The sequence below is a fragment of the Halobacillus sp. ACCC02827 genome (genome assembly GCF_030291935.1).
Taxonomy (GTDB): Bacteria; Bacillota; Bacilli; order Bacillales; family Halobacillaceae; genus Halobacillus.
The window spans coordinates 115344-229322 of record NZ_CP128168.1 but is presented as its reverse complement, the minus strand read 5'-3'; the positions used below and the strand labels follow the sequence as shown (position 1 = coordinate 229322).

The 113979-nt window shown below is 45.5% G+C and carries 122 protein-coding genes, 12 tRNA genes, 3 rRNA genes, 1 pseudogene and 2 other annotated features (2 of these 140 running past the window's edge); of the genes and pseudogenes, 20 read left to right on the top strand and 118 right to left on the bottom strand.

Annotated features, from left to right (window positions below; genetic code table 11):
* From QRD89_RS01310 to QRD89_RS01300, 3 genes are all read left to right on the top strand, one after another.
* Positions 1–2123: the 3' portion of a sensor domain-containing phosphodiesterase gene (locus QRD89_RS01310; RefSeq protein ID WP_286096138.1), read on the top strand. 697 nt of this gene lie to the left of the window's left edge; only the last 2123 of its 2820 coding nucleotides appear in the window; its start codon lies off the left edge, out of view; it ends in the stop codon at positions 2121–2123.
* Position 2124: 1 nt separating this feature from the next.
* A complete protein-coding gene (locus QRD89_RS01305) occupies positions 2125–3762 on the top strand; it encodes a thiamine pyrophosphate-binding protein (protein ID WP_026578865.1) in 1638 nt (545 codons plus the stop codon).
* An 85-nt stretch (positions 3763–3847) separates the two neighbouring features.
* Positions 3848–4345: a PCYCGC motif-containing (lipo)protein gene (locus QRD89_RS01300; RefSeq protein WP_051349010.1), complete on the top strand. Its 498-nt coding sequence runs from the start codon at positions 3848–3850 to the stop codon at positions 4343–4345.
* A 102-nt stretch (positions 4346–4447) separates the two neighbouring features.
* Here QRD89_RS01300 and QRD89_RS01295 read toward each other — a convergent pair whose 3' ends face one another.
* From QRD89_RS01295 to QRD89_RS01275, 5 genes are all read right to left on the bottom strand, one after another.
* Positions 4448–4966: an RNA polymerase sigma factor gene (locus QRD89_RS01295; protein WP_286096136.1), complete on the bottom strand. Its 519-nt coding sequence runs from the start codon at positions 4964–4966 to the stop codon at positions 4448–4450.
* A gap of 15 nt (positions 4967–4981) precedes the next feature.
* Positions 4982–6997 carry a DUF6449 domain-containing protein gene (locus tag QRD89_RS01290; protein ID WP_286096135.1) on the bottom strand — a complete coding sequence of 672 codons (2016 nt, stop codon included), beginning with the start codon at positions 6995–6997 and terminating at the stop codon, positions 4982–4984.
* The gene (locus QRD89_RS01285) at positions 6972–7871 is read right to left on the bottom strand and encodes an ABC transporter ATP-binding protein (RefSeq protein WP_286096134.1); all 900 of its coding nucleotides are present in this window, start codon (positions 7869–7871) and stop codon (positions 6972–6974) included. Before QRD89_RS01285 ends, QRD89_RS01290 begins: the two co-directional genes overlap by 26 nt.
* Positions 7864–8241: a GntR family transcriptional regulator gene (locus QRD89_RS01280; protein WP_026578860.1), complete on the bottom strand. Its 378-nt coding sequence runs from the start codon at positions 8239–8241 to the stop codon at positions 7864–7866. Before QRD89_RS01280 ends, QRD89_RS01285 begins: the two co-directional genes overlap by 8 nt.
* A 174-nt stretch (positions 8242–8415) precedes the next feature.
* The gene (locus QRD89_RS01275) at positions 8416–9012 is read right to left on the bottom strand and encodes a flavin reductase family protein (protein ID WP_286096132.1); all 597 of its coding nucleotides are present in this window, start codon (positions 9010–9012) and stop codon (positions 8416–8418) included.
* A gap of 145 nt (positions 9013–9157) precedes the next feature.
* Between QRD89_RS01275 and QRD89_RS01270 the strand changes: the two genes are divergently transcribed.
* Positions 9158–10570 carry an alanine/glycine:cation symporter family protein gene (locus QRD89_RS01270; protein ID WP_008634907.1) on the top strand — a complete coding sequence of 471 codons (1413 nt, stop codon included), beginning with the start codon at positions 9158–9160 and terminating at the stop codon, positions 10568–10570.
* Between the two features lie 48 nt (positions 10571–10618).
* Here the strand turns inward: QRD89_RS01270 and QRD89_RS01265 are convergent, their stop codons facing one another.
* Positions 10619–11200, bottom strand: coding sequence for a cell wall hydrolase (locus QRD89_RS01265; RefSeq protein ID WP_008634908.1), 582 nt, complete (start codon positions 11198–11200; stop codon positions 10619–10621).
* Positions 11201–11375: 175 nt separating this feature from the next.
* Between QRD89_RS01265 and QRD89_RS01260 the strand changes: the two genes are divergently transcribed.
* A complete protein-coding gene (locus QRD89_RS01260; protein ID WP_026578858.1) occupies positions 11376–11957 on the top strand; it encodes a CDP-alcohol phosphatidyltransferase family protein in 582 nt (193 codons plus the stop codon).
* Between the two features lie 41 nt (positions 11958–11998).
* On the opposite strand, the gene QRD89_RS01255 is transcribed toward QRD89_RS01260, so the two are convergent.
* The 7 genes from QRD89_RS01255 to QRD89_RS01225 form a co-directional block, all read right to left on the bottom strand.
* Entirely contained in the window at positions 11999–12823 is an 825-nt protein-coding gene (locus QRD89_RS01255) for an aldo/keto reductase (protein ID WP_026578857.1), read from the bottom strand.
* Positions 12824–12925: 102 nt separating this feature from the next.
* Positions 12926–13414 (bottom strand): DUF1189 family protein, encoded by a 489-nt coding sequence (locus QRD89_RS01250; RefSeq protein WP_026578856.1) that lies wholly within the window; start codon positions 13412–13414, stop codon positions 12926–12928.
* Positions 13415–13428: 14 nt separating this feature from the next.
* Positions 13429–13677: a YuzB family protein gene (locus QRD89_RS01245; protein ID WP_008634912.1), complete on the bottom strand. Its 249-nt coding sequence runs from the start codon at positions 13675–13677 to the stop codon at positions 13429–13431.
* 26 nt (positions 13678–13703) lie between these two features.
* On the bottom strand, positions 13704–14639 hold the full coding sequence (gene ribF, locus QRD89_RS01240; RefSeq protein ID WP_008634913.1) for a riboflavin biosynthesis protein RibF: 936 nt from the start codon (positions 14637–14639) through the stop codon (positions 13704–13706).
* 161 nt (positions 14640–14800) lie between these two features.
* A complete protein-coding gene (locus tag QRD89_RS01235) occupies positions 14801–16291 on the bottom strand; it encodes a UDP-N-acetylmuramoyl-L-alanyl-D-glutamate--2,6-diaminopimelate ligase (RefSeq protein ID WP_286096131.1) in 1491 nt (496 codons plus the stop codon).
* Positions 16292–16441: 150 nt separating this feature from the next.
* Complete coding sequence (locus QRD89_RS01230) at positions 16442–18499, bottom strand: heavy metal translocating P-type ATPase (RefSeq protein WP_286096130.1); 2058 nt, start codon at positions 18497–18499, stop codon at positions 16442–16444.
* Positions 18500–18513: 14 nt separating this feature from the next.
* Positions 18514–18849, bottom strand: a complete 336-nt coding sequence (locus tag QRD89_RS01225; RefSeq protein WP_008634919.1) for an ArsR/SmtB family transcription factor — start codon at positions 18847–18849, stop codon at positions 18514–18516.
* Positions 18850–19062: 213 nt separating this feature from the next.
* Between QRD89_RS01225 and QRD89_RS01220 the strand changes: the two genes are divergently transcribed.
* Positions 19063–19725, top strand: a complete 663-nt coding sequence (locus tag QRD89_RS01220; RefSeq protein WP_008634921.1) for a type 1 glutamine amidotransferase domain-containing protein — start codon at positions 19063–19065, stop codon at positions 19723–19725.
* 91 nt (positions 19726–19816) lie between these two features.
* On the opposite strand, the gene QRD89_RS01215 is transcribed toward QRD89_RS01220, so the two are convergent.
* On the bottom strand, positions 19817–20035 hold the full coding sequence (locus QRD89_RS01215; protein ID WP_008634923.1) for a hypothetical protein: 219 nt from the start codon (positions 20033–20035) through the stop codon (positions 19817–19819).
* Positions 20036–20177: 142 nt separating this feature from the next.
* Between QRD89_RS01215 and QRD89_RS01210 the strand changes: the two genes are divergently transcribed.
* The gene (locus QRD89_RS01210; RefSeq protein WP_008634926.1) at positions 20178–20597 is read left to right on the top strand and encodes a VOC family protein; all 420 of its coding nucleotides are present in this window, start codon (positions 20178–20180) and stop codon (positions 20595–20597) included.
* A 38-nt stretch (positions 20598–20635) separates the two neighbouring features.
* Here QRD89_RS01210 and QRD89_RS01205 read toward each other — a convergent pair whose 3' ends face one another.
* From QRD89_RS01205 to QRD89_RS01190, 4 genes are all read right to left on the bottom strand, one after another.
* Positions 20636–21757 carry an NAD(P)/FAD-dependent oxidoreductase gene (locus QRD89_RS01205; RefSeq protein ID WP_286096128.1) on the bottom strand — a complete coding sequence of 374 codons (1122 nt, stop codon included), beginning with the start codon at positions 21755–21757 and terminating at the stop codon, positions 20636–20638.
* Between the two features lie 118 nt (positions 21758–21875).
* Positions 21876–22253, bottom strand: a complete 378-nt coding sequence (locus QRD89_RS01200; protein ID WP_008634933.1) for a carbonic anhydrase — start codon at positions 22251–22253, stop codon at positions 21876–21878.
* 80 nt (positions 22254–22333) lie between these two features.
* Positions 22334–24046: a hypothetical protein gene (locus QRD89_RS01195; RefSeq protein WP_008634935.1), complete on the bottom strand. Its 1713-nt coding sequence runs from the start codon at positions 24044–24046 to the stop codon at positions 22334–22336.
* A gap of 136 nt (positions 24047–24182) precedes the next feature.
* Complete coding sequence (locus tag QRD89_RS01190; RefSeq protein WP_286096127.1) at positions 24183–25139, bottom strand: MBL fold metallo-hydrolase; 957 nt, start codon at positions 25137–25139, stop codon at positions 24183–24185.
* Positions 25140–25268: 129 nt separating this feature from the next.
* On the opposite strand from QRD89_RS01190, the gene QRD89_RS01185 reads away from it, so the two are divergent.
* Positions 25269–25610, top strand: coding sequence for a hypothetical protein (locus QRD89_RS01185; RefSeq protein ID WP_153017450.1), 342 nt, complete (start codon positions 25269–25271; stop codon positions 25608–25610).
* Positions 25611–25687: 77 nt separating this feature from the next.
* Here the strand turns inward: QRD89_RS01185 and cydC are convergent, their stop codons facing one another.
* Together cydC and cydD are read right to left on the bottom strand one after the other, a co-directional pair.
* Positions 25688–27394 (bottom strand): thiol reductant ABC exporter subunit CydC, encoded by a 1707-nt coding sequence (gene cydC / locus QRD89_RS01180; RefSeq protein ID WP_286096126.1) that lies wholly within the window; start codon positions 27392–27394, stop codon positions 25688–25690.
* Positions 27394–29118, bottom strand: coding sequence for a thiol reductant ABC exporter subunit CydD (gene cydD, locus QRD89_RS01175; protein WP_026578847.1), 1725 nt, complete (start codon positions 29116–29118; stop codon positions 27394–27396). Before cydD ends, cydC begins: the two co-directional genes overlap by 1 nt.
* Before the next feature lie 479 nt (positions 29119–29597).
* Here cydD and cudC point away from each other — a divergent pair, with 479 nt between their 5' ends.
* From cudC to QRD89_RS01160, 3 genes are all read left to right on the top strand, one after another.
* The gene (gene cudC / locus QRD89_RS01170; RefSeq protein WP_008635826.1) at positions 29598–30152 is read left to right on the top strand and encodes a choline uptake/conversion transcriptional regulator CudC; all 555 of its coding nucleotides are present in this window, start codon (positions 29598–29600) and stop codon (positions 30150–30152) included.
* A 159-nt stretch (positions 30153–30311) separates the two neighbouring features.
* Complete coding sequence (locus QRD89_RS01165) at positions 30312–31895, top strand: high affinity choline transporter 1 (RefSeq protein ID WP_369815279.1); 1584 nt, start codon at positions 30312–30314, stop codon at positions 31893–31895.
* 124 nt (positions 31896–32019) lie between these two features.
* Positions 32020–33255 (top strand): MFS transporter, encoded by a 1236-nt coding sequence (locus QRD89_RS01160; protein WP_286096125.1) that lies wholly within the window; start codon positions 32020–32022, stop codon positions 33253–33255.
* Here the strand turns inward: QRD89_RS01160 and QRD89_RS01155 are convergent.
* On the bottom strand, positions 33193–33993 hold the full coding sequence (locus QRD89_RS01155; protein ID WP_051349003.1) for a helix-turn-helix transcriptional regulator: 801 nt from the start codon (positions 33991–33993) through the stop codon (positions 33193–33195). The two genes, QRD89_RS01160 and QRD89_RS01155, sit on opposite strands and share 63 nt — an antisense overlap.
* Before the next feature lie 47 nt (positions 33994–34040).
* Complete coding sequence (gene trxB, locus QRD89_RS01150) at positions 34041–35024, bottom strand: thioredoxin-disulfide reductase (RefSeq protein WP_051349009.1); 984 nt, start codon at positions 35022–35024, stop codon at positions 34041–34043.
* A gap of 66 nt (positions 35025–35090) precedes the next feature.
* Between trxB and QRD89_RS01145 the strand changes: the two genes are divergently transcribed.
* Both QRD89_RS01145 and QRD89_RS01140 read left to right on the top strand, forming a co-directional pair.
* The gene (locus QRD89_RS01145) at positions 35091–35501 is read left to right on the top strand and encodes a phospholipase (RefSeq protein WP_353477928.1); all 411 of its coding nucleotides are present in this window, start codon (positions 35091–35093) and stop codon (positions 35499–35501) included.
* Positions 35502–35689: 188 nt separating this feature from the next.
* Positions 35690–36844: an FtsW/RodA/SpoVE family cell cycle protein gene (locus tag QRD89_RS01140; RefSeq protein ID WP_008635818.1), complete on the top strand. Its 1155-nt coding sequence runs from the start codon at positions 35690–35692 to the stop codon at positions 36842–36844.
* Between the two features lie 39 nt (positions 36845–36883).
* Here the strand turns inward: QRD89_RS01140 and glmS are convergent, their stop codons facing one another.
* The 6 genes from glmS to sigW all read right to left on the bottom strand — a co-directional run bounded on the left by glmS (position 36884) and on the right by sigW (position 43764).
* Positions 36884–38686, bottom strand: a complete 1803-nt coding sequence (gene glmS / locus QRD89_RS01135; RefSeq protein ID WP_008635816.1) for a glutamine--fructose-6-phosphate transaminase (isomerizing) — start codon at positions 38684–38686, stop codon at positions 36884–36886.
* Positions 38687–39168: 482 nt separating this feature from the next.
* The gene (glmM, locus tag QRD89_RS01130; RefSeq protein ID WP_286096124.1) at positions 39169–40518 is read right to left on the bottom strand and encodes a phosphoglucosamine mutase; all 1350 of its coding nucleotides are present in this window, start codon (positions 40516–40518) and stop codon (positions 39169–39171) included.
* A 78-nt stretch (positions 40519–40596) separates the two neighbouring features.
* Positions 40597–41571: a CdaR family protein gene (locus tag QRD89_RS01125; protein ID WP_008635813.1), complete on the bottom strand. Its 975-nt coding sequence runs from the start codon at positions 41569–41571 to the stop codon at positions 40597–40599.
* Complete coding sequence (cdaA, locus tag QRD89_RS01120; RefSeq protein WP_008635812.1) at positions 41564–42376, bottom strand: diadenylate cyclase CdaA; 813 nt, start codon at positions 42374–42376, stop codon at positions 41564–41566. Before cdaA ends, QRD89_RS01125 begins: the two co-directional genes overlap by 8 nt.
* Positions 42377–42525: 149 nt before the next feature.
* Complete coding sequence (locus QRD89_RS01115; RefSeq protein WP_008635811.1) at positions 42526–43185, bottom strand: anti-sigma factor family protein; 660 nt, start codon at positions 43183–43185, stop codon at positions 42526–42528.
* A gap of 15 nt (positions 43186–43200) precedes the next feature.
* On the bottom strand, positions 43201–43764 hold the full coding sequence (gene sigW, locus QRD89_RS01110) for an RNA polymerase sigma factor SigW (RefSeq protein WP_008635810.1): 564 nt from the start codon (positions 43762–43764) through the stop codon (positions 43201–43203).
* A 156-nt stretch (positions 43765–43920) separates the two neighbouring features.
* Between sigW and QRD89_RS01105 the strand changes: the two genes are divergently transcribed.
* Positions 43921–44118 (top strand): aspartyl-phosphate phosphatase Spo0E family protein, encoded by a 198-nt coding sequence (locus QRD89_RS01105; protein ID WP_008635809.1) that lies wholly within the window; start codon positions 43921–43923, stop codon positions 44116–44118.
* Positions 44119–44130: 12 nt separating this feature from the next.
* On the opposite strand, the gene rocF is transcribed toward QRD89_RS01105, so the two are convergent.
* The 17 genes from rocF to QRD89_RS01020 form a co-directional block, all read right to left on the bottom strand.
* On the bottom strand, positions 44131–45033 hold the full coding sequence (gene rocF, locus QRD89_RS01100) for an arginase (RefSeq protein WP_008635808.1): 903 nt from the start codon (positions 45031–45033) through the stop codon (positions 44131–44133).
* 226 nt (positions 45034–45259) lie between these two features.
* A tRNA-Ala gene (locus QRD89_RS01095) sits at positions 45260–45335 on the bottom strand.
* Between the two features lie 7 nt (positions 45336–45342).
* A tRNA-Gly gene (locus tag QRD89_RS01090) sits at positions 45343–45417 on the bottom strand.
* A 9-nt stretch (positions 45418–45426) separates the two neighbouring features.
* Positions 45427–45499: transfer RNA gene (locus QRD89_RS01085), tRNA-Lys, on the bottom strand.
* 66 nt (positions 45500–45565) lie between these two features.
* Positions 45566–45640, bottom strand: a tRNA-Gln gene (locus tag QRD89_RS01080).
* A 112-nt stretch (positions 45641–45752) separates the two neighbouring features.
* Positions 45753–45838: transfer RNA gene (locus QRD89_RS01075), tRNA-Tyr, on the bottom strand.
* Positions 45839–45851: 13 nt separating this feature from the next.
* Positions 45852–45927, bottom strand: a tRNA-Thr gene (locus tag QRD89_RS01070).
* Positions 45928–45940: 13 nt separating this feature from the next.
* Positions 45941–46016 (bottom strand) — tRNA-Val (locus QRD89_RS01065).
* Positions 46017–46019: 3 nt separating this feature from the next.
* Positions 46020–46094: transfer RNA gene (locus QRD89_RS01060), tRNA-Glu, on the bottom strand.
* A 17-nt stretch (positions 46095–46111) separates the two neighbouring features.
* Positions 46112–46183 (bottom strand) — tRNA-Thr (locus tag QRD89_RS01055).
* A 3-nt stretch (positions 46184–46186) separates the two neighbouring features.
* Positions 46187–46261, bottom strand: a tRNA-Asn gene (locus QRD89_RS01050).
* A gap of 46 nt (positions 46262–46307) precedes the next feature.
* Positions 46308–46421, bottom strand: a 5S ribosomal RNA gene (gene rrf / locus QRD89_RS01045).
* A gap of 86 nt (positions 46422–46507) precedes the next feature.
* A 23S ribosomal RNA gene (locus QRD89_RS01040) occupies positions 46508–49426 on the bottom strand.
* A 172-nt stretch (positions 49427–49598) separates the two neighbouring features.
* Positions 49599–49674 (bottom strand) — tRNA-Ala (locus QRD89_RS01035).
* Positions 49675–49684: 10 nt separating this feature from the next.
* Positions 49685–49761, bottom strand: a tRNA-Ile gene (locus QRD89_RS01030).
* Positions 49762–49840: 79 nt separating this feature from the next.
* A 16S ribosomal RNA gene (locus tag QRD89_RS01025) occupies positions 49841–51404 on the bottom strand.
* The 16S, 23S and 5S rRNA genes sit together here with 12 tRNA genes alongside, the layout of an rRNA operon.
* A 419-nt stretch (positions 51405–51823) precedes the next feature.
* Positions 51824–52045 carry a hypothetical protein gene (locus QRD89_RS01020; protein WP_008634240.1) on the bottom strand — a complete coding sequence of 74 codons (222 nt, stop codon included), beginning with the start codon at positions 52043–52045 and terminating at the stop codon, positions 51824–51826.
* A gap of 117 nt (positions 52046–52162) precedes the next feature.
* On the opposite strand from QRD89_RS01020, the gene pdaB reads away from it, so the two are divergent.
* Positions 52163–52921, top strand: coding sequence for a polysaccharide deacetylase family sporulation protein PdaB (gene pdaB / locus QRD89_RS01015; protein WP_026577038.1), 759 nt, complete (start codon positions 52163–52165; stop codon positions 52919–52921).
* Between the two features lie 35 nt (positions 52922–52956).
* On the opposite strand, the gene QRD89_RS01010 is transcribed toward pdaB, so the two are convergent.
* Complete coding sequence (locus QRD89_RS01010) at positions 52957–53562, bottom strand: KinB-signaling pathway activation protein (RefSeq protein WP_008634244.1); 606 nt, start codon at positions 53560–53562, stop codon at positions 52957–52959.
* Between the two features lie 135 nt (positions 53563–53697).
* Here QRD89_RS01010 and gerD point away from each other — a divergent pair, with 135 nt between their 5' ends.
* Entirely contained in the window at positions 53698–54348 is a 651-nt protein-coding gene (gene gerD / locus QRD89_RS01005) for a spore germination lipoprotein GerD (RefSeq protein ID WP_008634247.1), read from the top strand.
* 44 nt (positions 54349–54392) lie between these two features.
* On the opposite strand, the gene salA is transcribed toward gerD, so the two are convergent.
* From salA to rpsI (QRD89_RS19210), 10 genes and pseudogenes are all read right to left on the bottom strand, one after another.
* Positions 54393–55445, bottom strand: a complete 1053-nt coding sequence (gene salA, locus QRD89_RS01000) for an iron-sulfur carrier protein/transcriptional regulator SalA (protein ID WP_286096122.1) — start codon at positions 55443–55445, stop codon at positions 54393–54395.
* Between the two features lie 80 nt (positions 55446–55525).
* Complete coding sequence (cwlD, locus tag QRD89_RS00995) at positions 55526–56248, bottom strand: N-acetylmuramoyl-L-alanine amidase CwlD (protein WP_026577039.1); 723 nt, start codon at positions 56246–56248, stop codon at positions 55526–55528.
* 183 nt (positions 56249–56431) lie between these two features.
* On the bottom strand, positions 56432–57493 hold the full coding sequence (locus QRD89_RS00990; protein ID WP_286096121.1) for a galactitol-1-phosphate 5-dehydrogenase: 1062 nt from the start codon (positions 57491–57493) through the stop codon (positions 56432–56434).
* Positions 57494–57511: 18 nt separating this feature from the next.
* On the bottom strand, positions 57512–57676 hold the full coding sequence (locus QRD89_RS00985; RefSeq protein WP_008634255.1) for a hypothetical protein: 165 nt from the start codon (positions 57674–57676) through the stop codon (positions 57512–57514).
* Between the two features lie 21 nt (positions 57677–57697).
* A complete protein-coding gene (locus tag QRD89_RS00980) occupies positions 57698–58729 on the bottom strand; it encodes a zinc-binding dehydrogenase (RefSeq protein WP_026577041.1) in 1032 nt (343 codons plus the stop codon).
* A 14-nt stretch (positions 58730–58743) separates the two neighbouring features.
* A complete protein-coding gene (locus QRD89_RS00975; protein WP_008634257.1) occupies positions 58744–60003 on the bottom strand; it encodes a galactitol-specific PTS transporter subunit IIC in 1260 nt (419 codons plus the stop codon).
* 42 nt (positions 60004–60045) lie between these two features.
* Positions 60046–60330 (bottom strand): PTS sugar transporter subunit IIB, encoded by a 285-nt coding sequence (locus QRD89_RS00970; protein ID WP_008634259.1) that lies wholly within the window; start codon positions 60328–60330, stop codon positions 60046–60048.
* Entirely contained in the window at positions 60330–60818 is a 489-nt protein-coding gene (locus QRD89_RS00965) for a PTS sugar transporter subunit IIA (protein WP_008634262.1), read from the bottom strand. The genes QRD89_RS00970 and QRD89_RS00965 overlap by 1 nt, the downstream gene beginning before the upstream one ends.
* A 39-nt stretch (positions 60819–60857) precedes the next feature.
* Positions 60858–62897: a BglG family transcription antiterminator gene (locus QRD89_RS00960; protein WP_286096120.1), complete on the bottom strand. Its 2040-nt coding sequence runs from the start codon at positions 62895–62897 to the stop codon at positions 60858–60860.
* 216 nt (positions 62898–63113) lie between these two features.
* A pseudogene (gene rpsI, locus QRD89_RS19210) lies at positions 63114–63173 on the bottom strand (30S ribosomal protein S9); the annotation flags it as partial.
* A 388-nt stretch (positions 63174–63561) separates the two neighbouring features.
* Between rpsI (QRD89_RS19210) and QRD89_RS00955 the strand changes: the two are divergent.
* The 4 genes from QRD89_RS00955 (at position 63562) to istB (ending at position 66132) form a co-directional block, all read left to right on the top strand.
* Entirely contained in the window at positions 63562–64071 is a 510-nt protein-coding gene (locus QRD89_RS00955; protein ID WP_286096119.1) for a DUF8426 domain-containing protein, read from the top strand.
* Positions 64072–64208: 137 nt separating this feature from the next.
* Positions 64209–64388, top strand: coding sequence for a helix-turn-helix domain-containing protein (locus QRD89_RS19255; RefSeq protein ID WP_502875645.1), 180 nt, complete (start codon positions 64209–64211; stop codon positions 64386–64388).
* Positions 64321–65394 (top strand): IS21 family transposase, encoded by a 1074-nt coding sequence (gene istA, locus QRD89_RS00945; protein ID WP_502875644.1) that lies wholly within the window; start codon positions 64321–64323, stop codon positions 65392–65394. Before QRD89_RS19255 ends, istA begins: the two co-directional genes overlap by 68 nt.
* Positions 65395–65397: 3 nt before the next feature.
* On the top strand, positions 65398–66132 hold the full coding sequence (gene istB / locus QRD89_RS00940; RefSeq protein WP_286096847.1) for an IS21-like element helper ATPase IstB: 735 nt from the start codon (positions 65398–65400) through the stop codon (positions 66130–66132).
* 164 nt (positions 66133–66296) lie between these two features.
* On the opposite strand, the gene QRD89_RS00935 is transcribed toward istB, so the two are convergent.
* From QRD89_RS00935 to gltX, 62 genes are all read right to left on the bottom strand, one after another.
* Complete coding sequence (locus tag QRD89_RS00935; protein ID WP_286096118.1) at positions 66297–67052, bottom strand: hypothetical protein; 756 nt, start codon at positions 67050–67052, stop codon at positions 66297–66299.
* A gap of 78 nt (positions 67053–67130) precedes the next feature.
* The gene (locus tag QRD89_RS00930; protein WP_286096117.1) at positions 67131–70130 is read right to left on the bottom strand and encodes a restriction endonuclease; all 3000 of its coding nucleotides are present in this window, start codon (positions 70128–70130) and stop codon (positions 67131–67133) included.
* 15 nt (positions 70131–70145) lie between these two features.
* Complete coding sequence (locus tag QRD89_RS00925) at positions 70146–72152, bottom strand: site-specific DNA-methyltransferase (RefSeq protein ID WP_286096116.1); 2007 nt, start codon at positions 72150–72152, stop codon at positions 70146–70148.
* 347 nt (positions 72153–72499) lie between these two features.
* Positions 72500–72892, bottom strand: a complete 393-nt coding sequence (rpsI, locus tag QRD89_RS00920; RefSeq protein ID WP_008635956.1) for a 30S ribosomal protein S9 — start codon at positions 72890–72892, stop codon at positions 72500–72502.
* Between the two features lie 19 nt (positions 72893–72911).
* Positions 72912–73349: a 50S ribosomal protein L13 gene (gene rplM, locus QRD89_RS00915; protein WP_008635959.1), complete on the bottom strand. Its 438-nt coding sequence runs from the start codon at positions 73347–73349 to the stop codon at positions 72912–72914.
* 189 nt (positions 73350–73538) lie between these two features.
* Complete coding sequence (gene truA / locus QRD89_RS00910) at positions 73539–74282, bottom strand: tRNA pseudouridine(38-40) synthase TruA (RefSeq protein ID WP_008635960.1); 744 nt, start codon at positions 74280–74282, stop codon at positions 73539–73541.
* A 17-nt stretch (positions 74283–74299) separates the two neighbouring features.
* The gene (locus QRD89_RS00905; protein WP_008635963.1) at positions 74300–75097 is read right to left on the bottom strand and encodes an energy-coupling factor transporter transmembrane component T family protein; all 798 of its coding nucleotides are present in this window, start codon (positions 75095–75097) and stop codon (positions 74300–74302) included.
* Positions 75090–75962: an energy-coupling factor ABC transporter ATP-binding protein gene (locus QRD89_RS00900; RefSeq protein ID WP_008635965.1), complete on the bottom strand. Its 873-nt coding sequence runs from the start codon at positions 75960–75962 to the stop codon at positions 75090–75092. The genes QRD89_RS00905 and QRD89_RS00900 overlap by 8 nt, the downstream gene beginning before the upstream one ends.
* Complete coding sequence (locus QRD89_RS00895) at positions 75938–76777, bottom strand: energy-coupling factor ABC transporter ATP-binding protein (RefSeq protein WP_008635967.1); 840 nt, start codon at positions 76775–76777, stop codon at positions 75938–75940. The genes QRD89_RS00900 and QRD89_RS00895 overlap by 25 nt, the downstream gene beginning before the upstream one ends.
* Positions 76778–76954: 177 nt before the next feature.
* Positions 76955–77311 carry a 50S ribosomal protein L17 gene (gene rplQ, locus QRD89_RS00890; RefSeq protein WP_008635969.1) on the bottom strand — a complete coding sequence of 119 codons (357 nt, stop codon included), beginning with the start codon at positions 77309–77311 and terminating at the stop codon, positions 76955–76957.
* A 45-nt stretch (positions 77312–77356) separates the two neighbouring features.
* Complete coding sequence (locus QRD89_RS00885) at positions 77357–78301, bottom strand: DNA-directed RNA polymerase subunit alpha (protein ID WP_008635970.1); 945 nt, start codon at positions 78299–78301, stop codon at positions 77357–77359.
* A gap of 179 nt (positions 78302–78480) precedes the next feature.
* Positions 78481–78876, bottom strand: coding sequence for a 30S ribosomal protein S11 (rpsK, locus tag QRD89_RS00880; protein WP_008635972.1), 396 nt, complete (start codon positions 78874–78876; stop codon positions 78481–78483).
* A 30-nt stretch (positions 78877–78906) separates the two neighbouring features.
* On the bottom strand, positions 78907–79272 hold the full coding sequence (gene rpsM / locus QRD89_RS00875; RefSeq protein WP_008635973.1) for a 30S ribosomal protein S13: 366 nt from the start codon (positions 79270–79272) through the stop codon (positions 78907–78909).
* A gap of 23 nt (positions 79273–79295) precedes the next feature.
* A complete protein-coding gene (gene rpmJ / locus QRD89_RS00870) occupies positions 79296–79409 on the bottom strand; it encodes a 50S ribosomal protein L36 (protein ID WP_002509257.1) in 114 nt (37 codons plus the stop codon).
* A gap of 28 nt (positions 79410–79437) precedes the next feature.
* Positions 79438–79656 carry a translation initiation factor IF-1 gene (gene infA, locus QRD89_RS00865; RefSeq protein ID WP_008636026.1) on the bottom strand — a complete coding sequence of 73 codons (219 nt, stop codon included), beginning with the start codon at positions 79654–79656 and terminating at the stop codon, positions 79438–79440.
* A complete protein-coding gene (locus tag QRD89_RS00860; protein ID WP_008636028.1) occupies positions 79634–79969 on the bottom strand; it encodes a KOW domain-containing RNA-binding protein in 336 nt (111 codons plus the stop codon). The genes infA and QRD89_RS00860 overlap by 23 nt, the downstream gene beginning before the upstream one ends.
* A gap of 16 nt (positions 79970–79985) precedes the next feature.
* Positions 79986–80732: a type I methionyl aminopeptidase gene (map, locus tag QRD89_RS00855; protein ID WP_008636031.1), complete on the bottom strand. Its 747-nt coding sequence runs from the start codon at positions 80730–80732 to the stop codon at positions 79986–79988.
* The gene (locus QRD89_RS00850; protein WP_008636033.1) at positions 80729–81382 is read right to left on the bottom strand and encodes an adenylate kinase; all 654 of its coding nucleotides are present in this window, start codon (positions 81380–81382) and stop codon (positions 80729–80731) included. Before QRD89_RS00850 ends, map begins: the two co-directional genes overlap by 4 nt.
* A gap of 42 nt (positions 81383–81424) precedes the next feature.
* Entirely contained in the window at positions 81425–82717 is a 1293-nt protein-coding gene (secY, locus tag QRD89_RS00845; RefSeq protein ID WP_008636035.1) for a preprotein translocase subunit SecY, read from the bottom strand.
* The gene (gene rplO / locus QRD89_RS00840) at positions 82717–83157 is read right to left on the bottom strand and encodes a 50S ribosomal protein L15 (protein ID WP_008636038.1); all 441 of its coding nucleotides are present in this window, start codon (positions 83155–83157) and stop codon (positions 82717–82719) included. Before rplO ends, secY begins: the two co-directional genes overlap by 1 nt.
* 30 nt (positions 83158–83187) lie before the next feature.
* Positions 83188–83370 (bottom strand): 50S ribosomal protein L30, encoded by a 183-nt coding sequence (rpmD, locus tag QRD89_RS00835; RefSeq protein ID WP_008636039.1) that lies wholly within the window; start codon positions 83368–83370, stop codon positions 83188–83190.
* Between the two features lie 18 nt (positions 83371–83388).
* On the bottom strand, positions 83389–83883 hold the full coding sequence (gene rpsE, locus QRD89_RS00830) for a 30S ribosomal protein S5 (protein ID WP_201276727.1): 495 nt from the start codon (positions 83881–83883) through the stop codon (positions 83389–83391).
* 23 nt (positions 83884–83906) lie between these two features.
* On the bottom strand, positions 83907–84269 hold the full coding sequence (rplR, locus tag QRD89_RS00825; RefSeq protein ID WP_026577045.1) for a 50S ribosomal protein L18: 363 nt from the start codon (positions 84267–84269) through the stop codon (positions 83907–83909).
* 34 nt (positions 84270–84303) lie between these two features.
* Positions 84304–84840 (bottom strand): 50S ribosomal protein L6, encoded by a 537-nt coding sequence (rplF, locus tag QRD89_RS00820; RefSeq protein ID WP_008636046.1) that lies wholly within the window; start codon positions 84838–84840, stop codon positions 84304–84306.
* Positions 84841–84870: 30 nt separating this feature from the next.
* Complete coding sequence (gene rpsH / locus QRD89_RS00815; RefSeq protein WP_008636048.1) at positions 84871–85269, bottom strand: 30S ribosomal protein S8; 399 nt, start codon at positions 85267–85269, stop codon at positions 84871–84873.
* A 30-nt stretch (positions 85270–85299) separates the two neighbouring features.
* Complete coding sequence (locus QRD89_RS00810; RefSeq protein WP_008636049.1) at positions 85300–85485, bottom strand: type Z 30S ribosomal protein S14; 186 nt, start codon at positions 85483–85485, stop codon at positions 85300–85302.
* Positions 85486–85511: 26 nt separating this feature from the next.
* Positions 85512–86051 carry a 50S ribosomal protein L5 gene (rplE, locus tag QRD89_RS00805; protein ID WP_008636050.1) on the bottom strand — a complete coding sequence of 180 codons (540 nt, stop codon included), beginning with the start codon at positions 86049–86051 and terminating at the stop codon, positions 85512–85514.
* Positions 86052–86077: 26 nt separating this feature from the next.
* The gene (gene rplX / locus QRD89_RS00800; RefSeq protein WP_008636051.1) at positions 86078–86389 is read right to left on the bottom strand and encodes a 50S ribosomal protein L24; all 312 of its coding nucleotides are present in this window, start codon (positions 86387–86389) and stop codon (positions 86078–86080) included.
* Positions 86390–86428: 39 nt separating this feature from the next.
* A complete protein-coding gene (gene rplN, locus QRD89_RS00795) occupies positions 86429–86797 on the bottom strand; it encodes a 50S ribosomal protein L14 (protein WP_008636052.1) in 369 nt (122 codons plus the stop codon).
* Positions 86798–86839: 42 nt separating this feature from the next.
* Complete coding sequence (gene rpsQ, locus QRD89_RS00790) at positions 86840–87103, bottom strand: 30S ribosomal protein S17 (RefSeq protein WP_008636053.1); 264 nt, start codon at positions 87101–87103, stop codon at positions 86840–86842.
* A 24-nt stretch (positions 87104–87127) separates the two neighbouring features.
* Positions 87128–87328, bottom strand: a complete 201-nt coding sequence (gene rpmC, locus QRD89_RS00785) for a 50S ribosomal protein L29 (protein WP_008636054.1) — start codon at positions 87326–87328, stop codon at positions 87128–87130.
* Entirely contained in the window at positions 87318–87752 is a 435-nt protein-coding gene (gene rplP / locus QRD89_RS00780) for a 50S ribosomal protein L16 (protein ID WP_008636056.1), read from the bottom strand. Before rplP ends, rpmC begins: the two co-directional genes overlap by 11 nt.
* Positions 87753–87770: 18 nt before the next feature.
* On the bottom strand, positions 87771–88412 hold the full coding sequence (gene rpsC / locus QRD89_RS00775) for a 30S ribosomal protein S3 (RefSeq protein WP_008636059.1): 642 nt from the start codon (positions 88410–88412) through the stop codon (positions 87771–87773).
* 3 nt (positions 88413–88415) lie between these two features.
* Complete coding sequence (gene rplV / locus QRD89_RS00770) at positions 88416–88757, bottom strand: 50S ribosomal protein L22 (protein WP_008636060.1); 342 nt, start codon at positions 88755–88757, stop codon at positions 88416–88418.
* Positions 88758–88777: 20 nt separating this feature from the next.
* Positions 88778–89056 (bottom strand): 30S ribosomal protein S19, encoded by a 279-nt coding sequence (gene rpsS, locus QRD89_RS00765; protein WP_008636061.1) that lies wholly within the window; start codon positions 89054–89056, stop codon positions 88778–88780.
* Between the two features lie 57 nt (positions 89057–89113).
* Positions 89114–89947, bottom strand: coding sequence for a 50S ribosomal protein L2 (gene rplB, locus QRD89_RS00760; RefSeq protein ID WP_008636062.1), 834 nt, complete (start codon positions 89945–89947; stop codon positions 89114–89116).
* Positions 89948–89981: 34 nt separating this feature from the next.
* Positions 89982–90269 (bottom strand): 50S ribosomal protein L23, encoded by a 288-nt coding sequence (rplW, locus tag QRD89_RS00755; protein ID WP_008636063.1) that lies wholly within the window; start codon positions 90267–90269, stop codon positions 89982–89984.
* Entirely contained in the window at positions 90269–90892 is a 624-nt protein-coding gene (gene rplD, locus QRD89_RS00750) for a 50S ribosomal protein L4 (protein WP_008636064.1), read from the bottom strand. Before rplD ends, rplW begins: the two co-directional genes overlap by 1 nt.
* Positions 90893–90913: 21 nt before the next feature.
* Complete coding sequence (gene rplC, locus QRD89_RS00745) at positions 90914–91549, bottom strand: 50S ribosomal protein L3 (protein ID WP_008636065.1); 636 nt, start codon at positions 91547–91549, stop codon at positions 90914–90916.
* A gap of 32 nt (positions 91550–91581) precedes the next feature.
* The gene (gene rpsJ / locus QRD89_RS00740) at positions 91582–91890 is read right to left on the bottom strand and encodes a 30S ribosomal protein S10 (protein ID WP_008636067.1); all 309 of its coding nucleotides are present in this window, start codon (positions 91888–91890) and stop codon (positions 91582–91584) included.
* 309 nt (positions 91891–92199) lie between these two features.
* Positions 92200–93390, bottom strand: a complete 1191-nt coding sequence (gene tuf / locus QRD89_RS00735) for an elongation factor Tu (protein ID WP_008636068.1) — start codon at positions 93388–93390, stop codon at positions 92200–92202.
* A gap of 118 nt (positions 93391–93508) precedes the next feature.
* Positions 93509–95587: an elongation factor G gene (gene fusA, locus QRD89_RS00730; protein WP_008636069.1), complete on the bottom strand. Its 2079-nt coding sequence runs from the start codon at positions 95585–95587 to the stop codon at positions 93509–93511.
* A gap of 42 nt (positions 95588–95629) precedes the next feature.
* Complete coding sequence (gene rpsG, locus QRD89_RS00725) at positions 95630–96100, bottom strand: 30S ribosomal protein S7 (RefSeq protein ID WP_008636070.1); 471 nt, start codon at positions 96098–96100, stop codon at positions 95630–95632.
* A gap of 52 nt (positions 96101–96152) precedes the next feature.
* Positions 96153–96572 carry a 30S ribosomal protein S12 gene (rpsL, locus tag QRD89_RS00720; RefSeq protein ID WP_008636071.1) on the bottom strand — a complete coding sequence of 140 codons (420 nt, stop codon included), beginning with the start codon at positions 96570–96572 and terminating at the stop codon, positions 96153–96155.
* 91 nt (positions 96573–96663) lie between these two features.
* On the bottom strand, positions 96664–96915 hold the full coding sequence (locus QRD89_RS00715; RefSeq protein ID WP_008636072.1) for a 50S ribosomal protein L7ae-like protein: 252 nt from the start codon (positions 96913–96915) through the stop codon (positions 96664–96666).
* A gap of 139 nt (positions 96916–97054) precedes the next feature.
* Positions 97055–100666 (bottom strand): DNA-directed RNA polymerase subunit beta', encoded by a 3612-nt coding sequence (gene rpoC / locus QRD89_RS00710; RefSeq protein WP_008636073.1) that lies wholly within the window; start codon positions 100664–100666, stop codon positions 97055–97057.
* A 71-nt stretch (positions 100667–100737) separates the two neighbouring features.
* Complete coding sequence (rpoB, locus tag QRD89_RS00705; RefSeq protein ID WP_026577046.1) at positions 100738–104265, bottom strand: DNA-directed RNA polymerase subunit beta; 3528 nt, start codon at positions 104263–104265, stop codon at positions 100738–100740.
* Positions 104266–104577: 312 nt separating this feature from the next.
* Complete coding sequence (locus tag QRD89_RS00700) at positions 104578–105183, bottom strand: class I SAM-dependent methyltransferase (RefSeq protein ID WP_286096105.1); 606 nt, start codon at positions 105181–105183, stop codon at positions 104578–104580.
* A gap of 81 nt (positions 105184–105264) precedes the next feature.
* Complete coding sequence (gene rplL, locus QRD89_RS00695) at positions 105265–105630, bottom strand: 50S ribosomal protein L7/L12 (RefSeq protein WP_008635891.1); 366 nt, start codon at positions 105628–105630, stop codon at positions 105265–105267.
* Positions 105631–105681: 51 nt separating this feature from the next.
* Positions 105682–106182: a 50S ribosomal protein L10 gene (rplJ, locus tag QRD89_RS00690; protein ID WP_008635890.1), complete on the bottom strand. Its 501-nt coding sequence runs from the start codon at positions 106180–106182 to the stop codon at positions 105682–105684.
* 43 nt (positions 106183–106225) lie between these two features.
* Positions 106226–106376, bottom strand: a sequence feature (ribosomal protein L10 leader region).
* Positions 106377–106429: 53 nt separating this feature from the next.
* Complete coding sequence (gene rplA / locus QRD89_RS00685) at positions 106430–107125, bottom strand: 50S ribosomal protein L1 (RefSeq protein ID WP_008635887.1); 696 nt, start codon at positions 107123–107125, stop codon at positions 106430–106432.
* 118 nt (positions 107126–107243) lie between these two features.
* Entirely contained in the window at positions 107244–107669 is a 426-nt protein-coding gene (gene rplK, locus QRD89_RS00680) for a 50S ribosomal protein L11 (RefSeq protein ID WP_008635884.1), read from the bottom strand.
* A 153-nt stretch (positions 107670–107822) separates the two neighbouring features.
* On the bottom strand, positions 107823–108359 hold the full coding sequence (nusG, locus tag QRD89_RS00675) for a transcription termination/antitermination protein NusG (RefSeq protein WP_008635882.1): 537 nt from the start codon (positions 108357–108359) through the stop codon (positions 107823–107825).
* A gap of 129 nt (positions 108360–108488) precedes the next feature.
* Positions 108489–108665, bottom strand: a complete 177-nt coding sequence (secE, locus tag QRD89_RS00670) for a preprotein translocase subunit SecE (protein WP_008635880.1) — start codon at positions 108663–108665, stop codon at positions 108489–108491.
* 41 nt (positions 108666–108706) lie between these two features.
* Positions 108707–108856 carry a 50S ribosomal protein L33 gene (gene rpmG, locus QRD89_RS00665; protein ID WP_286096104.1) on the bottom strand — a complete coding sequence of 50 codons (150 nt, stop codon included), beginning with the start codon at positions 108854–108856 and terminating at the stop codon, positions 108707–108709.
* 76 nt (positions 108857–108932) lie between these two features.
* Entirely contained in the window at positions 108933–109589 is a 657-nt protein-coding gene (gene sigH / locus QRD89_RS00660) for an RNA polymerase sporulation sigma factor SigH (protein WP_008635876.1), read from the bottom strand.
* 83 nt (positions 109590–109672) lie between these two features.
* Positions 109673–110182, bottom strand: coding sequence for an NYN domain-containing protein (locus tag QRD89_RS00655; protein WP_008635874.1), 510 nt, complete (start codon positions 110180–110182; stop codon positions 109673–109675).
* A gap of 2 nt (positions 110183–110184) precedes the next feature.
* A complete protein-coding gene (gene rlmB / locus QRD89_RS00650) occupies positions 110185–110928 on the bottom strand; it encodes a 23S rRNA (guanosine(2251)-2'-O)-methyltransferase RlmB (RefSeq protein WP_062512755.1) in 744 nt (247 codons plus the stop codon).
* Positions 110925–111332, bottom strand: a complete 408-nt coding sequence (locus QRD89_RS00645; RefSeq protein ID WP_008635861.1) for a Mini-ribonuclease 3 — start codon at positions 111330–111332, stop codon at positions 110925–110927. The genes rlmB and QRD89_RS00645 overlap by 4 nt, the downstream gene beginning before the upstream one ends.
* A gap of 3 nt (positions 111333–111335) precedes the next feature.
* Positions 111336–112736, bottom strand: coding sequence for a cysteine--tRNA ligase (gene cysS / locus QRD89_RS00640; RefSeq protein ID WP_008635859.1), 1401 nt, complete (start codon positions 112734–112736; stop codon positions 111336–111338).
* Positions 112726–113388, bottom strand: a complete 663-nt coding sequence (cysE, locus tag QRD89_RS00635) for a serine O-acetyltransferase (protein ID WP_008635858.1) — start codon at positions 113386–113388, stop codon at positions 112726–112728. Before cysE ends, cysS begins: the two co-directional genes overlap by 11 nt.
* Positions 113389–113452: 64 nt before the next feature.
* Positions 113453–113667, bottom strand: a binding site (T-box leader).
* Positions 113668–113711: 44 nt separating this feature from the next.
* On the bottom strand, positions 113712–113979 hold the 3' portion of the coding sequence (gene gltX, locus QRD89_RS00630) for a glutamate--tRNA ligase (RefSeq protein ID WP_008635857.1). It continues 1202 nt past the right edge of the window; 268 of the gene's 1470 nt are visible here — the last part of the coding sequence; its start codon lies beyond the right edge, outside the window; the stop codon is at positions 113712–113714.

Here is a 113979-nt window from a genome sequence, read left to right as displayed (position 1 = left end):
TGAGTAAAGACAGTGAGTGGACTGAGGAAGATTGGAAGAACACGCACACGAGGGTGGCGTTCAACCACAGGGAAGATGCCGTATTCCAGGAAGTTATTCAAACGAAGAAATCCATTTTCATTCCGGATGTGGACAAGGATGAACGTGTCCATCATGAGATTTGCAGGCAGTTCGGGATACGTGGTCTCTATATGATCCCACTTGTCTCTCTCGGAGAGGTGCTTGGAGCGATCGCTGTCGTCGACTTGACCGAAGAGCGTGGTGTTTATTCTGCTTCTGTACGCCAATTGGCCGAGTCCATTGTTGATGCTACAGCCCCCGTCCTTTTCAACTTGATTTATATAGAAAAGCAGGAAATGATCATCCATGAACGGACCTCGGAGCTTTCCAGCAAGAACGCAGAACTGGAAGAAGCAATCACGGAACTCAGACAGCTCAGCAGGGAGAAAGATTTAATCCTGAATTCTGCCGGAGAAGGGATATTCGGTTTGAACCTGGATGGGAGAATCACCTTTGCCAACCCTTCAGCGACCAGTCTCCTCGGGTATAAGGGGGAAAAAGAAATGATTGACCTCCCCTATTCTCACATATTTGCCTGGGAAGCTTCCGGAATGGAACCTCCGGCGCAGTTTATCGAAATTTATGAAGAGAAGCGGGACCAGCTTACACAAGATCACTTCTTCTTTACGGTAAACGGAACGATTTTTCCTGTTGAGTACGTTATTAATCCACAGAAAGAGGGTCAGAAAACGGTCGGGTATGTCGTCACTTTTAAAGATGTCACGTCACGTAAGCAAATGGAAGAGAAAATTAAATACCATGCTTACTACGACAGCGTCACAAATGTTCCGAACCGCGTGCTTTTTCAAGACCGCCTCTATCAGGCATTGAGCTACGCACAATCCAACAGCCGCCCTATGGCTATTTTATTTCTCGATTTGGACCGTTTTAAGAAGATCAACGACACATTCGGACACAGCTTCGGAGATTCTGTGCTTAAAGAAGTAGCGAAACGTCTCCAGCGGGCCATCCCGAAAGAAGCCACCGTATCCAGGCAGGGCGGGGATGAATTCACCATCCTGCTTCCTGTCATAGAAGGAACGGAAGATGCAGTGATCTGTGCCCAGAAAATTCTCCGCTCTTTCGACGAACCCTTCCTTATACAAGAACAGGAAGTAGCTATGAAAACGAGCATTGGTATCAGTATTTACCCGGATAATGGGGAAAACGCGGAAACGCTGATCAAACATGCCGATGCCGCTATGTACAAAGCAAAAGGGCTGTCCGGAAATCAATTTCAGTTATTCAGCGCTGGCAGTGACACCAAAGCCATCGAGCAGATTCAATTAGAGAATGACCTCTTTAAAGCACTCCAAAGAGGCGATGAATTCGAACTTCACTACCAGCCAAAATTCGATCTCCGCACAGACCAGTTGATTGGAGCTGAAGCGCTCATACGCTGGGATCATCCAAAGCTGGGACTACTGTCTCCCAGTCAATTCATTCCGTTAGCAGAGGAAACAGGCCTCGTAACTATTCTGGGAGAATGGGTTATTGAGCAAACGTGTAAACAAATGAAGAACTGGTACGACTCCGGTCAACAGTCATTGGTCATCTCTGCCAACTTATCTCCACAGCAGATTAACCAAAAGGCCCTTGTCCCTTTTGTGGAGATGGTATTAAAAGATACCGGCCTTCCTCCTCACAACCTGGAGCTGGAGCTTACCGAAAACTTGATTATTCACAACACGGAACAAACGCTTAAAACCATAGCCGAATTGAAAAATCTCGGTGTGCAAATATCGATTGACGATTTCGGGACCGGATACTCTTCGCTCGGCTATTTAAAAGATTTCCCTGTCCACACTCTGAAAATTGATAAATCTTTCATCGATGACGTCACTACAAACCCGAACAATGCTGCTATTACTAAGACCATTATTACATTAGCAAACAGTCTTCATTTGAACGCAATTGCAGAGGGTGTGGAAAATGAAGAGCAGGCACGATTCCTGAGGGAACACGGTTGTAATTGGGTTCAGGGCTATTACTACAGCCGCCCCCTTCCGGCAGACAGATTTGAGGAAAATTTCCTTCAATTATTAAGAAATGAGGTGGATTGATATGAAAGCTGTGAAAGCCGTTATGGATTATCTCGTAAACGGTAATGTGACGCACGTGTTTGGTATACCCGCCGGTTCGGTCAACGCCTTCTTTGACGAGCTGTATGATACACCTTCCATAACTCCAGTAGTGACGAAGCACGAGGGGGCTGCTTCCTATATGGCTGCCGCCTACGCTAAATACTCCGGCTCTTTAGGCGTATGTATAGCAAGCAGCGGGCCGGGGGCAACCAACTTAGTAACAGGTGCTGCCAATGCCATGAGGGAGCACCTGCCCGTATTGTTTCTGACTGGTGCCGTCCCCGTTGATACAGTAGGTTTAAATGCGTCACAGGAATTACATGCTGATCCGATCTATCAATCCGTGACGAAGTACAGCCAGCGAGTAGACCGTGCGGAAGAACTGCTCCCTGAAATTCATAAAGCTGTGGAGATCGCCATGACCGGAGTCCCCGGGCCAGTCCACATCGCCATGCCTATCGATGTGCAGTTGGAAAGTATTGCTCCACCTTCCATCCCTTCGTTCCCGCAGCGTACAAAACTTCTTCCCCGCGATGAGTTGATTGCTGAGGCTGCTGATAAACTCGCGGATACAAAGAAAGGAATGATTTTGCTCGGGCAGGGGATAAGAGGCGCGGTTAAAGATGCTCTAGAATTAGCCGAACTTCTCCATTGGCCGTTCATCACAACGCCTCAGGCAAAAGGGTATATTCCTGACGACCATCCGCTCCATCAGGGTGTCTTCGGATTCGCCGGTCATGAGCAGGCAAGCACACTCGTCCACGATTCTGAAGTAGAAACGATTCTTATATTAGGCAGCAGTTTGGGAGAAACCGCTACAAACAATTGGAACCCACATTTGACGAGAAGCAAGTATACGATTCAGGTCGATTACGATGCGACGGTCTTTAACCGCAGATACAATGTGGACCTTCCTTTACACGGAGACCTGGATGTAACGATTTCTTCCCTGACGACCGCTTTGAAATCAGGAGATTATAATCCTGCAGAGGTTGCTGTTCCTGTTCGGGAGAAACATAGGAACGACAGAGATGAGTACAATACTCAGAATGTATTACACGCCCTCCAGGAACTACTACCCGCCTCTACAAGATTCACGATCGACATTGGCGAATTTATGTCCTATGTTATTCACCATATGCCGGTGCGGTCTGCCGACTCTTTCGATATCAACGTCCACTTCGGTGCTATGGGAAGCGGAATAGGCAGTGCCATAGGCGCCAAGCTTGCCGATCCAGACAGGCCTACGGTGAGCATTACGGGGGATGGCTGCTTCTTCATGCACGGAATGGAAATTTTGACGGCTAAGGAATACGACATTCCCGTATTATTCATCGTCATGAATAACGCCCGGCTGGGGATGGTCCACCACGGCCACGCTCTTCAGTATAAGCGGGCGCACGAACGCTTCGGCCAAAAGCCTGTCGCTATTGCGGAGATGGCTGCCTCTATGGGTATTCCAAGTGTTCGAATAGAGACGTTGGAAGATATAGATACAGAAACCATAGCGAAAATTCTCCCTGCAGACGGTCCCTCCCTTCTTGAGATTTCCTTAGTGGATGACAACATTCCGCCAATGGGTGACAGGGTGAAATTTTTGTCTTCTTTCGGGAAATAATGCCGTTTTATAAGATTGCGATTGCTTTTTAGAAGTGACCCTTCTTATGATGGAACTATCCTACCTCAGAAAAGGGTGCCTCCTATTGAAATCACTGAAACTGCTTACTGTCAGCTTTGCTGTCGGACTGTCTCTTTCCGGCTGCTCTACATTAGAGGAAGAATCAGAGACGGAACAACACACCCATGAAGAAAAAGCGATGCACGTCAACGGCGATATCCGTGAAACAACAAGTTCTGCCTCCAAGCTTCCGAATTTTTTAACAGAACAGCCCGACAACATTCAAACGATCTATGCAGCCGTACCGGCGTATCGAGGATTATTGGAATCCATGCCTTGCTACTGCGGATGTGGCGAGAGCGTCGGACATACGAGCAACTACGACTGCTTCGTCCACGCCCAAGAGGAAAACGGTTCGATAGAATGGGACAACCACGGAACGAAATGCGGTGTTTGCCTGGAGATAGCCGCCCAAGCTATCGTCGCTTCCGAAGAAGGAAAGTCTGTAAAGGAAATTCGCTCGATCATTGACGAAACCTACAACCAAGGCTACGCAGATCCAACGCCGACGCCGGATATCTAGTGCTGTCCACACTTTTCAAAGAAAAAAATCCGAACGCATCCGTGCGTTCGGATTTTTCAGGCTGTCGAGAAAGAGCGCCCGTCAATATTATAACCGTACTAGTCAGGCAATTTCCCCAAAATTCCATTCCTCTGTCATCTTTCCTTTAACAGCTTTTCTGGCTCTGTGTAATCGGGACTTAGCAGCGGAGAGGGAAATATTCAACTCTTGCGCAATCTCCCCTTCTGACATTTGCCGGGTTACATGGAGCTGAAAAACATCGCGGAGCTTCGGAGATAACAAGCTGACACGTTTCCTTATCCCCTCTTCCATTTGATGAAGGACGCAGGTATGTTCCACTTCCGAGAATGGGGATTCTTTGGAAGACTGTGTCAATGCTTCTTCCAACGGAACCACCTGTGTACGTTTCTCTTTCCGGAGGTAATCAATAGCCTTCCGATGGGCAATCGTAGCCAACCAGGCACCTGCCTTGCCTTGATCCCTGATTTCTTCCCACTTCTCATGTGCTTTCATGAAAGTCTCCTGAAGGATATCCTCCGCCGCACAAGCATCCCTGGTCACTTTCAAAGCTGTATAATAAACCCTTTGGTAAAACTGTTCATACATGTCACGGAAATCCATCCTCATGTCTCTCCCTTATTCAAAGTGTTCCTTAACAAAGTCAGGAGCTTCCGCTTCCTCCATACTTAAGTACACCTTGTTTTCCGAATCTTCCCCTTTGAGATAATAGACGAAAAGGTACCCGTTCTCTCTCCAGTTTTCGTCTGCATTCATGACAGCTTCTATTTGATCCGCACCGTTCAGGGTCATCGGAGTATATCCTTCTCCTTGAAGCGCCATTGCATAGCCTTCGAAATCGTACGTGTCATATTTATCATTTCCAAGCGGATACACTTCCACTTTATCCACCATGGATGAATCAACCATTACCTCTTCATAAAGATCTTCTTCCTTCAGCCATTCCATTGTATGTTCGTAGGAAGGATAGACACTGGTAGACAAGAAGCCTCGATTCTCCATTCCGGACACCGTAAAGTCAATATTGGTTCCAAACCCTTTCGGATCAACCATTTCTTCATAAGTAAGTCCTTCCAAGTCCTTCCGCAATGCTTCAACGAAACCACTGATTTTTTCCGGATCGTACAACCTCGGCATCTCACTGCCATTCGTTACAGGATATAGATCCACCTTCCCAATATTTGATATATCTGCTTGAAGAATTGGATAATGCATATTTTTATATTCTTCTGTTTCATACAATTCCTTCAAGCCTTCCGTAATCTCTTTTCTGTCCACGTAGTACTGGCGGAGCACTTCTTTGCCATTGTCCAGTTGATAACCGATAAAGAAGTCTTCCCCGGATTTTTCAAGAGGTTCGCTTTCTGCTATTAACGATTCATGGACAGCCCTCACCTGCTCAATGGCTTCCTTCGAACGGACAAACGAGTAATTGCTTCCTTCCCGCTGGGATTCTTCATATTGGTAGTAGCCGTTTCCGAAGTACACTTTCTCCACTTCCCCGGCACTTGGAATATAGGATTCATATCCCTTCCAAAGGAATGGAATGACAGCAATCATCACCGCGGTGATCAACGCATAGCCTGCCCAGCCTTTCGCATGCTTCCAGATAAAAATTCTCCAGGTCTTTTCAATTAACATGACGATCAATAAGTATCCGATCGTTCCTCCGATAACGAACCCTGCAATCATCCAGGAATGAGAATTCTGCGTCAGGCCAAAGTACATCCCTCCAAACAATGCGGAACAGAACATTGTGCCAAACTTAAAAACAGGGTGCAGGATCGGAGACGCCAAGGCATTGGAAGCAGCTTCCAGCGGTCGCTTTTTGTACAAATACAGGGCGGCAAAATAGAAAAAGACAGCCGCTGCTCCGTATATAAGCAAGCTCATATTGGCAACCGGCAGTTCCCCTGCGACTTCTCCTTCACCAGAAACATAATAGCTTCTCTCAAAGACAACGATGTCCAAAAGCGGTGAGAACTTATCCAGCGATTCATTAAGAATGACATTTTGTGAGAAACCCTTCACAGTTGATGACAACAGGTACGAGATGAGAGCATAAAGACCTGCCGGAAGTAAAAGGAATATGTAACTCAACACTCCCTGGACAGCAGACAATCCTGTAAGCATTCCGATGAATACCGTAACGCTGAAAAACAACAGCGTTATGACAACCATTAACAGAAGCCAGTAACCCAGATTCCCCAATGTGTAATACGCACTTACATCCGCTGCAAGAGCTGTCACAAGCAGAAGAATATAATTCAACAGAATCGGTGCAAGCAGTAAGGAGGCACCGGAAAGGATGTGATGCATAAACAATGCGGGACGTTTTACCGGGAAGCTGTGCGCAAAGTCTGCCGCTCCTCTCACTTGTATATAGCGAAATAGAAATATGGCCATCAAAACCGGAAGAAGATAAACGAAGACGACCTGGGCTTCATACAGAAAGGCTCCTTCGAACATTCCTGTGCCGTTATAGAAGTCCGGCTCCTTCTGACTCATACTCATCCACACCTGCATCGGTCCGAAAAAGAAAAGACCGAAGAAATAGACAATAGCAATCCAGCCGACGTTCCGGTAATCCTGCTTAATAATTTCCCGGTTAAACGAGGATGTTTTCAAAGGCATATCCTGCACCTCCCATTTCGTAGATGAAGATTTCTTCCAGCGTTAAAGGCAGCCGGTCATAGATGAGCGCATGCTGCGCTCTTATCGAACGCTCGACCTCTTCTTCTTTACCGCGGACGATCAATAGATTCACACTGCCGCGCTTTTCGTGATAAAGGAGATCCAATCCGATAGATGTAATGGAGGTTTCTTGATCGCGGAAGGCTACCTGGATTTTATGGACATCTTCTTTCAAATCATCTAAGTCTCTTTCCAGTAAAAGTTCCCCCTTATGCAGAATACCGACGTGATCACAGATATCTTCCACTTCTCTTAAATTATGAGAAGAGATCAGCACGGTCATCTGCCGCTCGGCAACGTCCTGAATGATCAAACTTCGTGCTCTCTGCCTCATCACTGCATCCAGACCATCGAACGGCTCATCGAGAATAAGCACATCGGGGTTCGAGGACATCGCCAGCCAAAACGCAACCTGTCGCTGCATTCCTTTGGAAAACCGGCTTATTTTCTTGTGCTCATCCAAAGGGAATACCTCTTTCAATGCTTCATATCGCTCTTCACTCCATGCCTTATACATGGACCGGTAGTAATTAGCCATCTGACGAGTCGTATACTGAGGATGAAAATACAAAGAGTCTGATAAGAACAAGACTTTCTGCTGTGTGTCCTCATTTTCAAACACCTGCTGTCCATCTATCTGTACAAGCCCGTCACTCTGCTTTAGTATTCCGGCCAAGATCCTCATCAGGGAGGTTTTTCCAGCTCCATTGGACCCTAAAAGGCCGTAAATCGATCCCTCGCCTACTTGAAAAGTAACATCGTTCAAGATCTTCTCCTTTTGAAAGGATTTATGTAAACCCTTCACATTAATCATTCTGTTCACCACCCTCTACTTCACGTAGAAGGGAGGCTATTTCTTTCGGTGTCATACCGAGATACAATGCTTCTGCAAACAGCTTCTTCAACGCTTCCTTCATCTTCCTCAACTCCTCATCGTTATTTACGTTCCGCTCCGGATGGACGAAACTTCCTTTTCCCTTTAAAGAATAAATGTAGCCCTGGGATTCTAATTCCCTGTACGCCTTCTGAATGGTATTAGGATTTATCGTCAGTTGTTGAGCAAGTTCCCGTACGGAAGGAAGCTTCTCATCTCCCTTCAGGACTCCACGGATAATCAGCTGTTTCAGCTTCTCCACCAACTGTTCATAGATCGGTTTACGGCTTCGAACATCCAATTCAAACATTTATCCACCTCCATTTCTTAGGTGTATTAACTGTATTACTACTCATAATACAGTAGTATAAAGCAGAATATGTCATTTGCAAAGTGTTTTTTTGTGAAAGGTATTATCCATGGCAAGAAAGGCCGGGCAGACGCCCATAAAAAAAGATCGTGCGGAATACCGCACGATCTTCTACTAGGAAGGAAGGTCTGAATTAGGAAGAGAGTAGAAATCCCGAACCATGTTGTAATTCCCACCCATTCTCCCTACAGGTCGGAGCTTCTCCGGGTCCACTTTATCCCCTTCCATGTACACCTCCTCCTCCACGTGGTAACCAACCAATTTCCCAAGTACTAAATGACCGGCTCCTATCGTTACAATACGGTCTAATTCACATTCCATGTGGACCGGAGACTCTTTGACCCGGGGAACGCGGACCGTTTCTCCATTTTCTGCTTCCACTTCTGCCATAATGAATTCATCGACTCCGGCATCATAACTCTTGCTGCTTTCGTGCATGGCATTAGCAAGTCGTTCCGTAACGATATTAATAATGAATTGACCTGTTTCCTTAATATTTATCAGTGTATCCTTTTCTCTTTTCCCTTCTCCAACCGAAAAACATAAAGTCACCGGATCCATAGACGCTACCGTGAAGAAACTGAAAGGCGCCAAGTTACGTCCGCCTTTGCTATTGACGGTTGATACCCAGGCAATCGGCCTTGGTACGACTGCGCCTTTAATAAGTTTGTTCATATAATGGTCCTTAAAGTCTACCTCTTTAATTAACATAATTCTTCCTCCTTGAAAAGACTTGTATAATACAATGATAAATTATATTCTAAATTTTCACACTCCTATGAATTCCTGTTATTGTTTAACAAATTAAAATAAGGGAATATATGGGTATCTATTGATATGGAGAGGAGACAAAATCTTGTTAGAGACATGGAATAGTATCAAGGCAGGAATCGCAGCCATTTCCGATTTCCTATGGACTTACCCGCTCGCGATCATCCTTATCGCCGGCGGCATTTTTCTCACTATCCGTATCCGCTTTTTTCAGTTCCGTTTTTTCGGACATATTCTTCATCAAACAATCGGACAGATTTTCAAGAAGACGAAGAAAAAGGGGACGATTACACCCTTCCAGGCATTCACTTCCGCACTCGCCTCTACGGCAGGTGCAACCAATATTGTTGGGGTACCGGTCGCGATTTCTCTCGGAGGACCCGGCGCACTGTTCTGGATGTGGGTCGTAGCTCTGATCGGAATGGCTACGAAGTACAGTGAAATCCTGATGGGAATGAAATACCGCGAAAAAAATAAAAACAACGAATGGGTAGGCGGCCCGCAATACTACATAAAGAAAGCCCTAGGATGGAAATGGGTCTCCACCGCCTTCGCCTTCTTCCTGATGATTGAGTTGATACCAAGTGCTATGGTCCAATCGAATTCGATTGCTACCCAAACGGAGGGTGCCTTTGGATGGCCGGTTTATATCACCGGTGCTGTCATGTGTGCAGCCATCGCCCTTGTAGTATTCGGCGGCATTAAGCGTATTGCCAAAGTTACGGACAAGATGGTTCCAGGTATGGTGCTGGTGTATGTAGGTATCTGTTTATATGTAATTTTTGCAAATATCGAGCAGATTCCTAACGTATTCAGCCTGATTTTCACCCATGCATTTACTCCTATTTCCGCTACCGGAGGATTCGCAGGTGCCGGAATTGCCGCAGCTCTCAGATGGGGAATTGCCCGGGGACTGTATTCCAACGAAGCAGGCCTTGGAACAGCACCAATCGCCCACGCTGCTGCTAAAACCGATCATCCATCCAAACAAGCGATGTGGGGCATGGTCAGTGTCTTCGTCGATACAATCGTTATTTGTACAATTTCGGGCTTAACCGTACTCGTAACAGGTGCATGGAGAGAAGTGGAAGGAAGCGATGCATCCAACATGATCAATGTCGCCATCGGCAGTGAATTCGGAGATGCCTTTGGAAGCAGCTTTATCAGCGTCTTCCTCATTTTCTTCGTTATTACTACGATAGGTATTCTCGTTTTCTATGGAGAGAAACAAGCGGAATATCTATACGGATTGAAAGCTGCGAAGTTTATGCGGATCGTATATATTCTCGCGGTTTTTGTCGGGGCAATCGGCGGACTGCAGTTCGTCTGGAACTTCCTGGATCTGCTTCTGGCATTTGTCCTGCTCGCCAACATCATCCCGCTGCTGTTCCTTCATAAAGAAGTGGCAGCATTAACAGACGATTACATCGACCGCGTGTATAAAAAACGCCGAAAGAAAAGAGAAGTGGAACTCTTTCACGAAGAAGACGCCAGCTGATCCTATTTCTAATAAACAAAGAAGCACCCCTTACAGGGTGCTTCTTTGTTATCTCATGAACACGTGGTTACCGATTACTGTCGTTACTTCTTTCTTACTCAAGTAATCACTTTGTGCTTTATCGGGGTTATAGAAAAAGATGGATTCGCGGTCATAACCTTGGTAATCCAACGCCTCTTCCACCGCACGCTTGGATTCTTCACCAGCAGGCTGCTCAATAGTCCCGTTCAATACCGGCGAGAACTGGTACCCATCATAGATGACGTTATACAGCGTATCCGGAAAAATATCGCTCTCGATCCGGTTCAGAACAACCGTAGCTACAGCTACCTTACCAGCATAGCTCTCCCCTTTTGCTTCTGCTTCAACAAGACGGGCCAATAAGTCTTTTTCCCCTTCGTTGAGCATCACAGGAAGCTTCAACTGCTCTCCAGGATGGATTTCGTCTCCCTTTTTATCATTCATAGCCGCCAACTGATCGGCTGAAATTCCATAATTTTGGGCAATCTTATAAATAGAATCGCCCTGCTTTACGTTATGCATTTTCACTTCGGCAGAACTCAGCTGTGGGAATGACAAAGCAAGAACGCCGACAGCGGCGATTCCAGACATCAAAACTTTCTTAAACACTATCCTTCTACCTCCTTGAATTTGATCTATTACAAGGTAACATAGAGGTCAGATGAATTCATTATTAATTCTTTCCAAGATTACCAGCCTTGTGAACCGTTGAACACTCCAGTCGAAGTCTAGGGACGGATGCTTTTGGGTAAAGAATATGGATTAGATAAAAGTAGGTGTTGTCATGTTAGATACTCACGCAAGGAAATATGTAGAACCAGTCATTAAGAAGACAGCTGAGCAGCTCATACATATGGGCCGAACCCCCAATGAAGTGACCATTGCGGCACTCGTGGCAGGCGTAGGGACAAGTGTCCTTTATGTCCTCGGGCAGCCGGTCATCGCCGTCCTTCTCTTATGGCTGTCCGGGTTTCTGGATGCCGTAGACGGAACAATGGCTCGAAGTACGAGTAGTTCGCCATTCGGCACAGTGATGGACGTAACCTTCGACCGGATTGTGGAAATCGGGATGATACTGGCTATCGCATACGTTCACCCTGAAGTCCTATGGCCGCTCCTGTTGTTAAGTGTTTCGATCATTATCTCCATGACTATCTTTCTCGTAGTTGGAGCGGTATCGGATAGATCCGGGATTAAATCATTCTACTATCAAGCAGGCTTGGCGGAGCGGACGGAAGGTTTCATCCTTTTCAGTCTCATGCTCCTCTTCCCTGACTTCCTTCTTTGGTCGACGCTCTTATTCATCGGCGTCGAACTGTTCACAGGCGGTCAACGCTTCATGGAGGCAAAAAGGATTTTAAAATAAGAAAGGAGCCGGCTTCGAAATGCCGGCTCCTTTTTTTATATTTATCGAACGTTCATTTCAGAAGGTTTCGGACCTTTACGCTCACCACGGTCCAATTTATTAATTGCGTCCATATCTTCCGCAGTCAGCTCGAAATCGAAAACATCAAAGTTCTCTTCAATTCGGGAAGGTGTAATGGACTTTGGAATAACGATCGTATCGTTCTGCAAGTGCCAGCGGATAATAACCTGCGCCGGAGTCTTACTGTGTTTCTCAGCAATGGCCTGTACGGAATCATTTTTCAGGATTTCTCCGCCCTGCATCAATGGACTCCATGCTTCCAGGTGAATGCCGTGTTGACGGCAGAAGTCTTTCAATTCGTTCTGTGCCAGGTAAGGATGGCATTCCACTTGGTTGACGGCAGGCTTCACTTCACATTCATCCAACAGACGCTGCAGATGTTCGATTTCGAAGTTACACACGCCGATCGCTTTCACTTTGCCGTCTTTTTGCAGTTGTTCCAGTGCTTTGTACGTCTCTACATATTCATCAAATTCCGGAGTCGGCCAGTGAATCAAATAAAGATCCACGTAATCAAGACCGAGTTTATCCAGGCTTGTTTCCAGTGCTTGAATCGTATTGTCATATCCTTGGTCCGTATTCCAGACCTTGGTTGTAATGAACAGCTCGTCACGGGAAACGCCGCTTTGACGAATCGCTTCGCCGACTTGCTTCTCGTTCCCATAAATGGCAGCTGTATCGATGGAACGGTAACCCGTTTCGATCGCTTTCGTAACAGCAGGTACTGCGTCATTCTCTTCTACTTGCCAAACACCAAAGCCAAGCTGCGGCATTTCAATGGTGTTATGTAACGTAACTGTTTTCATTGTCATTCTCCTTTTCTGATAAGGGTTTCATTCACGAATATTGTAGCACACTAGTTCCGTACCCATAGATGAATCTGCTCAAACAAAAAAGCACCTGCAGGATCACGCCTTGGCAGGTACTTTCGGATAGACGATAATCATTTTGTACATAAAGAAACCGAAAATAATCAGAAATAACAGGGCACTGTAACGATCAGGCACCTCCATATATTTCAGAACAACGCTTAGAATCAATGGCAGCGTGACAGCATAAGCGGACAATTTCCAAAGCTGCTGATAAATGAGTTTTCTCGAAAGCACTCTCCTGAGCAGCATACTCGCAGCAGCCAGCAGGGAAATGCCGACCAATATGATAAAAATGATCAACAATGGGTAAAAGACTAAAAACTGAACCACATACCGCCCACGGGAAATCTCCGTCAAATTCGTTTCCATATGAACGATTGTTGCAACCATATCCGGCAGGAACAACAGGGCCAGAAGAATAAATAAATAGCCGATCGTGTGGGTGATCCCTTTTCTATTCAAGCGGAACATGGCTTCTTTCTTCGGTAAACGCAGACTGTTCATCAAGGAATCAAGGAATCCCATCGTCTCATCCCGCCTTATTCAGCGTAAATCGCCAGTTCTTCTTCAATTTTTCTGCGGATTTTATCCAATGCTTCTTCGGGTGTCTTACCGAATACCCTGTGGCCGTTGACAATGGCGTAAGGACGCACGGCGCACATACCGCAGAAAGATAGACAATCATTCATGAGTACAGCCACTTCCGGGTATTCGGACTCGATCAGACCCTCAATATCCAATTCATTGATCAAGTTCCCGTCACAAACTTCTACGACTACAATCCCCATCGTGCGTACCCCTTTCTAAGATGTTATCAAGCTAAACCTAAAATGCTTCGTGCTTCCTCTTCGTCGTGCTTCATCTGTTCGACGAGTGCATCCATTCCATTGAAATTCACTTCATCTCTGAGATGACGCAGAAATTGCACCGTAACTTCCCGACCGTACAAGTCACCGGAGAAGTCCAGCAAGTATGCTTCGACTTTATAAGAATCCCCGTTCACGGTCGGGCGGTAACCGGCACTGATTAACGTGTAGTGATACTCCGGCTTGTCCCATCCGATCTGGACCGTTCCAAGATAGACGGCCGGTTTCACATTCACGTAAGCGTCAATCCCACCTACGTTCAACGTCGGATACCCGAGCGTACGACCGAGCTGCTGGCCTTTTTCAACAACCCCTGTTACTTCAAAGGGGCGGCCGAGCATCGACTGGGCAGCTTCCATTCTGCCTCCCATCACATGATTCCGGATATCTGTACTGCTCACTTTATCCCCGTGCATCAGCACACCCGGAACGATAGAAACTCCAATGTCGATGGATGCACAGAGTTCTTTCAGCCCTTCGGCGTCCGATCCTCTGCCCTTCCCAAATCGGAAATCTTCCCCGACGACGACATGTCGGATATTTAAACGATTTAAATGTTCCAAAACAAATTCTTCCGGAGACGTTTTGGCATATTCTTTCGTAAAATGAACGTGATAGTACAGCTCGACACCATAGGCTTTGAGATAACGCTGTTTATCCATATCCGTGGACAAAGAGGCTTTAAATGCTTCATCACCGCGAAGTACCCATTTCGGATGATCAGAGAACGCATACACGGCCAGCTTCTCTCCTTCGGCTGCCAGGCTCTTCGCTTCTCTCAGCAGTGCCTGATGACCGAGATGGACGCCGTCCATTTTACCGATAATGAGTACCTTCGGTTCGGAACTTTCCGGCGGTCGTCCCGTGACTTCGATAGTTTCCATTAGCAAAGCATCCCTTCCAACTTGAATTAAACCTGTCTATTCTATATTATCTCCTTTTATTTAATCAACCAACACCTGATTTTGCAATGATTCTGCCCTTATAAAACAACCTCCCATAAAAAAACAAGCCGATTCCCCTTTTAAAAGAGAATCCGCCTGTTTTAACGTAGGACGGAAGCATAGAATTCTTCAATGATTGCTTCATCAGAATGAGGGATTTCTTCCCCTCTAACGATTTGCGCATTGTTGATACAACCGCTTGTCAGCAATACGATATCACCGCTTTCTGCAAGGGATAGAGACTTTCGAACGCCTGCTTCCCGCGTATTTGTTCTATGAATATGAACGGCTTCGGGATTGGAGAACCCCGTCATAACCTGATCGACGATAGCAGCAGGGTCATGGTATCCCGGATGATCGACCGTGACAACAATTTCCTCTGCCCGTCCATCTATAGTCGCAGCCATCTTAGGCATTTTACTGAAATCACGAATTCCAATTCCTGCAATCATGACAATCAAACGTCTGTGCTCCAAGTTCTTCACTTCCTCCAACAGTCTATCCAGCGCAACAGGAGTATGGGCGTAATCCAATATTATCGTCGGACCATCTTCTATGGGAATAACTTGAAATCGTCCTTCCGGGCCTTCCAGTAAGGGGAGCACACGAAGAATAGCTGGAAACTCGTACCCTAAATGAATAGCTGCAGCGATAGCAGACAGGACGTTTGCAACATTGTAAGAACCGTAAACAGGAACGGTAACCGTCTCGCTCATTTCTTGAAAGGACAGGCGGAACCTTGATCCTTCCTGCATCCTTTCCAATTCGGAAGCGTGAATATCTGCTTCCGCTCCGGTGATACTGTATGTCAAACGGTGCTTTCCATCCATCTCCAGCAGATCCTTTGACATGCCTTCATCATCCACATTGACAACCGTATGATCAGCTTGACGGAACAACCGGAGCTTACAGGCTTTATAATGTTCCAGTGTGTGATGATACTCCAGGTGCTCCTCCGAAAAGTTGGTGTGGATAGCTACATCAAAAACAATTCCTTCCACGCGACATTGATCGAGCGCAATGGAAGATACCTCCATTACAGCGGCTTCGTCCGCTTCGTTACGAAGATCACGGAAGATCCGGTGCAGGTCTATCGATTCAGGCGTTGTCGGTGTACTTTTCTTATATTCCAATTTCCCTCGGGATGTCCATATTCCTGTTGTACCGATCGACCCTGTCCGCATTCCAAGCAGGGTTAAGAGGGAACGGACATAAGCAGCAACCGTCGTCTTTCCATTTGTCCCCGTCACACCGATTGTCTTCAACTCCTGATCTGCGTGGTTATAAAATACTTTCGCTGCCACGGCCATTGCAGAACGAACTTCTTCCAACACCACGAAAATGACAGACGGCGCCTTTCCCTGCCACTGTTTTAACAATAAGGGGGCACTGCCTATAATCATGGAAGCTCCTGAATTCAACGCATCCTCTATATAAGCATGCCCATCAAAGTTCTCCCCTCTAATACAGAAAAAAGCCGTATTCTCCTTTACTTGCTGAGAGTGGAAAGCAAGAGAAGACACCATTGCTTCCTCCGGTCCGTACCATTCGAGTATATTTAATTGTTTGAGATGTTCCCTTCGTATAATCATCGCTTCATTTCCTCACAAAATGTTATATTCTTTATCGTCGTCTTTTCGTGTGAAAAGTATGTACAGACGGAGCGTAGAATAAGCGGAAACCTCCCCACTATTTTCCGCGGATATAAAAATCCCGCTGCACGTCCCGGCAGCGGGTCCTGTTCAATCCTTTGTAATAAGAACGGTCAAACTGATCAATGTTACCAGGATCGTTGCACCCATATCCGACAATATAGCCACCCATAAGGTCAGCCATCCCGGGATCGTTAACAAGAGAGCGATCAACTTAAGGCCGAGAGCAATACTTATGTTCGTTTTCACGATCCGGTTCACCTTCTTGGCTATCCTGACAGCGTTCGGCAGTTTGCCTAAATGGTCCTGCATCAACACGATATCCGCTGTTTCAATAGCACTGTCCGTCCCTTTCCCCATAGCTATACCAAGATCCGAAACGGCAAGTGCAGGGGCATCATTGATACCGTCACCAACCATAGCTACTTTGCTTGACTGTTTCCAAGCCTCCACTTTCTCTACTTTATGTTCCGGCAGCAGTTCGGCATGAACATCGGTGACCCCTACTTGTGCTGCGACTTTACGGGCCGTCTGTTCATGGTCCCCTGTCAGCATGATTGTGTGTTTAATGCCTAGTTTGTGAAGCTTGCGGATAAGACTTCTGCTTTCCTCTCTGACTTCATCCGCTACGCCGAACATGCCTAAAATGGATTTTTCATCAGAGATGATCACAAGCGAGTAACCGGAGCGCTTACACTCTTCTATGTCATCCTTCTGCTGCTGGGTGACATCCAGTTCCCGCAACGTCTTTTCACTACCTACATAGTACCCCCTGCCTTCAATCATGGCATAAACGCCTTTTCCAGGAACGGCCTCTACAGAAGATGGTTCTAAACCTCGGGCTTCGCGAACCTTGGGATCGGCCAAAACGGCACGAGCAATCGGGTGCGAGGACTGCGACTCCACTGCACGGGCAATCTTATAGAAGCGTTCCTCGTCATACACCTTGACTGACTGTACCGTCGGCTCTCCTTTCGTCAGCGTTCCCGTTTTATCAAAAGCGATACTGGTGACATTTCCGAGCTGTTCCAGAATGGCTCCGCCTTTAATTAATATTCCGTTTCGGGCGTTCTTTGTTATCCCCGATAGAATGGCAATCGGGGAAGATAAAATGAGGGCACACGGACATCCTACGATCAGTACGGCCAGCCCCTGGTAGAATGCATCTCCCCAGGCAACGGAGAACAAAACAGGTGGAACAATCATCACAAGCAAAGAAACAGCCATGATCAGAGGGGTGTAATATTTTGCAAAACGATTGATGAAGAGCTCTGTGGGTGTCTTATTTTCCTGTGCTTTCTCCACCAACTGAAGAATCTTAGCTAAGGAGGACTGATCATAGCTTTTCGTGATTTCAATCATCAATGCCCCTTCATTGTTGATACTCCCGCCATAGACCAGATGGTCCGCTTCCTTCTCAACAGGGAGCGACTCACCGGTGATGGCTGCCTCGTTGACGGAGCTGTATCCGGAGAGGACCTTACCGTCAGAAGGTATTTTCTCACCGGCCTTAACAATAACCCGGTCCCCCTTTACCAAGTCTTCAATTGAAACGACCTGTTCAGAACCATCCTCCATCAACAGCGTCGCCTGTTTCGGGGCAACCTTCAGCAATTGTTCCATCGAATTTCTGGCCTTCTCCATCCCAAGGCCTTCCAGATACTCATTCAAACCAAACAGAATTGCAACAAGGGTCGCTTCCTTCCATTCTCCAATAGCAACCGCTCCGACTAAAGCGATGGTCATCAATGTATCAATGTTGAACTTCAGCTTAACCAGGTTTTGCGCTCCTTTAAAGAACGTCCTGTACCCGCTGACCGCTATGGCTGCCAAGTATAAGAAAGTCAATAGAGCAGGAGGAAGAACGCTGCCTCCGGCAAGCGCTGCCGCAAAGATGAAGCTCGAAAGGAGGACGAGGTGCAGCATGTTGGGACCGGAGGACTCCTGTTTTCCATCTTCCATCATGGACGCACCGTCCGACCGGAGTATTTTTCTGACACGATCCAAATCGACCTGTTCACTGACGACCAGCTTACTCGAATTAAACAGAAGCTGTGCATCCTGACCTTTATCCAGCTTCTTTATCTCTGCTTCCATTTCCGCGGCACAGTTGGCGCAGGATAACCCCTGCAACTTGTATTCCTTCATTATCAAACTCCCCTTTAGTGGTGAAGCGCATGGTTGATCGTTTGCTGCAGGAGGTCGATCACGTGTTCATCATCATTTGAATAGAAAAGCGTAGTTCCCGATCTCCTATACTTCACCAGACGCAGATTTTTTAAAAAACGCAGTTGATGAGAAACGGTCGACTGTCTTAATTCCAATGTTTCTGCGATTTGGTTTACGGGCATTTCCTGTTCACAAAGCAGATGGAGAATGCGGATGCGGGTAGGATCAGATAACGCCTTAAACGTCTGGGAAACAACAAAAAGCGTTTCCTCATCCAGTTCCTCCACCTCTTTATCAGGAGCGGTTTCTTTATTATGTTCTTTGCTCACTATTCGACACCTTCCTTATATGCGCATATATTCATATACTCATCGTATGCCGGCTCTCCATTTTTGTCAATGCGGTACGAGCCTGTTTTATAATTGCTGTTACCGGGTAAAAATAGAACAGCCCCACCTATTCAAACAAATCATTTGTCATGGAATAGAGTTTGGGATTAGAATATGAAGTCCATTCGCTACCAAAGAAGGAGGAAATGGAAAATGTCTAAAAAAGTTTTAATGATTGTAACGAACCACGATCAAATTACAGAAGGAAAAACCACCGGCATTTGGTTATCCGAGTTCGGTGAAGCATATAACGAATTTAAAAAACAAGGATATGAAGTGACTGTAGCCAGTCCGAAAGGCGGCCTTTCTCCAGTAGACCCGGCAAGTGTCAGTGAGGATGAGCCACAGGAAATCCTTGATACGAAACCGCATCTGGAGGATACACTACCACTTTCCGACGTAGAAGCGGACGGTTTTGATGCTGTCTTTCTTCCGGGGGGACACGGGACGATGTTTGACTTCCCGGACAATGAGAAGCTGCAGCAACTACTACGCAGCTTTTATGAATCGGATAAGACAGTCGCAGCTGTCTGCCACGGCCCGGCGGGACTTGTAGGAGCGACCTTGTCCAGTGGTGAGCCTCTTGTAAAAGGGAAGCGTGTCAGCGCATTTACAGATGCAGAAGAAGCAGACACTACGCTTGATGCGTACATGCCGTTCCTGCTTGAAAGCAAGTTGAACGAGCTTGGAGCTACGGTGTTAACCGGCCCGAATTGGTCCACTCATGTTGAAGTAGACGGCAATCTGATCACAGGTCAGAACCCACAATCTACCGAGGCAGTAGCTAAAGAAGTAGTCAAACACCTTAACAAATAAGACAAAAAGGCATCCCATTGGGATGCCTTTTTTCAAAGTGTTGAAGAGGCACCATCCTTAAACGAGGGTGCCTCTTCCTTATGATGCCCGTCTATTGCCGCTTACCAAACAAGTACCCATACAGTTTCTGGATGAGAATGATATAAGAAAGCAGCCAAAGAACGAACAGGCTGACGACCATCACAGCTTTCCAAATCGTCCATCCGGTTACCAATGTGTGAAAGACTGCACCAAGCAGCGTTATCGTCACGACAATATAAAAGACCGCCGAAGAAACAATTTTCAAACTACGATTGATCCAGGCAGGCATAACTATTCACCTCCCATACCCTACTCTATGTAGATAGAACTAATCAGCTTGTACGTTTGTGCTTCCTTCTCGTAAAAGAGGCGGGTCATTCGAATATGGTAGAATAATAAGCATCATCAGCATACATAAAGGAGAATGACACATGGAGAAACGTTTCGATCATATCGGTATAGCCGTACGAAACATCGAGGACAGTATAACTTTCCATACAGAAACCCTTGGGGGAAAGCTCATAGATCGGTATCGTAACGAAGCAGAAGGCGTGGAGAGTGAAATTGCAATCATTGATATTCACGGGCAGCGCACAGAGCTTTTAATGCCTACGAACAACACTACTTCTCCCATCGCACGCTTCATTAAACAAAAGGGGAAAGGCGTTCATCATGTTGCCTATGATGTCGGCGATCTGGACGCTGCATTGAAGGAATTAGAGCAGCAGGGAATCCGCACTCTGGATGGGACGATGCGGACAAACAAGCACGGTCGCCGCTTAATCTACTTAAACCCGGTGGATACAGAAGGTACCATTATTGAGTATTGTGATTATCCAGACACAAAATAACCCCCGCGCCGTTTCGAACGGCACAGGGGTTTCTTTTTTTATTTTTCGCCGATTGCACCTTGGACATCAAAATCTGCAGGATCCAGCTCTGTCTGCTCTCCTAAGACAAGGCGTGCAAGCTCAGCTCCGAGGTAAGGACCTGAGGTAAGACCTGAGGCTCCAAGGCCATTAGCTGCATACAATCCTGCGTGCGAAGGCAGGGCACCGAATACAGGCAGAGAGTCCGGCGTGAACGGGCGGAAACCGACTCTTGTCTCCACTACGGTTCCATCATAAAGGCCGGGTGCTACGTCAAGCGCTTTATCGAAGATATAGTGAAGCCCCCCTGCAGTGACCCGCGGATCGAAGCCTGCTTTCGTTTCATGCGTAGCACCAACGACCAATTTTCCAGCTCCGAAAGAAAGCATGTATTGATTGTTTGGCGGCATGACCACAGGCCAGTCCTCCGTTCTCTCCTCGCTGAGCTTTAAATGAACAATCTGTGCTTTCTGGGGATGCACGAGAAAGTTGATCCCCAGCGGTTCGAGCAGGTCCTTCGCCCATACACCGGCCGTAACGAGTACAGCATCGGCCTCGTGGAAATCACCATTCACGTGTACACCATCCACACGCTCCTCATCATAGGACAGTTGTGCCTCACCTTTGATCCACTCCGCTCCATGCTTTTCTGCCGAAGCAAGCAGAGCATCACGCAGAGCACGCCCGTCCACCCGCGCTGCTCCACTTACATGAACGGCTTTGTATCCTTCTTTAAGGGGTGGAAACAGACGCTTCGTCTCTGCCTCGGAAATGATTGTAACTTCCCCCATTTCAGGAGCATCTTCTCTTCTTTTCAATGCTCGATCCAACGTTTTTTGCAGTTTTTCTTCGTCAGTGTGCAGACCGATTGCCCCGACACGACGGTACCCGGTTTCTGTCTGCCCATCCGCTTCCAGACGACGGATCAATTCCGGATAATAGGCGGCACCGCCCTTAACAAGTTTATACCATCGTTTATTTCTTCTTTGAGCAAGCCACGGACAAACGATCCCGGCCGCAGCATCCGTCGCCTGCCCACGGTCCTTCCGATCTACAATCTTCACATCTGCACCGGCCGCTGCTAAATGATAGGCCGTCGAGGCACCAAGGACCCCGCCGCCTACAACAATGTATTTTTTCATTCCTCCAACACCTTTTTCCTCTTTTATTAAAACCAACCCCATTGTATAAGAGGATGGGAACCTGCTCCAATGCAGGCGAACAAAAAACCCGGAGGATTCCGGGTTTTCAGCATTTCTTTTATTCCGTTACTGTTTCTACCTGCCATTGATCATTGACGAAGAGGCCGATTACTTTCAACTGGAGGTCCCAAGAATGAACCAAATCCACAGCCTTCTTAATCTGTTCTTCCTTCTCTTCACGAGGGCAAGGGTTACCGGCACAGTCATGGTGACCTACGATGGCAAGTACTCCGGAACCGTGGTTTTCTGCAGAAATGCGAAGCTTGGCTTTAACGGCAGCCAGCTGGTCTTCTGTCCCTTCCAACAGGTATTTGGTCGGTCCAGCTTCTGTAATCATGTCGATATACGGAGCACCATACTGTTCCTGCATCCATTTGATGACAGGAAGTTGAACTCTTCCATCCATACAATTTATTGCTGTAGCAAATTCTGACATACAAATCCCTCCTATAGTTATCTGTTACCCATTTTACCACATAAAAAAAGCAGCAGGTACGATCAACCTGCTGCTTCCGTTTATTGTGTGATTCCCTCGATCTGCATCTCTTCTACGGTTCCTGTACCATTCTCACGAACACGCACCTGCATCTCGACCTGGTCTCCCTCTTTCAGGAATATAGCGAGAGGCGCTTTGCTCGTCGTAACGGTATAAATCGTCGTATCGCCTTCTAGAAGGAATTGCACCGATTGACGGGACTCCGTGGAGGTAACCAAGACCCGGTTGATGACACCGCTCTTTTCTGACAAATCAACCGCTTCGCTTCCCTCCACATTACTTGGATCCTGTGCAACCTGCAGACGATATGCATTCAAGGTCTGCTTCGCTGTATCACCGAAAACGGCAAAATCGGAATCAGATGCTTTGATGTACGCATACTGTTTGAACAAACCGTTCGGATCCAATACGTTGACGATCCAGGTTGGTTCTCCGTCTACGTTATAGAGCACCGGCATCGTTCCGGTCCATTTCTTCTCCGGATACTGCTTATCTACAATTTGAATAGCACCTTTGCTGTCCATGATCCCTTGATTTTTTTGACCATTGTAGTAAGTCAGCTCACCGGTCCTGGCATGAATAAGCGTATAACCAAGCGCGGAGTCGATGTTTTCTTTCGGTGAGGCCATGTCGGTGAAATAAAACATTTCTCCCTGCTCGTTAAAGATCGGAGTGACGCTGCTTTCTGTTCCGGATTCATTCGGGATTTTGACATCTTTCTTTCCGAAAATTGAGTTTAACCAACCATTAATGTATTTACCAAAGTATTCGTTCTCCAATGCCGCTAACTCCGAGCTGACAGATCCCTCTATGAATTCCGGCGCTTTTGCCGAGTCATAGGTTTTCACATTACCGGATACCGGATCGACAACTGCTACTTTAATCTCGTCCATATCCGGACGATTCGAGAAGAACAACGGTTTGTATATGGTTTGGACATACCAAGGTTTCCCTTCATCGTCCACCTCGATTTGCGCTTCTCCACTCTGAATGTAATTCGGGTGTTTATTATATACCGCCCGCTGCACGTTGTGTTGGAAATAGCTGGAGTTCGTGTACCGCATCTTACTTTCCACAAATTCCGGCTGCGCATTGATGTTCGTCGCTGAGATAGAGAAGTAGCCTTCCGTTTCTTTTCCTCGGAAGTATCTCCAGAAACTCGAGAATTCGACAGGTGCGATATAAACGATTTCTCCATCTACCTGTTGAGCCTGTAGTTTTCCAAGATCATAAAACTGTGTGTTCGGAACGACACTCATCGCTTTTTGAACTTTGTTCCGCGCCGATTCAGGTGCTACGGAAATCGGCGTGTTTTCTTCATTCAACGGCTTCGCTTCTTCCTCTTGGGACTGCGTGATCGTATCGTGAGACGTCTGCAAAGCGATGATGCTGTATACGAATACAGCAAGGATGGCCACAGCAACGAGGAGAACGACTCCTCCGGTAAGCGACCGGGTTGCTGCCGGCATAGAAACCGGTATTTTCGCTCCCCCATAGACAAGAGGTACGAGTACGATGGCGACAATCGCATTCAGTACTAATAGATTTGGAATCGTAATCGTAGGCATGAAAACATAAACAACGATGACCATGACAACCATACCGAACACGAACAGGCCGATGCCTGTTTTCATAATCTTCGTTCTACGCATTCTGTTTTTGAAATAAGCAATGATCGTCAGTATGAAATAGAGAATAAATGATAATACCGACGCAAGTAACATACCAAGCATATGTACTTCCCCCTTATATATTTCTTTACGTTTCATCCCTCCATGAAGTTTCACTTTTCACATGAAAGCAAGTACGAAAAATCCGAACGGCCGCCCACTTTTTTGCGAATTGGAAGGACCGTTCGGATTATCGCCATTAAGAAGAACCTGTTTGTTTCCCTGTATTCATCCAATAGTCAGCCAGTCCCATGGCACATACTTCCATATCCAATTTCAATATAGTATAGATGTGATGATCGTCAGGTATGCCGTGTTCTTTTAAGAATGATGAAACTTTATTCATCAAGGAGGTTTGAATGTCCCGTACTCCTCCTCCATCACTAAGGATCTCATAGGAAGTATTCGTAAATACGGGAAGCCATTCAAGCACTTGGTCAAACGTTTGATCAGGATCTTCCCCCATCCCGAAATGGCCGAAATAAAGCCTGTCTGGATTTAAATCCCGAAACATTCTTATAGATTGCTCCATCGCTCCAGGGTCGAACTGATTCGGAGAGGTCGTCGGTAAGTGAAAGATCAATCCGTGATCATCTGTTTGGTGGTAACGAATCCCGCATGTATCGCCGGTAAATATTCCGTTCGTCAGCGAGTCGTGAATACCAAGATGATGTTTGGCATGTCCCGGTGTATCGTAGAAGGTCAACACCCGTTCGGGGGACAGGGGCATTGTTTCTCCTTCTTTTTTTACACACAAACGACTTTCCGGTATTGGTACGATAGGATCGAACAACTCATTAAACTTGGTTCCATAGACCATTTTTGCACCTTGGATCAATCGGGATGGATCGATCAGGTGTCGTTTCCCTTTCTCATGGACGATCACTTCCGCATTCGGGCAGTCTTGCAACAGGAGTCCTGCCCCACCTGCATGGTCCAAATGAATATGTGTAAGTATGATGGTCTTCACACGATCCAGGGAAATATCCAACTCCTGCAGCCCCGCCTTGACTTCCTTTACGGACAAGCTCGCTCCTGTTTCAACTAAGACGATGTTTTCTCCTGTCAGCACATATGTACCTGTGCGACCTTCCAATCCCATATCCATACCATCAATGACATACGTATCTTCTGCAAGTTTCCATGGACTCTTCATTTACCCCTCTCCCTTCCAATCACTTCCATTCTACAAAAAACCATGTCACATTGGTAACGTTTTCTCTCAGAATACGTGTCACATTTCCCGAACTAGGTGAATATCATGGTTTCTGAGGAGTTGGTGAAAGTGAAGCAAAATCAGAACATGTCCTCCCCCGAGCAAATGAAACCTACTTACGAACAATGCACGAGGTACCAGTACTATCACGTCAACGTCAAACTGAAGGACGGAAGAACGTTAAACGGGATCATCACCGACGTCACTCCGGATCAGGTGACGATGCTTGTCAGTGAAGATGTGGATAGGAATGAGGGGCAGGACAACACCGGTGAACGCCAGTACGGCTATTGGAGAGCCCGCCGCTTCCAAAATGTCCTGCTTCCATTGGCCGGACTCGCTACCCTCGCGCTTATACCCTATTACGCACCGTATCCTTATTATTCCTACCCGTACCCATACTATTATTGACCTATCTCGCCCTATGAATCTTATCTCCATTATAAAACCCCCTCCGCTTCCAAAGCCGGAGGGGGTTTTTTTTGGTATTACAAAAAGATGTCTTTCTCTACCTGCTTCCATTCGTAAAAATGTCCTCGTTTTCTCATTAATGTCTCATAAGACCCTGTTTCTACCACCATACCCTGGTCCATCACTATGATTTGATCCATCTTCTCCAGGCCGGACAGACGATGGCTAACAAGGATGACCGTATCACGCTCGGCTTTCTGATAGAGATGCTTATAAATAGATTGTTCTGTCAAAGCATCAACGGAAGAGGTTGGTTCATCAAGCATCCACCACTTCTCCCCTTTCAAAAATGCTCTGGCAATTGCAAGACGCTGTTTCTCTCCGCCGGACAAGTTTTCCCCTTTTTCAAGAACGACCTGTTCAAGAGAAAAATCCAGCCCGACATCTTTCAAAGCCTGCTTCATCTCCAACTGTGTCAAACCGTCCCTTGCAATGGACAAGTTCTCTTCGATTGTGCCATAAAAGTAGTGGTTTTCTTGAAGAACCACATTACTCCGCGCCCATACGCTCTCTTCCTTAACCTGCTCGATCGGCACGCCGTTCACTTTTACACTCCCCTGATCTGGCAGCTGAAAGTGAAGCATAAGCTGCAGTAATGTAGACTTCCCCGACCCACTCGCTCCGACGATGGCCGTCTTGGATCCGGCCGGAATAGAGAGGGACACGTCGGATAAAGCCTTTCTTTCTTCATTAGGAAACGTGTAATCGACATGTTCAAATTCGATGGCTGGAGCACCGGATTCAACGTTTAACTCGGACGTAGTAGGTACACTCTCTTCCTCTGTGATTGTAAAGAGTCGTTCCGCTGCACGCTTGCTGTCATCCAGATGCGAAGGTAGAACGGCCATTGGTGTCGCATTTTCAAAAACCGTCAACGATATCATGACAAGCATGGCAAGGAAAAGACCATTGAGATCCCCTCGGGCAACAAGATATGCCCCGACGCCTAGCACAACCCAGGAGACGATAAGGGATACTCCTGTGTTCCATGACAGACTGGCAAGCATCGCTTTTCCGTCCCGTTCCTGTTCATGAATATACGTTCCCGCTGCCTCACGCAAGCTGTTCTCTCTTCCTTCCAATTGCTGATAAATCTTTAAATCCCGGAATCCATACAGAAATTCTGTCGCTTCAGTGGACAGAGCCCCGCGAGCGGTTCGCACACGGCTCCCTAACTTCCGCTGCTTTACTGCATACCAGGACGGGATGAAGAGGCCGGTGACAACAAGGCCACCCAACAGAACAAGCGCCACAGGCAAGCTGAAAATAGCCGTGAATACGATCGTTGCAAGGAAGATAATCACAAGGACGACCGGCGGATAGTAAACGCGCAGAAAGAAGTTCTGCAGGCTTTCAACGTCCCCGACTATTCTGGCTAATAAGTCTCCACTCCGATATCTCCGAAAAATCCGGGGTGCATGAGGCTCCAGTTTTTTATAGAATGCTAAACGGATATTACTCAATATGGTAAACGTAGCCCTGTGTGAAAAATACCGCTCTGCATATCTGCCAAGCGCTCTGGCGAAGCCGAACAGTTTCAAGAAAGCAATCATGACAGTCAAGGCGTACAACGGTGGAATCAGTGCTGCACGGGAAATTAGATAGCCGCTTGAGGCAAACAGACCCACCGCGGACATTCCGGCAAGAAATCCGAAAAGAACAGATAAGACGATGTCTCTCTTTTCCTTGACGACCAGGTGGATGACTTCTCTCAATTCTTTCATCACGTGCTGTCTCCTTTCTGTACAGTCACCATCCGTCTATATTCAGGAACCTCTTGAAGCAGCGCTTCATGGGTCCCGAGGCCAACCTGTTCCCCTTTATCAAGAAATAAAATTTGGTCAGCGTTTTTGATGGTGTGCAGACGGTGGGCCACTGTAATGATCGTAGAGTACTCTGCCAATGCAGCTATGGAATGCTGAAGAACCCGTTCCGTCTTTAGGTCAAGGCCGGTTGTCGGTTCATCAAACAAGATGATCGATGGTTTCTTCAGAAAAGCCCGTGCGATTGCCAGCCTCTGTTTTTCCCCGCCGGAAAGGCCGCGCCCTCCCTCTCCAACAGGAGTGTCATACCCTTGATCCAGCGATTCAATTAAATCTGATATACCGGCCTTACGCGCCGCTTCCCTGATCTCTTCCATCGAGTGACGACCGTTGTCACCGATTGCGATATTCTCTGCCATTGTCCCGGAGAATAGATACGGATTCTGGGAAATGTAACTGACACGTCTAAACCAATCTTCCTCATGATAAGAAAATAATGATTTTCCATTTACAATAATTTCGCCCTTCTGAGGTTTTACGAGACCCGCAAACATATGGAGAGCGGTCGTCTTTCCTGCGCCACTCTTTCCCACAATCGCCAATTGCGTTCCTGACGGTAATTTTAAGTTAAGGTCCTGGAGAGAGAACCCTTCCCCGTATTGAAAAGAGACCTCTTTGAACTCTATAAGCGGAGGAGCATCAGTGACCAGCCTTTCTTCTCCCCAGTTCAAGTCCTCTTCCTCTTTCTCCAGTTCCGCAGCCAGTTGATTGGCGGCACCGGCACTCCCTCTCCCTGTATGGAACGCGCTGCCGAAATCTTTTAATGTTAAGTAAAACTCCGGAGCAAGTATAAGAATGAAGAAACTGGAGAAGAAGGATATTTGTTCATAAACGACCAATCGAATTGCAATTTCCAATGCAATCAGTCCAATGCTTAACATAGAAATAAATTCGAGCATCAAAGAGGATACAAACGCCACCTTCAATACTTCCATCGTGGCATCCCGAAAACCGTGACTGCTTGTTTCAATTTCCTTCACCTGCTGTTTGGAACGTCCAAACAATTTAAGCGTTGTAAGACCCTGCAGTGTATCGAGGAATTTCCCGGAGAAGGCAGACAGCTTCTCCATTTGTTCTTCCGATTTCTTCTTTGTCATCACGCCGATAATCGCCATAAATAATGGAATAAACGGTGCGGTAATGATCATGATCAATCCAGAATATAAATGTTCCGCAAATACAACAATCAAGATCATAAAAGGAATAATCATCGTCTGAATCATTTGTGGCAGATAACTACTATAATAACCGTCGATTTCATCTACGGAATCCATAAGGACACTTACTTTACGCCCGGATTGACCTTCCATTGCGGACTGCAGCGGATTCCTGGTGAACTTAGACAGCACCTGCCTGCGAAAATATCGTTTCGAATCTGCTGCCATTTTCACTCCAATTCTTCCGTTCCACCATGTGAAGAATGTGCGTCCTGCCAACACCAGTAATAAGCCCGCAAGAAGCGGCACAATCTCCCCGAAGCTTTCGTTACCGAGAAAGATCCGGTCGACAATCGCTACGAAGAAATAGGATTGACCAATAATGGTTGCCCCGATCAGGAAGGAGGTTACAATCAATGCCCATAGCACACCTTTATTACGAAAAGCTACACGGCTTAGTTGCTTCATAGCTGTTCATTAGCTCCTTATATGCATTTTTGTGAAAAACTTCACATTATCTACATTATAATTCATATCTTTGACGGTTTCTAAAGAAAAGGCGCCGGATTTTGTGACAATTCTGTATCATCGTCCCCTTTTCCAAACACTGTCATACCTTTCTTTTCCCTTTACGAATAAAAGGGGGAATGGGAGGTCATTCTACAGGAAGTATTTATCTTTTTTTATGATTTTTCATGCTTTTTTCGACTATTCCCTATTTTTTTCGACATTATCAGCTAATTTTTTGCAAATTTTCAACATTAACATGTTTATAATTTGCTGTCAAAGGAAAAATAAAAATGAATCTTGTATAACCTATGGGATAGCAAGGCTCAGTACATATTCAAAAAAGATTAAATTTTGACAAGCAGATTATATTCGTTAAGATAAGTTTGTAAAGAAAAAATTTAATGAACTTTACTGCATGCGTGGCGAGGAGGTTTTTAATGACCAAGAATCATGAAGATGACTCCAGAGACGTCATCGAGAATGCCAAAGCCTTAGTCATCGACTCCATAGCAGAAACGATGGATTTGTATGGCGTGACGCGGAGTGCCGGAACCCTTTATGGAACGATGTACTTCGAAAAGGACATGACCCTCGATGAAATGCGTGAGAAACTCGGAATGAGTAAGCCGAGCATGAGCACAGGAGTGAAGAAGCTCCAAAGCTACAGCATCGTCAAGCAGACATTCCGAAAAGGAACACGCCGTCAGACATTTGTCGCAGAAAAAGATTTCTTCAACTTCTTCTCCAATTTCTTCTCAAGAAAATGGATCAGAGAAGCTAAGATCAATATGGATGCCGTAAAAAAGGCACAAGCTGAACTGGAAATGATCATGAATTCTACGGATATTGATGAGGACACCAGATTTGAAGCAGAGCGGATCCACCGTCAGTTGGAAGGATCCAAGCCTTATTATAAATGGCTGTTGAAGTTAGTCGATTCCATAGAAAGTGGAGAGATTTTCGAGTACATCCCTATTGATTCTGAAGAATAATTGTTTCTATGCGCCTCTCAAAAATAACAGAACATGTTATTTCAGGGGAGACGTATGCGCGCTGTGATTTGCAGAAAATTCAAAAAACTACAAGGAGTGATATCATTGCAACCGTCAAATCAATCGAAGTCCTTCTTGGCTAAGAACGGACCGGCTATTTTGCTTGCAACACTGTTAGGTATATTTGTCCTCTACATCGCCTTCACAAATGAAAACATCCAATGGGGCGGATTCATCGCCATGATTGCCTTTTATGCCCTCGTTTACTACATCGGTGCTATCTTCGCTACTAAAAAATCCGGATCTCTCGAAGACATGATGGTCGCTGACCGCAGCATGCCGCTCGGCGTCGCCATGTTTACAATGGCCGCTACCTGGGTCGGTGGTGGTTACATCAACGGGACGGCGGAATCCACTTATGCCGACGGAATCGTATGGGCCCAGGCGCCTTGGGGCTATGCACTAAGTTTGATCATTGGTGGTATCTTCTATGCCCGTAAGATGCGCCGTTATGAATTCATGACCATCCTCGATCCACTTGAACAACGTTTTGGTAAGAAAATGGCAGGTGTTCTGTACCTACCTGCGCTCCTTGGTGAGATGTTCTGGAGTGCCGCTATCCTGACAGCACTTGGTACAACGTTTGGAACCATTCTGAATATCGACTTCACTACCTCCATCATTCTTTCCGGTATCATCGCTATCGCTTATACTGTAGCCGGAGGTATGTGGGCCGTTGCATATACAGACGTGTTCCAAATGGCTATCCTGCTCATCGGTCTTATCCTGGTCGTGCCTTTCACATTAGGACATGTAGGTGGACTGGATGCCGCATGGAGCGGTTACAAAACAGAGTTCGGAAGTTACGCCAACCTGTTCCCTCCACTGAACGGCTGGCAGGACCCTGAATGGGGCAATTACTTCTGGAACTGGATCGACTACGCATTGCTGCTTATATTCGGTGGAATTGCCTGGCAGGTATATTTCCAGCGTGTCCTTTCCGCTAAAAGTGAGAAGACAGCTATGTGGCTTTCCATCACAGCAGGTGTCATCTGTATCATCGCTGCCATTCCAGCTGTGTTGATCGGTGTCGTTGGAGTCAATATCGACTGGGCATCCATGGGTATCCCAACGCCTGAAAACGCATCTGTCATTTTGCCGCACGTTCTTCGATATCTGACTCCTGAACTGGTATCAGCCATCGGACTTGGTGCACTTGCAGCTGCTGTTATGTCATCCATGGACTCCTCGATCCTATCTGCCTCTTCTATGGCATCCTGGAACGTGTATCGTCCATTGATCAACCCAAATGCAGACTCAGACAAACTGAAGAAAGTCATTAAGCGTACCATCATCATCGTTGGTGTCGGATCCATGATTATCGCCTTGAACGTAAAGAGTGTCTACACTCTCTGGTATCTGGCCTCCGACCTTGTTTACACAATCTTGTTCCCTCAACTGACAATGGCATTGTTTTATAAGAATGCCAACCTTTACGGATCGATCGCCGGTTTTGCGGTTTCCCTCTTCCTTCGTCTTGGAGGCGGAGAGCCAGCACTAGGTCTCCCGGCATTCCTACCGTACCCGATGATCGAAGACGGCATCGTCCTCTTCCCATTCCGTACGACAGCATGTATCGCGGCCTTCCTTATGATCTTCATCGTCTCTGAATTGACGAAGAAGAAATGTGCTCCGCGGTCACTCATCCTGCCGGAACACAAACGACAAGAAAATAACGCGTAACAACAGAAGCACCCGGGTTTCCGGGTGCTTTTTTATATCACCTGATGAAATATTGAACATATCCCACCAATATACATACAGACGCCCACTCCACTCTTTCTTATGATGGAGATGAGGTGAAGTTATGTATCGAATACTATGGAAAAACAGAAATGTGCGTTTTTATTTATTAGGCGGAAGCATATCACGACTTGGCGACAGCTTAGCTGCAATGGCCTTTTTGTTTCTTGCCCATGACCTGACGGGGTCTGCGGCCCATACGACAGCCATGGCAGTAGCAGAAACCGCTCCCTATTTACTTTTCGGATTAATCGGCGGAGCAGTAGCGGATGCCCTGCCCAAAAAGAAGCTGTTGATCATCCTGGATCTCCTCCGTATTCCCATGGTCGCGTCCATCCTGCTGCTCCATTATGCAGATGCGTTGTCCTACGGCGCTCTTCTTATCATCAGCTTTCTTCTCCAGTCAATCGGCTGTTTCTTCAATCCGGCACACCGTGCTGTCCTGCCTATGATTACAAAGGAGGAAGAACGTTCTGCCGCCAACAGCCTTTACGACACCATGACTAGAGGCGTTACAATAGGGACGCCTCTTCTATCCATCGTCATCATTGAAACCATGGGAGTGGTCCACTTCTTCAGTTTAGATGCGTTGACCTATGTATGGAGTGTCCTATGCCTTGCGCAGATCATAATGGTAGAAAAGCGAAGTACAAAGTTCTCGATCCGTTCCATCGCGCCTTCTGTCGGATCCTTTCTTAAGTGGGCGGGAAGAATGCCGTCTATCCGAAGCCTTTTTTTCTTCACGTTTTATACGGTGTTTATGAATACGTGGGTATGGCAGGTGGGATTGCTGCTCGCCCTTATGGAGGCAGGCCCGGACGGGGAGCTGTGGTACAGCGGAATTCAAGGAGTATTCGGTGCAGTCGTCATTATAACCAATCTTCTCGCCCCGCTATTCATTCAGAAATGGGGGCTGCACCACTATGTAATCGGTGCAGCCGTTTGGGGAACCGGTATTTTGTATTACGGCGCTTTCTATAAACCGGAGCAGTTTGTCATTGGCACGATCCTTATCGGCATCGGTATTCCTGTTGCAAGCCTTTCCCGGGTCTATCTACTGCAGAAATACGTGCCGGAGTCCAAGATGGGAAGAGCATTCAGTACAAATGCCGTTCTACTGTATGCCGCAAATACCATTTCCCTTGCCTTCTTTGGACTGCTCTCGACTTTCCTGTCCATTCAGACACTTATGATTATAAGTGGCTGCTGTATCGTCTTTTTATGTGTGGCTTCGTGGTTAGGTAAAGGCGTGCCGTTTACGAAACTGCGTCGGCGTCTGATGATAAATACGTCTAAATAATTGATTATAAACCGCAATGCTTGAGAACCCGTGTTCCGTTGCTATCGTTAAGACGGATCGTTTCGTATGAAGCAGATCCTGCTGACTTCTGAACAAGCGGTACATCTGAAGCCATGAATAAGGAGAGACCCCGCTCTCCCGCTTAAATAGATGAGAGAGCTGGTATTTATCCATACGAGCGACTTCCGCTATATCTCCAAGCGTCCAGTTCTCGCGGTAGCCTTCCTTCAGTGCATCCATCACCCGGTTTAACGGATCAACGCTTTGTGTTAAAACTACGTCATGTCGGTGAGAGCCAAGTCCATACTTAAGCAGGAGGATTGCAAGCTGCACCATACTGTTTTCCACAAACAGGGAGCTGGAATCTCCCCCCTCCGACTTCAAAAATGACCGGACGAATGATACCCACTGATGAACGGGCTCCTGCCGATAAGGAAGAGCGGCGAATTCCGGGGATTCCGATGGGTAGCCAAGCTCTCTAGCGGTCTCCATCAAAAATTCAGGACGGATTTCTACAAGGAACTTTTCTTCATCTGCCTTCCACTGCTTATGTTTCATAGTTGGATTAAACAGGACAAACTGCTCCTTATCAATGACCAAGTCGCCCGATTCTGTCTGGTAGCAGCTCTGCCCATATGGAGAGAAGACAAACTTATAACAATCGTCTCTCCTCCAACTTCTTTCTCCCAATCCGTCGTACCTTTGAAGAAATAACCCATGCGCATTCTCTACAATCATGACAGCTCCTCCTCCGCTCCCACATTCTGTCATCATTGTATCATTCTTTATGTGGAAGAGTCTCCGGTTCGAGAAGGTTCCTCCGTCCTATTACAAGAAGTTTCTCGTAATTCCGCCTCCAGGAAACGTTCGGCATCAAGTGCCGCCATGCAGCCGGTTCCTGCCGCCGTTATGGCCTGACGGTATTTCTGATCCTGCACATCACCGCATGCGAATATTCCCGGAACATTCGTCTTTGTCGTTCCAGGCTCAACCAGCAAATACCCCTTCTCATCCATATCCAATTTTCCATGCAGGAAATCGGTGTTAGGATGGTGTCCGATCGCCACAAATATTCCGTCCGCTTCGATCATTTCCTCCTTGCCTGATTCGTTATCCTTCACTTTCATGCCGGTAATTTTGGCCCCGTCCGAGATCATCTCCACCGGTGTCTTATTCAGCGCCCATGTTACTTTTGCATTCTCTTTCGCCCGGGTCTGCATAATCTTCGATGCCCGCAGTTCTTCCCGTCGGTGAACGACTTGGACGTGATCCGCAAATTTCGTAAGAAAAGCGGCCTCTTCCATGGCGGAATCCCCCCCGCCGATAATGAGTACCTTCTTGCCTCTGAAAAAGAAACCGTCACACGTGGCACACGTACTGACCCCTCGACCGATGTTCTCTTTCTCTCCAGGAATTCCAAGCAGCTTGGCAGAAGCGCCTGTGGACACAATCAATACCTCTGTCTCCAATTCTCCTATTCCGCTCACTTGCAGCTTAAACGGCTTCTGATCCACTTCCACATTTGTAACCCATCCCTGCTGGAAAGTTGCGCCGAACCGTTCCGCCTGTTTCCTCATATGGTCCATGAGAACAGGTCCCATAATTCCATCCGGGAACCCTGGGAAATTTTCCACTTCCGTTGTCATGGTAAGCTGTCCCCCCGGCTCCGGACCTTCTATGACAAGCGGCTTCATGTTCGCTCTCGCCAAATAGACGGCAGCGGTCAACCCTGCAGGTCCTGTGCCTAATATTATTGCTTGATACGTCATGAATGCTCCCCCTCTTCTTTTCCTTTTTGTCCACGATTCCAATATGAACCTCATCAGAATTAATGTATGCATCTGAAAAGGAAAAGACCCCTCCGTCAACCGTTTATACCAATGACGAATGACCATGCATCCCGCCTCTATTTTCATATACTGGGAAGGAAGACCCGAGACTTGGAGGAGAAAAGTATGCCAAGAAAAAGAAAAGATCGCAGGATTCGAAGGCCGGGGTTTTGCGTTTTTCCAGGATACAGGTACTGCGGTCCGGGGTGCAGCGGACCGGGAGAGCCCATCAATGCCGTCGATGCCGCCTGCAGAGCGCACGATGAGTGCTACCGGATAAAAAAAGACTACTGCGCTTGTGACCGTGCATTTCTGAAACGACTAAAAAAACTTCAAACACCGGAAACGCAGGAAGGCAGACATGCTCATACCTTGTATCAATATATGAAGGTTCAGAAGACATTCACTTGTTTCTAAAGGCAGGAGCCGGAAATGTGGTCCTGTCTTTTTTTATTGCGTCTCCTCTTCACAAAATTATCAATTATAATAGAGGAAGGAGAAACGAGCCTACTTTTCAAAAAGGAAAGAAGTGCTTATAATAGAAATCAGTATGCATATTTTTGAATGATTTGGTTTCGTCAACACGAGAGGATGTATAACTCAATATGAAGTTTGAAGAAAGGTTTGATTGGCAGCTCTTCTTTATTGCTTGTTGTTTTGTCGTTGTCAGTATCGTCGCCTTATACAGCGCCCAGCAAAGTGGACAATATAATGAAAACTTTGTCCTTAAACAATTGCTGTGGTATGGACTGGGAGCTGTCGTTATCGGCTTCATGCTCCTCGCTGACCCGGAGGATTTCAAGAACATCAGCTGGTATTTATACGCATTCGGCGTGCTCCTGCTGTTTCTTCTCGTTATTGCTCCTCCATCAATCGCACCCGTGATCAAAGGACAAAAAAGCTGGTTTGTTCTTCCTGGTTTAGGATCGATGCAGCCGGCCGAGCTGATGAAGATCTTTACGATTCTTGCCCTCGGCAGAGTCGCCGTCAACCACAACCAAATACACCGTGTATCTACATTAAAAAGTGATGGTATTCTCCTGCTGAAGCTCGTTGCGACGACAGGTCTTCCATTACTGTTGATCATGCAGCAGCCCGATTTAGGGACAGGCCTTGTGTTCATCGCCATCTTGTCCGGATTTATTCTTATTTCCGGCATTCAATGGAAAATCATTCTTCCTATTTTCGGATCCATTGCTGCACTGGGAACGACGTTGATCTGGCTCGCTCTGCAGGCACCACAGATCTTGGACAAATACTTAGGAGTAAAATCATACCAGTTGGGAAGGATTTATTCCTGGTTCCAACCTACGAAATACGAAGATTCAACCGGTTACCAGCTCGTCAAAGCGATGAGGGCAATCGGTTCCGGTCAGTTGTATGGAAAGGGATTTGGAGAACGGGAAGTATATCTGCCGGAATCACAGACGGATTTCATTTTCAGTATTATTGCAGAAGAATACGGTTTTCTCGGTTCTTGTATCGTCATCATTCTGTTCTTTTTCCTGATCTACAGATTCACGACGATTGCGTTCCGCGCCAACAGCAACTATAGTTCCTACGTCATGGTCGGTATCATTGCTATGATTGCCTTTCACGTATTCCAAAACATCGGAATGAGCGTGCAGCTCCTGCCGATTACGGGTATCCCGCTTCCATTCATCAGTTATGGAGGTAGTGCCCTGCTTGGGAATCTGATTGCGCTAGGTGTTGCATTTTCCATATCGTACCACCATCGAACCTATATGTTTGGAGATTAAAAAAAGCTTCGGAAGCAAATGCTTCCGAAGCTTTTTGTTTTATTCTACTGTTACACTCTTCGCAAGGTTACGCGGTTTATCAACGTCACAATCACGGTGTAAAGCAGCATAGTAAGAAATCAGCTGCATCGGGATTACAGACACAAGTGGTGTCAGTAATTCGTGGACATGCGGGATGACGAATGCATCGCCGGATTTATCCAAGCCCTTCATACTGATAATCATGCTGTTAGCCCCACGTGCTTCTACTTCCTGAACGTTACCACGGATGGAAAGGTTCACGTTCTCCTGGGTAGCCAAAGCGATAACCGGTGTACCTTCTTCAATTAAAGCAATGGTACCGTGCTTCAACTCTCCACCTGCAAAACCTTCCGCCTGGATGTAAGAAATCTCTTTCAATTTCAAGGACCCTTCCAAGCCTACGTGGTAATCCAAACCACGGCCGATGAAGAAACAGTTACGCGTTGTCGCAAGGTAATCACGAGCTAATTCTTCCATCTTCTCTTTCTGCTCTGTCAATGCCTCCATTGTGTTAGCTACGATACCAAGCTCCTGCATCGGATCGAAATCAAGCTTCAATCCTTTCGCACGGGCAGTATCCACGGCAAGGATAGCAAGGACAGCCATTTGTGCCGTATATGCTTTCGTTGATGCAACGGCAATCTCAGGACCTGCATGTAAGTGCAGGGTATAATCCGCTTCACGGGAAAGGGTGGATCCAGGGACGTTTGTAACCGTCAACGCCGGATGACCAAGTTTCTTCGTTTGGACAAGGACAGAACGACTGTCTGCTGTTTCTCCAGATTGAGAAATGAAAATGAACAACGGTTTTTCTGATAGAAGCGGCATGTTATAGGAGAATTCACTCGCTACATGTACCTCTACCGGAATGTTGGCCAATTTCTCGATGAATTCTTTTCCAAGGAGACCGGCATGATAGCTGGTACCCGCAGCAATGATATAAATGCGGTCACACGCTTTCATTGCCCCGCGGATTTCCGGATCCAATTTGATTTCATCATTTTCGTTCTGGTATTCCTGGATGATTTTACGGATTACGAAAGGCTGCTCATCGATCTCTTTCAACATGAAGTGAGGATAAGTACCTTTTTCGATGTCTGTAGCATCCAATTCTGCTGTAAATGATTCACGGGAAACAGTAGAGCCGTCAAGCTTCTGGATTTCTACACCGCCGCGGTGAAGAATAACTGTTTCTTTATCCATCAATTCCATGAATTCATTCGTCACATGCAAAGCAGCCATGGAGTCACTGGCTACGACATTGAAGCCTTCACCAAGACCGACTAGAAGCGGGCTCTTGTTCTTCGCTACGTAAATGGTATCTTCATTCTCACGATCGATCATCGCTACTGCATAAGAACCTGTGAGCAGTTCAACCGCTTTACGGAAAGCAGCTGCTACGTCTTTCATGTCGTTATACAGCACTTCGATCAATTGTACGATGATTTCAGTATCGGTCTCACTCTTCAACTCAACATCCGTCAAGTATTCATCGCGGACTTCCACATAGTTCTCGATGACACCGTTGTGTACAATAGTAAAACGGCCGGAAGTACTTTGGTGAGGGTGTGCGTTCTCTACGCTTGGCGCACCGTGTGTCGCCCAACGCGTATGCCCGATCCCCATTGTCGCCTTCACATCTCCGTCGACTGCTTCTCTCAACGCAGCGATACGGCCTTTCACCTTCGTCACTTCCACACCATCATTATTTAAAGTAGCGATACCAGCAGAGTCATATCCGCGGTACTCAAGCTTCTCAAGACCAGTCAAAAGAATTTCCTTCGTATCTTCTTGTCCAATATATCCTACAATTCCACACATAATTGTTATCCTCCTATAAAAAGAAGAAGGGCAACGAATATGCCGTCTATAATCCAAGGGGCGATTCGCTGCCCCTCTCCCGATCATTGTTTTTTTATGATGTACTTGGTTCCCATGTGTTGTTCGAAGAGTCACCTCTACGGTTTACACGGAAACAGACGGTCGAAGTACGCAACCGGGAGGCATCCGCCGAAACATCGATGAACCTCCACCTCGTCAACTGTGTTTGCTTCGTTCGTCCTACACAGTCCTGGCGCTTTATTGTGATTCTCAACCTGACAATCCTCCTTATCTATCTCTAAATTCGGACGTCCAGGAATTGGGTATTCCCCTACTTTTTTTCAAAATTCAAGGACTTCGTTCATTTTACCTGAGAGAACATCAATTGGTCAATATAATTATTAGACCGTTACAGAAATGTAAGTTCTCTGTAATAACATATGCGCAGGCTCCACCAGTGTGAAACCTGCGCATCATTCATCTTACTCTTCCATTCCAAGTTCTTCTTTAACGACTTGGACTACTCTGTCTACATATGTTTCACATTGTTCTTCCGTCGGTGCCTCAACCATGATCCGGACAAGTGGTTCCGTACCTGAAGGCCTTACAAGTACGCGGCCGCTGTCGCCCATCTCTTCTTCTACAGCTTGAATAGCGTCTTGAATACGCGGATGGGTCTGAACACGGTTCTTGTCGATAACTCGTACGTTTTTCAATACTTGCGGGAACTGTTCCATTTCACCAGCAAGCTCAGAAAGAGGCTTGCCTGTTTCTTTCATAACGTTGACCAATTGAAGTGCAGAAAGCATTCCGTCACCGGTAGTTATATGATCAAGGAAGATGATATGACCGGATTGTTCACCTCCAAGGTTATAGCCGCCGCGACGCATCTCCTCCATGACATAACGGTCGCCTACTGCCGTCTTGTCACTCTTCATACCATTTGCTTCTACAGCTTTGTAGAAACCAAGGTTACTCATGACCGTGGATACGACAGTGGAATGGTTAAGCGTTCCATTTCCATTCATATGTTTAGCACATATGTACATGATACGGTCGCCATCTACGATATTCCCTTTCTCATCGACTGCAATCAAACGGTCACCGTCTCCATCGAAAGCAAGTCCTACATCCGCTTTCTTTTCTTTGACCAGGTCCTGAAGCAGTTCCGGATGAGTCGATCCGACACCTTCGTTAATGTTCAGACCGTCCGGGGACGAACCGATGGACGTGATGTCTGCTTCCAAGTCCGCGAACAAGTGGGACGCAAGCGAAGACGTAGCTCCGTGAGCGCAATCCAGCGCAATGTGAAGACCATCAAAATCATAGTCCACCGTCTGTTTCAAATGCTGCAGATATTTCTGTCCACCTTCAAAGTAATCATTGATTTGTCCAAGGTCCGCACCAGAAGGACGTGGGAGGTTGTCCTCTTCCGCATCTATCAATGCTTCAATTTCTTTCTCCTGGTCATCCGTCAGCTTGAAGCCGTCCGGACCGAAGAACTTGATTCCGTTATCCTGTACAGGGTTGTGAGAAGCAGAAATCATGATTCCCGCTTCCGCTTGAAGTGCCCTCGTCAAGTAAGCGACACCTGGTGTAGAAATGACACCGAGACGCATGACTTCCGCTCCAATGGAGAGTAAACCTGCCGCAAGCGCCCCTTCCAGCATTTCTCCTGAAATCCTTGTATCACGGCCGATCAACACTTTCGGCCTTTCCGCACCTTTCGTCACTACATATCCACCGTAACGCCCCAATTTAAACGCCAGCTCAGGCGTCAACTCTTTGTTGGCGACGCCGCGGACGCCGTCCGTACCAAAATATTTACCCATTTCAAGACCCCTCTTTCTATTCTTACCGATTCTTTATTTTCTACGAATTATTTTTCTTTTACTCATGCTTTCAGAGCTTCAGTCGCCCGAGTCTGTTGAAGTATCCACATCCACCTGAACTTCCAGATTCCCGGGGCTGACCTCTGTCACCCCTTCAGGTACCGGGATTTCTACTTCAACAGTATCGTCCTCTGTAATATCAGACACATCCACTGGAATGTCCGGCAGTTCTTCCATGCTGTCCAACGCCTCTTTTGAACCGGAAACGGTAACGGTCTCTGTCTCTGTCGTAACAGAATTAACCACGACACCATCCGGCGCTTCGCCCTCTGGAACGACATTCACACCGACCTCTTTCTGCCGTTTTGCAATCGGCACGGTCACATTAACTGTCGTCGGTTCGACAAGGACATTCAATTCATTTCCTTGGTTGTCATACACTTTAACAGGAGCTTCCTGATTTTCAATAGTCTCAGAAGCGTCTCCCACGTCTATAATTGCTTTAACGGAAGCGACTCTTTCCATGACGGAAGAGGCACCGGTAATGGAGACAGCAGCAGGATCGACTTCCGCTTCTCCAATTTCCAAGCCCGGGTTCATCTCACGTTCATTAATGTAATCGACATTGACCTCATAATCTTCGGTAGCCTTCTCTTCAATGGTCACTTCTATCATCTTCGGATCCAGCGTTACAGCCAACTGATTTGAAATACCGGAATGTTGAAGAGAAACTTCATGCGTACCTGGACCAAGACCGTTTAAATCTGCAAAGACAGTGAAGTTCCTCTGTCTTTCGACGGGAGCAACTGCTCCTGCAGGACCTTCCACCCTAACAGAGACTTCCTGAGGCAGGCCGCTGACTACATACTCTTCACTATCAAACCGGATCTCCAGTGGTACGTCATCCATCACTTTCATATCCGACGATGTCTGATTAAAGAAAAGAGAATCAGAATCCATGTTACTTTCGACATTGACTGTCACCCAAAGCAGCACGGCCAGAATCAACGAAATAATCCGGATAAACCAGACACTTTTCAGCCAATTATCCATTCTTTTTCCCCCTCCAGTTCCAGCTTTTCACCGCGGGGGATGAATGATCCAATTCTGTTCGTAATATCTCTTCCAGTTTGACCTGATCGAGGTCACGGTGCAGTTCACCGTTTTTGGTGCAGGATATAGCCCCTGTTTCTTCCGATACGACGATTGTAAGTGCATCGGTCACTTCAGAGATTCCCATCGCCGCGCGGTGTCTCGTTCCAAGCTCTTTGGAGATGAATGGACTCTCCGACAATGGAAGATAACAGGCAGCGGCAACGATCTCATTGCTTTTAAGTATGACCGCTCCGTCATGAAGCGGAGTGTTAGGAATAAATATGTTGGTTAACAACTCGCTCGACAAATGGCCGCCGACACGAATACCTGTCTCCACATAATCGTTCATCCCCGTGTCTCTTTCAATAGTAATCAAGGCACCAATTCTACGTTTTGCCATGTAATTACATGACTTGATAATCGCCTGCAGCGTCTTCTCCGCGTCTTCTTCTTCTGAATTATTCCGACTGAAGAAACTGCCGCGGCCGAGCTGCTCCAATGCTCTTCTCAATTCCGGCTGGAACAGTATGATTATAGCCAGGAATCCCCATGTAATTGCCTGCGACATCAACCATCTTAACGTGGTAAGCCCAAATAAATTACTCAGTAACCAGATTCCAAGGACAACGAAGATCCCTTTCAACAACTGAACAGCCTTCGTCCCCTGAATCAGCATGATTAATTTATATACAACAAACCAGACAAGGGCGATATCAACAGTAATCAGAAGGTAATCTAACACATCTAATCCCCCATCAAGCATGCCTACACTTCCTTTTATATAAGATAAAGCTTTTTAAATTTTTTCACGGTTCCCATTATATCACATAACTTTTTGCTAATATATAATCCCGTCGTGACCAGCGACTTTTCCACACCTATAAAAAACAGCATGACTGGTGTCATGCTGTCTCACTGCTCATCAGAATTAAATGAGAAAATATCTTCCACCGTTTCTTTCGTGTGGTACCAAACCCACTCATACACCTGATTGACTTCTGTCAGTTCTCCAGAGTACGCACGCAGATTATTGGAATCCAACCCGGAATCAACTTTCCCTTTCGGATTTCCCTCGAGAATGTCTCCATTGATGATTGTTACATCGCCGTTAATCTTTCCATCTATCTGCAGATCTCCATTTCGCACAACGAGGTCCCCGTCTACGGTTACTCCTTCTGGTACGATCACGGTTTGATCACGAATCTCCAAGTTCTCCTGCTTGGACACGGTTACTTGCTGATCCTGATTCCATGCCGTAAAGATCCCGCTGAACATCAGAAGGAAAAACACGGCAGCAGCCGTTAAAATAGGATGCTGCTGAAGTTTCCGCAAGTATCCTTTCCGCTTCTTCTCTTTTGGAAGGTTCGCCATGACATTCGCAGTAAACCTTGGAGGAGCAGAAACCGGTGTACTGTTCTGTATCAACGTCGTTGTCTTCTTCAATTCATGAAAGTGATGCTGACAAGCTTCGCAGCCCTGCAGATGGTCTCTCAGTCGTCGTTCATCTTCTTTATTTAATTCTCCATCCAGATACTGATGCATGAGTAGCACTGCTTCTTTATTACAACTCATTCCCTCTCAACTCCTTCACACATGTCGAAGCTTCTTACGTAACGCTTCTCTACCCCGATGGACCCTTGTCTTCACTGTTCCTACAGGAATATCCAATACTTCTGCAATTTCCTGGAGCGCCATCTCATCAAGATAACGCAGGACAATGACACTTCTATACTTCGGAGGCAGTGCAAGTATTTCTTTGTGGATGTAGGATTGAAGCTCCATAGTCTCCACCTCTTCTTCAGGCAGCGCCTGATCAGCGGCAAGCTGGGAGTACATATCCAGTCCATCCGTTCCCCTCACTTCGGCATCGAGATGGTAATCGGGTTTTTTCTTACGGATGCGGTCAATGGATAAGTTCGTAGCAATTCGATAGAGCCATGTCGAAAATTTACGGTTCTCATCAAATTTATGAATATTGGTGTAAGCACGTATGAATGCTTCCTGTGCCAAATCTTCCGCTTCATAAGAATTCCCTATCATCCTGAGACATATGTGATACACTTTGTTCTGGTAAAAAGACACGATATCTTCAAAAGCTGCCTGATCGCCCTTTTTCACCTGTTTTATTTTCTGTTTGATCATGGTTTCCATCTACTATACCTCCGCTGCATCTGCGGTCGATACCCTTTACGGATGACCTCGCCCTAAAGTTTCAAAAAAAAATACATTTTTTTGTCTAATATAAGTTTAACTTTTTTTACTATCGGTTATAAAGCTGTAAATGTAAAAAATTTAGGAGGACAAATAATGATAAAGCGTTTGACCGCTCTGACAGAGGAAATTGAAGCCTGCCGCCTGGAAATGACACGCCTTGCCCGTTCCCATCAATTAAGCTCTCCAGAGGTTGTGCGTGTCAGCGTGCAGCTCGATCATCTACTTAACGAGTATGAACTGCTCCATAATAAAAAACAGCAGCCAGCCTTAAAGAAGGCCAGCTACTGTTAAGGATAATGTATGTTACTTTAAGCTTTCACCAAATAGAGATCCCATCAACCCTACCGCTACGCTAGCGGTTTTATTTTTTTCATCTAAAATTGGGTTGACCTCCACAAACTCTGCAGACGTAATCATACTCGATTGATGCAGCATTTCCATAGCTAAGTGGCTCTCCCTGTAGCTCAACCCACCGATAACCGGAGTACCTACACCTGGTGCATCATTTGGGTCCAATCCATCCAAATCCAAACTCAAATGGACACCATCCGTACGATCCTGCAGGTATTCTATTGTTTCTTCCATCACTTTTGTCATGCCCATTCGATCCACTTCGTGCATCGTGTACACCTTGATTCCTTTTTCTTTAATTAATACACGCTCTCCTTCATCAAGGGAACGAGCTCCGATGATAACGATGTTTTCCGGCTTGATCTTAGGCTCATACCCGTGGATACCTGTCAGCTTTTCATGACCGATACCAAGACTCACTGCCAGCGGCATACCGTGAATATTTCCGGATGGGGAACTATCCGCTGTATTAAGGTCACCGTGTGCATCGTACCAGATGACACCAAGGTTCTCATAATGCTTTGCCACGCCCGCCAGTGTGCCCATCGCTATACTATGATCGCCACCCAGCACGAGTGGGAAGCGCTCCCCTTTAATTACCTCATCTACTTCCGAAGCCAAACGCTTACTTCCTTCTGTAATTTCATCTAAGTTTCTCAAGTTATCCTGTTTTACTTCTTGTTTATATGTCGGACGAGGAATCTCGATGTCCCCGAGATCTTTAATATCGTAGTTTAATTTCTCCAGCCGTTCAATCATTCCTGCGTATCGGATGGCGCTGGGTCCCATATCCACACCTCTGCGCATTTGACCAAGATCCATCGGAACACCAATAACTGAAAGTTGTTTATTCATCAAAGCTCCTCCTTTATACTCTATACCAATTGTATCCGTTTTTACAGCAATGACTCAACCAGACATCATTATGTATATATATACGCATATACCGGGTAATCAGGGGTTCCTTCTGCATGTTTACAAGTCTATCCAAGAAAAGAGGTATCCCGTTTCTCCACACAAAAAAACCTGACAATCACCTGTCAGGTTATGTATGAAATATCACGTTAGTTTACTATTTAAATGGTGGAGCCTAGCGGGATCGAACCGCTGACCTCCTGCGTGCAAAGCAGGCGCTCTCCCAGCTGAGCTAAGGCCCCTTTAAAATGGAGCGGGAGACGGGATTCGAACCCGCGACCCCCACCTTGGCAAGGTGGTGTTCTACCACTGAACTACTCCCGCAAATAAGAATGAGCCATGAAGGATTCGAACCTTCGACCCTCTGATTAAAAGTCAGATGCTCTACCAGCTGAGCTAATGGCTCATGATGTCAAAATGTGTGCTTACAATTAGTAGAGGATCTTACTATACGAAAGACACTAATTGAAAATGGCTGGGCCAGCTGGATTCGAACCAGCGCATGACGGTACCAAAAACCGTTGCCTTACCGCTTGGCTATGGCCCAATGAGTATAGAAATAGTATAAACGTTCTTCTTCATCTTATACATCATGTCTATTTAATTTCATAAAAATAAGCTGACAAATAGCTATCAGCAACTATCACACAGAAATAAAATGGTGGAGGGAGTAGGACTCGAACCTACGAACCCGATGGGAGCGGATTTACAGTCCGCCGCGTTTGGCCAACTTCGCTATCCCTCCACTAAATATTAAGTGGTGCCGGCCAGAGGACTTGAACCCCCAACCTACTGATTACAAATCAGTTGCTCTGCCAGTTGAGCTAGGCCGGCGATATAAAGTTAATGGTGGAGGATGCAGGGTTCGAACCTGCGACCCCTTGCTTGTAAGGCAAGTGCTCTCCCAGCTGAGCTAATCCTCCGAGTGGTGACCCGTACGGGATTCGAACCCGTGTTACCGCCGTGAAAGGGCGGTGTCTTAACCGCTTGACCAACGGGCCATTAAAACATTCTACAGAGCTTCCAGCCGGATTTGAACCGGCGACCCCTTCCTTACCATGGAAGTGCTCTACCACTGAGCTATGGAAGCAAGTGGCTCCAACGGTAGGATTCGAACCTACGACCGATCGGTTAACAGCCGATTGCTCTACCACTGAGCTACGTTGGAATAATTGAAAAACTTTTTCAAATAAAGCAATAAGGAAAGAGAATTGATGTGGCAGCGTCCTACTCTCACGGGGATCTACCCGACTACCATCGGCGCTGAAGAGCTTAACTGCTGTGTTCGGCATGGGAACAGGTGTGACCTCTTCGCCTTCACCACCACATCAATATTCTATTGAGGTAAACCCTCAAAACTGGATAAGGAAACATCTTTATCGAAAGAAACGTTTTTCACGCGATCTATGATCAGATAGATAAGTCATCGATCCATTAGTATCCGTCAGCTCCACGTGTCACCACGCTTCCACCTCGGACCTATCAACCTCATCGTCTCTGAGGGATCTTATTTGCTCGAAGGCAAAGGGAAATCTCATCTCAAGGGGGGCTTCATGCTTAGATGCTTTCAGCACTTATCCCGACCACACGTAGCTACCCAGCTATGCTCCTGGCGGAACAACTGGTACACCAGCGGTGTGTCCATCCCGGTCCTCTCGTACTAAGGACAGCTCCTTTCAAATTTCCAACGCCCACGACGGATAGGGACCGAACTGTCTCACGACGTTCTGAACCCAGCTCGCGTACCGCTTTAATGGGCGAACAGCCCAACCCTTGGGACCGACTACAGCCCCAGGATGCGATGAGCCGACATCGAGGTGCCAAACCTCCCCGTCGATGTGGACTCTTGGGGGAGATAAGCCTGTTATCCCCGGGGTAGCTTTTATCCGTTGAGCGACGGCCCTTCCATGCGGTACCGCCGGATCACTAAGCCCGACTTTCGTCCCTGCTCGACTTGTAGGTCTCGCAGTCAAGCTCCCTTGTGCCTTTACACTCTGCGAATGATTTCCAACCATTCTGAGGGAACCTTTGGGCGCCTCCGTTACTCTTTGGGAGGCGACCGCCCCAGTCAAACTGCCCACCTGACACTGTCTCCGGACCGGATCACGGTCCTGGGTTAGAATGTCCGTACAGCCAGGGTAGTATCCCACCAGCGCCTCCACCGAAGCTAGCGCTCCGGCTTCCAAGGCTCCTACCTATCCTGTACAAGCTGTACCAACATTCAATATCAGGCTACAGTAAAGCTCCACGGGGTCTTTCCGTCCTGTCGCGGGTAATGTGCATCTTCACACATAGTATAATTTCACCGGGTCTCTCGTTGAGACAGTGCCCAAGTCGTTGCACCTTTCGTGCGGGTCGGAACTTACCCGACAAGGAATTTCGCTACCTTAGGACCGTTATAGTTACGGCCGCCGTTTACTGGGGCTTCGGTTCAACGCTTCGCTTACGCTAACGCATCCCCTTAACCTTCCAGCACCGGGCAGGTGTCAGCCCCTATACTTCGCCTTACGGCTTCGCAGAGACCTGTGTTTTTGGTAAACAGTCGCTTGGGCCTTTTCACTGCGGCTCCTCGGCAGAGGAGCACCCCTTCTCCCGAAGTTACGGGGTCATTTTGCCGAGTTCCTTAACGAGAGTTCTCCCGCTCACCTTAGGATCCTCTCCTCGCCTACCTGTGTCGGTTTGCGGTACGGGCACCTCTTTCCTCACTAGAGGATTTTCTTGGCAGTGTGAACTCAGGAGCTTCGGTACTATAGTTCCCTCCCCATCACAGCTTGACGTTATGCCGGACGGATTTGCCTATCCGACCGTCTCACTGCTTGGACGTGCACATCCAATGGCACGCTCTCCTTATCCTCCTGCGTCCCCCCGTCGTTCAAACGGAAAGGAGGTGGTACAGGAATATCAACCTGTTGTCCATCGCCTACGCCTTTCGGCCTCGGCTTAGGTCCCGACTAACCCTGAGAGGACGAGCCTTCCTCAGGAAACCTTAGGCATTCGGTGAAAGAGATTCTCACTCTTTTTTCGCTACTCATACCGGCATTCTCACTTCTAAGCGCTCCACCAGTCCTTACGGTCTGACTTCACGGCCCTTAGAACGCTCTCCTACCATTGATCCTACGATCAATCCGCAGCTTCGGTGGTGTGTTTAGCCCCGGTACATTTTCGGCGCAGAGTCACTCGACCAGTGAGCTATTACGCACTCTTTAAATGATGGCTGCTTCTAAGCCAACATCCTGGTTGTCTAAGCAACTCCACATCCTTTTCCACTTAACACACACTTTGGGACCTTAGCTGGCGGTCTGGGCTGTTTCCCTCTCGACTATGAACCTTATCACCCACAGTCTGACTCCCAGAACAAAGTCTATGGCATTCGGAGTTTGACTGAATTCGGTAACCCGATAGGGGCCCCTCGTCCAATCAGTGCTCTACCTCCATGACTTTCTATTCTGAGGCTAGCCCTAAAGCTATTTCGGAGAGAACCAGCTATCTCCGTGTTCGATTGGCATTTCACCCCTACCCACACCTCATCCCCGCAATTTTCAACTTGCGTGGGTTCGGGCCTCCAGTCAGTGTTACCTGACCTTCACCCTGGACATGGGTAGATCACACGGTTTCGGGTCTACGACCGCATACTCACTCGCCCTATTCAGACTCGCTTTCGCTGCGGCTCCGCTTCTGCTGCTTAACCTTGCATACGGTCGTAACTCGCCGGTTCATTCTACAAAAGGCACGCCATCACCCATTAACGGGCTCTGACTACTTGTAGGCACACGGTTTCAGGATCTCTTTCACTCCCCTTCCGGGGTGCTTTTCACCTTTCCCTCACGGTACTGGTTCACTATCGGTCACTAGGGAGTATTTAGCCTTGGGAGATGGTCCTCCCGGATTCCGACGGAATTTCACGTGTTCCGCCGTACTCAGGATACACTCCGGAGGGAGAAAGGTTTCGACTACAGGGCTGTTACCTGCTCTGGCTGATCGTTCCAGATCGATTCATCTACCTTCCTCCTTGGTAACTCCAAAGGAGTGTCCTACAACCCCAAGAGGCAAGCCTCTTGGTTTGGGCTGATTCCGTTTCGCTCGCCGCTACTTGGGAAATCGCATTTGCTTTCTCTTCCTCCGGGTACTTAGATGTTTCAGTTCCCCGGGTCTGCCTTCTTATACCTATGTATTCAGCATAAGATCCTGCTCCATTACGAACAGTGGGTTTCCCCATTCGGAAATCTCCGGGTCAAAGCCTACTTACGGCTCGCCGGAGCATATCGGTGTTAGTCCCGTCCTTCATCGGCTCCTAGTACCAAGGCATCCACCGTGCGCCCTTATTCACTTAACTATCGTCGTGAAAAGACGTTTATTTAAAACTTTCGATGTTTGATGTCTTGTCATCAATCGTTTCATCGTTAGATGATACGATGATTCCTTATCCAGTTTTCAAGGTTCACGCCCTATATTCAGGGTTGAATATAAAACACAATCAAATCATTGTGTTTGGTATATCATTTAAATGGTGGAGCCTAGCGGGATCGAACCGCTGACCTCCTGCGTGCAAAGCAGGCGCTCTCCCAGCTGAGCTAAGGCCCCGTTTTTTGAATGGTGGGCCTGAGTGGACTTGAACCACCGACCTCACGCTTATCAGGCGTGCGCTCTAACCAGCTGAGCTACAGGCCCATTCAATTCTTAGAAGAGTATCTTTCGATCTCTCAAAACTGAACAACCAACCAAGTACGCTTCCGTTCTAAATCCTTAGAAAGGAGGTGATCCAGCCGCACCTTCCGATACGGCTACCTTGTTACGACTTCACCCCAATCATTGGTCCCACCTTCGGCGGCTGGCTCCAAAAGGTTACCTCACCGACTTCGGGTGTTACCAACTCTCGTGGTGTGACGGGCGGTGTGTACAAGGCCCGGGAACGTATTCACCGCGGCATGCTGATCCGCGATTACTAGCGATTCCGGCTTCATGCAGGCGAGTTGCAGCCTGCAATCCGAACTGAGAATGGTTTTATGGGATTTGCTACACCTCGCGGCTTCGCTGCCCTTTGTACCATCCATTGTAGCACGTGTGTAGCCCAGGTCATAAGGGGCATGATGATTTGACGTCATCCCCGCCTTCCTCCGGTTTGTCACCGGCAGTCACCTTAGAGTGCCCAACTGAATGCTGGCAACTAAGATCAGGGGTTGCGCTCGTTGCGGGACTTAACCCAACATCTCACGACACGAGCTGACGACAACCATGCACCACCTGTCACTTGGTCCCCGAAGGGAAATCCCTATCTCTAGGGAGGTCCAAGGATGTCAAGACCTGGTAAGGTTCTTCGCGTTGCTTCGAATTAAACCACATGCTCCACCGCTTGTGCGGGCCCCCGTCAATTCCTTTGAGTTTCAGCCTTGCGGCCGTACTCCCCAGGCGGAGTGCTTAATGCGTTAACTTCAGCACTAAGGGGTGGAAGCCCCCTAACACCTAGCACTCATCGTTTACGGCGTGGACTACCAGGGTATCTAATCCTGTTTGCTACCCACGCTTTCGCACCTCAGCGTCAGAAACAGACCAGAGAGTCGCCTTCGCCACTGGTGTTCCTCCACATATCTACGCATTTCACCGCTACACGTGGAATTCCACTCTCCTCTTCTGTCCTCAAGTTCCCCAGTTTCCAATGACCCTCCACGGTTGAGCCGTGGGCTTTCACATCAGACTTAAGGAACCGCCTGCGCGCGCTTTACGCCCAATAATTCCGGACAACGCTTGCCCCCTACGTATTACCGCGGCTGCTGGCACGTAGTTAGCCGGGGCTTCCTCGTTAGGTACCGTCAAGGTACCGCTCTATTCGCACGGTACTTGTTCTTCCCTAACAACAGAACTTTACGATCCGAAGACCTTCATCGTTCACGCGGCGTTGCTCCGTCAGACTTTCGTCCATTGCGGAAGATTCCCTACTGCTGCCTCCCGTAGGAGTCTGGGCCGTGTCTCAGTCCCAGTGTGGCCGATCACCCTCTCAGGTCGGCTACGCATCGTCGCCTTGGTGAGCCGTTACCTCACCAACTAGCTAATGCGCCGCGGGCCCATCTGTAAGTGATAGCGAGAAGCCATCTTTCAACTTTCCTTCATGCGAAAGAAAGTATTACCCGGTATTAGCCCCGGTTTCCCGGAGTTATCCCGATCTTACAGGCAGGTTGCCCACGTGTTACTCACCCGTCCGCCGCTCGTTCCACGAGCGTCACCCCGAAGGGATCAGCTCGCTTCCCGCGCTCGACTTGCATGTATTAGGCACGCCGCCAGCGTTCGTCCTGAGCCAGGATCAAACTCTCCATAAAAGTGTTTGACTTGCTCATTTTGCACACCGAATGTGCTTGTTTGAATTCCCTCTATATAATAGAAAGAATGTTTGACGTACTGGTTGGTTCGTTCAGTTTTCAAAGATCGAATTACGTTGTCTGCTCTGTTCGGAGCGACTTTATTATCTTATCATCGAATGTTGTTTGTGTCAACAACTTTTTCAATGTTTTGTTTGATGTCGTTTTGGCGACAAGTAATAATTTATCATGCCTGCCTTGTTTCGTCAACAACTTTTTTCAATGTTTTTAAAATTGATTTTTCGTTGTTGTTTTCCCGACAACGTTTAATAATATAGCACATAATTCAAAAGGATGGCAATAGCTTTTTTGAAATTTCATCAAAAAACTGTAATGATCGCACGAAATAAGAAAAGCCCTTTAATAGAAGGGCTCTTAGACTAGTTGTGTTTTTTCTTCCTGGGCATATATTGCATACATTCCTGTCTTGTGGCAAACCGACGAAAGATTTGAAACAGAACTTCATACCGGTCCTCCATCGCTCTCTTAAGTCCTTGATCAATACGGTGATCGCCAAGATCGAATATGATCTCATCCATTTCCCGCTTCAATAAATATTCAATCTCCCGTTTCTCTTGTTCATCAATCATTAGACCGTGCATGCAGAAACCTCCCTATTAGCAACTCTCTTTATTTTTACCCCTTTTTCATTACTTTTAGCATAGGTTGTCCTTTTTTTCATATGTATAGAACATATTGGAAGGAAGGAGATACCTGCAATGAGCTTCTACACATGGAAAGCAGAACGTCTCAAACGTTATGGAATCGTTGTTGTCCTTGCTCTGTTCTGCGCCCTTCTGCTTTGGGTCGGGCAGTGGAGCCAACTTGCTGTGTTTTCCAACAAAGGGGAGGCACGAGCCTTAACTCAAGGGAGTGAAGAACAGTCCCATGTTGCTTTGACTTTCAACATCAGCTGGGGTACGGATAAAGTGCACGACATACTGGAACAATTGAAGGCGCACGAGGTACAGGCCACCTTCTTCTTAAGTGGAGAATGGGCGGAAAGGCATCCCGACATCGTTGCAGAAATCCAAGAAGGAAACCACGAAATCGGAATGATGGGCTACACCTATCAGAGTTACGTGGAAAAGGAACCTGAACAAGTAACATCCGATCTCCAACAAGCAGATGCGGTATTTGAAAAGCTTGGTTTGGGCGAAGTAAAATGGATCCGTCCCCCGCACGGCCACATAGATAAAGAAGTTCTATCTTTAATTGAGAAATCGGGAATGCAGGCCGTTCAATGGAGTCTAAACCCAAGGGATTGGGAGAACCCGGGAACGAACGCAATCATTGATCAAGTTCTAAAGGAAAGTTCTAAAGGAGATATTATCCTTCTGCACGCTTCCGATTCCGTCAAACAGACACCGAAAGCGCTGGAAGTAATACTTCCGGGGTTAAAGCAAAAGGGCCTTAAATTTGTAAGTATCACCGAAATGGTCAGCGGCGGAGAATCAGAAACGACTCAGGTGGAATAAAAGAAGGCCGCTGGATGAACAGCGGCCCTCTTTCATTAAGACATATTCTCATCCGTGCTGCGTGTTAAACGGTGCAACAGCAGAAGTTGATAGGCATTACAGACGAATAGCGGAAAAATCATAAGCCATATATAATCCTTCCCCCCTGCATTTAATGCCGGCACCCATTCAATGGAGGTCACGACTACCATAAAGAACAAACCAGGTATGAAAGCCGTACGGTTTGTCTCTTTTGCTTTAATATACGCAATAATTGCTCCGGCAGTAAATAACCCTGCAGCCGTTCCTATGTAAAACCAAATCGAATCACCTGAATCCGACCCCTGGTAGCGGAAATATACCAGGTCAAATAATGTAAACGCAATCAAAAATACTTGCGCCGGAACCCATAAACTACGGAAGAAGCCTTTACCGAATTGGTTGACCGTCAAGTATGCAAAGAAGCCCATTTGACTGATAACACTGAATATAAACCCGAGTCCACTGAAAAACAACAGCAAACCGAACAACTCAAACAGCTGAAAAGGCTGAAGTACCTCTGCATAAGATTCCCTCTTGATCAAGAAGCTAAGGAGAAGCGTTAACCCTCCACCAATCATTAAAGTCGTAAAAAATAACCGGACCCACTTGCGACTATTCACTAAATGATCCCCCTATATCAAGTCATTTCCAAATTCATTCTATCATGAAAAACCTCCATTTTTGCCCAGCCGCATAAAAATAGTCGAAAAGTAAATAGTAAACACAAGGAGAACTTATGAAAGGGGACATTCCTTATGTCCAGACTCCGCATTTTGTGTACCGTCCTGCTTCTCTCTGTTCTGGCCGCTTGCAGCGGTGCTTCCGGAGCGAGCGAACAGGCGGATTATGACACAACCAAGAAAATGATGGTTGATATATTGAAGTCTGATGACGGTAAAAAAGCGATGCAAGAAGTACTTTCTGATGAAAAGATGCAGCAGTCTATGGCACTCGATTCGGAGGTTGTATCGAAAGCTGTTCAACAGACACTTGTTTCAGAAGAAGGAAAAGCCTTCTGGAGCAAATTGTTTTCCGACCCTAAATTCGTTCAGGAATTCAGCAAAGTCCTTGAAGAACAGCAGAAGGATTTAATGAAAGGTCTCATGAAGGACCCGGAATACCAAAAGCTGATGATCGAGCTTTATAAGAACCCTGAAATGATGGATCAAATGGTTACCGTCATGGAAGGACAGAAATTCCGTGAGCATTTGCAGAAAACAATAGAGGAAACCATCAACAGTCCGGTTTTCCAAGCGAAAATGAGCGATACGCTGTTGAAAGCTGCTGAGAAGATGAAGAGCGAAGAATCGGCCGGGTCTTCCGGATCCGGGTCTTCAGGTCAGGAGCAAAGCGGTCAAACCGAAGGCGAGAAGCAAAGTGAAGATAATTCGCAGTCCTCGTCTTAACGCAGTAAAAACCACACGACCTAACAGGTCGTGTGGTTTTTCTGTTAATACTTATCGATTACTTTAGCAGCCATATTCCGATAAATCATACCGATTGGATGATCTGTTTGGTACACAGAAGGTGCAAATACATCTTCTTCTTCGTACGGCTGTTGAAGTGGTATGTGGCCAAGAACAGCTGTTTGCAGCGTTTCTGCCAGCTTAACCCCGCCTCCACGTCCGAAGACGAATTCTTTATTTCCGGTTTCTTTGCTTTCAAAGTACGCCATATTCTCGACGACTCCTAATATTTCATGCTCTGTCTTCAATGCCATCTGCCCTGCACGAGCAGCAACGAAAGCTGCAGTCGGGTGCGGTGTCGTTACAATAATCTCCTTAGAGGAAGGAAGCAGCGCGTGTACATCAAGCGCAACATCCCCGGTTCCAGGCGGAAGATCGAGAAGCAAGTAATCCAGACCGCCCCACTCCACCTCTTTAAAGAAGCTTGTAAGCATTTTACCAAGCATCGGACCACGCCAGATGATCGGAGAGTTATCTTCAACGAAGAATCCCATGGACACGACTTTGACGCCGAAGCGTTCAACCGGGATGATTTTTTCCCCGCGGACGACCGGGCGTTCTTCCACACCCATCATATCAGGAACGCTGAAACCATATATATCAGCATCGATAATCCCGACTTTTTTCCCGAGACGAGCCAGTGCGACAGCGAGGTTGACAGTAACTGTCGATTTCCCGACGCCGCCTTTTCCGCTGGCAACGGAAATGAACTTCGTGTCCACATCATTTCCCAATAGGGACTGCTCTTTTGCTTTTTCCGCTTCCGGCTGGAATCTGTTCAGGACCTCTTCCGGCAGCTGATCGAATCGGAGGCCGACAGTTGCCGCGCCTTCTTTCTTCAAAGCGTTGACGATCTGCTGCTGCAGCTCCATCTGTTCAGCGGTATTCGTCTTGCCGATTAACAGCTTGACGCTGACGTGGTTCTTTTCTTCTTTAATTTTTATTTCTTCGACTCCACCGGTTTCTTCCAGCGTTTTATGTAAAAACGGATCTTCGATTGAGTGAAGGACTTCGAGTACTTTTTCTTGAGTCAACAAACCGTTTCACCATCCCTTAAAAAATGTTTCCTGTTGTTAGTATAACATATGTGAAACGCTTTCTAAGGGATTTGCCTATATCAGTCAGGAGAAGGATATTCACGTTCCGTCACGAAGCGGAGCACACCTTGGTAGACAGATGCAGCCACCTTTCTCTGATAGTCTTCCGTCTTTAACAGTTCCCGCTCTTGTTCATTGGACAAGAAGCCCGCCTCTACCAGTGCCCCCGGTGCTTCTATGTGCTTTAAAATGTAAATGTTGGTTAACCCCATAGCTTCTCTCGTCGTATTACCGATATTCGAACGGATTTCGTCCTGAATAAATTTCGCTAATTGTTCACTCTCTGAAACGTCCGGATTATAGAAGGTTTGTGCACCTTTCCATTTGGGGGAAGGAATAGCATTCAAATGTAAGCTCAAATAAAAGTCCGCATCTTTATCCTTTACAAACTGTACCCGCTTCTTAATATCCTCCGCTTTCCTTCGCGATAAACTTCCGGCCGCTTCTGAGGATAAATCCTCATCATCATACCTTGTCAAATAGACGATGGCACCTGCTTGCTGCAGATAATCACGGACGTATTCCGCCAGCCGGAGGGTAATTTCTTTTTCCTGTGTCCCATCTGTCCCCTCTGCTCCTCCGTCCGGTCCCCCGTGGCCCGGATCAAGGACGACCACTTTGCCAGACAGTGGAGAAGACCAGACTGTCCAAGCATCCTTCGCTTCCTGCAGCGGATAGGAAACGGCACAGACAAGAATAACGATCCCTGCCAACCAAAAAAATGTCTTCATTCTTCGTATCATTGCGCTCTCACTCCCTTGTACTCCTCCCTACATCAACTATATGGGACGAGAACAGGGATTATGTAAAGGAAGCAAATAAAGCCGGAGATACAGACTCCCACATAAATGTGCAGTACCACCTGAACCTCAAAATCCCTTTCCTCAATAAACAGCAAAAGGACCGCAGGAAGCGGCCCTTTTCATTTAAGGTTGTCCATCCGGATGGAAAAGCACCTTAATAAACGATTGATCACTGCTATTCTCAATGAGATGTTCAAATAAGAGCGGCCCTTCTTCGAGTGCGAGACGATGAGAGATAAGCGGTTTAACGTTCAACTGCCCTGTCTGCATATAGTGCAGGGTAGCATCCCATTCTTTCCCGGGAAAAGGACTGGAAATGGCGTTCCAGGATCCGATCACTTTCAGCTCATTCCGGACAATCTTTTCAAAATAAAACCGCTTCAGCTCTACATCGGCATAGGGAATTCCCATATAGAGAACCTCTCCTCCTTTTTTCGGAAGAGCAAGAACCTGTTCAGAAGTTATTGGAGAACCGGCACATTCTACAGCAAGATCGACACCTTGCCCGCCTGTCCAATCAGCTGTTTGTTCGTGAGCAACCGCGTTTCTTGAATGGACTACTTCATCCGCTCCTACGCGTTTCGCAACGGCAAGCTTCTGATCATCAATATCAATCGCAATCACTTTAGCTGCTCCAAATATCTTCGCCCATTGTATTGCAAGCAGCCCAATACTCCCACATCCTACGACAGCCACACTTGATCCGGGCTGAAGACTGGTTCTGTAGAAACCATGAGCCACAACAGATGAGGGTTCAATCATTGCAGCGACATCATAATCGACTCCCTCAGGAAGGGGAAGGACATTAGAAGCAGGAAGTGTTACATATTCGGCATATGCTCCTGGATGCCGGGCTCCTATGAGAGTCAAATGCTCGCATTGGCTCAAGTCGCCCTTCAAACAGCTGACACATTCCCCGCAGCAGAAAGTCGGACAAGCTGCCACACGGTCTCCGGGAACCATAGTATTGACATCACTGCCCACTTCCACTACTTCCCCTGCAAACTCATGACCGAACGTCATTCCTTCTACATAAGGACCCAGCTTCTTATATCTTGATATATCAGATCCGCATACGCCTACAGCCTTTACTTTAATGACGACGTGATCTTCCCTGTTCAATACTGGAGCAGGCCTCTCTTCATATCGGATATCCTGGGTTCCATAAAGATTCAAGGTTTTCATTGGAGTCACCTTTTTCACCTATAGATTTTCCGTTTTTTCTACGGATCTGGACGGCCGCTTCTTCCTTACTTGCCAAACAGCTGCCGCAACGATGAGCGTGTTAAAAATCATTTGATGCTCGAAGTAGACGTCGCCGACCGACCGCATCGGGCCCAGCATAAAATCCAGCCATGCATCGACCATTGCATCCCCCACCTTTCTTCCTTAATCAACCGGCGTCAGAAGAACCTTGATCGCTTCTCCTTTTTTTATCACATCATATGCTTGATCCCATTCCGTAATGGGGAATTCATGTGTCACCAATGACTGCGCGTTTACGCTGCCACTGTTCATCAACTCAAGGGAAGGTTCCCAATCCGCCGACTTCTGACTTCGGCTTCCTACGACACGAATCTCCTTCTGAATGATCTTCTCCAAATTAAATGGAATCTCAGGTTTCGCAAAAATTCCAATTTGTCCGTACTGCCCTTTTTTCTTCAGTAAATCCAATGCCATGTTCGCAGCCGGCACCGCTCCGGAGCATTCATATACGACGTCTGCACCATATCCACCGGTCAAATCTTCGACCAGTTCCTTCAGATTACTCTCCTGAATATTAATCGAGTAATCGATTCCCAGCTCCTGTGCTTTATCAAGCCTTATCTTATCGTGGGATAGTCCAGCTGCTATAACGACGGCCCCCCGGCTCTTTGCAACTTGGGCGGTGAACAACCCAATCGGCCCCGGACCGATAACGACCACAACATCCCCTTTGGTGATTTCCGTTTTTGCAACGGCATGATAGGTACAGGCGAGCGGTTCTGTCATCGCACCAGATCGAAAATCTACATGGTCGGGGAGATGGTGGACGCTTTCTTCCCTCGCAATTAAATACTTGGCAAATCCTCCATCCTGCTGTGTCCCCAGACCTTTTCGGTGATTGCAGAGATTGTAATCACCACTCCTGCAGTATTTGCATTCCCCACAGATATAGAAGGTGGTCTCTGACGTGACTCGATCACCCTCCTGAAATGATGTCACTCCATCACCGACATCAACGACGACCCCGGAAAATTCATGACCCAGTGTAACTGGAACGCCTACTTTATAGTGACCTTCATACGTGTGTATATCAGAACCGCATATTCCGGTATATTTCACTTCAATTTTCACTTGGCCAGGTCCAACCGACGGTTCCTGTTTATCCTGAACGAGCAGGTGGCCATGGCCCAGTTCTGTTTTCACAAGTGCTTTCACCTTTTATCCCTCCATTAATTGAAGACGCTGAATACTTTAAAGATGACCCAGTTCACCAGGTTTCCCCCTTGGTCAATGCTCGATATCTTTGCTGATCCTTCCGGCATGTCAAAATTAGAATTCACTGCCATTTCCGTGAATACCGGGGCCACATCGGTCGCCATATAAAGGGATAAAGCAATCATCACCGTACCGACGATGACGGAGTGGACGATATTCCCCTTGGCTGCACCGACAATGAAAGCAACGACAAACGGTATGGTAGCCAAGTCTCCGAAAGGAAGGAGCGCATTTCCCGGCAGGATGACTGCAAGCACCACAGTGATCGGCACAAGAATAAGGGCTGTTGAAATGACTGCTGGATGCCCGAGTGCGACCGCAGCATCAAGGCCTATGTAAATCTCTCTGTCACCAAAGCGTTTGGACAGCCATTCCCGTGCAGATTCTGATACAGGCATAAGGCCTTCCATCAAGATTTTGACCATACGTGGCATAAGAACCATGACGGCCGCCATCGCCATGCCGATTTCGATGACATCCCCAACACTGTATCCAGCCAATATTCCGATTGCCGCCCCTAGAAAGAGTCCGATGAAAATCGATTCACCGAAGATTCCAAAACGCTTCTGAATCGTCTCCGGGTCGGCATTCCAATTCTTCACTACCGGCACTTTATTCAACAACTGTACCAGGAAAATTCCCGGCGCGTAGGAAATCGTACTGCCTGTAGCGACCGAAACACCGGGAAGGTCGAAAAATTTACTGACCATCGGAGCTGTCCAGTCTGCTACTTTCAAACAAACAACCTGGAAGATAACTGCGGCGATCAAGCCTTGCACGATGCTGCCGGAAATGGCATAGACCATGGCAGCCATGAATGTATAATGCCAGAAATTCCAAATATCCACGTTCATCGTTTTCGTCGTCTTCGTCACCAGCATGATGACATTAACGACAAGGCCGAGCGGAATGATAAACGCAGCTACGATGGAGGCCCACGCAATAGATGAAGAAGCCGGCCATCCTACATCAATGACGTTCAATTCCACTCCAAGCCGATCGACCATCCCCTGCGCTGCCGGCCCCAGGTTGTTAACAAGGAGATCGACGACGAGGAATATACCTACAAAAGCTACTCCTATCGTCAGTCCGGAACGGAACGCTTTTCCTGGCTTTTGTCCGAACAGTAAACCTAGTAAGAAGATGGCAACAGGAAGAATGACTGTTGCCCCCAAATCCAAAAATCCTTGTACGATGTCGACGAAACCCTGCATGTAAAGTCCTCCCTCGATTCTATCCACCGGCGAGCATGCCGGTTACTTCTGCAACTCCTGTAAAATTTCTTTCTTCGTCGCTTCTGTTCCAATTCCAGTCAGGAAGGAACGTGCATTAATTACCGGAAAAGGGTATTCTTTCTGAGTCATAGCTGTTGTGACAAGCAGATCTGCTGTATCGACATAGCCGCCTACTTCCGCAATTTTTATTTGAACCAGGTCTACGCTCAAATTGTTTTCCTTCGCCATTTCTTCAATGGCCCCGTTCACGACCGTCGATGTTGCAATCCCCGCTCCACACGCTACCAATACTTGTTTTTTCGCCATTATGATTTCTCTCCTTCTATAGCATCAAACGCAAGTTTCTGTTCCAATAAACGCCGGATGCCTGATTTGTTTTTTTCTTCCAGGATCAATCGTAAAATTTCTTCGTTTTGAAAAACTCCCATGAGCTGTTGAAGCAAAGAAAGCTGGGAGTGGGCTTCGTCCATAGCCAACAGAAAGACAATACGGACTGGGATCGTTTCCTCTCCATCCCCCATTACACCGAACTCCACTGCTTCTTTCAGTACTCCCACACTTATCGTCTTCCGGAGCACATGCTCCACATCGGTATGCGGAATGGCGACAGCGACTCCGGCAGTCGGTAACCCTGTTGCATATTCCTCTTCCCTTCGGATGATGGCGGGCGGAAAACTCTCCTTGACCAATTTTAAATCCACAAGGTTCCTACTCATTGCCTCGAGCACTTCTTCCTTGCATCCCGCATCCAGATCTAATAAAATGACTGATTCATTAAAATAAACATTACTCATCCTATTCACCACATTATCCATAAAATATTGTTCCGGACACTACACAGAATGACGCATGATCACTTCCTGTATATCTTTAGGTTTCCCCTCACGAATGAGGCGTTCCCGATCTTCCTCCTGCCCGGCTAAGCTCAATAACTGCATCAAACCGTTCATATGCTTCTTCTTATCCACCGCCGCGATCACGACCATCATATGAACGGTCTCCTCTGTATTAAACGAAACACCTGAACGGACGACCAACAAACTCATTCCGGTTCGTGCTACACCATCTTCAGGCGCTGCATGGGGAATAGCAACGTGCGGGGCGATGATGATGTATGGATCTCTCACCTGCTGCCGCATCGCCTCGACATAACTTTGTTTGATAAAGCCATGCCTGATCAACGGTTCGGATGCAATAGACAGTGCTTTCTCCCAAGAGTCCACATATTCCACTACTTGAATGTGATCGATCGGAAGGAAATCTTCCAGGTGAAGCGGAACGCTCTCCACCCTCTGCTTGATTGCTGATTCCTCTTCCCGATGCACATAAACGCTCAACGTTTCCTTCAAAGCTTTCTCATCGTGGATCGTTGTGTGATTGCGGATAATATCCATCAAGTGATCCACACGGATATCATTCATCACATAACCTTGAACCTCCATCATGACCTGCTTTCTTAACCGCAGTCGATCGTCCTGATCAAGGTATGGTTTGCATTGAATGACTTTATCCTCTCCTTCTAGCGGTGAGGTAGAGAAAACAAGCGTGTAATCCAACTCACACCTCCAATACTCTCGGACCGACAAAGAGTCGAGGAAAACAAATTCAGGAAACAACTCCGACAATTGATTAAACAACAGTCGTGAGACGGACACGCCTTGAGGACAGACGACAACAGCTTTTACTTTCTCTTTCATGCTCTCTCCCTGCCGCGTCATCCAACCGCCGATTAACATCGTCATAAAAGACAATTCATTATCAGGAATGTCGGCCCCGATGTACCTCTCCAATGGAAGCACAGAGCGTCTGACCAAATGGTGCACTTCTTTCAATTCTTCCGTAATGGAATCATGAATCACCTGCGTCTCTGTCAGTCCATACTTGATCCTGTAATAAGCAGGTCGGATGTGCTGGAACAGCTTATCCGATAAAAGGCTTCTATTCTGAAAATGAACGCAGGCGCCCCGTTCAAAAAGACGGATCATTTGCTCTATAACCGGGGGCAGCGTCGTTAATGGATCTGTCGGTGCAAGCTCTTCGGATCGATACACATTGGTGGTTAAGAGATAGAGACTTAAGAGGAGACGCTCTTCATGGGTGATATGCTCTTTCAATATATCTCCGACCGCTCGATATTCTTCAGACCGGATGATGTCTTGATGGTTCCCGGATAAAGACTCAATGATATATCCGTCTTCCATTCTTCTAATGTTTAGTGCCAGCAAATAAGGTAGCGCTTCCATTTTTTCGTCTGTAAACTGAATGTTGAGCTTTTCTTCAAACGCATCAATGATATCCTTATATCTGCTCAAATCATCCGGTGACAACAAAGTCATGGCTTCCACTTTTCCTGAACCATTCAAAGCTATCCAGTCACTAACAACCTTATGGAGAACACGGCGAATCTGAATTTCCGGTCCTTCCAATACGTATCCAGACTTCCTCGAATAGTTAATGGTTATATGGTACCTGTCAAGGAATGACTGCGCCTGCTTCATATCACTCAAGATGGTATTCTTACTGAAGTCGAGTTCATAGGTGAAGTGATTCAACGACAGCTCCCTCCGAGTAAGGAGCATGAGAATAATCAAGGAAACGCGCTGCTCCTCAGACAAGACGACGGCATCCATTTCAGGTTTCTGATCCTTATTGACCTGCGCGAAAATCGAGTGGTCGATAATGAACTGTCCTTGTCTGGTACGCTCTATTTCAGGAAGGCGGTGTGATGCAAGCCAATCATTAATCTTATTGAAACTGTAGCCAAGCTGCCTTCTTGTCAGTTGGTATTTCTTTTCGAGCGTCGTACTGGTGACCCTGGGGTTGCCTACTATTTCTTGAAGAATCCTGTGACTTCTCTCATTGAGTTCCACCATCTATCCTCCCTCCACGATTTCATTGTAGCACCTGAAACAACCACGTTGTATCCGCTTTCATCCCAAGATAGTGAGCTGTTCATGTACATCATAGGGATGAACACAATTAAGTTACGATGATTAATCCTAAAGCAAACGAACGTAAATACAGAAAGTTTGCAAACAAAAAAAGCCATCCTTCCTCTTGGGAAAGATGGCTTTTGTACGTTCGTACGATTAACGCTTGGAGAATTGTGGAGCGCGACGTGCACCTTTAAGACCGTATTTCTTACGTTCTTAAATCTGTATATGTTATATGAAGAAACACGAAATTAAACAATCCTAATATTATTGTTGTTAGCAACTTTTATTAAATAAAAAAACCTTTTAATGGTATATCTTTATATATGTTTTGTGGTCAGAATGTGGTCAAAAAAATGGTGCCCTACAATGCAAATAGGGCATCCTTTGATAATTTCTCATATTATGTGCCTTGTTCAATGAAGAGATTAAATATTAGAAACAGGGACTTATCTTAATCGACTCAAAAAAATCCATAAGAGAACATGGCTAAATATTTCTTTATTATCTCAACCATCCAACCCCCATGAATATCCCACATTAATTAACAAACACTAAACGTGAAAAGAATTACTTATTTAAAGAATTTGAGGTGTACTAAATAATGGATAATCCTACAAACTCAGAAAATTTCTATTCTTTTTCAGAAACTATAAACGAAAAAGAGAAAAAATACTGGCTCTATGCACCTGGGCACAATGCATCCAAATGGGATGAATTTTATTCACAAGGAATTATGGGGATTGCTTGGGATGAAATGGGAGACCTGAAGATGTTCTCATCAAAAGAAGCAATGAAAAGCAAAATGAAAGAATTATATGGATATCAAAAATCATACAGAAATTCAGCTCATGCAACATGGCAGTTTGCTAATGAACTCCAACCAGGGGATATTATTTATGTAAAAAAAGGTATTTCCAAAGTAATAGGCCGCGGAACTGTTATATCAAATTATTCGTATGATGCATCTAGGGCTGAATACAAACACATTCACAAAGTCAATTGGGAAAAATACGGTGAATGGGAACATCCCGGAAAGGCTTTTATAAAAACACTTACAAATATAACTGATTATAAGGATTATATACAAAAACTTGAAAAGATTTACCACTGATTAACTTAGCAACTTAATGAAAGAGTCGCATTTAAAATGGACATTATAGCCGACTAAAAATATACAAAATCGTCGCCTTAAATTTCGACAAGCTTCATAATTAAATTGAATTCCTAAAGGGGGAGGAGATTTAGTTTATGAAGCTGGAGGGAGAGCGACGAAAAGTGAAAGAGTTTTTAGAACGGGGCATGTCTTATACGGATATTGCCCAACTACTGGGCATGCATCGGCATACGGTGAAAGCCTTAAGTGAACGAGATAGAAAAACGAACCAAGAAAGGATCAAAGTTAGATCCCTACAAAGGTTATTTGCTTAAACGATTACGAGAAGACCATGTTTTCAATTGTGAGAAACTCTTCCAGGAAATTCGAAAACAAGGGTATTCTGGCGGGAAAACGATCCTCAAAGAATTTGTTCAACCCTATCGTAAATCCTTTAAAGAAAGTCATACCCGTCGGTATGAAACAGAACCAGGAGAACAAATGCAAGTAGATTGGAAAGAAGCTGGACTGTATCAGGTGGATGGAGATACCATCCCTTTAATGATATTTGTGGCCACACTTTCTTACTCACGGATGAGTTATATTTGTTTTGCGGAAAAGCAAGATCGAGAGCACCTACTCCACTGTTTAGTTCAAGCCTTTGAATACTTTGGAGGGGTTCCGCAAAAAGTTCTCTTCGATAATATGAAGACGATTATAAACCGGAGAAGTGGTACTGAAATAGAGTGGAATGAAAAGTTCTTGGACTTCGTCGATCATTATGGGTTTACACCAAAGGTTCATCGACCTTATCGTCCTCAAACCAAAGGCAAGGTAGAACGCTTCATTGGTTATATGAATGGATGGTTGGAGACTTCTTCCGTCCAGTCGTTACAGGATTTGAATTGTACACTTATGAGGTGGGTGGAAGATACTGCGAATCAGCGAGTTCACTCTACGACGGAACGAAAACCTGTGGAATTATGGATGAAAGAATCTCTCGATTCTCTTCCTTCCAAATATGAAGTAAGTTACCTCACCTATCGAAAGATAGGAAGAGATGGCGTTTTGAACTATCACGCTCGAAAGATTCTCATGAGCTCCACTTATGCAGGACATGAAGTCATGATTAAGGAAACCCTTGATGGAAGAATTACTGTTTATCATCATGGCGAAGCCATTCTTACCTATACAAAAGATGATAAGATCTCACCGCTTTCCGAGCAAATAAGAAAAAAGCAGCGTTCAAAGGCTGGCACCTTTCACGCTGCGTCAGATATTGAGGTCGCTGTCCGCCCACTAAGCGTCTACGACCAAATTCTTCAAGAGGGAGAGCGATAAGTGATGAATCAGGAGATTGATACATACTGTGAGTCACTTAATTTATCCACCATCCAGTCCGAATGGCGCACCCTCACGGAAGAAGCTTCTAAAGATAATATACCATATCATGTTTTCCTTGAGCGACTATTGGAAGTGGAAAACCAAGCACGGATAGAGCGAAGCAGGCAAACCTTACTGAAATTGTCACGCTTACCTTTCAAGAAAACTTTAGATACGTTTGATTTTGACCGCATTAGTGGTGTGACCCGAAGGGACATCGAAGAATATATGAACCTCAGCTTTATTGAACAAAATCAGAATCTTATTTTTCTTGGCCCGCCCGGCGTCGGTAAAACGCACCTTGCGGTTTCAATTGCACTGGAGGCAATAAGTAAAGGTTTGAAGACGTACTTCATGACAGCGCAGGAACTTGTTACATCACTTCAGACAGCAGATGCCCAAGGGAAACTGGATAAGAAAATGAGAGGGTTCGCCAAACCTTCTCTTCTGATTATTGATGAAATGGGATACTTGAATCTATCAAACAATGGAGGGCATTATTTATTTCAAGTAATCAGCCGAAGGTATGAAAATAGCTCGATCATTTTAACGTCGAACAAGACATTCAGCCAGTGGGGAGAAGTTTTAGGAGACGGAATTATTGCGACAGCAATATTGGATCGGTTACTTCACCATTCCAGAGTCTTTTCCGTGGATGGACCAAGCTTTCGAATGAAAAACAAAGCTGCCGAATAAGGCGGCAGCTTTGTATAATTTTAACCCGACGATTTTGTAGGAATTTAAACGGCCTTGACACTTAAGTTATACAACAAAAAATCATCCTTAAGATTTTAAAAGTAGAACAATGCCTATATTGATATTCGGGTAGTAACTTATTTTAGGGGTGCCTTTATACTTTTTTAATTAGTCATAAAGGTTTCTAAATCTACTCTTCCGACAGGATTTATTGGTGTACCTCTGTTAAAATCAACATTGAATACACTTAAATTACTAATATCGTCAAACCATGGATTTTTAGTTCTTCTATTATATACAATGTCGAAACCAATATTAGTTTTGTTTGCTAACCTAGACATAACTCGAAAATTATTATAATCAACCTGATACGGTGACCATTCATTTAGCTCTTTGAATGACCGTTTTAGTTCATAAAACTTTTCAATAACACCTTCACTAGAAATTTTGAACATATCTATATCGACAACTACAATATCATTCCCCAAATTATCCCTTTGCCACTTATGGTAGGCACTAGAATATTCATCGTTAATAGCTTTGGACGTAGGAGTATTATTAACTGATAAACCTAAAGCTTTCATCCTATCAGCTAATGTTAATAGTGAAATACGTTCAAGTCGATTTCTTCCTTCAGAATATTGTACTTCTTCAATGATTCGTACATCAGTGTCAAATGCAACTACAGCTACTGGAATATTAGCTCTTTCTCCAAGCTGATTTATTAAAGCATGCTGCTCTTGAAAGCTATTTGAAATTGTTCCACCTTCGGTACCAACAACTAGTACTAATACTTGAGCATCAAAGTTCACCTTATTTGCATATATTAATGGCCACAAATTACCACTTGGGAATTTTAACCGCTCGTGTGGATTCCGATCTAAATAATCGTACATTGCATTTGTTTTATAGTATTTCATGGTATAGACCCCCACAAAAAGACACCCCTGGTAACATATTCTTCACCAGGGGTTTATTTCCTTCAAGGGTTGCTCTTATTACTTAAGATTTTGGTGATCTTTGTCGCTTTCCCACCAATAATTTATATTTTGATCAACCACTCTATAGTCTATACCAATTTCTTCAAAGTATTTTTGTGCACACCTAATTTTACGTTTCTCATGCGGAAACCTTAATCTTTCTAAGTCAACTCCACCTTTAGTTTCTCTAACCAATTCTACTTTGTAATTTTCATCTTCACTCTTCCTTACCATACCCCAGTCTGGGTTGTAATTTCCTATAATTTTTGGAAGGGATATTTTGAATTTCGGAGGAAACTTAAAATATAAAATTGTTTTATCTGCGTCTGGTATAACTCTATTTCCAACATATTCACGCTCTACATCAGAATCCACTTGCACTTTATCATATAAACCATTATCTCCAGCAGGAATAAGCTCCTTTTGAGGAAACTTCCTTTCTAATGGAAACAAATCGTTAGCTTCATAAATTTTTTCAGGCTTTATTACAAATTCGATGTTTTCTGCTATGTGATTACATAACACTTCTTTTATATTAGATAAGAATTCACTTATCCAGCCTTCTGGATTTTTAAAAATAAGTTTCTTTTTATCTTCTTGCATGTTTTTAAATATGTTTTTAACTGTTTTTTTAGTTAAGCTTGTTTCCTTAGCTACCCTTTCGATAAAGTTTGGTATTGCATAATTACCTTCTTCACTTCTAACCTTTGTTTTCTCTACATTGGTTACTTTTTCAGTGCTGAATTTTAAAGGCTTGTATTTAGTAATGATTTCTTCATTATCAAATTTCACGGATTGACTACCGCTACCTTCATCATTAATTTTGAGCACTCTTAAATTTTTCAAACGAATATCATTGAATAGCTTATTAAGGCTGTCACCCTCTGATACCCTTTTTCTACTTTTATATGAATTTCCAGTGGTATCACTGAAGGTTATCTCTATAACCGCTTCTTTACTGAACACTTCTTGCAATTCAATTAAGTATTCGCTAATAACAAACCTAGCTTGAGAAAATTCTAATGATAGTCCAGGGAATTTTGATTCATTTAATTTGTCCACACACAAACCAATTAGCTCATCAGTATTAATGTTAAGTTTGTAATCCACTTGTCTATTCACCTTTTCAAAAAAGTCTTGAAACTCATTTGAAGTGAATAACTTATTATTACGCTTTACAACAGCTTCTTCAGGCTCTTTAGGTGTGTTTGGTGGAGTATCGCCTTCAGCCACATACTCATTTTGTAGGTTGGTAACATAACTTTCATAACTTTCATTAGCAATTACAGTAAGGATATTTACATCATGTTCTTCTGATCTTTCACCATTCTGATCTACCGCTAACCTTAACCCTCTTCCAATTTCTTGTCTCTTTTTTATGTTAGAAGCAGTCTGATTTAATGTGCAAATCTGAAATACATTTGGATTATCCCAACCTTCTTTTAAAGCAGAATGTGCAAAAATAAAGGAGGTTGGTTCCTCAAAAGATAATAAACGCTCCTTCTTCTTCATAATTAATTCAAATGCAGCTTTTTCCAACTCTCTTTCTTTCTTATTGCTGCTATTAGTATCAATCGCCTCTTCTTCGCCTTTCTCTGCTTTCGCCTTCGCAAAATATCCTTCCCTGACCTGCTCAGGATTAGCATTTGAAAAAGATTGGAACCTTCTCTTTAGTTTGTTAAAGCTCTCATCGAATAATCGCTTAATGATTGCTTCCTTTCCAGTGTAATTCTTCACACGATCAATAAAGAATAAAGATAACACTTTTATTCCCTTATCCCTTAGGGCCTCTTGTCGTATCATATGTGCTTCTATTGTTTTTTCGATTTGAGCTCTAAAGACACTTTCTTTAGATGTAAATGAATTTTTAAAAGACAATGTGTAACCATTTGTGAAAAGCACCTGCTTATCTTCATCACTTTGTCCATACTTAATTTCACTTACAATTAACCCTTCATACTCTGTTAACCCACTGAGTTCAAACAAGTCAGTGCCTTGCTTTAAAATTACTTCCCGTTCTTTTTTTACACCTTTATCTAACTTGTTTATTTTCACCTTTGCTCTAATAGGACTTCTAGTAACGTCCAACAAACTGATTAAAGATTCATTATGGTTATCTAGCTCTGATATTCCAACTACTTCAATTTGTTTAACTAGATTTTCTTTAAAAGCGTCTACTGGCGTTAACCTATAGCATAGATTAGGCGTTTCCTTATGTGTAGCAGAGTATCTAAGAACGCATAAGGGCTTAAGAGTACGAATAGCACTCTTAGCTTTTTTAGAATTAAAATTCTGAGGTTCATCTAAAATTACAATTGGCCTAGTTTGCTGTATATATTCATATGGCTTCTTTTCGCCTTGTAATTGTTCCGTTCTTTTATAAAAATTATTTGATGACTTGTTAAATGAATCTATTGTCATAACCATGACAGTCAAATTTGAATTGGTAGCATATTCATCACGGATCCGTCCCAATTTAGAACCATCATATTGAACTAAAGATATCTCTTCATTATCATACTTAGAAGCAAAATGGTTTCTTGTTGCTTCAATATTTTTAACAACGCTTTGATATATCGCAATACTTGGTACCACAACAATAAATTTTTTATATCCATATTTTTTATTTAGCTCATGAGCTGTTCTTAAATAGATATATGTCTTTCCAGTTCCTGTTTCCATTTCTACTGTAATATGAGGTGAACGAATTTTTTCCCCTTCTTCACCTACACCATTTACTGTTTCTCCTTGATCAACCTCAAGCTCATTAGAAACCTTTAGTTCACTTCCAATTCTTTTTTCGTTATTTGTTATTTGAACTTTCTGCAGATTATGCAATAGTAAACGTTCATTTAATTCCTCATTAACATTTGCATTTGGTATAATTTCATCAGTTGGCTGAGAGAGGAAATCTATCCCCTCCCTCTTTGGTGACCCCTCAAACAAGCTAACTACACTTTCAATCGCTTCTAATTGATATCGCTGGTCTTTAAATTTAATTTTTAATTGATTATTCATTAAACCTCCCCCCCCTTACAACGTCTTGACTCTCATTGTTTCTTCTAACATTATTTTTGTAACATCTGTTAAAGCGTCATCAAATAAATACAACACATCATCCTTATATGCACTTAAATATTGAGCGGTATCTTCTTTGATTTTTTCATCCAAGCAAATAAATAAGTGGTTTGGAATATCGGCATGAGTTATTTTCCAAACTTTGTTACTTTGTAGTTCTTTTATTATTTGTGCCTCACTGTTAAGTGGGAATCCCTGTAACAGAATAAATTCAAAAAGTACGTCCTTTTCTTTCCAGCTAGGTACTAGAGGTGAGAAGTTTAACAATTGATCTAGTTTTTCCAAATCATTTCCTTCATAAGAAGACCACTCTCTGATATTCGTCTCACCTAGGGCAAACATCTTAAAACCATAATCGGATACAGCCCCATTTTCCTTCAAACTCTTTGATACCTCATACAACCTTTTTTTCGTTATCTCCGAAATTGTATTAAAACCAGCTTTCCTTGCTTCTGAATTCTTTTTAGTATCTTCAGGAACTTGTACCAATAAAAACTTCCTATTAGTCTTTTCTTGCTCATTTAACTCTAGTACCGCATGACCTGTAGTTCCAGAACCTGCGAAGAAATCCAGGACAATATCGTCATCATGTGTAAAATACTTTATAATATCCATGGCAAATTTATAGGGTTTCGGATTTTCAAATGGAATGCCTAATTCATTAAAAAGTTTATCGTCACTCCCACCATACCTTAGTATAGAAGGTATGTTTTCAAGCATGTTCTCTTTTAGAAGATACTTCCTATTAGGAATTGTAGTTTCATCTTTACCAAAAAGTATTTTATTTTCTTCTTTTAATTTTTCCATTGTTTTTGGAGGATTTCTCCACCCTCTTTGCGGAACCACACATGCTTTTTTTGTTACAGGATGTATTAATGGTATAAAGTAGTCATCTGGCGCATTCTTTTTATTTGGCCATGCCATAGATACAGGACGATAAACTTCCCCATTCTCGTCTATATTTTTATAAGCTGCTTCTCCACCTGAAATGTCATCTTGTTCCTGTAACCATTTTTTATACTCTGTATTGATATCCTCTAGTGTGTACTCTGTCTCGTGCTGTTTAAGTAAAGAGTTTGGTAACTTATATTTCTTTACTGCTTTTCTTAAATCGTCAGGTACTGTTTTAGTGCCAAGCTTTTTATATAGATCAGCTGCTTTTTTTAACATCTTTTCAGCATTCTTTTTAGGTCTTTTTATTTTATGTTGCGACAATAAATAATCTCTATTCCGTGCATAAACCATAATTCTCTCGTTTTGGTACGCAATACCCGTAGAATCGCCTTTGGGATTTCTTTTATCCCACGTAATTGCGCCTACCTTATTTTCCTCACCAAAAATTGAGTTCATTAGTAGCTCTAAGTTACTTTCCTCATGTTCGTCTATATGTACGACCATTATCCCGTCTTTTCGAAGAAGATATTTCGCCAGCCTTAAACGTGGGTACATCATATTTAACCAATTTGAATGAAATCTCCCATTGGTTTTTGGGTTACTTGTTAGTACCCCCTCTTCATCAGCTTGTCCAGTTTTGGCTAAGTATGTTTCTATCGGTTCATCAAAATCATCTTCGTAAACAAAATCTTTACCCGTGTTATAAGGGGGATCGATATATACTAGCTTTACCTTTTCCTTATAACTTTTTTGAAGAATTCTAAGAACCTCTAAGTTTTCACCTTCTATAAAGATATTATTAGTTCCCTCGACATTAACACCTTCATCCTCTATAGGGGAAAGCGAACCAGTAAACGGCTTTATTGCTAACTTCTTTGCCTCTTCTTTTCCCGGCCATGTCAACCCATAAAATTCTTCATCAGAATTGATATTCAAAATATTAAGTTCTTTTCTAAGAACCTCAGTATTAAATGACCCTTCTATAAATGCTTCAGGAAATAAGTCTTTTAGTAATTCCACTCTTTCTTCATCATTTCTATCTGGCTTTTTAATTTTTTCTAGTGACATTAAAAAACTCTCCTTTTTAGGCGGTTATTATAAATTCTTAATTATAACCTTACCCTCGTTAGCTCTAATTAAATTATACCACGTAGTTCAACGGCTACTTGAATAAAATGCTAAATCTTAAAAAGCCCCCCAGTTTATTGTGAGGCTTTTTAAGAATCCCCCAACTTCTTCTGATAACACGTCACAGATTATTTAAAAGAAAGGACAGCGGAAAAGTTTCAAAGCTACATCGAACTATAATTGGTAGTCAAAAATTATTATCGTGGTCATAATGTGGTCAAAACCCTTTTCAAGCATAAAAAAGACCCTCAACCAAAATGGTTGAGAGCCTTTGAAATGTTGATGTCTTAACGCTTGGAGAATTGTGGAGCGCGACGTGCACCTTTAAGACCGTATTTCTTACGTTCTTTCATACGTGCGTCACGAGTCAATAGACCAGCGCGTTTAAGTGTTGTACGGTATTCAGGATCCGCTTGTAAAAGAGCACGAGCGATTCCGTGACGGATCGCACCAGCTTGTCCAGTGAATCCACCACCATGTACGTTTACGTGTACATCGTAGTTACCTTCTGTTTCCGTAACAGCTAGAGGCTGCTTCAGAATTACACGAAGTGTTTCGTATGGGAAAAAGTCTTCAGCATCACGTTTGTTTACTACTACACGACCAGTTCCTGGAACAAGGCGTACGCGAGCAGTGGAGCTCTTACGACGTCCAGTACCTGTATATTGTACTTGTGCCACTTTAGATTACCTCCTTTAATTATCCGCGAAGTTCATAAACTTCTGGTTTTTGTGCTTCATGCTTGTGCTCAGCTCCAGCGAAAACATGAAGTTTCTTGCCCATTTTACGTCCAAGACTTCCTTTAGGAAGCATACCTTTAACAGCAAGCTCAAGCATTTGCTCAGGGTATTTCGTACGCATTTCGTTAGCTGTACGGGACTTCAATCCACCTGGGTGGTTGGAGTGACGGTAGTAGATCTTATCGTTGATCTTGTTACCTGTAAGTTGGATTTCACCTGCGTTGATGATAATGACATGATCACCTGTATCAACGTGTGGTGTGTAAGTTGGTTTATGTTTACCGCGAAGGATCGCAGCAACTTCGCTCGCTAAACGGCCAAGTGTTTGCCCTGCAGCATCCACAACATACCATTTACGTTCAACGTTGTTTTCATTTGCCATGAAAGTTGTGCGCATATCTGTTTCCCTCCTGAATTGTTTAATTTCACATAGACTTCGTAACTACTTTATCATTTATCTCAAATACGATTAGATTTCCGGGGCTAACCGTGGTATAGAAATAAAATGCCATAGAATATAATATAACACCCTACAGCCAAATGTCAAGGGCGTGCACACCTGGAATCGTTGTTTTTTTAATAACTTTTATTGGTAAAAAACTTCCCAGAGAAATAACCCTTGTGGAGGAGCTGTTTTCCCGGCGGCAGCCCGATCCATTGCAGCAAGAATTCTTGGGATGGAAGCAGGCTCTCTCTCATGCCGCCCTACCTCCAAAAGTGTACCGACAAGAATCCGGACCATATTATAAAGGAAGCCGGAGCCTCGGAACAGGAACACGATCTCTGCCCCTTCTTTCCGGATGGATGCTTCATAAATCGTCCGGACTTTGTCGCCTTTAATATCTGTCTTCGGAGAACAAAAAGACGTAAAGTCATGTTCTCCCTCCAACAGCCGGCACGCCTCCTTCATCGCAGCCATATCAAGCTCTGCCTTCACGTGATACGTATGATGGCGCTTGAACAGCTGTCTGTCCCTGTCATTCCATACATAGTACCGGTATTCTTTCCCTACGGTCCCGTAACGGGCATGGAAATCCTCCGGAACTGCTTCTGAATGAGTGATCATAATATCATCCGGAAGCAGAGAGTTGACGGCCCTCTTCCAATTCTCATCCGGAATGGAAAGCGGTGTGTCGAAATGTATAACCTGCCCCATGGCATGAACGCCGGCATCGGTCCTTCCGGAGGCAGTCACTTTGACCGTTTCTCCTTTATGGATTTTAGCCAGTGCTTTCTCCAGCTCCGCCTGAATCGTATTACCATTCGGCTGTACCTGATACCCGGCATAGGCCGTACCGTCATACTGCAGGGTGAACTTCATACGCTGCATCTTCCAGTCCTCCCTTTTCAGCTTCTGGTGAGGAAGAGCACAAGGACCACAACAGCAAAAACGACATACGTAAAGACATCGATTCGGCCGATGCGGAGTTCCCTCAGCTTCGTCCTGCCTTCACCGCCCTGATATCCCCTCGCTTCCATCGCCATAGCGAGCTCTTCTGCACGCTTAAAAGCGCTGACGAATAGTGGGACAAGCAAAGGGACGACAGCCTTTACACGGTCCTTAAAACGACCTGTACGGAAGTCTACTCCTCTGGAAGCCTGTGCTTTTGATATTTTTTCTGTTTCCTGCATAAGTGTCGGGATAAAACGCAAGGAAATGGACATCATTAACGCCAGCTCATGGACAGGGAATCGAACCTTCTTTAATGGACCGAGTAGATCTTCAATAGCATCGGTTATTTCAATCGGTGTCGTTGTCAATGTAAGCAGGGATGTGACCAGAATCAAAAGAAAGAATCGAAGAGAGATAGCTGCCCCTTGGATCAATCCTTCTTCATACACGTTCCATCCGAACACAGAAAAAGCGACCTCCCCTTGTCTCGTGACAAACAAGTGGAGCAGGAACGTGAAAATAATCAGGAACCAAACCGGCTTCAACCCTTTCATAATATACCGAAACGGCACTTTAGACAGGAGAGCGCTCCCGACAGCAAAGACAGCAAGAACCCCGTAACTCCAAACAGAATTAGCAAAAAATACAACGATGACAAAAAAGAAGATCAACGCGATTTTCGAGCGGGGGTCCAGCCGGTGGATAAAGGAATCCGTAGGAATGTACTGCCCGATGATCATCGAACTACTCACGAGCGGCACCCCCTCTCCCTTTATCAGCAAGAAGAGCTGCCAATTCCTCCATGGTTTCTCCTTTGTATTCCATATCCCATCCGAACTTCTCATTAACTTTGGCAAGGAACTGAATCACTTCCGGTACATCGAGCTGCACCTGCTCCAAAGCGTCCTTCTGCTTAAATATATCCAACGGGGCACCTTCCATATAGAGCTTCCCGTGATTCATAATAAGAATGTAATCCGCATAGGAGAGCGCGTCTTCCATACTGTGAGTGACGAGGATCGTCGTCAATTCCTTCTCTTTATGGAGATTGGAAAACATATTCATAATTTCCTTCTGCCCGCGCGGGTCGAGCCCGGCCGTCGGTTCATCCAATACAAGGACACGCGGATTCATTGCGAGCACCCCGGATATGGCCACCCTGCGCATCTGTCCACCACTTAAATCGAAAGGAGAACGTTCCAACAATTCCTCCGGGAGATGGGTAGCTTCTACAGCTTCCTTGATTCTGCGATCGATTTCTTTCTGTTCCACCCCGAAGTTCTGGGGACCGAACGCGATATCCTTCGCAACCGTTTCTTCAAACAACTGATGTTCGGGATACTGGAACACAACTCCGACACTCTCCCGCAGATTTCTCAAATCTTTATTCTTCTCTCCAGCCGTAAGCTTGTAGTCGCCGATTTGAACGTTTCCGCTCGTAGGCTGAAGCAGTCCATTTAAGTGTTGGATCAGCGTGGATTTCCCCGATCCTGTATGACCGATGACGGCGACAAAAGAGCCGGAAGGTATTTCGAAGGATAGATCATCCAATGCTTTATGCTCGAACGGGCTGTTCGGTTGATAGACGTAACTTACATGGTCGAACGTGATGTCCATAATTCCTCCAATAACTCCTGGTGATTGAGTGGCTCACGAGAAAGCATCACACCTTCTGTCTTCAGGTGATCTGCCAATTTACTGACAAATGGAGTATCTAAGCCAATTTCGGTTAAGTTATCTTTCTTTGAAAAGACCTCTCTCGGAGTTCCTTCCATCCATACCTGTCCTTTATTCATGACGATTACCCGGGATGCCTGGGTCACCTCATGAAGGTCGTGCGTTATAGTGATCAAGGATAAGTCTCTTTCCCGTTGAACATCACGGACCGTTTCCATGATCTCTTTCCGACCTTTCGGATCCAGCATAGCGGTCGCTTCATCCAGGATGATGAAAGCCGGTGATACAGCAAGCACACTCGCAATCGCCACGCGCTGCTTCTGCCCTCCGGACAAACGGTGGGGCTCGTGACGCTCATATTCCTGCATACGGACTGAAGCAAGGCTGTCTTTGATTCTCTGCTGCATCAAATCTCTGGGCATACCGTGATTCTCCATCCCGAAAGCGACATCATCACGAACCGTGGTTCCAACGAATTGGTTATCAGGGTTTTGGAAGACCATACCGACCTTCTTCCTGATTTCCCATACGCTCTCCTGCGTTACCGCCTGACCGTCCACTAATATTTCCCCTTCTTGAGGAAATAATAGCCCGTTCATAAGCTTGGCAATCGTCGATTTCCCGGAGCCGTTATGTCCGATAATGGCTACCCATTCATTCGGGCCAAGCGTGAAGCTAACGTCATTTAAAACCCACGGCATGTCCTCCTGATAACGAAAGGATACATTCCGAAACTCGACTTGTCTCTCTCCCATCTGTGTTCCTCCTCTGCTCAACTGACTATTTCCCAGGAAATATGACACTATTCCCCGCAAACGACTGCTGACGAGTAGTCTCCTATTCGTCAGCAAGCGATAATTGTGTATAAAAAAAGGGCTGGATGTAACCTCGCGATGAGATTCACTCCTGCCCTTTTACCCCAATGGTATTCATTAAACTAGTTCAATGATCGCCATTTTCGCTCCATCGCCTTTACGCTCGCCTAGCTTAAGCACGCGAGTATAACCACCTTGGCGGTCTTCGTAGCGTGGGCCGATTTCAGAGAATAGCTTCTGCAAAGCTGTTTGCTCTTCGCCTTCCGCCTTCACGTTGTAAAGGAATGCTTCAGCTTGACGACGGGCATGAAGATCGCCGCGTTTACCAAGAGTAATCATTTTCTCTACTACAGAGCGAAGTTCTTTCGCTTTAGCTTCTGTTGTCTCCAAACGTTCGTGAACAATCAGGTCAGTCGCCAGGTTGCGAAGCAACGCCATGCGCTGATCTGTTGTACGTCCTAGTTTTCTAGCCATTGATAATCCCTCCCTTAACTGAATCTCTTAGATGTTCTATATCGATTAATCTTCTTTTCTTAGACCTAATCCCAACTCGTCCAACTTGTGCTTCACTTCTTCAAGTGACTTGCGACCAAGGTTACGGACCTTCATCATATCTTCTTCAGATTTATTCGCAAGCTCCTGCACGGTGTTGATACCAGCACGCTTCAAGCAGTTATAGGAACGTACAGACAGGTCAAGTTCTTCAATCGTCATCTCAAGGACTTTCTCTTTTTGGTCCTCTTCTTTCTCAACCATGATTTCAGCTTTTTGAGCTTCATCAGTAAGGCTGACAAAGATATTGAGGTGTTCCATATAGATTTTAGCCCCTAAGGAGATTGCTTCTTCTGGGCGGATGCTGCCATCCGTCCACACGTCTAATGTCAACTTGTCAAAATTAGACGTTTGACCAATTCTTGTGTTCTCTACTTGATACGTTACACGGGATACCGGTGTAAAGATAGAATCAACCGGAATAACGCCGATTGGTAGATCCTCGTGGTTGTTTCCTTCTGCCGGACGATATCCTCGGCCGCGTTCCGCAGTGATGCGCGCACGGAAGCTGGCACTGCTGTCCAGTGTAGCGATATGGAGATCCGGGTTAAGAATTTCCACATCACTATCGTGCGTGATGTCAGCCGCTGTAACTTTTCCTTCACCCTGTACATCAATTTCCAAAGTCTTTTCTTCGTCGGAGTAAACCTTCAAAGCTAGTTTCTTCAGATTCAGAATGACAGTTGTAACATCTTCTACTACTCCATCAATAGTGGAGAATTCATGAAGAACACCATCAATCTGAACAGATGTGACTGCAGAGCCAGGAAGTGAGGATAATAGGATACGACGCAAGGAGTTCCCTAGAGTTGTACCATACCCACGCTCAAGCGGTTCGACGACGAACTTACCAAAAGTAGACTCATCGCTGATCTCGACCGTTTCAATCTTTGGCTTTTCAATTTCGATCATTTACACTAAACCCTCCTTCAAAACGTCGAAACCCCGGTTAGACAAACGGTCTAACCGAAATTCCTCAGGTAGGCAGTCCCGATAAAAAGACAACTGCATATTTTCTCTGTCTACTGCGGTGATGATAAAAGCTATCATAACCCATTATAGACAGGGTGACAAATTCTATTCAGAACTTATTATACGCGACGACGTTTTGGTGGGCGGCAACCATTGTGTGGTACTGGTGTTACGTCACGGATTGCCGTGATTTCAAGACCTGCTGCTTGTAGAGAACGGATTGCTGCTTCACGACCAGCACCAGGGCCTTTAACTGTAACTTCAAGAGTTTTCATACCGTTGTCCATAGCATCTTTCGCTGCAGCTTCAGAAGCCATTTGAGCAGCGAATGGAGTAGATTTACGGGAACCTTTGAAACCAAGAGCTCCAGCACTGCTCCAGCTGATTACGTTACCTTGGACATCAGTGACCGTTACGATTGTGTTGTTGAATGTAGAGCGGATGTGTGCCACACCGGACTCAATATTCTTTTTCACGCGGCGTTTACGACTACGAGTGTTTCCTTTACGTGCCATATAGTTTGCTTACCTCCTTTGTGTTGCTTATTATTTACGTTTGTTAGCCACTGTACGACGTGGGCCTTTACGTGTACGAGAGTTGTTTTTCGTTCTTTGTCCACGAAGTGGAAGACCGCGACGATGACGGATACCACGGTAAGAACCGATCTCAATCAAACGTTTGATGTTTAGAGAGTTCTCACGACGAAGGTCACCTTCAACGTTGTACTGTTCCACTGCTTGACGGATTTGCGCTAGTTCGTCCTCTGTAAGATCGCGAACACGTGTATCCTCAGATACGCCGGCTTCAGCCAGTACGTCTTTAGCAAGGGAATTACCGATTCCATATACATAAGTTAATGAAATTACCACGCGTTTGTCACGCGGAATATCTACTCCTGCGATACGTGCCATATGGTACGTGCACCTCCTTCAGTTTAGCCTTGTTTTTGTTTATGCTTAGGGTTTTCACAGATAACCATGACTTTACCTTTTCGTTTGATGACTTTGCATTTTTCGCAAATTGGTTTTACAGAAGGTCTTACCTTCATCATCCATACCTCCTTTTAGATCGGAGTTTTATTTATAACGGTACGTAATACGTCCTTTAGTTAAATCATAAGGGGAAAGTTCTACCGTTACCTTATCTCCTGGTAAGATTCGGATGAAGTGCATGCGAATTTTACCGGATACGTGAGCTAAAACGGAGTGACCGTTCTCGAGTTCAACCTTGAACTGTGCGTTCGGTAAGGTTTCAACGACGGTCCCTTCTACTTCAATTACATCGTCTTTCGCCATCGAGTTGATCTCCCTTCTTCAAATCAGTCACTGCTTCATTGACATATTTTGATACGGCAAATCGAAGCTTGCCATTTGTGACACGACCAGTTTCCAGAAGGCTGTCCTGGACTTCCGGAGAGATGAAATCCATAAGCTCAACATGTTGCAAATTCTTTCTCTTTGGTCGATCATACTTACGTTTCTCTCCGTCGGCAAGCAGCACAAAGCGGCCATCCAGCACATCGATCACAACCGCATACTGTCCTGCCTCTCGCCCCTGCACAATACGAACAATTTGACCTATTCGAGGACTCGACTCAGATTCGTTCAAAAACGATCACCTTCATTTAGGATTTTGTTAAAATCTCATAACCCTCATCCGTTATCGCGATGGTGTGCTCAAAGTGTGCGCACATCTTTCCATCTTGAGTAACTACCGTCCAACGGTCACCCAGTGTCTTCACATAGCGTGAACCTGCGTTAACCATCGGCTCAACTGCCAAAACCATTCCTGGTTTCAAACGCGGGCCTTTGTTCGGCGGACCATAATGAGGGATCTGCGGATCCTCATGAAGTTCCCTGCCGACGCCGTGCCCGACATATTCACGAACAATGGAGAACCCTTCCGGCTCTACACAGCTCTGAATGGCATGCGATATATTTGAAAGGCGTACACCTGGTTTTGCTTCATCAAGTCCCTTAAACAGTGATTGTTCTGTAACTCTCAGCAACTCCATTGTATCGTCATCGACGGTACCGACCGGATACGTCCAGGCCGAATCCCCGTGATAACCTTTATACTTCGCACCTATGTCGATGCTGATGATATCTCCGTTGTTCAGGACCCTGTCACCAGGAATACCATGAACAAGTTCTTCGTTAACAGATGCACATATACTGCCACGGAATCCATTATAACCTTTAAAAGAAGGGATTGCATCCATACTGCGTATGAACTTATCTGCAATCTTATCCAATTCGCCCGTCGTTATACCAGGTCGAATGTTTTCTTTCAGCTTTTGGTGCGTTAAGGCAACAATTCTGCCTGCTTCACGCATGATGTCTAACTCCCGTGGTGTTTTACATATAATCATTCAGCCAGGGCTCCCAGCTTCTGATCGATGTCCTGAAAAACTTCGTTGATATCTTTGTCACCTTCAAAGGATACGAGGTAGCCTTTATCCTGGTAGAAATCGATGAGTGGCTGAGTTTGTTCAACATTAACCTCTAAACGCTTCTTCACAGTTGCCGGCTGGTCGTCTTCACGCTGAATCAACTCGGAGCCGTCGTGATCACATTTCCCTTCCTCTTGTGGAGGATTGAAGATTACGTGATACGTAGCGCCGCAAGTCGGGCAGACGCGTCGTCCAGTCAGACGCTCGATGAGTTGGTCTTGTGGAACATCGATATGAAGCACATAATCCAATGATGCATCCATATCGTTCAGCAGATTTTCAAGAGCTTCTGCCTGTGCAATGGTTCTAGGGAAACCATCGAGCAGGAAGCCTTGATTGCAATCCGGCTTGCTCAGACGTTCGCGAACGATTCCGATAGTAACTTCATCCGGAACCAATTCGCCTTTGTCCATATATGATTTGGCTTCATTGCCAAGTGCTGTTCCTTCTTTGATAGCTAAACGGAACATATCTCCAGTTGAGATATGAGGGATGTCATATTTTTCGACTATCTTCTCAGCCTGAGTACCTTTACCTGCCCCAGGGAGACCCATCAGAATTAAATTCAACGTGTTCCCCTCGCTCTCATTTTCATTAGCGGTTGAAGCTAATTATTTAATAAATCCTGAGTAATGGCGTTTCACAAGCTGGCTCTCCAGTTGCTTCATCATTTCGAGGGCAACCCCGACTACGATGAGCAGGCTGGTGCCTCCAATTTGTACGCTCGCAGGCAGATTAGCCACAGAACCTAATATGATTGGAAGGATAGCAACAGCTGCTAGGAAGATGGAACCTACGAAAGTCAATCGGTACATCACACGTGTCAAGTACGTTTCCGTATTGGCACCAGGACGGATCCCCGGGATGTAGCCGCCTTGCTTCTTCAAATTATCCGCCATTTGTTCCGGGTTTACCTGAACAAATGTATAGAAATAAGTGAAAGCAATGATTAACGCAACATAGATAATCATTCCAGGCCAGTTTTGATAATCAAAGATATATTGAATGACGGAGGCTACTTCACTGTCTTCGAAGAATCCAGCGACCGTTCTCGGTGCGATGATAAAGGATATCGCAAAGATAACGGGAATAACTCCTGCAGCATTCACTTTTATCGGTAAGTGGGTGGAATGCCCGCCTACAGGTGAACGATTTACTAATCGTTTAGCATATTGGATCGGTATTTTACGCAGGGCCTGTTGGATGAAGATAACTCCGACAATGACCGCCACGATGACAAGCAAAATCAACGCGATAATAATCAGATTGATGAACAGCTCTTCTCCGGCACCGGAAATGTACTGATCATACAATTGATTGACACCCGTCGGGATTGCTGCAACGATTCCTGCGAAAATCAGGATGGATATCCCGTTTCCGACACCATGTGCAGTGATTTGCTCACCAAGCCACATAAGGAATGCCGTTCCGCCAGTCAGAACAACGGCAATGACTAAGAATTTCCCTACTCCCGGGTTTGTGATCAATTGACCACCTGCGAGAGCATTGAAACCGATAGACATACCAATAGCCTGAATAAAGGCAAGAACGATGGTTCCATAGCGGGTAAACTGAGCTAACTTTCGACGGCCAACTTCACCTTGTTTCTTCCATTCCGCAAATTTCGGAACAACGTCCATCTGCAATAACTGCATGATGATGGAGGCAGTAATGTAGGGCATGATCCCCATAGCAAAGATGGAGAAGTTCTGCAATGCCCCGCCTCCGAATGTGTTCAGAAATCCGAACGCATTCTGATCATCCATGAAGTTGATGGCGTCTCTGTTGGTAAAAGGGACCGGGATGAATGTTCCAAGGCGAAATACTACAAGCATCAACAAAGTGAAGATGATCTTGCGTCGAATATCACCTACGCGCATAAAATTGGAGATTGTCCGGAACATTAAATCACCTCAGTTTGACCGCCCGCAGCTTCAATAGCTTCTTTAGCAGAAGCAGAGAATTTGTGAGCTTTCACTGTAAGTTTCTTCTCGATGCTTCCTTTAGCTAGTACTTTAATGCCGGCTTTTTGGTTGCTTACCACGCCAGTTTCAAGCAATAGTTCTGGAGTAACCTCTGTGCCTTCTTCAAAACGATTCAATGCATCAAGGTTGATGATCGCGAATTCCTTACGGTGAACGTTAGTGAAACCACGCTTAGGCAGACGTTGGAACAATGGCATTTGACCACCTTCGAAGCCTGGGCGTGTTTTGCTACCAGAACGTTGACCTTGACCTTTATGTCCACGTCCAGAAGTTTTACCGTTACCGGAAGCCATTCCGCGTCCTACACGGTTGCGTTCTTTACGAGTACCTTGAGCAGGTTTAAGTTCATGCAGTTTCATTCGTTGCACCTCCTTATTACTTTTGTTTGATTATACTTCTTTAACTGTAACTAGGTGAGACACCTTTTTAGCCATACCTCGGATCGCTGGGTTATCTTCAAGTACGACAGTTTGACGGATCTTATTCAGACCTAGCGCCTTGACAGTAGAGCGCTGATCCTGCGGTCTACCAATAACACTGCGCGTGAGGGTAATTTCTAACTGTTTAGCCATTTTATTTCCCTCCTTATCCTACAGTTCTTCTACAGACTTACCACGAAGTCTAGCGACGTCTTCCGCACGCTTAAGCTCGCTAAGTCCAGTGATTGTAGCACGCACCATGTTGATTGGTGTGTTAGAACCAAGTGACTTAGAAAGGATGTCTTGAACACCTGCAAGCTCAAGTACCGCACGTACTGGTCCACCTGCGATAACTCCTGTACCTTCTGCAGCTGGTTTCATAAGAATGCTTCCAGCGCCGAAGCGTCCAGTGATTTCGTGTGGGATTGTCGTGTCCTTAACTGGAACTGTAATTAGATTTTTCTTCGCGTCATCGATGGCCTTCTTGATAGCTTCTGGTACCTCTTGGGCTTTACCTGTACCAAAACCTACATGACCATTTTTATCTCCGACTACTACTAGTGCAGCAAAACGGAAGCGACGTCCACCTTTTACTACTTTAGCTACGCGGTTGATCGTAACTACGCGTTCTTCAAGATCAAGTTTGTTAGGGTCGATGTTTGTAATCATTTATGTCCCTCCTTTGGCTATTAAAATTCTAGGCCTGCTTCGCGAGCGGCTTCAGCTAGAGCTTTCACACGTCCATGATACAAGTAACCGCCACGGTCGAATACAACAACTTTAAAACCGTTGTCGATCGCACGTTTCGCTACCATTTCACCGACTTTTTGTGCAGCTTCTACGTTGCTTGTGTTATCAAGATCGAAACCTTTGTCTACAGTAGATGCGCTAGCAACTGTAACCTGTGCTTCATCGTTGATAAGCTGAGCGTAAATGTGGTTGTTAGAGCGGTACACGTTCAAACGAGGACGTTCTGCTGTACCGAAAACATTCTTACGTACGCGAGCATGACGCTTCTTACGTACGACATTCTTGTCTGCCTTCGTGATCATCTGGGTCACTCCTTTCTATACGTTACATTAAGACTTACTTAGCTGTCTTACCTTCTTTTCTGCGTACATGTTCGCCTTCGTAGCGAATTCCTTTACCTTTGTAAGGCTCTGGAGGACGGATTGCACGAATCTTCGCTGCAACAGCGCCGACTAGTTCTTTATCGATACCTTTAACGATTACTTTCGTGTTCGTCGGTACTTCGATTTCGATGCCTTCACGGTTTTCCACTTCAACCGGGTGAGAGTAACCAGCGTTGATGACTACTGTCTGACCCTGTTTCTGTGCACGGTAACCTACACCGATGATTTCAAGGCTCTTTTCGTAACCTTTAGATACACCTTCAACCATGTTTCCGATCAGGCTGCGTGTAGTTCCGTGAAGTGCACGGTGATCTTTATGATCGCTTGGACGAGATACGCTTAGTACGTTGTCCTCGATCTTAACTGTGATGTCCTGGTGGAATGTACGAGTCAATTCCCCTTTAGGACCTTTCACTGTGATTGTATTGTTATCCTGAGTGATTTCTACACCTTCAGGAATTTCAAGTGTTTTTAAACCTACGCGAGACATATTGTTGCACCTCCTGTCTGATCTGTTTTTTTACCAGACGTAAGCTAGAACTTCGCCACCGATGGCTTGTTCACGAGCTTCTTTGTCTGTCAATACACCTTTAGAAGTAGATACGACGGCTACACCAAGACCGTTAAGAACTTTTGGAAGTTCTTCAGCATTAGCGTAAACTCGAAGACCTGGTTTACTGATACGCTTCACACCAGTAATTACGCGCTCGTTGTTTTGACCGTACTTAAGGAAGATGCGAAGGACGCCTTGCTTGTTGTCTTCAACAAATTCGTAGTCACGTACAAAACCTTCACGCTTAAGGATATCAGCGATTTCTTTTTTCACGTTGGAAGCTGGAAGCTCAAGCTTCTCGTGACGCACCATGTTAGCGTTACGAATACGTGTCAGCATATCTGCAATTGGATCTGTCATTGTCATAACTCATTTACCTCCTTCCCTGTTAGGGGTTTACCAGCTGGCTTTTTTGACACCAGGGATTTGTCCTTTATATGCAAGTTCACGGAAACAAATACGGCAAAGCTTAAACTTACGAAGTACGGAGTGTGGACGTCCGCAACGTTCACAGCGAGTGTATTCTTGTACTTGGTACTTCGATTTACGCTGTTGCTTCGCGACCATTGATTTTTTAGCCACTATTTTCCCTCCTTAATGTTAGCTCATTATTTTTGGAACGGCATTCCGAATTGAGCTAATAGTTCGCGCGCTTCTTCATCAGAATCAGCAGTTGTAACGATAACGATGTCCATGCCGCGCACTTTACTTACTTTATCGTAGTCGATTTCTGGGAAAATCAATTGCTCTTTAACACCTAGTGTGTAGTTTCCACGACCGTCGAAAGCTTTCTTAGAAATACCACGGAAGTCACGCACACGCGGTAGAGATACTGCGACTAGCTTGTGGAAGAATTCGTACATGCGCTCACCGCGAAGTGTAACCTTCGCACCGATCGGCATACCTTCACGCAGACGGAATCCTGCAATTGATTTCTTAGCTTTAGTGATAACTGGCTTCTGACCAGTGATTAGAGTCAACTCTTCTACTGCTGTATCCAGTGCTTTTGCGTTCTGAACCGCATCACCAACACCCATGTTGATAACGATCTTCTCGATCTTAGGTGTTTGCATAATAGATTCATATTCAAATTTGTTCATCAACGATGGAACAATTTCTTCTTTATATTGTTTCTTTAGTTCGTTCATCGTGTGGCCCTCCTTTCCTCTATGGGTTATTTATCTAGCGCTTCACCAGATTTTTTCGCGATACGAACTTTTTTGCCGTCCTCGACTTTGTATCCAACACGTGTTGGCTCGCCAGTCTTTGGATCGATTGGCATAACGTTTGATACGTGGATCGGTGCTTCTTGTGTCAAGATACCCCCCTGTGGGTTATCTTGAGAAGGTTTAGCGTGTTTCTTAACTTCGTTCACACCTTCAACAAGGACACGATCTTTCTTTGGATAAGCTTCAAGGATTGTACCTTGCTTGCCTTTATCCTTACCAGTAATAACCATTACTTTGTCACCTTTTTTTACGTGCATGCTTCGCGCACCTCCTTAACAAGGCATTTCATTCAGGTTTTACAATACTTCTGGAGCTAGAGATACAATCTTCATGAATTTAGCATCACGAAGTTCACGAGCTACCGGTCCGAAGATACGAGTACCGCGTGGGCCTTTATCATCACGCACGATTACTGCTGCGTTTTCATCAAAACGGATGTAAGAACCATCTTTACGGCGAACTCCACTCTTAGTACGGACGATGACGGCTTTAACTACCTCACCTTTTTTAACAACGCCCCCTGGTGTTGCTTGTTTCACAGTAGCAGTGATGATATCACCGATGTTGGCTGTTTTACGACCTGATCCACCCAAAACTTTGATGGTTTGGATTTCACGAGCGCCGGAGTTATCTGCAACTTTAAGACGAGATTCCTGTTGAATCATACCATGTAACCTCCCTTCGGATTAAATCCGAGCGAACTTTTATTAGATAATGACAGACTCTTCAACAACGTCTAGCAAACGGAAACGCTTGGATGCGGATAGTGGACGAGTTTCCATAATACGCACGATATCGCCGTTTTTAGCTTGGTTGTTTTCGTCATGTGCTTTAAGCTTTTTAGAGTACTTTACGCGCTTGCCGTAAAGCTTGTGGAACTTATAAGTTTCTACTAAAACTGTGATCGTTTTGTCCATTTTGTCAGATACGACACGGCCAGTATAAACTTTACGATTATTACGTTCAGTCATGTGAGGGTGACCTCCTCTCATCTATTAGTTATTTACGCCTAGCTCACGTTCACGAGCAACAGTCTTCATACGAGCGATAGACTTACGAACCTCACGGATACGTGCAGTGTTCTCAAGTTGACCTGTTGCCAATTGGAAGCGTAGGTTGAAAAGTTCTTCTTTAAGAGACTTAACTTTTTGTTCAATTTCGGCAGTGGTTAATTCACGGATCTCATTAGCCTTCATTGATTTCACCACCAATTTCTTCACGTTTTACGAACTTCGTACGGATCGGCAGCTTGTGTGAAGCAAGACGCAACGCTTCGCGTGCAACTTCTTCTGATACACCTGCGATCTCGAACATAATTTTCCCTGGTTTCACTACAGCTACGAAACCTTCTGGAGCACCTTTACCGGAACCCATACGTACTTCTAGGGGTTTAGCAGTATAAGGCTTATCTGGGAAGATTTTAATCCATACTTTACCGCCACGCTTCATGTAACGAGTCATCGCGATACGCGCTGCCTCGATTTGGCGGGCTGTGATCCAAGCACGATCAATTGCTTGCAAACCATATTCACCGAAAGCTACTTCAGTACCGCCTTTTGCACGGCCTTTTAAGCTTGTACGGTGTTGACGACGATATTTAACACGTTTAGGCATTAACATAATGCTTTTCCCCCTTCCTTACTTGTTTGATTTAGTTGGAAGGACTTCGCCACGATAAATCCACACTTTGACACCAAGCTTACCGTAAGTTGTGTCTGCTTCTGCAGTTCCGTAATCGATATCTGCACGAAGTGTGTGTAGTGGTACTGTTCCTTCACTGTAATATTCAGCACGAGCGATGTCTGCTCCGCCTAGACGGCCAGATACTTGAGTACGAATACCTTTCGCTCCTGCACGCATAGCGCGTTGGATTGTTTGTTTCTGAGCACGACGGAAAGATACGCGGTTTTCCAATTGACGTGCGATATTGTCAGCTACAAGAGTAGCGTCAAGATCAGGCTTTTTCACTTCAACGATGTTGATGTGAACACGTTTGCCGCTCAGTTGATTTAGTGCTTTACGAAGTGCTTCAACTTCGGAACCACCTTTACCGATAACCATTCCTGGTTTAGCTGTGTGTACAGTAATGTTCACACGGTTAGCTGCGCGTTCGATTTCGACTTTAGAAAGGGCAGCATCTTTAAGACGGTTTTCAACATATTCACGAATCTTAATGTCTTCATGTAACAAGTCTGCATAGTCTTTGCCAGCGTACCACTTGGATTCCCAGTCGCGGATTACGCCGATACGAAGACCAATCGGATTAATTTTTTGACCCACTGATTATCCCTCCTTTTTTTCTGATACGACCACTGTGATGTGGCTTGTGCGTTTGTTGATTTGGCTTGCGCGGCCCATTGCGCGAGGGCGGAAACGTTTAAGAGTTACGCCTTCGTTTACAAACGCTTCGGAAACGTACAAGTTTTCCGTGTCCATTTCATAGTTGTGTTCTGCGTTGGCGATCGCGGAGTTAAGAAGTTTCTCAACTACCGGAGAAGCGCCGCGGTTGTTCAAACGAAGTGTAGCCAGAGCTTCACCTACATTTTTTCCTCGAATTAAATCAATTACCAAACGAGCTTTACGAGGAGCGATTCGAACGGTTTTAGCAACTGCTTTAGCTTGCATTAGAGTGCCTCCTCTCTATATTAACGTTTTGTTTTCTTATCGTCGCCAGAGTGTCCTTTGAACGTACGGGTTGGCGCGAATTCACCAAGTTTATGACCTACCATGTCTTCAGTCACATAAACTGGCACGTGTTTACGACCGTCATAAACGGCAATTGTGTGTCCCACAAAGTTAGGGAAGATAGTAGAACGGCGAGACCATGTCTTCACGACCTGTGTTTTGCTATCTTCGTTCAACTTTTCGACTTTCTTCATCAAGTGATCATCTACAAAAGGTCCTTTTTTCAAGCTGCGGCCCATGAAATAACCTCCCTTCGCGATTGGAAGACGGGTTTTATTGCCCGCCCGACAATCCCGTTATTTTTTACCGCGTCTACGTACGATATATTTATCAGACGGCTTGTTGCGTTTTCTCGTTTTGTATCCAAGAGTTGGTTTACCCCATGGAGATACAGGAGATGGACGACCGATTGGCGCACGTCCTTCACCACCACCGTGTGGGTGATCGTTAGGGTTCATTACAGAACCACGAACTGTAGGGCGTTTACCTTTCCAACGAGAACGTCCTGCTTTACCTACGCTGATAAGTTCGTGCTCAAGGTTACCAACTTGACCGATTGTTGCACGGCAAGTGCTTAGTACCAAGCGAACTTCACCGGAAGTAAGACGTACTAGTGTGTACTTCTCTTCACGACCAAGGATTTGTGCTGAAGCGCCTGCAGAACGTACAAGCTGTCCTCCGCGTCCTGGCTTCAATTCTACGTTGTGTACGACAGTACCAACTGGAATGTCTTTCAGTTGAAGTGCGTTACCTGGTTTGATATCCGCGCCTTCACCAGAAATGATTTCCGTTCCTACCTTGATTCCTTTTGGAGCAAGGATGTAACGTTTTTCACCATCAACATAGTTGATTAGTGCAATGTTAGCGGAGCGGTTTGGATCGTACTCGATTGTAGCAACGCGTCCAGGTATTCCATCTTTATCACGTTTGAAGTCGATGATACGATATTGACGCTTGTGGCCACCGCCCTGATGACGAACTGTCAGCTTACCTTGGTTGTTACGTCCACCTTTTTTGTGAAGTGGAGCGACAAGGGAGCGTTCAGGTTTATCAGTTGTAATTTCAGCGAAATCAGATACTGACATGTGTCGACGACCGTTTGTAATTGGTCGGAACTTTTTAATCGCCATCTTTTTTCCCTCCTTCTTTAGTCAAATGTTTTATTTAAACTTCGAAGAATTCTAGTTCTTCGCTGTCCTGAGTCAAAGTAATGATTGCTTTCTTACGGTCAGAACGATAGCCGCCGTAACGACCCATACGCTTGAATTTACCTTTAAGGTTCATTGTGTTGACAGAAGCAACACTTACACCAAAGATTTCTTCGACTGCATCTTTGATCTCAGTCTTGTTAGCTTTTGTGCTAACTTCAAACGTATATTTCTTTTCTCCCATAAGATCAGCAGAATGTTCAGTAATGACAGGGCGCTTAATAATATCGCGTGGTTCTTTCATTATGAGAGCACCTCCCCTGCTTTTTCAGCTGCTTCCTTCGTTAGGATCAGCTTGTCATGCGTTAGCAAGTCTAACACACTTACTTCTTCTACAGGAAGACTTTTCACTGTAGGGATGTTGTTAGCTGATAGAGTAACATTTTCATCTTTGCCAGCCGTTACGATCAATGCTTTTTCATTGACGTCCAACGCTTTAAGCATGTTTACTACCTCTTTAGTCTTCGGAGCTTCTAGAGAAAGGCTTTCAAGAACGATGATGTTCTCTTCCTTCACTTTAGAAGAGTAAGCAGACTGAAGAGCTAGACGACGTACTTTTCTAGGCATTGTGTAGCTGTAGCTGCGTGGTGTAGGACCGAATACAGTTCCACCGCCAACCCATTGTGGTGAACGGATAGACCCTTGACGTGCACGGCCTGTACCTTTTTGACGCCATGGTTTACGGCCACCGCCGGATACCTCAGAACGTCCTTTTACTTTGTGTGTGCCTTGGCGAAGGTTCGCGCGCTGCATCAACACAGTTTCGTGTAATACGTGAGTATTAGGTTCAATACCAAAAACGGCATCGTTCAGTTCGATTTCTCCAACGTTGGATCCGCCTTGGTTTAATAGTGCTACTTTAGGCATGACATATCCTCCCTTCGTTTATTATTTGCTAGCCTTAATTGCACTTGTAATCTTAACGTAAGATTTTCTTGCGCCTGGAACATTACCTTTGATAAGTAGTAGATTACGCTCAGCGTCCACTTTTACTACTTCAAGGTTTTGTAGAGTTACTTGTTCGCCACCCATTTGTCCAGCAAGGTTTTTACCTTTGAATACTTTAGATGGGTCTGCACCTTGTCCCATAGAACCGGAACGACGGTGGTAGCGGGAACCGTGACTCATTGGTCCGCGGGATTGGTTGTGGCGCTTGATTGCACCTTGGAAACCTTTACCCTTGGAAGTTCCTGTAACGTCAATTACGTCACCAGCTTCAAAAATATCTACTTTAACCTCTTGACCTAGTTCGAAGTCGTCAAGGTTAGAATTACGGAATTCACGAATGTAGCGCTTAGGTGTTGTGCTTGCTTTATCAGCGTGCCCTTGAGCAGCTTTCTTCAAGCGGTTAGACTTTTCGTCAGCAAAACCTAGTTGAATCGCTTCGTAACCGTCGTTTTCAGTTGTTTTCTTTTGAAGAACAACGTTCGGCTCAGCCTGAACAACTGTTACTGGGATCAATTCGCCATCTTCGGAGAAGATTTGAGTCATACCGACTTTACGTCCTAAGATTCCTTTCGTCATCCGTTACACCTCCTATTATTTATCAGATTAATTTATAGTTTGATTTCGATATCCACACCAGATGGTAGATCCAAACGCATCAATGAATCAACTGTCTGTGGTGTCGGATTAACAATGTCGATAAGACGTTTGTGTGTGCGCATTTCGAACTGCTCACGAGAGTCTTTATACTTGTGCGTTGCACGAAGTACTGTGTAGATAGAACGCTCTGTAGGAAGCGGAATCGGACCTGATACGTTAGCACCGGAACGCTTCGCTGTGTCTACGATCTTTTCTGCGGACTGATCCAACACTCTGTGATCATACGCTTTTAAACGAATACGAATTTTCTCTTTTGCCATTATGTTCCCTCCTTCTTCGCCCATTTTTAAAATAGACATTCTCCGCGAAAAAAACTTGACTACCCGCCATGGCAAAGGGGCCGGGTGTGTCAACAACCTTTCGCTTCATCGCCTTTTATGACCAACATTATTCATTATATAGAAGAAATGCGGTCATTGCAAGGATAAATCAACATTTAATTTATCCGCAAGCACTTTTCACATTATACTAGCGAACCGAGTCAAATTCAACCCCGACAGCACATGCGCACGAATAGAAAAAGCGAGCAAAGGCCAAGGCCTATGCTCGCTTGTATTCATAGCTTCTAATTACTTAGTAATTGTAGAAACTACGCCTGAACCTACTGTACGTCCACCTTCACGGATAGAGAAACGAGTACCGTCTTCGATCGCGATTGGGGAGATAAGTTCAACTGTCATTTCAACGTTGTCCCCAGGCATAACCATTTCTACGCCTTCAGGAAGTTGAATAACACCAGTTACGTCCGTAGTACGGAAGTAGAACTGTGGGCGGTAGTTAGAGAAGAATGGAGTGTGACGTCCACCTTCGTCTTTAGCTAGTACATAAACTTCAGCTTTGAAGTTTGTGTGTGGAGTGATAGAACCAGGCTTAGCTAGTACTTGTCCACGGTTGATATCTTCACGGCTTACACCACGAAGAAGTGCACCGATGTTGTCTCCAGCTTCTGCATAGTCAAGAAGCTTACGGAACATTTCAACACCAGTTACAGTAGTTTTGCTGGACTCTTCAGCCATACCGATGATTTCGATTTCGTCACCGACTTTAACTTGCCCACGCTCAACACGACCTGTAGCAACTGTACCACGACCAGTGATAGAGAATACGTCCTCAACTGGCATCATGAATGGCTTGTCAGTGTCACGGTCTGGAGTTGGGATGTTTTCGTCAACAGCATCCATTAGATCGAAGATCGCTTGCTCATACTTCTCATCGCCTTCTAGGGCTTTAAGAGCAGAACCGCTGATTACTGGTACGTCATCGCCAGGGAAGTCGTACTCAGAAAGAAGATCACGAACTTCCATTTCAACTAGTTCAAGAAGCTCTTCGTCGTCTACCATGTCAACTTTGTTCAAGAATACAACGATAGCTGGAACACCTACGTTTTTAGAAAGTAGGATGTGCTCACGAGTTTGTGGCATTGGACCGTCAGCTGCAGATACAACTAGGATCGCGCCGTCCATTTGAGCAGCACCAGTGATCATGTTCTTAACGTAGTCAGCGTGACCTGGGCAGTCAACGTGTGCGTAGTGACGAGTTTCTGTTTCGTACTCAACGTGTGCAGTGGAGATTGTGATTCCACGCTCGCGCTCTTCTGGAGCACCGTCGATCATGTCGTATGCCATAGCTTCACCAGAACCAGATTTCTTGTGAAGTACAGTAGTGATCGCTGCCGTTAGAGTAGTTTTACCGTGGTCAACGTGTCCGATAGTACCAATGTTAACGTGGGACTTGGACCGGTCGAATTTTTCTTTAGCCATTGTATATTTCCTCCTTTAAAATAAGTGAAAGTTCATTTGATTTATGATGAAGCAAAGGAGTGAAAGCCACTCCTGTGCTTACAATACAAGTTATACTTTAACTCGTTTAAAAAATCAATTATTGACCAGCATTTTTCTTGATGATTTCCTCAGAGATGCTCTTAGGAACTTCTTCGTAGTGGTCGAAGTGCATAGTGTACGTACCGCGACCTTGAGTGTTGGAACGCAATGCTGTAGCGTAACCGAACATTTCAGATAGTGGAACATACGCTTTAACCACTTGTGCATTACCACGAGTTTCCATACCATCAACACGTCCACGACGGGATGTTACGTCACCCATGATATCGCCCATGTATTCCTCAGGAATAACAACTTCTACTTTCATCATCGGTTCAAGTAGAACAGGCTTACACTTGTTTTTAGCTTCTTTAAGTGCCATGGAAGCGGCAACTTTAAAGGCCATTTCGTTGGAGTCGACATCGTGATAAGAACCATCATAAAGAGTCGCTTTGATGTCTACCATAGGGTAACCAGCCAATACACCATTTTCCATAGACTCTTTAATACCTTGTTCTACAGATGGAATGTATTCACGTGGTACAACACCACCAACGATCTTGTTGACGAATTCAAATCCAGCGCCTTCTTCGTTAGGCTCGAATTCAACCCATACGTGACCGAATTGTCCACGACCACCGGATTGACGTACGAACTTACCTTCAACTTGCGCACTTCCGCGGAATGTTTCGCGGTAAGCAACTTGTGGAGCACCAATGTTCGCTTCAACTTTGAACTCACGCTTCAGACGGTCAACGATGATATCAAGGTGAAGCTCACCCATACCAGCGATGATTGTTTGTCCTGTTTCCACGTTAGTCTCTGTTTGGAACGTTGGATCTTCTTCAGCAAGTTTACCAAGGGCAATGGACATTTTGTCTTGGTCTGCTTTGGATTTAGGTTCGATAGCTACAGAGATTACAGGCTCAGGGAATTCCATTGATTCAAGAATAACTAGGTTCTTCTCGTCACAAAGAGTGTCACCTGTACCAGTATCTTTAAGTCCTACCGCACCAGCGATATCTCCTGCATATACAGTAGAGATCTCTTCACGAGAGTTGGCGTGCATCTGTAGGATACGACCTACACGCTCACGCTTACCTTTCGTAGAGTTCTGAACGTATGATCCAGAGTTAAGTGTACCAGAGTACACGCGGAAGAATGTAAGTTTACCAACGTAAGGGTCTGTTGCGACTTTGAAAGCCAATGCAGAGAATGGCTCTTTGTCGTCAGCCTTACGGACAACTTCTTCTTCTGTTTGTGGAACGTGTCCTTCGATTGGAGGAACATCCAGTGGAGATGGAAGGTAGTCGATGACACCGTCGATCAACAGCTGAACACCTTTGTTCTTGAAGGCAGAACCACAGAACACAGGGTAGAATTCAACACTTAGAGTCGCTTTACGAATTGCTTCTTTCAGCTGATCGTTCGTGATTTCTTCTCCCTCAAGGTATTGCATCATCAAGTCTTCATCAAGTTCTGCAACAGCTTCTACAAGCTTGCCGCGGTACTCTTCGGCTTGATCTTTGTACTCATCAGGAATTTCACGCGCTTCTGCACGAGTTCCCAAATCGTCCATGTAGAAATATGCTTCCATGGTTGTAAGGTCAATGATTCCTTCGAAGTCATCTTCCGCACCAATAGGAAGTTGAACAGCAGCTGCATTAGCTCCCAGACGGTCTTTCAACGTGCCAAGGGAGTAGATGAAGTCAGCGCCGATTTTATCCATCTTGTTGATGAATACGATACGTGGAACACCGTAAGTTGTAGCCTGACGCCAAACAGTTTCTGTTTGAGGCTCAACACCAGACTGTGCATCAAGAACGGCTACGGAGCCATCTAGTACACGAAGAGAACGTTCAACTTCAACAGTGAAGTCTACGTGTCCAGGAGTGTCAATGATGTTGATACGGTGGCCTTTCCACTGAGCAGTTGTCGCAGCGGAAGTAATTGTAATTCCGCGCTCCTGTTCCTGCTCCATCCAGTCCATTTGGGAAGCTCCTTCGTGAGTTTCACCAATTTTGTGGATACGTCCTGTGTAGAAAAGAATACGCTCTGTCGCCGTTGTTTTACCAGCGTCGATGTGAGCCATGATCCCGATATTACGAGTCTTTTCCAAGGAGAACTCTCTAGCCATGCATCTTTCTCCTTCCTGTTTGAACAGTTATTTTTGTGGTTATTACCAACGGTAGTGAGCGAAAGCTTTGTTCGCTTCTGCCATTTTGTGCATCTCTTCACGACGCTTCACAGAAGCACCAGTGTTGTTTGCTGCATCTAGAATTTCGTTAGCTAGACGCTCTTCCATTGTTTTCTCTCCGCGAAGACGCGCATAGTTAACAATGAAGCGCAAACCTAGAGCCTGACGACGTTCTGGACGAACTTCAACAGGAACCTGATAGTTGGATCCACCTACACGACGAGCGCGTACCTCCAATACAGGCATGACGTTCTTCATAGCTTGATCAAATGTTTCCATAGCATCGTTACCGCTACGTTCTTGAACAAGTTCGAACGCTTTATAAAGGATTTTTTGAGCTTTTCCGCGCTGCCCATCGACCATGATTTGGTTGATCAAGCGAGTAACAAGCTTAGAGTTGTACATCGGATCAGGCAACACATCACGCTTAGCTACAGGACCTTTACGTGGCATACGTTCCCCTCCCTTCCTCAAATGGTTTATTTAAGCGATATTTACATATCGATTATTTTTTAGCTTTAGGTTTCTTCGTACCGTATTTAGAACGGCCTTGCATACGTCCATCAACGCTTGCAGTGTCAAGAGCACCACGTACGATGTGGTAACGCACACCTGGTAAGTCTTTAACTTTACCGCCACGGATAAGAACAACACTGTGCTCTTGAAGGTTGTGGCCGATACCAGGGATGTACGCGTTAACCTCTAGTTGGTTAGTTAGACGAACACGCGCATACTTACGTAGGGCGGAGTTCGGCTTCTTAGGTGTCATAGTACCAACACGTGTACAAACACCACGTTTTTGTGGAGAAGAAAGATCTGTCATACGCTTTTTATAGCTGTTGTAGCCTTTGTTCAAAGCAGGTGAACCAGACTTCTTCGTTTTGCTCACGCGTCCTTTACGCACCAATTGGTTAATTGTTGGCATGATTGTATCCTCCCTTCATTCTTAATACCACACATCCAGGTGGTTCATAAAAAGGCAAAAAACAAAGTTTTCGCGCCAAAACGCCAAAACTTTATTGCTTTATCGCCACTGTAGCCGCGCCAACATCAATACCGCACGCATCCCCTAGCTCCTTCATAGACGGAACCGTCGTATGGGGAATGTTCAGTTGGTTGGCCAGTTTAGCTACTTTTAAGGTCATCGACTGATCTGCATCTTCAGCCGTTATGACTTCATCCACTTCACCATTTTTCATGGCTTTCAGTGTCTGTTTGGTTCCAATGATTATATCGGATTTAGCCTGTGCTACTTTATCATAAGACATCTGCATATCCTCCAAAGTAACAAGGATAAATGGAAGCACCTTGATTATATTATCACTCACCCAAATGCATGTCAACTGCATCTGGGTGAGTTTTTGGTGCTTCTTTAAAATTTACCCTTTGTTAACCTGTATATCTCTATTAAGAGTGTGTTACTTCTTCTGTTGGTTCGGAAGCACCCTGCTTCTGAGCCTCGGATTGAGCTTGAATCTTACGGTATCTTGTCATACCCGTACCTGCCGGGACAAGTTTACCGATGATTACGTTCTCCTTCAGTCCAAGAAGCTCATCACGCTTACCTTTGATTGCTGCATCAGTCAAGACACGAGTTGTCTCCTGGAAGGATGCGGCAGACAAGAAGCTGTCTGTTTCAAGGGATGCTTTTGTAATACCAAGGATGACCGGACGACCAACAGCCGGCTGTCCGCCTTCGAGAAGCACTTTTTGGTTGGCTTCTTTGAACTGGTGTATCTCAAGAAGGGATCCTGGCAATACATCTGTATCTCCAGAATCAAGAACACGCACTTTACGAAGCATCTGGCGTACCATTACTTCCACGTGCTTATCAGAAATTTCTACCCCTTGCATACGGTAAACTTTCTGTACTTCCTTAAGAAGGTATTCCTGTACACCGTCAAGCCCTTTGACTGTAAGAAGCTCTTTCGGATCGATGGAACCTTCTGTAAGTGCCTCCCCGGACTTCACTTCATCACCGACAGCAACTCTCATACGAGCGCCGTATGGTGCTGTGTAAGACCGTGATTCAACAGAACCTTGGATGACGATTTCCTGCTTCTCTTTCACTTCATTCACTTCGTGGACGGTTCCGTCGATTTCCGTGATGACAGCTTGACCTTTAGGGTTACGCGCTTCAACGATCTCCTGGATACGTGGAAGACCCTGCGTAATATCATCTCCGGCTACCCCACCTGTGTGGAAGGTACGCATTGTAAGCTGAGTACCTGGTTCACCAATGGACTGCGCTGCGATGATTCCAACTGCTTCACCCACTTCGACTTCATCCCCTGTTGCCAGGTTACGTCCGTAACACTTCTTACACACTCCGTGTTTCGTGTTACACGTGAACGCTGTACGGATAACCACTCTTTCAACGCCTGCTTCGACAATTTGACGAGCAGCATCTTCAGAGATTACTTCATTACGACCCACAAGGACAGCGCCTGTTTCCGGGTGCTTCACTTTCTGGAAGGAAGTACGTCCGATCAAACGGTCGATGAGGGGTTCAATAATTTCTGTACCCTCTTTAAGAGCTGTAACAGGAAGACCTCTGTCTGTACCACAGTCATCTTCACGGACGATGACGTCCTGCGCTACATCAACAAGACGACGAGTCAGGTAACCTGAATCGGCAGTCTTAAGGGCTGTATCGGCAAGACCTTTACGTGCACCGTGAGTAGAGATGAAGTATTCAAGTACAGTCAGACCTTCGCGGAAGCTGGACTTGATTGGAAGTTCAATGATACGACCAGCCGGGTTGGCCATAAGACCACGCATACCCGCAAGCTGCGTAAAGTTAGATGCGTTACCACGTGCTCCGGAATCACTCATCATGAAGATCGGGTTACGCGGATCCAGTGACTGCATCAAGCGGCCCTGAATATCATCTTTCGCTGCTGACCATATATCGATGACACGATCATAGCGTTCCTCTTCCGTAATTAGACCACGACGGAACTGTTTCAAGACTTTGTCGACTTTCTCCTGAGCTTCATCAAGAATTTCTTGTTTCTCAGGAAGTACGACGACGTCGGATACACCGACAGTGATACCCGCTTTCGTAGAATAAGCGAAACCGAGATCCTTCATTCTATCAAGCATCTTGGACGTTTCACTGATGGAGAAGCGTTTGAATACTTCTGCGATGATATCTCCAAGGATGCCTTTCTTGAACGGCGCTACTTCTTCACGCTTAGCAATCTCTTCACGGATATTCGTTCCTTTATCCACGAAGTAGTGATCTGGTGTCTTGATTTCCAAGTTCTCTTTCGTAGGCTCGTTCATGTATGGGAACGAAGCCGGAAGCATTTCGTTGAAAATCAATTTACCAACGGAAGTAAGAAGAAGCTGACCGTTTTGTTTTTCTGTAAATGTTTCATTGTTCAAGGAGCTCGCTTGAACGGCTACACGTGTGTGCAGATGAGCATATCCATTCTGGTAAGCCATCAACGCTTCGTTCAAGTCTTTCACTACCATACCTTCTCCAATTGCGCCTTCACGCTCAAGAGATAGATAGTAGTTACCAAGTACCATATCCTGTGAAGGAGTTACAACCGGTTTTCCATCCTTAGGGTTAAGGATGTTCTGTGCAGCAAGCATCAAGATACGTGCTTCCGCCTGTGCTTCAGAAGACAATGGTACGTGAACCGCCATTTGGTCACCATCGAAGTCGGCATTATATGCTGTACATACGAGCGGGTGAAGACGGATTGCGCGTCCTTCTACAAGCGTTGGTTCAAAGGCCTGGATTCCGAGGCGGTGCAACGTTGGTGCACGGTTAAGCAGAACCGGGTGCTCTTTGATGACGTCTTCGAGGACGTCCCATACTTCATGGTGAACGCGTTCGATCTTACGTTTCGCAGATTTGATGTTATGTGCTAATCCGCGGGACACCAATTCTTTCATTACGAATGGCTTGAACAGCTCAAGCGCCATTTCTTTCGGAAGTCCACATTGATACATTTTCAAAGATGGACCTACGACGATTACAGAACGACCAGAGTAGTCAACACGTTTACCAAGAAGGTTTTGACGGAAACGACCCTGCTTACCTTTCAGCATGTGAGAAAGGGATTTAAGCGGACGGTTACCCGGTCCTGTTACCGGACGGCCGCGACGGCCGTTATCAATCAAAGCATCAACAGCTTCTTGAAGCATACGTTTCTCGTTTTGAACGATAATCGTAGGTGCTCCAAGGTCAAGCAGACGTTTCAAACGGTTGTTACGGTTGATAACACGACGATAAAGGTCGTTCAAATCAGATGTCGCGAAACGACCACCATCCAGTTGAACCATCGGACGAAGTTCCGGTGGAATGACCGGAAGCACGTCAAGGATCATCCAAGATGGATCGTTTCCTGAGTGACGGAAAGATTCAAGCACTTCAAGGCGCTTGATCGCACGTGTGCGGCGTTGTCCCTGAGCTGTTTTGAGCTCTTCTTTCAACACTTCAACTTCACCGTCAAGATCTATATCATAAAGTAATTTACGGATGGCTTCTGCACCCATAGCGGCCTGGAAACCTTGACCGAACTTCTCACGGTACGTACGATACTCTTTCTCAGAAAGCAGCTGCTTTCTCTCAAGAGATGTTTCGCCCGGTTCTGTAACGATATAGGCTGCGAAGTAAATAACTTCTTCCAGCGCTCTTGGGGACATGTCCAGGACAAGACCCATCCGGCTAGGGATTCCTTTGAAGTACCAGATGTGAGAGACAGGGGCAGCTAATTCCAAGTGCCCCATACGCTCACGACGTACTTTTGCTTTCGTTACTTCTACTCCACAGCGGTCACAAACGACGCCTTTATAGCGGACGCGCTTGTATTTCCCACAGTGACATTCCCAGTCTTTTTGTGGGCCGAAGATACGCTCACAGAAAAGACCGTCTTTCTCGGGTTTCAACGTACGATAGTTGATGGTTTCCGGCTTCTTCACTTCTCCATAAGACCAAGAACGAATCTTATCCGGTGAAGCGAGGCCGATTTTCATATACTCAAAGTTGTTTACATCTAGCAAGGGGCCTACCTCCCTTTTAGTATCCAGGTTTTCCCTAAGCTTAGAACACGAGCTACAGCAGTGTTTCTATCTTAATCGTCTAAGTTCAAATTCTCGGATTGTTTGGTTTCTTCTTCTTCAATATCGCGCATTTCGATTTCCTGCTCATCACCATTTAGAATCTTCACGTCCATACCGAGACTTTGAAGCTCTTTAATAAGAACTTTGAAGGACTCAGGTACGCCTGGTTCTGGAACATTGTCACCTTTGACGATAGCTTCGTATGTTTTCACACGTCCAACGACGTCATCGGATTTGACCGTCAAGATTTCTTGAAGTGTATATGCGGCACCGTATGCTTCCAGTGCCCAAACCTCCATCTCACCGAAACGCTGTCCACCGAATTGTGCTTTACCACCAAGCGGCTGCTGCGTAACAAGTGAATAAGGTCCGGTAGAACGAGCGTGAAGCTTGTCGTCGACCATGTGCGCCAGTTTGATCATGTACATGACACCGACAGAAACACGGTTATCGAAAGGCTCACCTGTACGTCCGTCGTAAAGGATCGTTTTCGCATCACGTGCCATGCCAGCTTCCTGCAATGTTTCCCAAACGTCTTCCTCACGAGCACCATCGAATACTGGAGTTGCCACTCTCTGACCCATCAAACGGGCGGCCATACCTAAGTGAAGTTCCAACACTTGTCCGATGTTCATACGTGACGGTACACCAAGCGGGTTCAACATGATGTCTACAGGAGTACCATCCGGTAGGAAAGGCATGTCTTCTTCTGGAAGAATCTTGGAAATAACACCTTTGTTACCGTGACGGCCGGCCATTTTATCCCCTTCAGAAATCTTACGTTTCTGAACGATATAAACACGAATCAACTGGTTGACCCCTGGTGGCAGCTCGTCTCCATCTTCGCGATTGAAGATCTTAACATCAAGAACGATTCCGCCGGCTCCGTGCGGTACACGCAAGGATGTATCGCGGACTTCACGGGCTTTCTCTCCGAAGATTGCGTGAAGCAAACGTTCTTCTGCCGACAATTCCGTTACACCTTTAGGCGTAACTTTACCAACAAGAAGATCTCCGTCACTTACTTCTGCTCCGACACGAATGATGCCGCGATCATCAAGATCTTTAAGTGCATCTTCCCCGACGTTCGGAATATCACGAGTGATTTCTTCCGGTCCAAGTTTCGTATCACGAGCTTCCGATTCATATTCTTCAATATGGATCGACGTATAGACGTCATCTTTAACAAGTCGCTCACTCATGATGATGGCATCCTCATAGTTGTAACCATCCCATGTCATGAATGCAACCAGCGGGTTCTGTCCAAGCGCCAGCTCACCCATATCCATGGAAGGACCATCAGCAAGGATTTCTCCTTTTGTAACACGGTCACCTTTAGCGACAATCGGACGCTGGTTGTAACAGCTTCCTTGGTTGGAACGGATGAACTTCTGCAGACGGTAACGATCCACGTCGCCTTCTACTTCTTTGCCGTCTACTTCAGAAATGCGGCGTACGCGAACTTCTTTCGCTTCGACACGCTCAACAATTCCTTCGTGTCTACAGATGACAGCGGCACCGGAGTCTTTACCGGATACATATTCCATACCTGTTCCGACTAAAGGTGCATCCGGTTTAAGCAATGGCACTGCTTGACGTTGCATGTTCGCACCCATCAAGGAACGGTTGGAGTCATCGTTTTCCAAGAAAGGAATACAAGCCGTCGCTGCAGATACAACCTGCTTAGGTGATACATCCATGTAATCAATACGATCACGGCTTACGACCGTGTTCTCCCCACGGAAACGGGAAATAACTTCTTCGTCCATGAAACTTCCGTCATCACCAAGCTTCGCGTTAGCTTGTGCTACGACGTAGTTATCTTCTTCATCAGCAGTAAGGTAATCAATTTGGTCGGTTACTTTGTTCGTATCCGGATCCACACGGCGATATGGTGTTTCAATAAAGCCGAATTCGTTTACCTTCGCATAAGAAGACAAGGAGTTGATCAAACCGATGTTCGGTCCCTCAGGAGTTTCGATCGGACACATACGGCCATAGTGGGAGTAGTGTACGTCACGAACTTCGAATCCTGCACGTTCACGTGTTAAACCACCCGGTCCAAGCGCAGATAGACGACGTTTGTGAGTCAATTCTGCTAACGGGTTGGTTTGGTCCATAAACTGGGATAGTTGGGAGCTTCCGAAGAACTCTTTAATGGATGCAATAACCGGACGGATATTGATCAGCTGTTGTGGTGTGATGGATGATGTATCCTGAATGGACATACGCTCACGTACCACACGCTCCATACGGGAAAGCCCGATTCGGAACTGGTTCTGAAGAAGTTCTCCTACAGAACGCAGACGACGGTTACCAAGGTGGTCAATATCGTCCGTGCCACCAACATCATGAAGCAGGTTAAAGAAATAACTGATAGAAGACAAGATGTCAGCCGGAGTGATGTTCTTAACGTCGCGGTCGATGTTCGCATTACCGATAACGTTGATAGAACGTTCCCCTTCCGGATCCGTCGGGTCTACAATTTTTACAGATTGGACTTGAATCGGGTCCTCAAGAACGCCGTCTACAGGCTCAAGAGTTTCCTCGCTCAATGTACCTTCTGCATCATCAAACAATGGAATCAGTTTGTTAAGAAGACGGCGGTCAATCTTGTCACCCTTCTCCGCAATAACTTCCCCTGTTTCCTCATCCACTAATGTTTCAGCAAGGGTTTGGTTAAACAAACGATCCTTAATATGAAGCTTCTTGTTCATTTTATATCTTCCGACTCTAGCTAGATCATAGCGTTTCGGATCAAAGAAACGAGAGACAAGGAGACTTTTAGCATTTTCTACGGTCGGCGGCTCGCCGGGACGCAGACGCTCGTATATCTCAAGCAAAGCTTTCTCTGTCGTTTCCGTATTGTCTTTTTCAAGCGTGTTCTTCAGGTACTCATTATCTCCGATCAAATCGATGATCTCTTGATCGGTACCGAATCCTAGAGCACGAAGGAGCACTGTGATAGGAAGCTTACGCGTACGGTCGATGCGGACGTGTACGACGTCTTTGGCATCTGTTTCAAACTCTAACCATGCTCCACGGTTAGGAATGACCGTAGCGGTATAACCACGCTTACCGTTCTTATCAATCTTCTTATTGAAATATACACTCGGAGAACGAACAAGCTGGGATACGATGACACGTTCCGCACCGTTGATTACAAAGGTACCTGTGTCTGTCATCAATGGGAAATCACCCATGAATACTTCCTGCTCTTTCACTTCACCCGTCTCATTATTTAGAAGACGTACTTTCACACGAAGCGGTGCGTTATATGTTACGTCGCGATCCTTTGACTCATCGACTGGATACTTTGGTTCGCCAAGGCTGTAGTCTACGAATTCAAGTGAAAGATTACCGGTGAAATCTTCAATTGGCGAAATGTCCTGGAACATCTCTTTCAAACCTTCTTCCATGAACCACTCATAGGAAGCCGTTTGAATCTCAATCAAGTTAGGCAATTCCAATACTTCACTAATACGTGCATAACTTCTGCGCTGGCGGTGTCGTCCATACTGAACTAGTTGACCTGTCAACTGATTCACCCCTCAAATCAAGCATTTTAATAACGAAAAAAGGGTCCGGCAAGACATGCCGAACAGGCTTGCGGTTGATCTTGCCACAAGCGCTATTTAAACATTCGCCTTATAGCAAATGGTGATTCTTCATTTCTCTCTAACGTTAGACAAAAAAGAAAAAGGCTTTTCATACATAAAAACCTCATTTACTTTCAGTGTTCGATTTTACCATTCTGACCAACTATCATCTTTTTATACAAGAAAATGCAAAAAAGACTTGACAGCGTTCAGATATATTGGCATTTTTCAATACTAGCACAACCGGACAAGCTAGTCAATCTTTTTAGACTTAAGGATAAAGTATCCTTTCTGTTTCTCTACTATTTCCACGTTACCGAACAGTTCCTCCATCTTGGCTTTCGCTGATGGGGCTCCTTGTTTCTTTTGTATGACGACCCAGAGTTCTCCTTGGTCTACCAAGGATTGTCCAGCTTCCTCAAACATAGAGTGAACGACTTCCTTCCCGGCACGAATGGGAGGATTAGTAAGAACAGCCGCAAAACGATGGTCTTTCACCGCCTGCATCCGATCACTTTCTTTTACAGTTACATTCGCGATGCCGTTTGCCGCCGCGTTTCTTTCCGCCAGATTCAAAGCCCGTTCGTTCACATCCACCATCCATACGTGACGATCCGGATAGTGTTTAGCCAAGGACATACCAATCGGCCCATATCCACAGCCTAAGTCAAGAAAATCTCCTTCTGCTTCCGGCGCACGAAAGGAATCAATCAATACGCGCGAACCGAAATCCACCTCGCCTTTAGAGAAAACGGCGCGGTCTGTTGTGAACGTAAATGTATGGCCCTTCAATTGAAAAGTCCACGATCTTTCTTCACTTGCAGCAGATGTCTTCTTGGAATAGTAATGTTCCGACATAATCCGAACACCTTCTTTTTTGATCTATTAAGAAAAAGAAAGCCCGCCGATAGTCAGCGAGCTTTACTTTAAAAAGATATCTTACTTAAGTTCTACAGTAGCGCCTGCTTCTTCAAGCTGAGATTTCATTTCTTCAGCTTCTTCTTTAGAAACGCCTTCTTTGATTGGGTTTGGAGCACCGTCAACTAGTTCTTTAGCGTCTTTAAGACCAAGACCAGTGATTTCGCGTACTGCTTTAACCACTTTGATTTTAGAGCTTCCTGCAGATTCAAGCACTACGCTGAATTCTGTTTGCTCTTCAGCAGCTTCGCCACCTGCAGCTGGTCCACCAACAGCAACTGGAGCTGCAGCAGATACACCAAATTCTTCTTCAATCGCTTTAACTAGGTCGTTAAGCTCAAGAACAGACATTTCTTTAATCGCTTCGATAATTTGTTCGTTAGACATGAGAAATTTCCTCCTTAGTTTTTATGGTTATAGTTTTAAACGAACGCGAACTTACGCGCTTTCTTCCTCTTTTTGCTCCGCCACTGCTTTTGTAGCATAAGCGAAGTTGCGGATAGGTGCTTGTAGTACGCTTAGGAACATAGATACAAGACCTTCGTAGTTTGGAAGGTTTGCAAGTTCTTGGATTTGCTCAAGAGTTGCAACTTGTCCTTCAACTACGCCACCTTTAATTTCAAGGTTTTCGTGATCCTTAGCGAAGTTGTTAAGAATTTTAGCCGGAGCTACTGCATCTTCTTCATGGAAGGCCAAGGCTGTAGGTCCTTGAAGCACTTCGTCAAGACCAGAAAGCTCTACTTCTGCCGCAGCACGGCGAGTCATTGTGTTTTTGTACACTTTGAACTCTACGCCTGCTTCACGAAGCTGTTTACGAAGCTCTGTAACTTCCGCTACGTCAAGACCGCGGTAATCTACCATTACGGCAGACTTACTGCTACGGAACTTGTCAGCTAAGTCAGATACAATTTGCTGCTTTTGCTCGATAACACTGCTCATCGGTTCCACCTCCTATTGACTTATCATCATACCGTCCAAAGGTTTTGTTCATAAAAAAGCACCCCCATGTAGACATGGAGGTACGAATCATAGAGCAGGGCAGTCTGCGCTGCTCTATTTATATTCACACACACCTCGGCAGGAAATTAAGCGGAAGCCGCACCTGCTGTCTACGGTATAACGTATTCATTTATACAACGTCACTAATTGTAACCAATCAGAAACGGAAAGTCAACACTAAATTATATTACTTAGAGAACCCAGTAACATCAACTTTGATCCCAGGACCCATTGTTGATGAAACAGCTGCGTTACGCATGTAAGTTCCTTTAGATGCTTGTGGTTTAGCTTTCACAAGAGTTTCTGTAATCGCTGTGAAGTTCTCAGCCAGTTTCTCTTGATCGAAAGAAGCTTTTCCGATCGGAACATGGATGTTAGCAGCTTTATCAACGCGGTATTCTACTTTACCAGCTTTGATTTCGTTTACTGCTTTCTCAACTTCAAACGTTACTGTACCTGTTTTAGGGTTCGGCATAAGACCTTTTGGTCCTAGTACACGACCAAGCTTACCAACTTCAGCCATCATGTCAGGAGTTGCAACAACAACATCAAAATCGAACCAGCCTTGGTTGATTTTGTTGATGAGGTCCTGCTCACCTACGTAGTCTGCACCTGCAGCTTCTGCTTCTTTCGCTTTATCACCTTTAGCGAAAACAAGCACACGCTGAGATTTACCAGTACCGTGTGGAAGTACCATTGCTCCACGGATCTGCTGGTCTGCTTTCTTAGGGTCAACCCCAAGACGGAAAGCTGCTTCGATTGTTTCATCAAAGTTAGCTTTTGCTGTTTCTTTTACTAGCTTGATGGCTTCCTGCACATCATAAGCTTTTGTACGATCAACAAGCTTTAGAAGCTCTTGTTGCTTTTTCGTTTTCTTAGCCATTTTAAAATTTCCTCCTCGTTGTGGTTTTAACGGATTTTCCTCCCACGAATAAAGGTTGCGAAAGAGACACTAGCTCCATTTCCGCAACCTTTTCCTATCTCCAAATGACGCTGTGGGATTAATCTTCGATTGTGATTCCCATGCTGCGCGCAGTACCTTCGACCATACGCATTGCAGCTTCCACGTCAGCAGCGTTCAAATCAGGCATTTTCGTTTCTGCGATTTCGCGAACTTGATCGCGTTTGACAGAAGCTACTTTGTTACGGTTTGGTTCACCGGAACCTGACTCAATTCCAGCCGCTTTCTTAAGAAGAACAGCAGCAGGTGGAGTTTTAGTAACGAATGTAAAGGAACGGTCCTCATAAACCGAGATTTCTACTGGAATGATCATACCAGCTTGGTCCTGCGTACGAGCGTTGAACTCTTTACAGAAGCCCATGATATTAATACCTGCTTGACCTAGTGCCGGTCCTACTGGTGGCGCTGGGTTAGCTTTTCCTGCAGGGATCTGAAGCTTTACAACATTAATAACTTTTTTAGCCACGAGACACACCTCCTTAAAGTCCGTGATGTGGTAATAGGGTTCTACCCCTCCCACTCCATTGCGTTAAGCAATAGCCCCTCATCTATGGGGCGCATATAGAACATAAAAATTCTAGCATCTTTGTGCCGGATATGCAAGGGGAGGATTGTTTTTTTATAATTTTTCAATCTGAGTGAAGTCCAATTCGACCGGAGTTTCGCGGCCGAACATGTTGACATGGACCTTGACTTTCTGTTTGTCCAAGTCAATATTCTCAATGGTACCAGTGAAGTTTGCGAACGGTCCGTCGGTAACAGTAACACTTTCTTTCACTTCGAAATCAATGTCTGCCTTCGGCTGTTCCTTCATGCCCATACGCTTAAGCACCGTATCCACTTCTTCCGGTAAGAGAGGGGTCGGTTTAGAACCAGAGCCGGTAGATCCGACAAACCCCGTCACGCCGGGAGTGTTACGGACAACGTACCAAGAATCATCCGTCATTACCATCTCCGCTAAAACGTATCCTGGGAAAACTTTCTTTTTGGCAATCTTCTTCTTGCCGTTTTTAATTTCCGCCTCTTCGTCCTCCGGGACAAGAACACGAAAAATCTTATCTTCCATCCCCATAGACTCTACGCGCTTCTCGAGGTTGGTCTTTACTTTGTTCTCATAACCTGAATAGGTGTGAACAACATACCATCTTTTTTCCATTATCGCAGGACAAGTGCTTGCCCTTCCCTCCCTTATGCTTTAGTTAATCGAAATTCTTTCCAACATGAAAAAACCCGCGGAACGGGTTTTTTGTAAGTCTATCTCTATTATAGCATAAAATTAACTCTACTATTCCTTAGCGATGAGTTCAAGCACTTGGGAGATCCCAAGATCTACAATAGCAAAGAACAAAGCTACGAAGACGACGGTGAATAGTACGGTAATCGTGTACCTGGTCAGTTCCTGCCCCTTCGGCCAACTGACCTTTTTCATCTCACGCGCTACGTTCTTGAAGAACTTAAACATGCTGTAATACCCCCCAAACTTGTGCCGACTGGCTTCCTGATCTACTTCGTCTCCCGGTGCAGGGTGTGGGATCCGCAGTTCTTGCAGAACTTGCGGACCTCCAGACGTTCGGATTGGTTGGAACGATTTGTATATGAACTGTAATTTCGAATTAAACATTGTGTGCAGGCTAATATTACTTTCTTACGCACTTCTCTGTCACCTCAAATCATCGAGGTATAATACTAAATTAATGTAGCACTCTTCCCATAGACTGTCAATGTGGGTTCAAAGTGTGATTTCATTGATTTCCAGATACTTTTCGAGCTTCCGCTTCACGCGTTGCAGAGCGTTATCGATCGATTTGACATGACGCCTCAATTCCTCGGAAATCTCTTGATAGGACTGACCGTCCAAATAAAGGGTCAGCACCTGCTTTTCAAGATCGCTGAGAAGTTCGGACATCTTCTCTTCCATATCTGAAAACTTCTCTTTATTGACAATCAATTCCTGGGGATCGATTGCTTTTGAACCTGCGATGACGTCAAGGAGCGTACGGTCTGACTCTTCATCGTAGATAGGCTTGTCCAGCGAAACATAGGAGTTTAAAGGGATGTGTTTCTGTCTAGTGGCGGTTTTAATAGCAGTAATGATTTGACGGGTGACACACAGTTCAGCGAATGCTTTGAAAGACGACAGTTTTCCTTCTCGATAATCACGAATAGCCTTATAAAGGCCGATCATTCCTTCTTGAACAATATCTTCCCGGTCAGCCCCGATTAAGAAATAAGTGCGGGCTTTGGCGCGTACGAAATTCTTATACTTGTTAATCAAATAATCAAGTGCCTGAACCTGTCCCTGATTAATTCGTTCTACGACTGCTTCATCATCAAGCTTACTAAGATCCAACTCATTGGTGCTTTTCTCCGTTTGTAAGATGCTCACACAGGATCCCTCCGACCGTGCTATCTCAATATATAGAAATATTATACAGTAAGCGTTTGAAAAGCGTCAACAAGTTGTCAGAATTATTTATCTCCTCGGCGCCACTTCTCAAACAATTCCCGCACCTCTTTGTTTATCGGAATTTTAGATTGATAGTGAAGCTGATTGTGGGTTTCTACGTCCTTTTCGATCTGGTTCTCAATGTTCTTTACTTCGATGTAAAGCTCTCTCGCAGACTTCCGAAAAGCTCCCTGACCGAAGATGGTCCGCTGCTCTGCATAATCGGATGTAGCCACGTACACCTGTGTCCGCACGTCATTCAATTCACCGGCAAGCTTCTCGATCCGCTCGTCTGCCGTTTCATTCTCCTTAGTGAAAAGGACTTCCACTTTGTAGTTCTGCTGCTTCTTCTCAAGTCCCCGGACATGGTAGGCATCAAAGACGATCATGATACGATCCCCTGTATAGGATTGGTATTCTGCCATCATCTCTATGAGAAGATCCCGTGCTTGCCCGAGATCTTTCTCCTTTAATTTCACCAGTTCCGGCCAGGCCCCGATCATGTTATATCCGTCTACAATTAATACATTCATTGTCACTCACCGACAGGGTGACGCTTCCTGAATACTTCATACATGAGAAGGGAGGCTGCTACTGAGGCATTAAGGGAAGTGACCTGTCCGGCCATAGGGAGACTGACAGTCCAATCACATTTTTCTTTCGTCAATCGACTCATTCCGCGGCCTTCACTTCCAATCACAAGCGCCAGCGGCATCCGGCCATCCAGCTGTCGATAGTCTTCTGTACCTTCCGCATCTGTTCCGACAACCCAGACAAAGCGCTCCTTCAATTCATCTATCGTTCTAGCCAGGTTGGTCACTCTCGCTACAGGAATGTACTCGATCGCTCCTGTAGACGTCTTTGCAACTGTAGCAGTAAGAGCGACGGACCTCCGCTTCGGAATGATGACTCCGTGCGCTCCTGCTGCGTCTGCCGTCCTTAATATCGAACCAAGGTTGTGCGGGTCTTCAATTTCATCACATATGATGAAAAAAGGCGCTTCTCCCTTTTCTTCCGCTTTAGCGAATAAATCTTCCAAATCACTGTATTCATAAGCAGCCACAGAAGCGATAACACCTTGGTGCGTTCCTTCTACAAGCTGATCCAGTTTCTTCTTCGGAACTTTCTGGACGAGGACCCCCTGTTCCTTCGCCAGCTGCTCTACCTTTTTAAATGCCTGATACTGTAACTGATCCGATACCATGACTTTGTTGATCGAGCGTCCGGATCTTATCGCCTCCTGTACAGCATTCTTGCCTATAATCCATTCTCCGTTCATTCGTCTCCACTCCTTTCTTCCACTTCTCTAATAGCATAGTGCACCAACTCTTCCAGCCTTTGTTTCTGACCGGATAAATATAAAAATCCCAACACCGCTTCAAATGCGGTCGAATAACGATAGGTTTGCACATTGGTACTCTTAGGCACAGAGCCGGATTTCGCATTCCTGCCCCTGCGAAGGACACCCTCTTCTTCTTCCGTCAGTATTTCTGCCTCCTGCCAGGCTCGTACGGACTGAGCCTGGGACACAGCAGAGACAAAACGAACAGCTGCCTTGTGGAGGTGCTGCGGCTGCACTTCCCCTTTATCCAATAGGTACTCTCGGACATACAATTCATAAACAGAATCGCCCATATAAGCGAGGGCGAGACTCTTCATCTGTTTCACGTCGGTGCGTTCCATGTGTCACCCTCGCTTCCAGCGTGTACCTTGGGAAGTGTCCTCCAAGATGATGTTCCTGGCTTTCAGTTCATCACGGATCTGATCGGCACGCTCAAAGTTGCGGTCTTTACGGGCTTGTTTACGCTCTGCGATTAAAGCATCGACCTCTTCATCCAGTAATTCTTCTTTAACCTCAAGGGACAGTCCCAAAACACTTGTCAGTTCCTCAAACGTTTGGATGAACACATTCAAAACATCTTCATGTGTCTGCTTCTCCTGCAGGTAAAGATTCGCAGCCTTGGTCATGTCGAACAAAACAGAAATCGCATTGGCTGTGTTAAAGTCATCGTCCATTTCTTTAATAAACTGCTCTTTAAAGCCTTTTACTTTATCCAGCCACGGCTGTGTATCTTCCTGAAGGCTCACGCTGGTATCTTTACGGTGTTTTAGATTCTCATACGCATTCTTTATCCGCTCAAAACTGCTTTTGGCGCCCTTCAGAAGCTCATTGCTGAAGTTAATTGGATGACGGTATTGGACACTCAACATGAAGAAGCGGATAACCTGTGGATCGTGTTGCTTTACAAGATCATGAGCAAGGATAAAGTTACCGAGAGATTTAGACATCTTCTCATTATCAATGTTGATATATCCATTGTGCATCCAATAACGAGCGAAATCTTCCCCGTTGTGAGCTTCCGACTGTGCGATTTCGTTTTCGTGGTGAGGGAATGTCAAATCCTGACCCCCGGCATGGATATCTATCGTGTCTCCAAGGTATTTCTTCGCCATAGCAGAGCACTCGATGTGCCAGCCCGGGCGTCCTTCTCCCCACGGGCTCTTCCAGGAAATTTCTCCGTCCTTGGCCTGTTTCCATAACGTGAAGTCCAGCGGGTCTTCTTTCTTATCACCAACCTCGATCCGGGCACCGGACTGCAGCTCATTGATTGATTGCTGAGACAATTTCCCATAATTATCGAAGGCACGTGTACGGAAGTAAACATCTCCTCCTGCTTCATAGGCATAACCTTTCTCCACTAACCCTTGGACAAATCCGATGATTTCTTCCATGTTTTCTGTCACGCGGGGGTGATCGACCGCTTCTTTGACGCCAAGGGCTGCAACATCTTCTTTATAAGCCTGGACGAAACGATTGGCAATCTCTGTCACACCTTCGCCCATCTCTTTGGAAGCTTTGATCAATTTATCGTCGACATCTGTGAAGTTCAGTACATAATGGACATCGTAGCCGCGGTATTCGAAATATCTGCGGACGGTATCGAACACGATGGCAGGACGGGCATTCCCAATGTGGATGTAATTATATACGGTCGGGCCGCACACATACATCTTCACCTTTCCTTCTTCCAACGGCTGAAAGACTTCTTTATTCCGAGTCAAGGTATTATATATTTTAATAGTCATGATGCTTCACTCCTTTTGCTTCTTTCAATTCCTTCTGTAGTTCCTCGATCTGCTTTTCCAACTGGTTCAGCCGGTCGTAAACAGGATCCGGCATTTTGTGGTGGTCCAAGTCTTTTTTCTGTACCTTCTTGCCATCCTGTACGACGACGTGTCCCGGAATACCGACGACGGTTGAGTTATTTGGTACATCATGCAGAACGACGGATCCTGCTCCTACTTTAGAGTGTTCCCCGATTGTAATAGAACCAAGCACTTTTGCACCTGTGGCAACAAGAGAATTATCAAGCAGAGTCGGGTGACGCTTTCCCTTCTCTTTTCCTGTACCACCTAGGGTGACCCCTTGGAAGATGGTTACGTTATCCCCGATCTCACATGTCTCTCCGATGACGACTCCCATCCCATGGTCTATAAAAAACCGGCGGCCGATTTTTGCTCCCGGGTGGATTTCAATCCCTGTAAAAAAACGGCTGAACTGAGAGATCAGACGTGCGAGAAAAAAGAATTTCCTCTTATGACAAGCATGGGCCACCCGATGTGCCCAAATAGCATGCAGACCGGAATACGTAAGAATAACTTCCAGATACGAACGAGCAGCAGGGTCCTGATCGAACACTACATCGACATCTTCCTTGAACATTTTAAAAAGCCCCATACTTGCTTCCCTCCTTTTTCTTGCGCAGAGGCGGAGAATAAAAAAAGCGTCTCTGTGCCTTGGGCACAGAGACGCTTCCCGCGTGGTTCCACTCTGCTTGGGGAAAATAATTTCCCCCACTTCATCCTCGATAACGGAAGGGAACCGCTCCGGCCTACTTTTTTTCAACCGGAGACTCCGAGGTGCATTTCCAGGGTGCCGCCCAAAATCACTTCCAGCCTAGGTGATTCTCTCTGGGTAAGCAGACAGCCCTTTACTTCTCCTCATCAACGTTTCGTATAGGTAACTCTACTATATGATAATATCTTCTGCTTGTGAATAAATTAAGCCTGCAATTTATTTAGTACATCATCAAGACGTACTGTGACAGTCTCTAAACCGAGCAGGTGGATCGCGTTAGGAAGCTCGGGGCCGTGAGTTTGACCTGTAGTTGCCACGCGAACAGGCATAAACAGTTTCTTGCCTTTATGGCCGGTCTCTTTCTGAACGGCTTTGATTTGAGCTTTGATGTTATCCGGAGTGAACTCGTCCAATTGCTGAAGGTTCTTCTTGAATGTTTCCAATACCTCCGGAACTTGTTCGCCTTCCAGT

What these genes read in the sequence shown, in the direction of transcription:
- QRD89_RS01305 (WP_026578865.1), top strand. Translation starts at nt 2,125, where the DNA reads ATGAAAGCTGTGAAAGCCGTTATGGATTATCTCGTAAACGGTAATGTG.
- QRD89_RS01295 (WP_286096136.1), bottom strand. Translation starts at nt 4,966, where the DNA reads ATGGATTTCCGTGACATGTATGAACAGTTTTACCAAAGGGTTTATTAT.
- QRD89_RS01290 (WP_286096135.1), bottom strand. Translation starts at nt 6,997, where the DNA reads ATGCCTTTGAAAACATCCTCGTTTAACCGGGAAATTATTAAGCAGGAT.
- QRD89_RS01285 (WP_286096134.1), bottom strand. Translation starts at nt 7,871, where the DNA reads ATGATTAATGTGAAGGGTTTACATAAATCCTTTCAAAAGGAGAAGATC.
- QRD89_RS01280 (WP_026578860.1), bottom strand. Translation starts at nt 8,241, where the DNA reads ATGTTTGAATTGGATGTTCGAAGCCGTAAACCGATCTATGAACAGTTG.
- QRD89_RS01275 (WP_286096132.1), bottom strand. Translation starts at nt 9,012, where the DNA reads ATGTTAATTAAAGAGGTAGACTTTAAGGACCATTATATGAACAAACTT.
- QRD89_RS01260 (WP_026578858.1), top strand. Translation starts at nt 11,376, where the DNA reads ATGTTAGATACTCACGCAAGGAAATATGTAGAACCAGTCATTAAGAAG.
- QRD89_RS01255 (WP_026578857.1), bottom strand. Translation starts at nt 12,823, where the DNA reads ATGAAAACAGTTACGTTACATAACACCATTGAAATGCCGCAGCTTGGC.
- QRD89_RS01250 (WP_026578856.1), bottom strand. Translation starts at nt 13,414, where the DNA reads ATGGGATTCCTTGATTCCTTGATGAACAGTCTGCGTTTACCGAAGAAA.
- QRD89_RS01245 (WP_008634912.1), bottom strand. Translation starts at nt 13,677, where the DNA reads ATGGGGATTGTAGTCGTAGAAGTTTGTGACGGGAACTTGATCAATGAA.
- ribF (WP_008634913.1), bottom strand. Translation starts at nt 14,639, where the DNA reads ATGGAAACTATCGAAGTCACGGGACGACCGCCGGAAAGTTCCGAACCG.
- QRD89_RS01235 (WP_286096131.1), bottom strand. Translation starts at nt 16,291, where the DNA reads ATGATTATACGAAGGGAACATCTCAAACAATTAAATATACTCGAATGG.
- QRD89_RS01230 (WP_286096130.1), bottom strand. Translation starts at nt 18,499, where the DNA reads ATGAAGGAATACAAGTTGCAGGGGTTATCCTGCGCCAACTGTGCCGCG.
- QRD89_RS01220 (WP_008634921.1), top strand. Translation starts at nt 19,063, where the DNA reads ATGTCTAAAAAAGTTTTAATGATTGTAACGAACCACGATCAAATTACA.
- QRD89_RS01215 (WP_008634923.1), bottom strand. Translation starts at nt 20,035, where the DNA reads ATGCCTGCCTGGATCAATCGTAGTTTGAAAATTGTTTCTTCGGCGGTC.
- QRD89_RS01210 (WP_008634926.1), top strand. Translation starts at nt 20,178, where the DNA reads ATGGAGAAACGTTTCGATCATATCGGTATAGCCGTACGAAACATCGAG.
- QRD89_RS01205 (WP_286096128.1), bottom strand. Translation starts at nt 21,757, where the DNA reads ATGAAAAAATACATTGTTGTAGGCGGCGGGGTCCTTGGTGCCTCGACG.
- QRD89_RS01200 (WP_008634933.1), bottom strand. Translation starts at nt 22,253, where the DNA reads ATGTCAGAATTTGCTACAGCAATAAATTGTATGGATGGAAGAGTTCAA.
- QRD89_RS01195 (WP_008634935.1), bottom strand. Translation starts at nt 24,046, where the DNA reads ATGCTTGGTATGTTACTTGCGTCGGTATTATCATTTATTCTCTATTTC.
- QRD89_RS01190 (WP_286096127.1), bottom strand. Translation starts at nt 25,139, where the DNA reads ATGAAGAGTCCATGGAAACTTGCAGAAGATACGTATGTCATTGATGGT.
- cydC (WP_286096126.1), bottom strand. Translation starts at nt 27,394, where the DNA reads ATGAAAGAATTGAGAGAAGTCATCCACCTGGTCGTCAAGGAAAAGAGA.
- cydD (WP_026578847.1), bottom strand. Translation starts at nt 29,118, where the DNA reads ATGAAGCAACTAAGCCGTGTAGCTTTTCGTAATAAAGGTGTGCTATGG.
- cudC (WP_008635826.1), top strand. Translation starts at nt 29,598, where the DNA reads ATGACCAAGAATCATGAAGATGACTCCAGAGACGTCATCGAGAATGCC.
- QRD89_RS01160 (WP_286096125.1), top strand. Translation starts at nt 32,020, where the DNA reads ATGTATCGAATACTATGGAAAAACAGAAATGTGCGTTTTTATTTATTA.
- QRD89_RS01155 (WP_051349003.1), bottom strand. Translation starts at nt 33,993, where the DNA reads ATGATTGTAGAGAATGCGCATGGGTTATTTCTTCAAAGGTACGACGGA.
- trxB (WP_051349009.1), bottom strand. Translation starts at nt 35,024, where the DNA reads ATGACGTATCAAGCAATAATATTAGGCACAGGACCTGCAGGGTTGACC.
- QRD89_RS01145 (WP_353477928.1), top strand. Translation starts at nt 35,091, where the DNA reads ATGCATCTGAAAAGGAAAAGACCCCTCCGTCAACCGTTTATACCAATG.
- QRD89_RS01140 (WP_008635818.1), top strand. Translation starts at nt 35,690, where the DNA reads ATGAAGTTTGAAGAAAGGTTTGATTGGCAGCTCTTCTTTATTGCTTGT.
- glmS (WP_008635816.1), bottom strand. Translation starts at nt 38,686, where the DNA reads ATGTGTGGAATTGTAGGATATATTGGACAAGAAGATACGAAGGAAATT.
- glmM (WP_286096124.1), bottom strand. Translation starts at nt 40,518, where the DNA reads ATGGGTAAATATTTTGGTACGGACGGCGTCCGCGGCGTCGCCAACAAA.
- QRD89_RS01125 (WP_008635813.1), bottom strand. Translation starts at nt 41,571, where the DNA reads ATGGATAATTGGCTGAAAAGTGTCTGGTTTATCCGGATTATTTCGTTG.
- cdaA (WP_008635812.1), bottom strand. Translation starts at nt 42,376, where the DNA reads ATGCTTGATGGGGGATTAGATGTGTTAGATTACCTTCTGATTACTGTT.
- QRD89_RS01115 (WP_008635811.1), bottom strand. Translation starts at nt 43,185, where the DNA reads ATGAGTTGTAATAAAGAAGCAGTGCTACTCATGCATCAGTATCTGGAT.
- sigW (WP_008635810.1), bottom strand. Translation starts at nt 43,764, where the DNA reads ATGGAAACCATGATCAAACAGAAAATAAAACAGGTGAAAAAGGGCGAT.
- QRD89_RS01105 (WP_008635809.1), top strand. Translation starts at nt 43,921, where the DNA reads ATGATAAAGCGTTTGACCGCTCTGACAGAGGAAATTGAAGCCTGCCGC.
- rocF (WP_008635808.1), bottom strand. Translation starts at nt 45,033, where the DNA reads ATGAATAAACAACTTTCAGTTATTGGTGTTCCGATGGATCTTGGTCAA.
- QRD89_RS01020 (WP_008634240.1), bottom strand. Translation starts at nt 52,045, where the DNA reads ATGCACGGTCTAATGATTGATGAACAAGAGAAACGGGAGATTGAATAT.
- pdaB (WP_026577038.1), top strand. Translation starts at nt 52,163, where the DNA reads ATGAGCTTCTACACATGGAAAGCAGAACGTCTCAAACGTTATGGAATC.
- gerD (WP_008634247.1), top strand. Translation starts at nt 53,698, where the DNA reads ATGTCCAGACTCCGCATTTTGTGTACCGTCCTGCTTCTCTCTGTTCTG.
- cwlD (WP_026577039.1), bottom strand. Translation starts at nt 56,248, where the DNA reads ATGATACGAAGAATGAAGACATTTTTTTGGTTGGCAGGGATCGTTATT.
- QRD89_RS00990 (WP_286096121.1), bottom strand. Translation starts at nt 57,493, where the DNA reads ATGAAAACCTTGAATCTTTATGGAACCCAGGATATCCGATATGAAGAG.
- QRD89_RS00985 (WP_008634255.1), bottom strand. Translation starts at nt 57,676, where the DNA reads ATGGTCGATGCATGGCTGGATTTTATGCTGGGCCCGATGCGGTCGGTC.
- QRD89_RS00975 (WP_008634257.1), bottom strand. Translation starts at nt 60,003, where the DNA reads ATGCAGGGTTTCGTCGACATCGTACAAGGATTTTTGGATTTGGGGGCA.
- QRD89_RS00970 (WP_008634259.1), bottom strand. Translation starts at nt 60,330, where the DNA reads ATGGCGAAAAAACAAGTATTGGTAGCGTGTGGAGCGGGGATTGCAACA.
- QRD89_RS00965 (WP_008634262.1), bottom strand. Translation starts at nt 60,818, where the DNA reads ATGAGTAATGTTTATTTTAATGAATCAGTCATTTTATTAGATCTGGAT.
- QRD89_RS00960 (WP_286096120.1), bottom strand. Translation starts at nt 62,897, where the DNA reads ATGGTGGAACTCAATGAGAGAAGTCACAGGATTCTTCAAGAAATAGTA.
- QRD89_RS00955 (WP_286096119.1), top strand. Translation starts at nt 63,562, where the DNA reads ATGGATAATCCTACAAACTCAGAAAATTTCTATTCTTTTTCAGAAACT.
- QRD89_RS19255 (WP_502875645.1), top strand. Translation starts at nt 64,209, where the DNA reads ATGAAGCTGGAGGGAGAGCGACGAAAAGTGAAAGAGTTTTTAGAACGG.
- istB (WP_286096847.1), top strand. Translation starts at nt 65,398, where the DNA reads ATGAATCAGGAGATTGATACATACTGTGAGTCACTTAATTTATCCACC.
- QRD89_RS00935 (WP_286096118.1), bottom strand. Translation starts at nt 67,052, where the DNA reads ATGAAATACTATAAAACAAATGCAATGTACGATTATTTAGATCGGAAT.
- QRD89_RS00930 (WP_286096117.1), bottom strand. Translation starts at nt 70,130, where the DNA reads ATGAATAATCAATTAAAAATTAAATTTAAAGACCAGCGATATCAATTA.
- QRD89_RS00925 (WP_286096116.1), bottom strand. Translation starts at nt 72,152, where the DNA reads ATGTCACTAGAAAAAATTAAAAAGCCAGATAGAAATGATGAAGAAAGA.
- rplM (WP_008635959.1), bottom strand. Translation starts at nt 73,349, where the DNA reads ATGCGCACAACTTTCATGGCAAATGAAAACAACGTTGAACGTAAATGG.
- truA (WP_008635960.1), bottom strand. Translation starts at nt 74,282, where the DNA reads ATGCAGCGTATGAAGTTCACCCTGCAGTATGACGGTACGGCCTATGCC.
- QRD89_RS00900 (WP_008635965.1), bottom strand. Translation starts at nt 75,962, where the DNA reads ATGGACATCACGTTCGACCATGTAAGTTACGTCTATCAACCGAACAGC.
- QRD89_RS00895 (WP_008635967.1), bottom strand. Translation starts at nt 76,777, where the DNA reads ATGGGAGAGAGACAAGTCGAGTTTCGGAATGTATCCTTTCGTTATCAG.
- rplQ (WP_008635969.1), bottom strand. Translation starts at nt 77,311, where the DNA reads ATGGCTAGAAAACTAGGACGTACAACAGATCAGCGCATGGCGTTGCTT.
- QRD89_RS00885 (WP_008635970.1), bottom strand. Translation starts at nt 78,301, where the DNA reads ATGATCGAAATTGAAAAGCCAAAGATTGAAACGGTCGAGATCAGCGAT.
- rpsK (WP_008635972.1), bottom strand. Translation starts at nt 78,876, where the DNA reads ATGGCACGTAAAGGAAACACTCGTAGTCGTAAACGCCGCGTGAAAAAG.
- rpsM (WP_008635973.1), bottom strand. Translation starts at nt 79,272, where the DNA reads ATGGCACGTATCGCAGGAGTAGATATTCCGCGTGACAAACGCGTGGTA.
- rpmJ (WP_002509257.1), bottom strand. Translation starts at nt 79,409, where the DNA reads ATGAAGGTAAGACCTTCTGTAAAACCAATTTGCGAAAAATGCAAAGTC.
- infA (WP_008636026.1), bottom strand. Translation starts at nt 79,656, where the DNA reads ATGGCGAAAGACGATGTAATTGAAGTAGAAGGGACCGTCGTTGAAACC.
- map (WP_008636031.1), bottom strand. Translation starts at nt 80,732, where the DNA reads ATGATTATATGTAAAACACCACGGGAGTTAGACATCATGCGTGAAGCA.
- secY (WP_008636035.1), bottom strand. Translation starts at nt 82,717, where the DNA reads ATGTTCCGGACAATCTCCAATTTTATGCGCGTAGGTGATATTCGACGC.
- rplO (WP_008636038.1), bottom strand. Translation starts at nt 83,157, where the DNA reads ATGAAACTGCATGAACTTAAACCTGCTCAAGGTACTCGTAAAGAACGC.
- rpmD (WP_008636039.1), bottom strand. Translation starts at nt 83,370, where the DNA reads ATGGCTAAACAGTTAGAAATTACCCTCACGCGCAGTGTTATTGGTAGA.
- rplR (WP_026577045.1), bottom strand. Translation starts at nt 84,269, where the DNA reads ATGATCACGAAGGCAGACAAGAATGTCGTACGTAAGAAGCGTCATGCT.
- rplF (WP_008636046.1), bottom strand. Translation starts at nt 84,840, where the DNA reads ATGTCTCGCGTAGGTTTAAAAACACTTGAAATTCCTGAAGGTGTAGAA.
- rpsH (WP_008636048.1), bottom strand. Translation starts at nt 85,269, where the DNA reads ATGACAATGACAGATCCAATTGCAGATATGCTGACACGTATTCGTAAC.
- rplE (WP_008636050.1), bottom strand. Translation starts at nt 86,051, where the DNA reads ATGAACGAACTAAAGAAACAATATAAAGAAGAAATTGTTCCATCGTTG.
- rplX (WP_008636051.1), bottom strand. Translation starts at nt 86,389, where the DNA reads ATGCACGTAAAAAAAGGTGACAAAGTAATGGTTATTACTGGTAAGGAT.
- rplN (WP_008636052.1), bottom strand. Translation starts at nt 86,797, where the DNA reads ATGATTCAACAGGAATCTCGTCTTAAAGTTGCAGATAACTCCGGCGCT.
- rpsQ (WP_008636053.1), bottom strand. Translation starts at nt 87,103, where the DNA reads ATGACTGAACGTAATAATCGTAAAGTTTATACTGGCCGTGTCGTATCT.
- rpmC (WP_008636054.1), bottom strand. Translation starts at nt 87,328, where the DNA reads ATGAAGGCTAATGAGATCCGTGAATTAACCACTGCCGAAATTGAACAA.
- rplP (WP_008636056.1), bottom strand. Translation starts at nt 87,752, where the DNA reads ATGTTAATGCCTAAACGTGTTAAATATCGTCGTCAACACCGTACAAGC.
- rplV (WP_008636060.1), bottom strand. Translation starts at nt 88,757, where the DNA reads ATGCAAGCTAAAGCAGTTGCTAAAACCGTTCGAATCGCTCCTCGTAAA.
- rpsS (WP_008636061.1), bottom strand. Translation starts at nt 89,056, where the DNA reads ATGGGCCGCAGCTTGAAAAAAGGACCTTTTGTAGATGATCACTTGATG.
- rplB (WP_008636062.1), bottom strand. Translation starts at nt 89,947, where the DNA reads ATGGCGATTAAAAAGTTCCGACCAATTACAAACGGTCGTCGACACATG.
- rplW (WP_008636063.1), bottom strand. Translation starts at nt 90,269, where the DNA reads ATGAAAGAACCACGCGATATTATTAAGCGCCCTGTCATTACTGAACAT.
- rplD (WP_008636064.1), bottom strand. Translation starts at nt 90,892, where the DNA reads ATGCCTAAAGTAGCACTATTAAACCAAGGCGGATCCAACGTTGGAGAA.
- rplC (WP_008636065.1), bottom strand. Translation starts at nt 91,549, where the DNA reads ATGACGAAAGGAATCTTAGGACGTAAAGTCGGTATGACTCAAATCTTC.
- rpsJ (WP_008636067.1), bottom strand. Translation starts at nt 91,890, where the DNA reads ATGGCAAAAGAGAAAATTCGTATTCGTTTAAAAGCGTATGATCACAGA.
- tuf (WP_008636068.1), bottom strand. Translation starts at nt 93,390, where the DNA reads ATGGCTAAAGAAAAATTCGACCGGTCCAAGTCCCACGTTAACATTGGT.
- fusA (WP_008636069.1), bottom strand. Translation starts at nt 95,587, where the DNA reads ATGGCTAGAGAGTTCTCCTTGGAAAAGACTCGTAATATCGGGATCATG.
- rpsG (WP_008636070.1), bottom strand. Translation starts at nt 96,100, where the DNA reads ATGCCACGTAAAGGTCCTGTAGCTAAGCGTGATGTGTTGCCTGATCCG.
- rpsL (WP_008636071.1), bottom strand. Translation starts at nt 96,572, where the DNA reads ATGCCAACAATTAACCAATTGGTGCGTAAAGGACGCGTGAGCAAAACG.
- QRD89_RS00715 (WP_008636072.1), bottom strand. Translation starts at nt 96,915, where the DNA reads ATGTCTTATGATAAAGTAGCACAGGCTAAATCCGATATAATCATTGGA.
- QRD89_RS00700 (WP_286096105.1), bottom strand. Translation starts at nt 105,183, where the DNA reads ATGTCGGAACATTACTATTCCAAGAAGACATCTGCTGCAAGTGAAGAA.
- rplL (WP_008635891.1), bottom strand. Translation starts at nt 105,630, where the DNA reads ATGTCTAACGAACAAATTATCGAAGCGATTAAAGAAATGTCTGTTCTT.
- rplJ (WP_008635890.1), bottom strand. Translation starts at nt 106,182, where the DNA reads ATGAGCAGTGTTATCGAGCAAAAGCAGCAAATTGTATCTGACTTAGCT.
- rplA (WP_008635887.1), bottom strand. Translation starts at nt 107,125, where the DNA reads ATGGCTAAGAAAACGAAAAAGCAACAAGAGCTTCTAAAGCTTGTTGAT.
- nusG (WP_008635882.1), bottom strand. Translation starts at nt 108,359, where the DNA reads ATGGAAAAAAGATGGTATGTTGTTCACACCTATTCAGGTTATGAGAAC.
- secE (WP_008635880.1), bottom strand. Translation starts at nt 108,665, where the DNA reads ATGTTTAAGTTCTTCAAGAACGTAGCGCGTGAGATGAAAAAGGTCAGT.
- QRD89_RS00655 (WP_008635874.1), bottom strand. Translation starts at nt 110,182, where the DNA reads ATGAATGTATTAATTGTAGACGGATATAACATGATCGGGGCCTGGCCG.
- rlmB (WP_062512755.1), bottom strand. Translation starts at nt 110,928, where the DNA reads ATGAACGGAGAATGGATTATAGGCAAGAATGCTGTACAGGAGGCGATA.
- QRD89_RS00645 (WP_008635861.1), bottom strand. Translation starts at nt 111,332, where the DNA reads ATGGAACGCACCGACGTGAAACAGATGAAGAGTCTCGCCCTCGCTTAT.
- cysS (WP_008635859.1), bottom strand. Translation starts at nt 112,736, where the DNA reads ATGACTATTAAAATATATAATACCTTGACTCGGAATAAAGAAGTCTTT.
- cysE (WP_008635858.1), bottom strand. Translation starts at nt 113,388, where the DNA reads ATGGGGCTTTTTAAAATGTTCAAGGAAGATGTCGATGTAGTGTTCGAT.